Origin of the sequence: Pseudoxanthomonas daejeonensis (genome assembly GCF_022637495.1) — a bacterium.
Taxonomy (GTDB): domain Bacteria; phylum Pseudomonadota; class Gammaproteobacteria; order Xanthomonadales; family Xanthomonadaceae; genus Pseudoxanthomonas; species Pseudoxanthomonas daejeonensis.
Genome location: NZ_CP093331.1, coordinates 1,534,374 through 1,647,492 on the forward strand (window position 1 = coordinate 1,534,374; position 113,119 = coordinate 1,647,492).

The following is a 113,119-nucleotide window of genomic DNA, read 5'->3' on the forward strand; positions in this document are numbered from 1 at the left end:
CATCGCCGGCGGCGGCATGGTCTCCACGCCCGCCGACCTGGCGCGCCTGGGCGTGGCCTTGCAGGACGGCCGGCTGCTGTCGGCCGAAGGCATCCGGGCGATGTGGACCGCGCAGCCGCTGGCCGATGGCAGCGCCAACCCGCAGAACTACGCGCTGGGCTGGCGGGTGGACCAGTCGACGCGGCTGTTCGTAGACGGCCGGCCGTTGCAGGTGGTCCACCATGGCGGCACCCAGGCCGGCGCCGCCGCCTTCCTGCTGCTGGTGCCCGAACAGGGGCTGGCGGTGGCAGTGATGGCCAACTCCATCAGTGGCCGTGCGCAGGTGCAGGACACCGCCCTGGTGCTGGCGCAGGAGCTGCTGCAGGTGCCGGCGAAAGTGGAAGCAACTCCCGGCGCGGACTGAGTGCGGCGCGCGTCGTGGCGAGCGTCGTGAACGCGGGCCACGCCGCGCGCCCTAGAATGCGATGGCAGGCCATGGAGACGGCAGCCGTGCACGCCCCCACTCTTCCAATACGCGTTCCCGCCCCGGTGCTTGCGCTGCTGCTGGCGCTACCGTTCCCGGCGTGGGCGCAGGACGCCGCCTTCCAGCGTTGCCTGGCGGCCATGCAGCCGCAGGCCACCGCGCGCGGGATCGATGCGGCCAGCTTCGCCCGCTACACCGCCGACCTGCAGCCCGACCCGACCGTATTGCCGCTGCTCGACGCGCAGCCGGAATTCACCACGCCAATCTGGGACTACCTCGCCGGGCTGGTCGACGACCAGCGCGTGGCCGACGGCCGCGCCATGCTGGCGACCCACCGCGACCTGCTGGCGCGGCTGCAGGGCGAATACGGCGTCGATCCGGCCACCGTGGTCGCGGTGTGGGGCGTGGAAAGCGACTACGGCCGGATCACCGGCAAGCGTCCGCTGCGCGTATCGCTGGCCACGCTGGCCTGCGAGGGCCGGCGCCAGGCATTCTTCCGCGGCGAGTTCCTGGCCCTGCTGTCGCTGCTGCAGGCGGGCGACCTCGCCGATCCACAGCTCACCGGCTCGTGGGCCGGCGCGTTCGGGCAGACCCAGTTCATTCCGACCACCTATGCGCGCATCGCCGTCGATGGCGACGGCGATGGACGTCGCGACCTGGTCGCGAGCATTCCCGATGCGCTGGCGTCGACCGCGAACTACCTCGTGCGCGCCGGCTGGACCGCCGACCAGCCGTGGGGCTACGAAGTGAAGCTGCCCGCCGGCGTCGATGCGTCGCTGGCCGGCCGCACCCAGCGCCGACCGCTGGCAGACTGGATCGCGCGCGGCGTCACCCGGGTCGATGGCACCGCACTGGCCTCCTCGTCGACGCCTTCGGCCCTGCTGCTGCCGGCCGGTCGAGAAGGACCGGCGTTCCTGGTCTTCGGCAACTACGACGCGATCTACGCCTACAACGCGGCCGAGAGCTACGCGCTGGCGATCGCGACCCTTGCCGACCGCCTGCGCGGCGGCAGCGGGATTGTTACCGCGTGGCCGACGGCCGATCCGGGCCTGTCGCGCGCGCAGCGCAAGGATCTGCAGTCCCTGCTGCTCGCGCGCGGCCACCCCATCGGCCAGGCCGACGGCATGGTCGGCACCGCCACCCGCCAGGCGATCGCGGTCGAGCAGCAGCGGCTGGGCATGCAGCCGGTCGACGGCCGCGCCGGACAACGCATCCTCGACGCATTGCGCGCGGCTGCCGGGCCGGCGCCACTGCCGGCGAGCACGGCGTTCGCGTTGCCCGCCGCGTATCCTGCATTGCTGCATTCGCCCTCACCCACCACCCGCAAGGCGCTGAAGAAAATGCACGAGGTTCCCGGCCTGGCCCTGGGCAAGTTCCAGGGACTGGATGCTTTGCTGGTGGATACGCCGCTGGCGAAGGCGGCGGTGTCGCTGTTCGGCGGGCAGGTGGTGTCGTTCGTGCCGAGCGGCCAGGAGGACGTGTTCTGGCTGTCGCCGCTGCGCGCCGCGCTGCCTACGCCGATCCGTGGCGGCACCCCCGTGTGCTGGCCCTACTTCAGCCGCCAGGGCCAGGCCAACGACGTGCCGGCGCACGGCTTCGTCCGCACCCTGTCCTGGCAGCTTGTGGCCGCGCGTCGCGAAGCCGATGGCACCCTGGAACTGGAACTGGAACCCCCCCCGCTGCAGGACCTGTCGCTGCGCCTGCGCATGCAGCTGCGCATCGGTCGCACCCTGGAGCAGCGCCTGGTGACGCAGAACACCAGCGGCCAGGCGGTGCGCTTCACCGAGGCCCTGCACAATTACTTCCGCGTCGCCGACGTGGAGCAGGTGCGCATCGAAGGCCTCGAGGGCCAGCCCTTCCTGGACAAGAACGATGGTGGCAACCGCCACATCCAGCAGGGCGAATGGAACCTGCACGATCCGCGCGACCCGGGCCGTGCCGACCGCCTGTTCCCGGGAGCGGGTGGCAGCTACCGGCTGTTCGACCCGGGCCTGCGCCGGCGCATCGACCTGCAAGTGAGCGACGGCCGCACCGCGATCGTGTGGAACCCGGGCGAGGCCGGCGCCGCGCGCATGGCCGACGTCGGGCCGCACTGGCGCCAGTTCGTGTGCCTGGAGGCGGGCAACGCCGGCCCTGACGTGGTCGAGCTGGCGCCGGGCGCGACGCATACGCTGGTGCAGACGATTTCGGTCGCACCGCTGTTGTAGGAGCGGGCACGACCGCGACACCGACGCCCTCGGCCAAGTCCTCGTGATTGCGGCGCCCGCGCCGCCTTCGTGACCGCCCCGACAGGGCGCGCGCAGCCGCCATTCCCGATCCGCGCAGCCCGTCGCCGTCGCACCCGCTAAACTGCGCCCCTTCCGGTTGCATCGCCGGCACGCGCTGAAACAGCGTACGGCCGGCAGTCCCGGACTCCCATTCCCGAGGCGCGTGCGTGGATCATCCTTTGCAGCAAAGGCCCGGCGCGCGGCGCGCGGCGCTGGTCTTCATCTTCATCACGGTGCTGATCGACGTGCTGTCGTTCGGCGTGATCATCCCGGTGCTGCCGCACCTGGTGGAGGAATTCACCGGCGGCGACATCGTCAGCGCCGCGCGCTGGGTCGGCGTGTTCGGCATGGTCTTCGCCGCGGTGCAGTTCGTGTCCACGCCGGTGCAGGGCGCGCTTTCGGACCGTTTCGGTCGGCGCCCGGTGATCCTGTTCTCCTGCCTGGGACTGGGCCTGGATTTCGTGTTCATGGCGTTGGCCACTTCGCTGCCCATGCTGCTGGTCGGCCGGATCATCTCGGGGGTCGCCTCGGCCAGCTTCACCACCGCCAACGCCTACATCGCCGACGTCACCGCGCCGGAGAAGCGGGCGAAGAGCTTCGGCATGATCGGCGCGGCGTTCGGCCTGGGCTTCGTCATCGGTCCGCTGATCGGCGGCTGGCTGGGCGGAATCGACCTGCGCCTGCCGTTCTGGTTCGCCGCCGGACTGGCCCTGCTGAATTTCCTGTACGGCTGGTTCGTGCTGCCCGAGTCGCTGCCGCCCGAGCGCCGCGCGCCGCGCTTCGATGCCTCGCATGCCAATCCGTTCGGTGCGCTGGCGCTGCTGCGCAGCTACCCGCAGGTGTTCGGCCTGGCCGCGGTGGTGTTCCTGGCCAACCTGGCCCACTACGTGTACCCGAGCATCTTCGTGCTGTTCGCCGATTACCGCTTCCAGTGGGGTCCGCGCGAAGTGAGCTGGATGCTGGCGCTGGTGGGCGTGTTCAGCATCGTGGTCAACGTCGGCCTGGTGGGACGGACGGTGAAAGCGCTGGGCGAACGCCGCACGCTGCTGTTCGGGCTGGCCTGCGGTGTCGCCGGCTTCTTCATCTACGGGCTGGCCGACAGCGGCTGGCTGTTCATGGTCGGTCTGCCGGTGAGTGCGCTATGGGCGCTGGCCTCGCCGGCAACGCAGGCGTTGATCACCCGCCAGGTCGGACCCGAAGTGCAGGGCCGCATCCAGGGCGCGCTGATGAGCCTGACCAGCCTGGCCGGCATCATCGGGCCACTGTTGTTCGCCAACGTGTTCGCGCTGTTCGTCAGTGCCAGCGCACCGGCGCAGCTTCCGGGCGCGCCATGGTTCCTGGCGGCGCTGCTGCTGGCCGGCGCGTGGGTCGTGGGCTGGCGCTATGCGCGCCCGGCACCGGCGGCCACGCACGAAGGCGCAGCCACCGGTGGCCCGGGTCACTGACGGTCAGTCGTTCTCGACGGCCAGGATGCGGCCGTCCTTGGCATCCACGCGCACTTCGACGTTCTTGCCGTCTTCGCGCTCGGCATCGGCCTTCCAGACACCGTCGTCGTAGTCGACGTCGTGCACCTTGGAGTAGCCGGCCGCGGTGATCTTCGCCTTGATGTCTTCCTCGCTGAAGGTGGCGACCACGTCTTCGGCGAAGATCTTGCCGCTGGCCGGGTCCACGCGCACGTCGACACGGTTGCCGTCGGCGCTGGTGGCATCGGTCTCCCACATGCCGTCCTCGAACTCCAGGTCGTCGATGCGGGTGTAACCCTGTTTCGTGAGCAGTTCGCGGACCTGCGGCTCGGCCAGCGCGGTCGCCTTGTCGGCGGCGAACGCGGGAGCGGCAACGAACGTGGCAAGCAGCGCGAAGGAAAGGGAACGAAGCTTCATCGATGGCTCTCCTGATCGTGTCGGGACGCCACCTTGCCGCGTGCGACTTCACCTGGAAGTGAATGCGGCGACGCACGCGCGGCTGCGGTTCAGCGCGGTGAACGCCGCATCCACGCGCGAAATCGCTGGTGCCAGACCTGCGTGCATCGCAAGGGTGACTCAGCCGGCCGCGGGACCTACCGCCAGCCGCGTCTCGCCCAAGGCCACACCCATCGGCCCCCAGCGGCGTTCGATGATCGTTCCGTTGCCGTCGTGGCCGAGCGCGACCACCGTGCTCGCGCGGGTGCCGTAGTCCTCGCCGCGGATGAAGGCGGCCGACAGCCAGCGCTCGCGTTCCAGGCCGATGCCGGTATCGGGCAGCTGTGCGTCGGCATGGGTCGTGTCATCGGCGAGTGCATCGAACAGCGCCGCGAAGTCCGTGTCGCCGCCTTCGTCCAGCCAGGTGCGCAGGCGCTGGCCCAGCGCCGTCGCCTTGGGCCACGGCGTGTCCAGTTCGGCATTGGAAAGCACGTGCACGCCGCTGGAGGGCGCGGTCGTACGCACCCGCGGCCGGTTGCCCACCCACGCGCATCCGCGTGGATCGACCAGCAGCAGGTTGAATGGCCGGTAGCGGCCAGCATCGCCGAGCAATGCCTGCGCGTGGTCGCGCGCATCGCCGCGGCCGCGCAGGTAGTCGCTGGCCAGCAGGCCGCGCGAAAGCCCGGTCTGCGGCTGGCGGAAATCGCGCACGTTGGTCACCAGTGCACAGCGGCCGCGGGCATCCACGCCCAGCCAGGTGCCGCCGGCTTCCAGATCGCGGCCCGCGACGATCCCGGATCCGTCGTCCCAGCGCGCCAGTGCCGCCGTCGGCCGCGCATGGAATTCGTCGCGGTTGCCGGCCAGCACCAGGCGCCAGCGCGGATGGGCGTCGATGGCGAAGGCGACCACGCACATGGCCGCGGCTTCAGGCGGCGCGCGAAGCGCGCGTGCGCGCGGCGGCGACCCAGCGCGCGGCGACCGCGGGCGAGGTGATGCACACCGCCTCGTCGGTCACCGTGGTCACGGCGCGCTCGAGCAACTGGATGTCGGCCTCGTGCTGGCGCGCGACGTGTGGATCCTCGAAGAACACCGCGCGCTGGCACTGGTGCGCCAGGACCAGGTCGGCGATCTGTGCGTCGCCACCCATGGGACCGCTGAGGAAGCGGTGCACCCAGGGCGTGTCCTGCGGCCAGCCGCGGCTCCAGGCCATTTCATTGAGGCGCTGGCCGGTGGTGCCGGTGGCCACGCGCCGGGCGAAGCGCGACAGTACGTCGTAGTTTTCCGACGCAAACGCCAGCATCTGCGGCTTCATCGCATCGTGGGCGATCAGCGCCAGCGTCTGCGACTCGAAGGCATGGAAGCGGTCGGCGCCGGGATCCGGCACCAGGCCGGCATGGATACGTTCGTTCTCGATCCAGTCGCGCGCGCTGGCCACGGTGGAGATGAAGGGCTTGCCGTGGATCACGCACTGGCGCTTGAGCGCCACCGCTTCGGGGAAGATCGAGGATGGATCGACCGGATCGATCAGGTAGATCGCGCCATCCAGCGTGCGCGCATCGCCCTCCATGCCCACGACTTCGGCGACCAGCTTCATCAGCCCGCCTTCGCGTCCATAGGGATAGCGCTTCAGCCCGCCATGCCCGGCGAGCATGCCGGCGGCGGCAATTGCATCGTGGGTGCGGCCCACCGCATGCAGCTCGATGTCCAACTCGCGGATGCCGGCCGCGCTGGCGCGCAGCCAGCGGAACAGCGCGGCGTCCTCGGTGGCGTGGTGCAGGCGGTTGGCGGCGAGGCCCAGGCGCATGGACGGCGTTCCGAGTGAGGTGGGGAGAAGCCAGTCTAACCGGGTGCTGCGCGGGGCCAGCAGGCGCACCCGGCCGCGTCATCGTCCATCGCACTTCGCCATGCCCGCCACGCAGGACGATGCGATGACCTGCGCCGCCGCGCCGCGCGTGTCAGCTCCGGGACGGGCCGCGCTTCAGCCCCAGGCGCACGATCACGCCGGCCACCAGCCCCCAGAACGCGGCGCCGATGCCGAGCATGGCCAGGCCCGATGCGGTAACAAGGAAGGTGACCAGCGCCGCCTCGCGCTCGTCGTCCTCGCGCAACGCGGTGGCGAGGCTGCCACCGAGCGTGCCCAGCAGCGCGATGCCGGCGATCGCCACCACCAGCTCGTACGGGAACGCGGCAAGCAACGCGGCGACGGTCGCGCCGAACACGCCGATGAGCAGGTAGAACAGGCCGGCCCAGACCGCGGCCATGTACCGGCGCGCCGGGTCCGGGTGCGCTTCCGGGCCCATGCAGATCGCCGCGGTGATCGCCGCCAGGTTCAGCGAGAACGCGCCGAATGGTGCCAGCACCAGCGTCGCCACGCCGGTCCAGCCGATCGCCGACGAAACCGGCACCGCATAGCCAGAGGCACGGATCACGGCGATGCCGGGCACGTTCTGCGAGGCCATGGTCACCACGAACAGCGGCAGTGCCACGCTCAATACCGCGGCCGCGCTGAAATGCGGCGTAGTCCATACCGGTCGCGCCAGTTCCAGTGCGAGCCTGCCGTCCTGCATCAGGCCCGATCCCCAGGCGATGGCCACGCCGACCAGCAAGGTCAGGATCACCGCGTAACGCGGCCACCAGCGCCGCGCCGCGAGCCAGGTGCCCAGCATCGCCAGCACCAGCAGAGGTTGGCCCTGGATCGCGCCGAACGCATCCAGGCCGAAGCGCAGCAGTACGCCGGCGAGCATCCCGGAGGCCAGCGACAGCGGGATCCGGCCGAGCATGCGTTCGAAGATCCCGGAGAAGCCCGCTATCGCGACCAGCAGCGCGGCGAGCAGGAAGCCGGCGACGGCCTGTTCCATCGGCACGCCCGATGCGCTCGCCACCAGCATCGCCGCGCCGGGCGTCGACCAGGCGGTGACCACCGGCATCTTCCAGCGCAGCGAAAGGAGCACGCAGCTCAGGCCCATGCCGATCCCCAGCGCCCACATCCACGAGGCGGTCTGCGCGGGCGTGGCACCCAGCGATTGCGCCGCCTGGAACACGATCGCCACCGAGCTGGCGAAGCCCACCAGTACGGTCACGAAACCCGCGGCGATGGCGGACAGGGACTGGTCGCGCAGCAGGCGACGGAGGGTGGATTCGCTCATTGCCGCGATTGTGGCGTGCGCGCGCGACGCGCGGAACCAGCCGCGTGCGTGGCGGCATGCACGCGTGGGGGCTGCGATCGGCCCGGCATGCGACCGGGCCTGCCGTCAGCGGATGAACGCGCCGCTGCGACGCAGGTTACGGGTGCGCGCCTGGGCCAGGAAGCTGATCACCGCCAGCAGCGCGAACACCACCAGCGTGCGCGAGTTCACCGGCATCATCCCGTTGGCGGCCTGCGCGCCGAAGATCAGGGCCAGGCCGGTGACGCTGAAGTAGGCGCCCGCGACCGCCGACGACAGGATCGTGAGCCATTGGCCGAGGTAGCGGCCGCCGAATGCGCCTGCACCCACGCCGGCCAGCGCGAGCACGGTCAGCAGCCAGCTGCCCCCGATGCCGACCAGCGAAGCGAAGAACAACGCCACGACCAGGCCGAGGATCGCGCCGGCGGCATAGATGGCCAGGGAGGCGAACGAATACAGCACGCCACCCAGCGCCGCGCCCAGGATGATCGCGATGATGGTCTGGATCGCCGGAGTGGGTCCGCCGCCGATCGTGCCGAGCACGGCCGACACCACGCCAAAGCCGATGTAGAAGCCGGCGAAGGCAAGTACCACCCGGAACATGGTGGAGCCGTAGACGATCATTACCGTGCCGCAAGCCAGGGCGATGACGCCCCAGAGGAACGCATGGTCCATCGCAGAACTCCCGCTCGGGTGGATGCGCCTGGATCGTAGCAGAGTTGTCCTGCGGCACCGGGGCCGCGCCGGCAGCCGGCTTGAGCCTGATCAACGGAACGGTAACCCCGCAGGTATAGGGTGGAATCCCCCACAACCTCCCGCGAGGATCGCGCATGGACAGGACGATGAAGGCCGCCGTGGTGCGCGGCTTCGGCCAGCCGCTGGTGATCGAGGAAGTCGTCGTGCCGCGCCCGGGTCCGGGCGAAGTGCTGGTGGAGATCGCCGCCTGCGGCGTGTGCCATACCGACCTGCACGCCGCAGAGGGCGACTGGCCGGTCAAGCCGAATCCGCCGTTCATTCCCGGCCACGAAGGCGTGGGCCACGTGGTCGCGGTCGGCGCGGGCGTCAGCCACGTGCGCGAAGGCGACCGGGTCGGCATTCCCTGGCTTTACTCGGCCTGTGGCCACTGCGAGCACTGCCTCGGCGGCTGGGAAACGCTGTGCGAGACGCAGCAGAACACGGGTTACTCGGTCAACGGCGGCTTCGCCCAGTACGCACTGGCCAATGCCGGCTACGTGGGCCACCTGCCCGCCGAAGTCGGTTTCCTCGAGATCGCGCCGGTACTGTGCGCGGGCGTCACCGTCTACAAGGGCCTGAAGATGACCGACGCACGCCCCGGCGAGTGGGTGGTCATCTCCGGCATCGGCGGCCTGGGCCACATGGCCGTGCAGTACGCCAGGGCCATGGGCCTGAACGTGGCCGCCGTGGATGTGGACGACGACAAGCTCGCGCTGGCACGACGGCTGGGCGCGACCGCGGTGGTCAACGCGCGCACCACCGATCCGGCGGCGTTCCTGAAAAAGGAGATCGGCGGTGCGCATGGGGCGCTGGTCACCGCGGTGTCGCCCAGGGCCTTCGAGCAGGCCATGGGAATGATGCGCCGCGGCGGCACGGTGTCGCTGGTCGGGCTGCCACCGGGCAGCTTCCCGCTCGACATCTTCGGCATGGTGCTCAACGGGATCACGGTGCGTGGCTCGATCGTCGGCACCCGCCTGGACCTGCAGGAGTCGCTGGAGTTCGCCGCGCAGGGCAAGGTCGCCGCGACCGTGGCCGCCGACCGGCTGGAGAACATCAACGAAATTTTCGCTCGCATGCACCGGGGCGAGATCGAAGGCCGCATCGTCCTGGACATGGCGGCCTGACCGGAGTTTCTCCCCACCCAGGCATACCTGTCTCTCCACGGGCGACCGGAACGGTGGGACGTCGTCCCGGACGCCGGAAAGCGCAAAAAAAGGCCGCGGTTTCCGCGGCCTCGTCGGACTCCGCGCCCCGCAACCGCTCAGGCCGCGACCGGTCCGGCAGGCGTGGCCACCTGGGCCAGCAACTCGACGATGGCCTGCGCCGCATCGCGCCCCTCGGCCACCGCGGTGACCACCAGGTCGGCGCCGCGCACCGCATCGCCGCCGGCGAACACGCGGGGATGGCTGGTCTGGTACGGCAGGCGATCGCTGCCGCCTGCCACGATCCGCCCGTTCGGCGTGCCCTCGATGCCCAGCGTCGACATCCACTCGGGCACTTCCGGCGAGAAGCCGAACGCGATGACGACCACGTCGGCGGCGATCACCGACTCGCTGCCCTCGATCGCGACCGCGTTGCGGCGGCCGCGCGCATCCGGTTCGCCCAGCCGGGTCTCGACCATGCGCACGCCGGTGACGCGGTTGTCCGCGTCGGTCTCCACCGCCAGCGGCTGGCGGTTGAACAGGAAGCGCACGCCTTCCTCGCGCGCGTTGCCGACTTCGCGCGCCGAGCCGGGCATCGACGCCTCGTCGCGACGGTAGGCGCAGGTGACCTTGCCTGCACCCAGGCGGATCGCGCTGCGCACGCAGTCCATGCCGGTATCGCCGCCACCAAGCACGACCACGCGCTTGCCGGCCAGGTCGGGTAGCTGGATCTTGTCTTCCCAGCCGGCGATCGGCCGGCCCCACGGATCATTGCCGGCGACGATGCGCCCGTTCTGCACCAGGAACGGCAGCGCCGGCAGCACGCCTTCGCCGTCCTGTCCGGGCAGGCCGCCGTCGGTATAGCGGTATGCGCCGGTCCCGAGGAACACCGCGTCGTATTCCTCCAGCAGCTGCTCGATGCTCACGTCGCGCCCGATCTCAACGCCAAGGCGGAACTCGATGCCCATGCCCTCCAGCACCTCGCGGCGCTTGGCGATCACCGCCTTGTCCAGCTTGAAGGTGGGAATCCCGAACTGGAGCAGGCCGCCGATCTGTTCGTAGCGGTCGTAGACCACCGCCTGGATGCCGGCCCGCGCGAGCCGGTCGGCGCAGCCGATACCGGCCGGGCCGGCGCCGATCACCGCCACGCGCCTGCCGGTCGGCACGACCTCGGACAGGTCCGGGCGCCAGCCCTGGGCGAAGGCGGTGTCGACGATGTACTTCTCGACCGCGCCGATGGTGACCGCGCCGAAGCCGTCGTTGAGCGTGCAGCTGCCCTCGCACAGGCGGTCCTGCGGGCAGACGCGGCCACACACTTCCGGCAGCGGGTTGGTCGAGTGGCACAGCTCGGCCGCCTCGAGGATGCGGTTCTCCTGGACCAGCTGCAGCCACTGCGGGATGGCGTTGTGTACCGGGCACTTCCAGCTGCAGTACGGATTGCCGCAATCCAGGCAGCGTCCCGACTGGTGCTGCGCTTCGGCCAGGCCGAACTTGCCGTATAGCTCGCCCCAGTCGCCGGACGTGCGCAACTCGAGCGGGATCCTGCGCGGCATCTCGCGCGGCAGGTCGAGGAACTGGAAAACTTGCTTGCGGCTCATGGGAATCTCGCTCGTCGTCCCCGCGTAGGCGGGCACCCAGTGACTTGGCTTGTCGTTGGCTTCAGGAGGCCACGTGTTTTCGTGCGTGGCGGCTGAAGTCACTAGGCTCCCGCCTGCGCGGGAGCGACCTGATAATTCGTAGACCCGACTGGAGGAAAGCCGCCTTGGTAAGGGGGCGCCCCGAAGGGGCGGGGATCGGAAGAGCGAAGTGGGGCCCGCAGTTTGCGACGCAAACTGCGGGAGCTTCTATGCGGAGCATGGAAGCGGCGCCCGTCATGCCGCTCTCCGCAGCGTGTCGGCCAGCGATTCGATGCTGGCGGCCTTGGGCTTCACCAGCCAGAACTTGCCGACGTAATCGCGGAACTCGTCCAGGACCTGCTGCGCCCAGATGCTACCGGTCAGTTCGCGGTGGCGGCTGACCAGGCGGTGCAGGTGCTGGCGGTAGTTCTCGAAACCCTCCGGGCTGATCCGGTGGATGTCGATCAGCTCGTGGTTGTAGCGGTCGACGAAATCGCGGTCCTGGTCGAGCACGTAGGCCAGGCCACCGGTGAAACCGGCGCCGAAGTTCAGGCCCACGCGGCCCAGCACCAGCACCACGCCGCCGGTCATGTACTCGCAGCAGTGGTCGCCAGCGCCTTCGATCACCGCCAGCGCGCCGGAGTTGCGAACCGCGAAGCGCTCACCGGCGCGGCCGGCCGCGAACAGCTCGCCACCGGTGGCGCCGTACAGGCAGGTGTTGCCGAGGATCGGCGTGCTGCGCGCCTCGTAGCGCGCCGCGCGCGGCGGGCGCACCACCAGGCGGCCGCCGGCCATGCCCTTGCCGACGTAGTCGTTGGCTTCGCCCTCCAGCTCCAGGTGCAGGCCGCCGGCGTTGAACGCACCGAAGCTCTGCCCGGACGTGCCGCGGAAGTGCAGGGTGATCGGCGAAGCGTCCATGCCGTGGTTGCCGTGCGCCTTGGCGATCGCGCCCGACAGGCGCGAGCCGATGCTGCGATCGGTGTTGTGGATCAGGTAGCGGTGCTCGCCGCCGGACTTGTGGGCGATCGCGTCGGCCAGCTGGATGTCGAGCTGGGTCGCCAGGCTGTCCGGCGATTCGTACAGGCGCGCGGCGGTGCAGCGGTCCTCGTCGCGCGGCGCCGGGTGCAGCAGCCGCGACAGGTCCACGCGCACGCCTTCGCGCGGCGCGACATCGATCTGCCGCAGCAGGTCGGTGCGGCCGACGATCTCGTCCAGCGAGCGCACGCCCAGGTACGACAGCCACTGCCGCACTTCCTCCGACATCAGGCGGAAGAAATTCTCCACGCGCTCGGGCAGGCCGGTGAAGTGCTCGGCGCGCAGGCGCTCGTCCTGCGTGGCCACGCCGGTGGCGCAGTTGTTGAGGTGGCAGATGCGCAGGTACTTGCAGCCCAGCACGATCATCGGGCCGGTGCCGAAGCCGAAGCTGTCGGCACCAAGCAGGGCCGCCTTGACCACGTCCAGGCCTGTCTTGAGGCCGCCGTCGGTCTGCAGGATGGTGCGGTCGCGCAGGTCGTTGGCGACCAGTGCCTGGTGCGACTCGGCCACGCCCAGTTCCCACGGACCGCCCGCGTAGCGGATCGAGCTGATCGGGCTGGCGCCGGTGCCGCCGTCGTGGCCGGACACGGTGATCAGGTCCGCGCCGGCCTTGACCACGCCGGCAGCGATCGTGCCCACGCCCGCATGCGAGACCAGCTTCACCGAGACCAGCGCCTGCGGATTGACCTGCTTGAGGTCGTAGATCAGCTGGGCCAGGTCTTCGATCGAATAGATGTCGTGGTGCGGCGGCGGACTGATCAGGCCGATGCCCGGACGCGCATAACGCAGCCGCGCGATCAGCTCGTTGACCTTGTGGCCGGGCAGCTGACCGCCCTCGCCGGGCTTGGCGCCCTGCGCGACCTTGATCTGCAGCACTTCGGCGTTGACCAGGTACTCGGGCGTCACGCCGAACCGGCCGGAGGCGACCTGCTTGATCTTCGAGCGCTTCTCGGTGCCGTAGCGGATTGGATCTTCGCCACCTTCGCCGGAGTTGCTACGCCCGCCCAGCCGGTTCATGGCGATGGCCAGCGCCTCGTGGGCTTCCGGCGAGAGCGCGCCCAGCGAAATCGCGGCGGTGTCGAAGCGACGCAGCAGGTCCGATGCCGGGGCGACCTCCTCGAGCGGCGTCGGCGTGTCCGCCTTGCGCAGCTGCAGCAGGTCGCGCAGCGCCGACGGCGGACGCGCGTGCACCGCCTCGGCATAGGCGTTCCAGTCGGAGGTCTCGCCCGTGCGCGTGGCGCGCTGCAGGGTCATGACCACGTCCGGGTTGTACATGTGGTACTCGCCGCCATGGACGTACTTGATCAGTCCGCCCACTTCGGGCTTCTTCAGGTCGTTCCAGGCCGCTGCCTGCAGGTCGCGGGCGTCGCGGTCCAGGCGCTCGAAGCCGGCGCCGCCCACGCGCGAGGGCGTGCCGCCGAAGCACAGCTCGACGACGTCATCTTCCAGGCCGACGATCTCGAACAGCTGCGCGCCGCGATAACTGGCGATGGTGGCGATGCCCATCTTCGAGATGATCTTGGACAGGCCCTTGTAGACGCCCTTGCGGTAGCTGCGGCCGACCTGGGCGGTCTCGCCGCCCTTCTTCAGCTGCAGGATGCCGCGCCGGCCCATGTCGAACAGGGTCTGGTAGGACAGGTACGGATACACCGCGGTGGCGCCATTGCCGAGCAGGCAGGCCATGTGGTGCGCGTCGCGCGCGGTGCCGGTCTCGACGATCAGGTTGGCATCGCAGCGCAGCCCGACCTTGCACAGGTGGTGGTGCACCGCGCCGGTGGCCAGCAGCGCATGGACCATTGGCCGTTCGGGCACCGGGTACCGGTCGGACAGCAGCAGCATGACCATGCCGTCGCGCACCGCCTGTTCGGCCTCGCGGCAGATCCGCTCGATGCCGGCCTTAAGGCCCTCTTCCACGCCGTAGGACAGGTCGATCAGCCGGCTCTTGTCCGCGTACTGCGGCATCACCATCAGCTGGCGCAGCTTGCGCTGCGACAGCACCGGCGAATTGAGGATGATGTGGTTCACCGTCTCCGGGCCGGCATGGAAGATGTTGGTCTCCTTGCCCAGCTGGGTGGCCAGCGACATCACGCAGTCTTCCCGCAGCGGATCGATCGGCGGGTTGGTGACCTGGGCGAAGGCCTGGCGGAAATAGTCATACAGTGGCCGGTTGCGCTGGCTCAGCACCGCCATCGGCGTGTCGTCGCCCATCGAACCGGTCGCTTCCTGCTCGGTCTCGGCCATCGGCCGCAGCACCAGCTCCACTTCCTCGGTGCTGAGCTGGAACAGCTTGTGGTAGCTGCGCAGCGTCTTCTCGTCGAACGGCTCCTCGGCCAGCGACGGATCGATCAGCTCGGTCTGCAGGTAGGTCACGCCATGGTGCAGCCATTGCTTGTATGGCGCGCGTCCGCGGTTGATCCGGTCCACCGCCTCGGAGTCGAGCAGGTCGCCGCGCTTGAGGTCGATGGCGATCATCTCGCCCGGGCCGAGCTTGCCCTTGCGCACGATGCGCTCGGTCGGCACTTCCCACACGCCGGCTTCGCTGGCGACGATGAAGTGGCGATCGGAGGTCAGCAGCCAGCGCGAGGGGCGCAGGCCGTTGCGGTCCAGCGTGCACGCCGCATACCGCGAATCCAGGGAAACAATGCCGGCCGGGCCGTCCCACGGCTCGGTGTTGAGCCCGTAGAACTCGTAGAACGCGGCCAGGTCCGGATCCTTGAATTCCAGCGACTGGGTCGCCGGCGGCACCAGGATGCGCAGCGCCTGGATCAGCTCCATGCCGCCGGACACCAGCAGCTCGAGCATGTTGTCCAGGCTCTGCGAGTCCGAGCCATGCATCGAGATCACCGGCTCGAGTTCGGCGATGTCGAAACGGGGTGTCTTCCACACCTTGCCGCGGGCCTGCGCCCAGCGGCGGTTGCCTTCGATGGTGTTGATCTCGCCATTGTGGGCGAGCATCCGGAACGGATGCGCCAGCGGCCAGCGCGGCAGCGTGTTGGTCGAGAAACGCTGGTGGAAGACAATGGCGCTGGAGGCCAGGTCCGCACGCTGCAGGTCGACGAAGAAACGGGACAGCTTGTCGGGCAGGACCATGCCCTTGTAGCCGATCGAATGCGGCGACAGTGAGACGACGTAGAAATCGCCGATCGCGCGCAGGCGTTGCTCGCTGCGACGGCGGGCCAGGAACAGGGCCAGGGTGAACGCCTCCTCGGACTGGCCCTGTCCGGCCTCGACGAACAACTGCTGGATCGCCGGCAGGGTGTCGCGGGCCAGCTGGCCGCAGACGCTTTCGTCGGTAGGCACCAGGCGCCAGCCCTTCACCGCGACGCCAACCCGGTGCAGTTCCGACTCCAGGGTCTCGCGACATTGCGCGGCCTGGGCTTCGTCGTGGGGCAGGAATACCAGGCCGGCGGCGAACTGGGTATTCGCGCCCAGCGCGATGTTGGCCTCGTGCGCCAGCGCGCGCAGGAAAGGCGCCGGTTTGCGGATCAGCAGGCCGCAACCGTCACCGGTCAGCCCGTCGGCGGCGACACCACCGCGGTGGGTCATGCGCGAGAGCGCGGCGATCGCGGTGTCGACGAGCGCACGCGAAGGCTGGTCGTCGAGCTGGGCGATCATGCCGAAGCCGCAGGCATCACGCTCGGAATTGGGGTCGTAGAGCCCGTGCGTCCCCTGGAGCGCATGCTCTACCGGGAGCCCTTGGCGGTTGCGGGGGGCCATCTGTGCCTCGACGAACATGCGTGCGGGGTGCTGACGCCCGGACGCGAGCGAAGGCGGCACCGCACACGGTTTCTTTCGAAACTTGCGCCACCAGATTGCCGCCGGATTCCCGACTAAAGCACAAGTGTTGCGGTGCCGCAACAGCACCGCGCACAGGGAAAATACATGCAACTGCAACCGTCAGCCGGTGGCGACGACGGTTGCAGGACACGCCTGCCGGGAAGGGCTCAGCCGCAGCGGAGCGAGGTGATCTTGCCCGCTGCGTCGACTTCGATGCTCAGCCGTTCGCTGTCGAATTCCATCGTGACCATGTCGCCGGGCTTGAGCACCCGCACGCTCTTGGCGCCGGCGTCCGTGCGGGCCTGTTCGGTTGCACTCTCTTCCAGCACCTGGCCGACCAGTCCCTGCAACTGGGTGGCATCGCACTCCATCGGCGGCGGCGGGGCGGCGTCGACCGGGCCTGCGGGCGGCGTAGCGGCGGATTCGGCGGCCTGTTGCGCGGCGGTGAGCGCCTGCTCCTGCTCGGCACCGTCGTCTTCCGATGGGCTTCCGGCCGAACAGGCGCCGAGCGCGGCGAGCAGGGCGAGCGGCAGCAGCAGGCGGGTCGTACGTGCGGTCATGGGCGACTCCCTCGAGTGATGGCCCAAGCTTGCCGCAGCCGACATTCGCGATGCGTTAACCGTTAAGGGCGCAGGGATGGCCTTGACGCGCTCGCCGCATGACGGTGCCCAGACTGGATTGCCCGCCGCCAAGCGCCTGGATCGTGTCTCCAGCCTCCTCTCCGAACAGCCCCGATGCCACCGATGATGCCGGCCGCGCCGGCCTCGTCCACGTGGTCGATGGCTCGGCCGGCATCCGGCGCCGTCGGCACGGGCGTGGCTTCGGTTACCGCAATGCCCAGGGGACCGTGGTCCGCGATGCGCGCACGCTGGCGAGGATCAGGGCCCTGGCCATTCCGCCGGCATGGCAGGACGTGTGGATCTGCGCCGATCCTCGCGGCCACCTGCAGGCGACCGGCCGCGATGCGCGCGGGCGCAAGCAGTATCGCTACCACCCGGAGTGGGCCCGGCATCGGGGCGCGGGCAAGTTCGAGCGGATCGTCGCCTTCGGCCAGGCGCTGCCGGCGCTGCGTCGGCGGTTGCGCAGCGACCTGGCTCTGCAGGGCCATCCGCGCGGGAAGGTCCTGGCAATTGTAGTCGCGGTGATGGACGAGACCCTGCTGCGGATCGGCAACGACGCTTACCGTCGGCAGAACCGGTCCTACGGGTTGACCACGCTGCGCAACCGCCATGTCGAGTTCCTCGCCGGTGGCCGCGCGCGGATCGCCTTCCGCGGAAAGGGCGGCCAGCCGCAGGAGGCGGTGCTGGACGACCGCCGGCTGGTCCGGCTGATGCGGCGCTGCCGCGAACTGCCCGGGCAGAACCTGTTCCAGTATCGGGACGACGCGGGCGAGCTGGTCCCGGTGCAATCCAGCGAGGTCAACGAATACCTGCGCCAGGCCATGGGCGAGGCCTTCACCGCGAAGGACTTCCGTACCTGGGGCGGCACGCTGGCGGCGATGCGCGGTCTTGCGGCGCTGGACGAAGTGCCCGCGGCCGAGCGCGAGTGCGCGCGCCTGCTGACCGGAGTGGTGCGCGCGGTTGCCGACGAGCTGGGCAATACCCCGGCGGTCTGCCGCAGCGCCTATATCGACCCGGCGGTGATCGACGGCTGGCGCCAGGGCGCGCTGCAGGGCGTCGCCGAACGCTGCCGGGGCCAGCGCCAGTGGGAGCAGGCGGCGCTCGCATTCCTGCGGCGTGCGCACCGCCGCCCGCGACGTCCGACCGGACGTTGACGGCGGGTGCTGCGCCGGTCAGCCGCAGCGCAGCGCGGTGATCGCATTGTTGCGGCCGGTCTCCACGGTCAGGCGGCTGCCTCCGGCGGAGCTCTCCTGGGCTTCGGGCAGCGTTGCCGAACCCGCCCGGTCCGAAGCGCCGCGTACCACCTGCAGCTCAGTGCTGTCGCTGTCCACTCGCGCACGCTGGATGGTCGCATCCGAGGCAGCCAGGCCGACCGCGCCGCGGACCATGTCGGTGTGGCACTGGCCGGAGATCACCCCGTCGATGGGTTGGACGCCGGCGATCTGCGGGCCGGCGCACGCGGTGGCGAGCAGGCAGGTGGCCAGGGCGAGGCTGCACGGGATCAGGCGGCTCATGGCGGGTTCCATCGACGGGTGGAGGGTGGCCAGCGTGTCGCTACCGGCGTTGGCGCCGGATGAAGGCGGGTATTCCGCACGGCCATGCGCCGCCCCGCCGTGTGGCATATGCAGAAGAACGCGCGCGGATGCGCCATGATCGGCGCCTTCGACACGCCGGGGAGGCAGCATCGATGCACGTCAATCACTCACACGATTCCGGCGCCGCCGGCGCGCCCGCCAGCGGCTCCTCGCGGCTGCTGCCGCTGGTGATCGCGCTGTTCTTCGCCTGGGGCTTCTGCACGGTGCTGGTGGACGTGCTGATCCCCAAGCTCAAGGCGACGTTCTCGCTGAACTACACCGAGGCGATGCTGACCCAGTTCTGCTTCTTCCTCGCCTACTTCGTGGTCTCAATTCCCGCAGGCCTGCTGGTCAGCCGGATCGGGTACCTGCGCGGGATCGTCATTGGCCTGGTGATCATGGCCAGCGGCTGCCTGCTGTTCGCGCCGGCCGCGTCGATGGGCTGGTACCCGGGCTTCCTCGCGGCACTGTTCGTGCTCGCCGGCGGCATCACCCTGGTGCAGGTGGCGGCCAATCCGCTGGCCGCCGGGCTCGGCGATCCGGCCCGCGCGCACAGCCGGCTGACCCTGGCCCAGGCGTTCAACTCGTTCGGCACGATGATCGGCCCGCTGTTCGGCTCGGCGATGATCCTGGCCGCCGGCGTGTCCGAACCGGCCGCCGGCCTGAGCGGCCCGGCACTGGAAGCGTTCCGCGTGGAGCAGGCCAGCCATGTGCGCGTGCCGTACATGATCATCGCCGCGGTGCTGGCGGGCCTGGCCGCGCTGTGCTGGTGGCTGCGCCGCTCGCCGGTCCCGGCGGTGCGCCCGGTCGGAAGCAGCGACTACCTGCGCCTGCTCGGCATCCCGCGGGTCAGCCTGGGCGCCCTGTCGATCTTCCTGTACGTCGGCGCCGAAGTCGCGATCGGCAGCGCGCTGGTCAACTACCTGATCATGGTCGGGGCGACGAATTCCGAGCACGCCGCCGGCAACCTGATCGCGGTGTACTGGGGCCTGGCGATGGTCGGCCGTTTCATCGGCGCGTGGGTGCTGCGCTTCGTCTCGCCGGGCCTGGTGCTGGCGGCGTGCGCGATCGGCGCCGGGTTGCTTGCGCTGCTGGCGGCGACCACGCTCGAAGGCACCGCCGCGGCGGTGGCGATCCTTTCGATCGGCCTGTTCAACTCGGTGATGTTCCCGACCATCTTCACCCTGTCCATCGACGGCCTGGGAGAAGACACGCCCGGCGCTTCCGGCATCCTGTGCCTGGCGATCGTCGGCGGCGCGGTGATCCCCTTGCTGACCGGCGTGGTGGCCGACCGGATCGGCCTGGCGCTGGCCTTGCTGGTGCCGATGGTGTGCTACGGCTGGATCGCCTGCTACGGGTTGCTGGTGAAGTCAGGCCTGCTTGGGCGCCATGCGCCGGCGGCGGTCGCGGCACCGGCAGTCGCACCCGAAGCCTGATCCGCGCATGCGCGAAAGCGATGCCACCGCCCTGCCCCGCCTGGTCGTTTTCGGCGAGGCGCTGACCGACTTCATGCGCACGGGTGATTCGACCTGGCACAGCGTGCCGGGCGGCGCCTGCTGGAATGTCGCGCGGGTGGCGTCCACGCTCGGCGTGTCGACCGGGTGGGGGGGTTCGGTCGGCGAGGACCTGTTCGGCCAGCGCATCCTCGCCCTGTCGCGCGAGGCCGGACTGGATGCGCGCTTCTGGCAGGTGGTGCGGCGACCTCCATTGCTGGCCCTGGTCCACCAGCTCGATCCGCCGCAGTACTTCTTCGTCGGCGAGTCCGACCTGGGCTTCGACGCGGCGCTGCTGCCGGAGGGGTGGCAGCAGGCGTGCGCGTTCGCCCACTTCGGCTGCATCAGCCTGGTGCGGCAGCCGTTGGGGGCGCGACTGCTCGCGCTCGCCGAACTGCTGCATGCGGCCGGCGTGCCGGTCAGCTTCGATCCGAACTGTCGCAACCTGATGGATGCGGATTACCCACCGCTGTTCGAGCGCATGGCCACGCTGGCCGACACGATCAAGGTCTCGGACGAGGACCTGCGCCACATCTATCCGGCCTTGGCCACGGTCGATGCGTTGGATCGCCTGCATGCGCTCGCCCCGCGCGCAACCGTGCTGTACACGCGCGGCGCCGATGGCATGACGGCCTATGCGCCCGATGGGGGCGTTTTCGAGCAGCCGGCCTTCAAGGTCGCCGTGGCCGATACCGTCGGCGCGGGCGACGCCTGCATCGGCGGATTCCTGGCCAGTCGACTGCAGCGTCCGGATGCCGGCCTGCCAGCACATGTACGTTTCGCCGCTGCCGCTGCGGCGGCCGCCTGCACCCGGCCGGGCGCGCATGCGCCTGGCAGGAGCGAGGTCGACGCGCTGCTGGCTGCCAATCCCGTGCAAGGCTAGCCACGATAGCGAGAGGCTGCACCAACACCGCCGCGCTGTAGATGTAGGAGCGGGCATGACCGCGACACCGGCGGCGTTGCAGCCACGAGAACGTCGGATGCCCGATGGCGTGACAGTTACATGGCAGCCAGAGCATCCATCGCGTTGCAGCCGTCGGCACGTGCGATCTCGAGTGTGTCGGTGTCGCGGTCATGCCCGCTTACAGTCGCTGCCCAATCTGGCTGCGTCGACCTCACACGGCCTTCAGCGCTTCGTAGCACGCGCCCATCGTGTGGTAATCGGTCTTCCCGGCTGGACTCTTCTCGTCGGTGAGCTTGCGGTTGTCCGGGCCGAGGATGCGGTACCAGGCGCCATGCGCATGGTCGACGAAGTGGGTCCAGCTGTAGTCCCAGAGGCGGTCGTACCACTGCCAGTAGCCCGCATCCCCGGTGCGGTCGGCGAGCAGTGCGGCGGTGGCCAGCGCTTCGGCCTGGACCCAGAAGTACTTGTCCTCGTCGTAGAAGCCGCCTTCCACGTCGTTGCCGTAGACCAGCCCGCCGTGGCGTTCGTCCCAGGCCATCGCCACGGCGCGATCGAAAAGTTCGCGTGCACGCGACAGGTGGCTGGCGTCCGGTGCGTGGCGATCCAGGATCAGCAGCAGCTTGGCCCACTCGACCTGGTGCCCGGGCTGGAAACCCCATGGACGGAAGATGTTGCTGCGGTCGCCGCGGTTGTAGTCCCAGTCCACCGACCAGTCGGGCCGGTAGTGCTCCCAGACCAGTCCACCGGCGAGCGCGGCCTGGCGGCCGGTCATGTTCGCGGCCAGCAATTGCGCGCGCTGCAGGTAGCGCGGCTCGCCGCTGGCCTCGAAGGCCGCCAGCCAGGCTTCGCAGGCGTGCATGTTCGCGTTCTGGCCGCGGTACTCCGAGACCTGCCAGTGAGCCGTTGCTTCGTCGGCGTAGAGGCCGTGCTCCGGCTCCCAGAAGCGTCGCTCCATCAACTGCCAGGTTTCGGCCAGCCAGGTGCGTGCTTCCTCCATGCCCGCTTCCAGCGCCTTGGCGTAGGCCAGTACGACGAAGGCCAGGCCATAGCAATGGTTGGTCGCGTCGCGCACCCGTCCGTCGTGCAGCACCCACGCGTAGCCGCCGGTGTCGGGATTGCGGTGCGCGTCGCGCAGGAAAGCAATCCCATGGCGCACCGCGTCGCGATACGCCGGATCACCGAATGCCTGCCAGGCCATCGAATAGTTGAAGACGAAGCGGGTACTGCTGACCAGGTGCCGGGTATGCGGGTCGTAGACCGTGCCGTCGTCCTTGAAGAACTGGAAGAAGCCGCCGGCCGGATCGATGCAGCGCGGGTGGTAGAACGCCATCGTGTGGCGCACATGGTCCAGCAGGAATTCGCGCGAGCGGAAATCGGGCATGGAGGGAGGCGTGGCTGCCGGGGTCAGGCTCATCGTTCGCTCGCGAAAGGAGATCGCGCCCAGTCCGGCGCGCAGGCCAGCGTAGCCCGGTCGATACGCCGTAGCTTATGGTCGATGCGTATACCGGCTATGCCGGGCGGACATCGGGCCTGTTCATGGGAAGGGCAGGCCCGCACGCGACACGATGACTGGCTGCCGCGACGCAGGCGCGGCCAGGGAATCATTCGAGGGGAAGATGGCGCGCCCGGAGGGATTCGAACCCCCGACCAATGGCTTCGGAAGCCACTACTCTATCCGGCTGAGCTACGGGCGCGTGGCCGGGCATTGTAGCGGAATTCGCCCGTGCAGGGCTTCGGGCCGCGTGCGCGGACGCTGTCAGATCAGCGGATCTCCAGCGGCGCGAACTGCTTGACCAGGTCGTCGAGCGCCTTGATCTGCGCCAGGAACGGCTCGAGCTTGTCCAGGGGCAACGCGCTGGGGCCGTCGCAGCGCGCGTGGTCCGGGTCCGGGTGCGCTTCCAGGAACAGGCCGGCCAGGCCGACCGCCATGCCCGCGCGCGCCAGTTCCAGCACCTGCCGGCGGCGCCCGCCCGAAGCCTCGCTGCCTGACTCGCGCCGCTGCAGGCTGTGGGTCACGTCGAAGATCGCCGGCAGCCCGCCGGTCGCCTCGATCATCTCGCGGAAGCCCAGCATGTCGACCACCAGGTTGTCGTAGCCGAACTGCGCGCCGCGCTCGCACAGGATGATGCGTTCGTTGCCCGCTTCGCGGATCTTGCTGGCGATGTGCTTCATCTGCGGCGGACTGATGAACTGCGGCTTCTTGATGTTGACCGCGCGCCCGGTGCGCGCGATCGCGTCGACCAGGTCGGTCTGGCGGGCCAGGAAGGCCGGGATCTGCAGCACGTCGACCACCTCGCCCACCGCCGCGGCCTGCGCCGGTTCGTGCACGTCGGTGATCACCGGCAAGCCAAAGCGGCGCTTCACTTCCTCGAAGATGCGCAGCCCTTCATCAAGGCCGACTCCGCGATAGGAGGTGATCGAGGAGCGGTTGGCCTTGTCGAACGAGGCCTTGAACACGTACGGGATGCCGAGTCGGCGGGTGACCTCGACGTAGTGACCGGCCGCGAACAGCGTCGAATCCAGGTCCTCGAGCACGTTGAGGCCGCCGAACAGCACGAATGGCGCGTCGTTGGCGACGCGGACGCGGTCATCGATCTGGACGGACAGGGACATGGACGGTTCCGGAGTCGGGGCAGGCGTGGATTATGCGCCTGCGCGGCGGGCCAGCAGCGAAACGTCCCCGCGGTGCACGACGCGGGGCCGGTTGCGGCGCGGGACTGATAACCTTCCGCGATGACTTACGAACGCTACGAATCCCCGATCCCGGTGCGGGTGCCGCGCTGGCGCGAACGCCTGGGCCAGTACTGGAAACTGGTCCGTGGCGACCGGCCGATCGGCGTGCTGCTGCTGCTGTGGCCGACCTGGTGGGCGCTGTGGCTGGCCGCAGGTGGCGTGCCGCCGCTGTGGACGCTGTTCGTGTTCACCGCCGGGGTGTGGCTGACCCGTTCGGCCGGCTGCGTCATCAACGACTACGCCGATCGCTGGCTCGATCCGCAGGTCGACCGCACGAAGGACCGCCCGCTGGCGACCGGCACGGTGTCCGGGCGCGAGGCGCTGGCGGTGTTCGCAGTGCTGATGCTGGCTGCGTTCGCGCTGGTGCTGACATTGAACCGGCTGACGGTATGGCTGAGCTTCGCCGGCCTGTTCCTGGCGGCCACCTATCCCTACCTGAAGCGCCACACCTACCTGCCGCAGGTGTACCTGGGCATGGCCTTCGGCTGGGGCATCCCGATGGCCTTCGCCGCGGTACAGGGCGAAGTGCCTGCGCTGGCCTGGCTGCTGTACTGCGCCAACATCCTCTGGGCCACCGCCTACGACACCTGGTACGCGATGGTCGACCGGGACGACGACCTGCGGGCGGGCTCGAAGTCCACCGCGATCCTGTTCGGCGACCTGGACCTGGTGGCGCAAGGCGTGCTCTATGCGTTGGCGCTGCTGGCGCTGGCACTGGTCGGTCGCCAGGCGCAGCTGGGGACGCATTACTGGATCGCGCTCGGCGTCGCGACCGTGCTGGTCGCCTGGGAATTCTGGATCGCCCGCAGGCGCGAGCGCGAGCCCTGCTTTCGCGCGTTCCTGCACAACAACTGGATCGGTGCGGCGGTGTTCGCCGGCATCGCCGCGCACTACGCCCTTACGTAAGGGCGGGGGAACGGTCCGCGACGGGCATCGTGATCACGGGATGCTGCGCGGCGCGGGCGGTGCGGTCGTGCCCGCTCCCGAAAAGGAGATGGGGGTGCAGCGGCTCCTGCGGGGCGGGCTGGAACCCGCGATGAGATGACCGGGCTCATGGGATGGCGTGCGGATGCAGGCCTGGGGCGGTGTCGCAGCGCGCACCCGGAGGACCGTGGCGGCCCCCGGGGCGCCCTTACTCACCCGACAAGCCGCGTCGCACGCTTGCGCATGTAGAACGCCAGGGCCAGCTGCAGCACGCCGTAGAGCAGCGCACCGATGCCGATCCAGAGGGCCAGGCCGGCCACGCCCAGGTTCGGGCGCGCCAGGAACAGGATGCCCAGCAGGACGGCCAGTACGCCGCTCAGCGCCAGCAGCCAGTTGCCCTCGACCAGGCGCCGCATCTGTACCGCGAACACGATGCGCGCGATGCCGGCGAAGATCAGCCACAGCGCCAGCAGCCAGACCAGCACCGTGGCCACCATCTGCGGATTGAACAGCGCCAGCAGGCCGAAGCCGATGGAGACCACGGCATACAGCAGCAGCAACCCGTTTGGCAGCGCCACGTCCTTGCGGAATACGCTCAGCAGGCTGACCACGCCATCGCCCAGCGCCAACAGGCCGAACGCCATCAGCATCACCCACACGGTCGATTGCGGGCGGAACAGGGCGAACAGGCCGAACCCGATCGCGAACAGTCCATACAGCAGGAAAACCCACCAGGCACGGGACATGACGGACTCCTAGGTCTTGGATGGGGCCGGCGGATCACCGCCGGCGCTGGACACGTCGAATGGATCAGGCCGGCAGCGGTGCATGCTTGCGGAAACGCAAGCCCGCGAACACCTGCAGCAGTCCGTAGACCAGCGCACCGGCGCCGATCCAGATCGCGGTGGCGAACAGGCCGATCGCCGGATTGCGCAGGAACGCCACGCCCAGCACGATCGCCAGTACGCCGCTGAGCGCGATCAGCCATTCGCCGACGATCTCCTTGCGCACCCGGATCGCGAAGACGATGCGGAACACGCCGGCCACGATCAGCCAGAACGAAAGCATGAAGAACAGGATGCCTGCGGTGGCCTTCGGGTTGCCGATGGCGATGACGCCGAAGGCGATCGAGGCGACCGAGTACAGCAGCAGCCAGGGCTTGGGGATCGCCACGCGCTTGTCGAACAGCGCCAGGCCGCTGGCGATGCCGTCGGCCAGGGCGAAGATGCCGAAGGCCCAGGCCATCGCGACCAGGGCCTGGAAGGGCTTGGCCATGGTGAGCAGGCCGAAGGCGATGCCGATGAGACCGAACAGGACCGAAACCCACCAGCTGCGTCGTACTTCGTCGACAGTGCCCGCTTGCATGCTGCCTCCTGCGTCATGAGGGAGTTGCGGCCGGACGGTGTGCCGGTCCGGCCCACGGGATACTCCTGTGCGTCGGCGACTGTCAAATGACGGCCCGGTGGTGGATGCGCGTATCGCGGCGCCTAGGGCGTCCGCGCGCAGACCCAGGCATCGACCCGTGCGACCCCGGCGCGACGCAGGGCCGAGGCCGCGGCATGCAGGGTCGCACCCGTGGTCATGACGTCATCGACGAGCGCGACATGGCTTGGCACGCAGTGGTCGGCCACGCGGAAAGCGCCCTGCAGGTTGCGTCGCCGTGCCACCGCATCAAGCTCTGACTGCGCGGCGGTGGCCTGGACACGCTGGAGCAGGTCCGCGCGCAGGGGCAGGCGCAGCGTGGAGGCCATCGGCCTCGCCAGTTCCAAGGCCTGGTCGTATCCGCGCCGGCGCAGCCGTCCGCGATGCAGCGGGACCGGCACCAGCGCCTGCGGCCGTTCGAGGCCGGCGAAGGCATGCGCCATCAGTTGCGCGAGCAGCCGTCCCGCGGCCAGGTCGTGGTGGAACTTGAAACGGGGCAGCAACTGGTCCAGCGGCGGCAGGTACAGGAAGGCCGCATGCGTGGCCTGCAGCGGCGGTGGCCGGCGCAGGCAGTGGCCGCAGACCGCCGGCAGGGGCAATGGCAGGGCGCAGCGCAGGCAGGCGTTGCCGTTGCCCGGCAGGACCCGGCGGCATTCACCGCACAGGTCCAGGCTTTCTTCGCCCGGCTCGCGGCAGAGCAGGCAGTGCAGCGGCAATGCGCGCCCCGCGAGCCCGACCAGGCTGTCCAGCGCGGTTCTGAACGACAGCAGGGAGGGCTTGTAAACCATAATGGCGAGTCCCGGGTTGACAGGCTGTGGCCTGCTTTCCAGACTGCCCGGCTCCGGCCTTCGCCGCTGTCAGGAAACACCTGCCGTGCCTTCGGAAATCCGCCATGACTGGCATCGCGACGAGCTGCTCGCGCTGTTCGACCAGCCCTTCCCCGAGCTGCTGTTCCGGGCGGCCAGCGTCCACCGCGAGCACTTCGACGCGGCCGAGGTGCAGGTGTCGACCCTGCTGTCGGTGAAGACCGGCGGCTGCCCGGAAGATTGCGGCTATTGCCCGCAGGCGCAGCGCTACCACACCGGCGTGGATGCCACGAAGCTGATGGAAACCGAGCAGGTGCTCGAGAAGGCCCGCCAGGCCAAGGCCGCCGGCGCCTCGCGCTTCTGCATGGGCGCGGCATGGCGCAGCCCGAAGGACCGCGACATCCCGAAGGTGGCGCAGATGATCGCCGGGGTGAAGGCGCTGGGCCTGGAGACCTGCGCCACCCTGGGCATGCTCTCGCCGGACCAGGCCGGGGCGCTGAAGGATGCCGGCCTGGACTACTACAACCACAACCTGGACACGGCGCCGGAGTTCTATGGCGAGGTCATCCAGACCCGCGAGTACCAGGACCGGCTCGACACCCTCGGCCACGTCCGCGACGCGGGGCTGAAGACCTGCTGCGGCGGCATCGTCGGCATGGGCGAGACCCGTGCGCAGCGCGCCGGCCTGCTGCAGGCGCTGGCCAACCTGCCTGCGCACCCGGATTCGGTGCCGATCAACCGCCTGGTCCAGGTCACCGGCACCCCGCTGGCCGGCACCGCCGAGCTGGATCCGTTCGAGTTCGTGCGCATGATCGCGGTGGCCCGCATCACCATGCCGCGTTCGATGGTGCGGCTGTCGGCCGGACGCGAGGCCATGAGCGATGAACTGCAGGCGTTGTGCTTCGCCGCCGGCGCCAACTCGATCTTCTATGGCGAAAAGCTGCTGACCACCGGCAATCCGGACGTGGAGCGCGACCAGGCGCTGTTCGCGCGGCTCGGTCTGCGGCCCATGCCACTCGTTCATTGTGAGCCCGGTCACGGAACCGCGACGGGCACAGGCGCTACCGTTCACGCCGATATCACCGGACCGGCGCCCGCCTGTGGACGCGCGGCCTGACCCAGCCGCGCAACGCTCTCCGGGGGGAGGGGCACCGATGGCCCGTACCGACATCCACGAACGCATCCTCGCCCAGCGGCGCCAGCGCATCGCGCAGGGCCGGCTGCGCCAGCGCCGCACGATCACCCGCCGCGACGGCGTGCGGGTCGAGCTCGACGGCCACTGGCTGACCGGCTTCTGCAGCAACGACTACCTGGGCCTGGCTTCGCAGTTCGAGGTCGGCGCCGCATTGCAGGACGCGGTGTCGCGCGAAGGCACCGGCGCGACCGCCTCGCACCTGGTCTGTGGCCACCATGCGCTGCACGAGCAACTCGAGCGCGAGATGGCCGACTGGCTCGGCACGCCGCGCGCGCTGCTGTTCGGCAGTGGCTTCGCGGCCAACCTCGCCGTGCAGCAGGCCCTGCTGGAGGACGAGGACGTCTGCGTCCAGGACCGGCTCAACCATGCCAGCCTGATCGACGCCACCCGACTGGCCGGCGCGCGCCTGAGGCGCTATCCGCACCTGGATCCGGAAGGGGCGATGCGCCAGCTGCGCAATGCGAACGGCGGCGTGGCGATGCTGGCCAGCGACGGCGTTTTCAGCATGGATGGCGACATCGCACCCCTGCGCGCGCTGTCGCTGGTGGCGCGCACCCAGGAAGCCCTGCTGTACGTGGACGACGCGCACGGCGTCGGCGTGCTCGGCCCGCAGGGGCGCGGCACCGTGGCCGAGGCCGGGTTGGGCGTCGCCGACGTGCCGCTGCAGCTGGCCACCCTCGGCAAGGCGCTGGGTGGCTACGGCGCCGTGGTCGCTGGCGATGCCGACCTGATCGAGCACCTGGCCGGCGTGGCCCGGCCTTATCTCTACACGACCGCGCTGCCGCCGGCGTTGGCCGCCGCCTCGCTGGCCGCGTTGAAGCTGGCCCGGCGCGACGACTGGCGGCGCACGCGGCTGCAGGAACTGGTCGGCCAGTTCCGCACGGGTGCCGGCCGCTTCGGCCTGGAGCTGATGCCCTCGACCACGCCGATCCAGCCGGTGCTGTGCGGCGACGAGGCCACCGCTACGGCGATGTCGTCGGCGCTGGAGCAGGCCGGCTTCCTGGTCACCGCGATCCGTCCGCCCACCGTCCCGGAAGGCCGTTCGCGCCTGCGCGTGACCCTTTCTTCGCTGCACACGCCTCAGCAGGTGAATGCGCTGCTCGGCGCGATGGCCGAAGCCCGCGACCACGCGGTGCGTCACGCGGCGGCCTGAGGTCGGCGTCGCGTAACTTTCCGCGCACGTCGAATGCCAGGGCCGCTTCGCGATTCCTGTAGGAGCGGGCATGACCGCGACACCGACGCCACCGGAATTACTGCAACGTCGCCTGTGCTGACGGCGTCGTCTTCGCGGTCATGCCCGCTCCTACAGGAACCGCGCTCCGGTGTGCGACCCGATCACGCGGTTCCCGCGTGCGCGTGCGTCGGCGACAATGCGCCATGCATATCGAAACCCTGGGCAGCGGCCCGGACCTGGTCCTGATCCATGGCTGGGCCCTGCACGGCGGGGTGTTCGCACCCCTCGCCGAGCACCTCGCGCCACGCTTCCGCCTGCACCTGGTCGACCTGCCCGGCCACGGCTTGAGCCGTGATTCGGAACAGCCGCTGGACCTGGCAGGCGTCGCCAGCGAGATCGGCGCGCGCACGCCGCCGGCGATCTGGCTGGGCTGGTCGCTGGGCGGACTGTTCGCCCTGCGGGCGGCGGCCTCGCTGCCGACCGTGCGCGGTCTGGTCATGGTCGCGGCCACGCCCCGCTTCGTGCGCGCGCCGGACTGGCCGCATGCGGTCGAGCCGGTGGTGTTCACCCGCTTCGGCGAGGAACTGGCGCACGACTACGCGGGCACCCTGGATCGCTTTATCGCCCTGGACACGCTGGGTTCCGAACACGGGCGCAGCGAGCTGAAGACCCTGCGTGCACTGCTGCACGCACGCGGCGAGCCGGATCCGGCCGCGTTGCGCCAGGGCTTGCACCTGCTGGAGGACACCGACCTGCGCCGGGCCCTGCCGGGCCTGCGCGTACCCAGCCTGTGGCTGGCCGGGCGTCGCGACCGGCTGGTCGATCCGCGCGGCATGGCCGCGGCCGCGGCGTTGGCGCCTGGCGCGCGATGCGTCGAGCTCGCCGCGGCCGCGCATGCGCCCTTCCTCGGCCACGCCGATGCGGTAGCGGCGGAGATCGGTGCTTTCGCCGACAATATCGGTCCTTGAAGCACCGCCTCGCCCCCGTGATGGAATCCCTGTTCGATCCCCGCCAGGTGCGCCGCGCCTTCTCGCGCGCCGCCGCCGGCTACGACGCGGCCGCGGCGCTGCAGGCGGAAGTACGCACGCGCCTGCTCGGATCGCTGGATTACCTCGACGACCGCGTGCCGTCGGTGGTGCTCGACGTGGGCAGCGGCACCGGCCACGCGGCGGCGGCGATGCGCAAGCGCTGGCCCAAGGCGCAGGTGCTCGCGCTGGACCTGGCGCTGCCGATGCTGCGCCAGTCGCGCAGGCAGGTCGGATGGTGGAAGCCGTTTGCGCGCGTATGCGCCGACGCGCGCGCTTTGCCGCTGGCCGAAGGCAGCGTCGACGTGATCTTCAGCAACCTGTGCCTGCAATGGGTCGAGGACCTGCCCGCGGTGTTCGCCGGCTTCCGGCGAGTGCTCAAGCCCGATGGACTGCTGCTGTGCTCGAGCTTCGGCCCGGAGACGCTGGTCGAACTGCGCGAGGCATTCGCCCAGGTCGACGCAGTGCCGCATGTCAGCCCGTTCGCCTCGATCGCGCGCTTTGGCGATGCGCTGATGGCCGCCGGCTTCCGTGATCCGGTGCTGGACCGCGACCTGTTCACCCTGAACTACCCGGACCTGCCGGCGCTGATGCACGAACTGCGGGCGATCGGCGCCACCAATGCGATGGCGACCCGCCGACGCAGCCTGACCGGGCGCGCGCGTTTTGCAGCCGCGACGCAGGCATACGAGGCCTTGCGCGATGGAGAGGGCCGCCTGCCCAGCAGCTGGGAAGTGATCTATGCGCAGGCCTGGTCGCCGGCACCCGGTGCACCGATCCGGGAAGGCGGCAGCGAGGTCGCGGCGGTGCCGCTGTCGCAGATTCCGATCCGCCGGCGCGCGCCGTAGGCTGCAGGCAGCGCGCGGTCACGCCCGTTGCTGCGGGGAGGTCCGTCGCCGCCGTTGCCAGCGCGCATGCGCTCCTGTCAGCGCGATACCTGCGCGATCCAGTCCTGCAGGTTGTAGTAGTTGCTGACCCGGGTGATGCGGTCGTCGCGGATTTCGAAGAAGGCGCCGCCTGGCAGGACGTACTCCTGCCCGCGCGCAGGCGGCAGCCCTTCGTCGTCGCGCAGGTACTGGCCATGGACCACGTACTCGGCCGCGGCGCGGTCGCCATCCTGGGAGGCCAGCACGACGATGTCGCGCAGCTGCTCGCGGTAACTGGCATCCATCCGTTGCATGAAGGCGGCGAAGGCCTGCTTGCCGGTCTCGCGCGCGCCCTGGTTGAGGTCGTGCACGACGTCGTCGCCGAGCAGCGCCAGCATCGCCGGGCGGTCGCCGCGGTTGAACGCGGCGTAATAGGCCAGCACCAGCTCGATCGCGCGGTCCTGGCGGCGGGTGCCATCGATCTTCATGGAGTGCCTGCCTGCGGGGTGCGGACATCATACGCCGCCCGCTTTTCAGGCCGCGCGCATCACCAGGTCGCGATGGAAGAAGTAGACCTCCTGCAGCAGGAAGCGCCACTGGGTCTGGATCGTGCGGAAGCGCGTGCTGGGCGTGGGCGAACCGACCGCGTCCACGCCCAGTTCCCGCGACAGCCGCAACGCGCGCGACATGTGCAGCGGATCGCTGACCACGATCGCCGTGTGCAGGCCGCGCTCCTGCATCAGCGCGCGGGCCTGCACCAGGTTCTCGCGGGTGGTGCGCGAAACCGATTCGATCAGGATCGCCGATTCGGGGATGCCCTGCTGCAGGGCATAGCGGCGCGCCACCTGCGATTCGGAGAACCGCGCGCGGCTGCCGCCATAGCCGCCGGTGAACAGCAGCACCGGCGCGTAGCCGCGCTGGTACAGGTCCAGGCCGTGGCGGATCCGTTCCTGGAACACGGGCGAAGGCCGCGCATCGTAGGCGGCGGCGCCGAGCACGATGATCGCGTCGGCCTGTTCGGCCTGGTCGCGCTGGCCGACCCAGACGATCCAGGCGGCTACGCCCAGCAGCCACAGCAGCCCCAGCAGCAGCAGGCGCCAGAGCCAGGTGGCCAGGCCGCCGCGTCGTTTCCGCTTCAGCCGAGCCAAGGCAGCGCCTCCAGGTCGACGTTGCCGCCGGACAGCACCACGCCCACACGCTGGCCGGAAAACAGCGCAGGTCGCGCCAGCACTGCGGCCAGCGCGATGGCCGAGGAAGGTTCGATCACCTGCTTGAGCACCTGCCAGGCCAGCCGCATCGCCGCCACCGTGGCCTCGTCATCGACCACGACGACCTCGGCGCCCCATGCGCGCAGCAGGGCGAAATTGGGCGCCCCCAGCGCGCCCCGCAGGCCGTCGCAGACGGTGTCCGGAACGAAATCGACGCGTCGCTCGCCCGCGGCCAGCGAACGGGCGGTATCGGCGGCGCCGGCCGGTTCGGCCAGCACCAGCCGGCAAGCGGGCGCGACGGTGGCCAGCGCCAGCGCGGTTCCGCTGGCCAGGCCGCCGCCGCCCACCGGCACGACCATGACATCCGGGGTGCCAGCCTGGCCGACCAGTTCGAGCGTAGCCGTCCCCTGCCCGGCGATCACGCGCGCATCGGCATAGGGATGGACCAGGCTGGCGCCGGTGCTCTCCTGCACCTGCGCGCACATCGCCTCGCGCGCGGCCTGGGTCGCGTCGCAGCGCCACAGGGTCGCGCCGTGCCGCTGGATGTTGGCGAGCTTGGCCGCCACCGCGCCATCGGGGACCACCACGTGGCAGGGGATGCCGCGGCTGCGCGCCGCCAGCGCCAGCGCCGCGCCGTGGTTGCCGGAGGAATGGGTGACCACGCCCCGTGCGGCGACCGCCCCGGACAGCGACCACACTGCATTGCAGGCCCCGCGGAACTTGAACGCGCCGCCGCGCTGCAGGTGCTCGGCCTTGAACGAGATCGAGCAGCCCGCCATCGCATCCAGCGCGCGCGACTGCAGCACGGGCGTGACGCTGGCATGGCCGGCGATCCTGGCGGCGGCGGCGAGGATGTCGTCGGCTACGGGCAGTTCGGTCATGGGCGAAGGTTAACGTATCGCGCACATGCATCCGCCGGTGTGCTGCTGTCCGGGGGCTGAGCGGTTACCGTGCGAGGGGGCGGGATTAAGCACGGATTCAATGCGGCCCGCGGAAGCTGGCCACTCACGCTACGGGGGGGAATCCCATGAAACTGCGACTGTTCACCGGCCTGGCGCTCGCGCTGTCGCTGGGTGGCTGCGCGTCCTACGGTTACGTGGGCGACGGCGGCGGGTACTACACCGGGGGTTCCTCGACCCGATACATCTCCGACTACGACAGTTACGGCTACGGGGTGTACGGCTACGGGTCTCCGTATTACAGCTACCGGTACAACCCGGGCTGGTCGTTCGGGCTGCGCTATGGCTACCCGTACTCCTACTACCCGTACGCGGGCGGCGGATACGGGTCGTCGTACTACCCGCGCCCGCCGCACAACCACTATCCGCGCCCGCCGCGTCCCGACCATGACCATGGCGGGCGCCCGGACCACGATGGCCGGCCCGACCGGCCGCCACCGGTCGCCAACGGCAACCCGCCGCCGCTCAACCGCGGTCCCTGGCGTGACCTGGAGCGCCTGCGCCGTGGTGAAGGCGGCGAAGGCGTGCCGCGCCGGCAGCCTGGGCCGGGCACCCTGGGCATCGGCCAAGGGCCCTCGCCGGGCGTCGACGGCGGTCCGCGCCCGGGCGGCTACCAGCGTCCGTCGCCGCCGCAGGGATATCGCGCCCAGGCGCCGCGTTACAGCGGTGCCGGCAATGATGATCCCGGCGCGTCGCGTCCACCGCCGAGGAGCGAGCGGAGCACGCAGCGCAGTGCGCCCCGGGCGTCCGAATCGCGTCGTTCCGAGTCCTCGCGGACTGGGACGCCGGACACGATCGAGCCTTGAAATAGCGCTTGCACTGGTCGGTTTTCGGTCGCAAGCTAGCGCGGCAAGGTGACCGGGTGCGTCATGTTTTGACCCGTCCGGCCAGGTCTATGTCGATGTCCGGCAGGGAAATCTGGATCCCCCCTGTTCCGGCCCTGTCGGACGTCGACGCCTCTACGGCAGCCCGGCCCCTGGCCGGGCTGGCTGTTTTAGGGACCGGCGTCACGCTTTGCCCGCGCAGGCAAAAAAACGGGGCCGGCAGTCCCCCGACTACCGGCCCCTCGGCTTCCCCATCGCGCGCGTGGCTGGCCCCTGTTCCAATTCCAGCCCGCGCCCCCGAACGCATTGCCGCGATGGGTGCACGGAATGGTTGCCGCAGGAAGCGTGCCAAGTCCGCTGCAGTCGCCGCCGCTAGAATTGCTGCCGCTCCGGACCCGCCATCACCGGCAGGGTCGACGGCACGGATCCCATGATGTCCCAGTCCTTCCATCGCTATGACGTGATCGTGATCGGCGGCGGCCACGCCGGCACCGAGGCCGCGCTCGCGTCGGCGCGCAGCGGTGCGCGCACCCTGCTGCTGACCCACAACATCGAGACCGTGGGTGCGATGAGCTGCAATCCGGCCATCGGCGGCATCGGCAAGGGTCATCTGGTCAGGGAGATCGATGCGCTGGGCGGGGCGATGGCGCATGCCGCCGACCTGGCCGGCATCCAGTGGCGCACGCTCAACGCCAGCAAGGGTCCGGCGGTGCGCGCGACCCGCTGCCAGGCCGACCGCAACCTGTACCGGATGGCGATCCGGCGCATCGTCGAGAACCAGCCGAACCTGACCGTGTTCCAGGCCGCGGTCGACGACCTCGTGATCCAGAACGGCGCGGGCGATGGCGACATCGTGCGCGGCGCGATCACCCAGACCGGCCTGCGCTTCGAGGCACAGGCGGTGGTGCTGACCGCCGGTACCTTCCTGGCCGGCAAGATCCACATCGGCGAAACCCAGTACACCGCCGGGCGCATGGGCGACCCGCCGGCCACGACGCTGGCCGCGCGCCTGCGCGAGCGGCCGTTCGTGATCGACCGGCTCAAGACCGGCACGCCGCCACGGATCGACGGACGCACGCTCGACTATTCGGTGATGGACGAACAGCCCGGCGACGATCCGCTGCCGGTGATGTCGTTCCTCGGTGACGTGCGCGAGCATCCGCGCCAGGTCTCGTGCTGGATTACCCATACCAGCGAGCGCACCCACGAGATCATCCGCGGCGCGCTGGACCGTTCGCCGCTATATACCGGCCAGATCGAGGGCATCGGCCCGCGCTACTGCCCGTCGATCGAGGACAAGGTGGTGCGCTTCGCCGAGAAGGCCAGCCACCAGATCTTCGTCGAGCCCGAAGGCCTGGACGTGGCCGAGATCTATCCCAACGGCATCTCCACCTCGCTGCCGTTCGACGTGCAGCTGGCGCTGGTGCGGTCGATCCGCGGTTTCGAGCAGGCGCACATCACCCGGCCCGGCTACGCGATCGAGTACGACTTCTTCGATCCGCGCGGCCTGAAGGCGACGCTGGAGACCAAGCGGGTGTCGGGGTTGTTCTTCGCCGGGCAGATCAACGGCACCACCGGCTATGAAGAGGCGGCCGCGCAGGGATTGCTCGCCGGCCTGAACGCCGCGCGCCACGTGCGCGGCCACGACGGCTGGTCGCCGCGTCGCGACGAGGCCTACCTGGGCGTGCTGGTCGACGACCTGATCACCCATGGCACCACCGAGCCGTACCGGATGTTCACCAGCCGCGCCGAATACCGGCTGCAGCTGCGCGAGGACAACGCCGACCTGCGGCTGACGCCGGCCGGTCGCGAACTGGGCGTGGTCGACGACGTGCGCTGGACGCGCTTCGAGGCCAAGCGCGAGGCGATCGAACGGGAGACGCAGCGCCTGCGCGCGCTGTGGGCCACGCCGGCCAACGCGCTGGGCCGCGAGGTCGAAGCGGCACTGGGCGTGGCCGTGAGCCGCGAGACCAGCGTGCTGGACCTTATCAAGCGACCGGAACTGGGCTATGCCGCATTGATGCGCGTGCCCGCGCTGGGCCCGGGCGTCGGTGATGCGCAGGTGGCCGAGCAGGTCGAGATCGGGGTGAAGTACGCCGGCTACGTCGACCGCCAGCGCGAGGAGATCGCGCGCCAGCAGCGCCACGAAGAGACCGTGATCCCGGCGGACTTCGACTACGCCGGCGTGCGCGGGCTGTCGGCCGAAGTGCAGCAGAAGCTCGAGCGGGCGCGCCCGCAGACCATCGGCCAGGCCCAGCGCATCCCCGGCATGACCCCGGCGGCGATCTCGCTGCTGCTGGTGCACCTGGAGCGCCTGCGTCGCAGCCGCGTCGCCTGAGATCGCCGGCGCGGGGTGCGGCTGGCGCCGGCCCGGCCGCTCGGGCAGGCTAGGGCCATGAGCGTTCCGTCCGGCCTCCCGCAGGACACACCGGTCGCTGGCGGCGAGCAGCGCGTGTTGCGCTTCTCCATCGCCGCCACTGCGGTGGTCGCCGCGCTGGGCATCGTGTTCGGCCTGATGTCGGGCTCCTACGCCATCGTGTTCGACGGCATCTACTCGCTGGCCGACGGTGCCACCAGCCTGGTGGCCCTGCTGGTGGTCAACCTCATCGCCGGATACAACGCCAGCGGATCGCAGAACCGGCGCCTGGCCGAGAAGTTCACGATGGGCTTCTGGCACCTGGAGCCGATGGTGCTGGGCGCCACCGGCCTGCTGCTGTCCGGTGCCGCGGTGTACGCCTTCATCAACGCGATCGGAAGTTTCCTGACGGGGGGACGGCCGTTGCAGTTCGGCCAGGCCATCGTCTACGCCATCGCCACCGTGCTGATCAGCCTGGGCATGGCCTGGTACGGACGTCGCGCCAACCGCCACCTGCGCTCGGAGCTGGTAGCGATGGATATCCGCGGCTGGCTGATGTCGGCTGCGATCACCGCCGCTTTGCTGGTGGCCTTCATCGTCGGCCTGGCGATCCAGGGCACCTCGCTGGAATGGATGTCGCCGTATGTCGACCCGGCCGTGCTGGCGCTGGTGTGCCTGGTGATCTTCCCGATCCCGCTGGGCGTGGTGCGCCGCGCGCTGGAGGAGATCCTGCTGGTCACGCCCACCGCATTGAAGCAGCACGTGGACGCGGTCGCGCAGGCCGTGGTCGAGCGCCACGGCTTCCTGTCGCATCGCGCCTACGTGGCCAAGGTCGGCCGCGGGCGGCAGATCGAGCTGTACTTCATCGCGCCCGCGGGCTGGCCTGCGCGCACGCTGGAGGAGTGGGATGCGCTGCGCGACGAGATCGGCGAGGCGATCGGCGACGATTCACCGGACCGCTGGCTGACGATCGCCTTCACCACCGACCGCGAGTGGGCCGAATAGCGCCGGTTGGATGCAACGGCGTCGGTGCGGCGAGTGCGGCCTCAGCGGATCGCGCGGTTCCAGGGCATGCGTGCCAGCAGCAGCGCCATGCCGCAGAAGCCGGATATCCCGGCAAACACCAGTCCAGCGCCGACAAAGCCGCTCAGCAGCAGGAACCACGGCGAGACCATCGTCGCCAGCACGGTGCCGAGCAGCACCAGGCTGCCGGCGGCGATCTGGACCTGGCGCATGAGTTCCAACGGAGCCCGGGCATCGTGCGTCACCGGCAGGCCGGCCCGTTTCCACGCATCGATGCCGCCATCGACGACATACGCCGTGCAACCGGCGGTGGCCGCCTGCAGCGCGCCGGCATTGGCCCGCGTACGCATACCGGAGCGGCAATGGAACAGCACGATTCCGCTCGCGCCGTGCAGTGCGGGCGCGTCGGCCAGCCGCGCCAGCGGCACGCAGCACGCGCCGTCGATGTGCTCGCGCGCGTGCTCGTCCACTTCGCGGATGTCGACCAGCAGCGCGCCTTGGTCGAGGAGTGCACGGGCTTCGCGCGGGGATACTGTCTGCATGGGAAGTGGCTCGCGTCTCAGGGACAGAACACCGACTTGAGCGCGGCCACCAGGGTCTCCACGCGCGGATCGTCGATGCGGTAGTAGGCGGACTGCGCCTCGCGGCGGGCGACCACCAGGCCGTCCTCGCGCATGCGGGCCAGGTGCTGGGACAGGGCCGACTGGCTCAGGTCCACCTGCGCCTGCATCTGGCCCACGGTCATCTCGCCATGCTCCATCAGCAGGCACAGCAGCAGCAGGCGCTGTTCGTTGCCCAGCGTGCGCAGCATCGCCGCGGCCTGTTCGGCCCCGTGCTGCATGAATTTTCGATCCTGGCGGGTCGGGCTCATGCCGCTATCATATCAGTGCTTGCTAAATTAGCAAATGCTAATATGATTGCGGGATCGGCAACCGCCGCCAATCCGGAGAGCCCACATGAACGACCTGTCCTACCAGGACCTGACCCGCGGCATCTCGCGCAACCTGGGCCCGCTGCGCACGCACAACGCGGACGTGATGCAGGGATTCGGTGCGCTGAGCAAGGCGGCGATGGCGCCGGGCGCGCTGGACGAGAAGACCAAGGAGTTGATCGCCATGGCGATCGGCGTGGCCAACCGCTGCGACGGCTGCCTCGGCTTCCACGCCAAGGCGCTGGTGCGGCTGGGCGCCACGCCGGAGGAGTTCCGCGAGATGCTGGGCGTAGCCGTCTACATGGGCGGCGGGCCGTCGCTGATGTACGCCGCCAATGCGCAGGCGGCGTACGACGAATTCAGCAAGGCCGTGGCCTGACGGTAGAGCAGGGCCCTCCCCGCTGCTCTTCGGCCCATCACCCGGGCGTGGTCAGCCGGGCGAGCCCGGCACCACGCATCAGTCGCGACGCAGGCCCTTGAGCGCGTCGGCCATGGCGCTGTTGAACGGCGCAGCCTGCTGCGCCGGCTTCGCGCCGCCGCCGCGATTGCGATCATTGCCACGTGCATCGCGCGGCGCGCCGGGACGGCCCGCATCGCGTCGTGCGGCATCGCGTTCGCTGGGCCGTGGTGCCGCCTGGCCGGGTTCGTCGTCCATGCGCCGGGTCAGGGCGATGCGCTTGCGCGCCACGTCGACGTCCAGCACCTTGACCTTGACGATGTCGCCGGCCTTCACCACCTCGCGCGGATCCTTCACGAACTTGTCCGACAGCGCGGAGATGTGGACCAGTCCGTCCTGGTGCACGCCGATGTCAACGAACGCGCCGAACGCGGCGACATTGCTGACCACGCCTTCCAGCACCATGCCCGGGCGCAGGTCCTTGATGTCCTCCACCCCGTCGGCGAACTTGGCCGCCTTGAACTCCGGGCGCGGATCGCGGCCGGGCTTCTCCAGTTCCTTGAGGATGTCGCGCACGGTCGGCAGGCCGAACTTTTCGTCGGTGAACTGCTCGGCCTTGAGCGCGCGCAGGAAACTGCTGTCGCCGATGATCTGCTTCACCCCGCGGCCGCTGCCAGCCAGGATCCGCTCGACCACCGGATAGGCTTCCGGGTGCACCGAGGATGCGTCCAGCGGCTGCTCGCCATCGGCGATGCGCAGGAAGCCGGCGCATTGTTCGAAGGTCTTGTCGCCCAGTCGCGGCACCTTGAGCAGCGCCTTGCGCGAGGCGAAGGCGCCGTTCTGGTCGCGATGGCTGACGATGTTCTCGGCCACCGTCGACGACAGGCCCGACACCCGCGCCAGCAACGCCGCCGAAGCGGTGTTCACGTCCACGCCGACCGCGTTGACGCAGTCCTCGACGCGCGCATCGAGTGCGCGCGCCAGGCGGTACTGGTCCACGTCGTGCTGGTACTGGCCCACGCCAATGGCCTTGGGCTCGATCTTGACCAGTTCGGCCAGCGGATCCTGCAGGCGGCGCGCGATCGAGACCGCACCGCGGATGGAGACATCGAGGTTCGGGAACTCCTTCGCCGCCAGTTCGGAGGCCGAATACACCGACGCGCCCGCCTCGCTGACCACGACCTTCTGCGCCTTGAGTTCCGGGACCAGCTTGAGCAGGTCACCGGCCAGCTTGTCGGTCTCGCGCGACGCGGTGCCGTTGCCGATCGCAATCAGTTCCACGCCATGGGCGACGCACAGCTTGCGCAGCGAGGCCAGCGAAGCGTCCCACTGGCGACGTGGCTCGTGCGGGTAGATGGTGTCGGTGGCGACCAGCTTGCCGGTGGCATCGACCACCGCGACCTTCACGCCGGTGCGCAGGCCGGGATCGAGGCCGAGCACGGCCTTCGGTCCCGCCGGCGCGGCCAGCAGCAGATCCTTGAGATTGTCGCCGAACACCGCGATCGCCTCGGCTTCGGCCTTCTCGCGTGCCTGATTGAACAGGTCCAGCAGCAGGTGCAAGTGGATCTTCGCTCGCCAGGCCAGGCGGGTCGCGTTGCGCAGCCAGGCATCGGCGGCGCGACCGCGGTCGGCGATGCCGGCCTGCAGCGCGATGCGGCCCTCGGCATAGGCATTGCCGGCCTCGACATCGCTGCCCGGTTCAAGTTCCAACTGCAGGAATTCCTCGCGGCGCCCGCGGAACAGGGCCAGCAGCCGGTGCGAGGGAATCTTCGCCAGCGGCTCGGCGTGGTCGAAGTAGTCGCGGAATTTTTCGCCGGCCGCTTCCTTGCCTTCCACTACCTTGGCCCGGATCACGCCATTGCCTTCGAGCCAGCCGCGCAGTTCGCCGAGCAGCGCGGCATCTTCGCCCCAGCGCTCGATCAGGATCGCGCGCGCGCCTTCCAGCGCGGCCTTCGCATCGGCCACGCCCTTGTCGGCGTCGACGAACGAAGCGGCAAACTCCTCCGGTACGCGGGTGGGATCTGCGAGGAGGCCGTCGGCCAGCGGCTCCAGCCCGGCCTCGCGCGCGATCTGGGCGCGCGTGCGGCGCTTCTGCTTGTACGGCAGGTAGAGGTCTTCCAGGCGCGACTTGCTGTCGGCGGCCTCGATCTCGCCGCGCAGTTCGTCGGTCAGCTTGCCCTGCTCGTCGATGCTGGCCAGGATCGACGCGCGCCGGTCTTCCATCTCGCGCAGGTAACCCAGGCGCGCTTCGAGGTTTCGCAGCTGGGTGTCATCCAGGCCGCCGGTGACTTCCTTGCGGTAGCGGGCGATGAACGGCACGGTCGCGCCCTCGTCGAGCAGCTCGACGGCGGCGACGACCTGCGCGGCCTGCGCGCCGATCTCGTCGGCGATGGTCTGGGCGATCTTGCGCGCGAGCGCGGCGGAAACTTCGGTCATGGACGGCGGTGTCTGCGGTGCAATAGCGGAATCCGATTGTCGCGCCCTGCCTGCGCCGATGTAAGCCGTTGACAAGCCGGCGCGCGCGCGGTGCGCACGCCGGCAGGGCGACCTACAATCCCATCTCCCGCAGCACATGCGGCGCCGGGTAGACCTTCTCCATCAGCCAGCGCATGTAACGCATGTCGACATGCACGGCGCGCTTGTAGCGCGGGTCGAACCACCAGCTGGCGCTGACCGCCTCCCAGTTGCTGTCGAAGTTCAGGCCGACCAGCTCGCCGCGGGCGTTGAGCACCGGCGAGCCGGAGTTGCCGCCGGTCGTGTCCAGGTTGGTGAGGAAGTTGACCGTCTGCGTGCCCAGCGCCGGATCGGCGGTCGCGCCGAAGTCGCCACGGGCGATCGCGTCCAGCAGCGGGCGCGGGGCGTCGAACGGGACCTGGCCGGTATTCTTCTGCGTGATGCCCTGCACGGTCGTCACCGGTGCGTAGGTCACGGCGTCGCGCGGTTGCAGGCTTTCCAGGCGACCGTAGCTGACCCGCAGGGTGCCGTTGGCATCCGGATACAGCGGGCGGCCCTGGTGCGCGCGCCAGGCGGCCAGCACGTCCATGTACAGCGGGCGCTGGCGCAGCAACTCGCCTTCGCGCGCCTTGCGCTCGTCCTCCAGGCGGACCTGCGCCGGCACGAGCCTGGCGGCCAGCGCCAGCAGCGGATCGGCAGGCAGCGCGCGGCCCTCGCGAGCGGTGGCCAGGGCCGCCAGGCGCACCGCCTCGTCGCCGAGGGTGGTGCCGGCGTACAGCGTGTCCAGTGCTGCGGCCAGCGCGGCCGGGGTGCGGCCGAACGCGGCATCGAACTCGGGCAGGCGCTGCGCATCGGGCAGGCTCTGGTAGCGGCCGAGCAGCGCGGTGAGCAGGGCCGTCTCCACCGCGCGGTCGTAGCGTCGCTGGACCTGCTTCAAGGTGCCTTCGATCAGGGCCAGGTCGCGCGCCTGGTAACCGGCCTCGCGGGTTTCGTCGGGCTTGGCCGCCTCGATCCGCAGGCGTTCCAGGGTCAGCGCCGAGCGCAGCAGCTGGCTCTGCGACATCATCAGGCCCAGCAGGAGGTCGCGTTCGCGGACCGCCGAGGCCTGCGCCAGCACGCCGGCGAGGGCGTCCAGTTCGCGACGGTCGCCGCGCGCGGTGTGTTGCAGCATGTCGCGCTCGTCGGCGCCGCGCAGCTGCACCGCATCGCTGCGCCGCAAGCCCTCCAGTTCGCCCGCCGCGCGCTTGCGGTTGTTCTTCAGCGACTGCAGCTGCGAGGCATACAGGGTCCTGGCCTGCGCGTTGTCGCGACCGGCCTGTTCGATCACGCCGATCAGCGAGTCGAACACCTCCACCCGCGTCGGCAACGTCCATTCCACCTGTTCGGCGAACTCGGCCGCGGTGCGATGGCGATAGGTGATGCCCGGATAGCCGGCCAGCATGGCGAAGCTGCCCTCCTGCGGTCCGTCGCTGGCGACCTGCAGGTGCGACGGCGGCTGGTAGGGCACGTTGTCCGGCGAGAACGCGGCCGGCTTGCCGTCCGCGCCGACATAGGCGCGCAGCAGGGTGAAATCACCGGTGTGGCGCGGCCACATGAAGTTGTCGGTCTCGTCGCCGAAGTTGCCGATGCTGCGCGGCGGCGCATAGACCAGGCGCAGGTCGCGCAGCTCCAGCTGGCGGACCCGGTAGAAGTCGGTCCCGTAGTACATGTTGGCCACGCTGCAGCGCACGCCGGCTTCGCGTTCGCACTCGGACACGATCCGCTTGCTGGCCACGTCGACGGCGTCGTAATAGGCGCGGCCCGACTTGCCGCGCGCCGCGCCGAGCACCTGGTCGGTGACGCGGTCGAAGCCGACGGTGACCAGTACGCGGAAATCCGGATTGGCCGGCAGCTCACCGGCGCGGTCGCCGGCGATGAAGCCGTCGTCGATCAGGTTGCGCCCGGGCGTGCTGTTGTACTGGATGACGCCGAAGGCGACGTGGTGGTTGGTCAGCACGAGGCCGTCGGCGGAGACGAAAGCGCCGGTGCCGCCGCCGGCGCGGACCACCGCGTTGAGCGGGGCGCTGGTGAGGTCGGCCAGCGCCGCCGGATCCCCGGCATAGCCGGCTTCGCGCAGTTGCGCGGCGATCTGCGGCAGCTGCGAAGGCATCCACATGCCTTCGTCGGCCTGGGCGTGCGTGGCCAGGGCGGCCAGGCATGCAAGCGCGACCACGCTCACGCGGCCCCGGGGCCGGAAGATGGCGGGCGGGTTCTTCGTCATCGGTGGATCCATCGGCAGAAGCGGACCGGAGACGGTAACGGCGACCCGCGGCGCGGACAACCGCCGCAGGTCATGCGCGCCGGCGCGCTAGCGCTCGGTGCGCCAGTTGATCGAACCGCGCGTTTCGATCGTGCTCGATTCCAGTTCGACGTCGAAGCCCTTGCGCAGCAGGTACTTCAGGATCACCACCTGGCCGGCGCCGACCATCGACACACCGTAGCCGACGTACAGGCGTGGCGACAGGTACTTGCCCACGCCCACCACCGAACCGCCCAGCGCGCGCGAATGCATGACCCCGGCGTCGTCGAAGCCCAGCCGGGTGCCCAGCTGCGCGGCGAGCAGGCCGGTGCCGGCCGACATCGCCGCCGAAGTCGCGGTGACCTGCTGGGCCTGGTCGCGCGTGGCGCCCTCGAGGCTGCGCCCGAGCATCAGGTAGGCCAGTGCCTCGGACTGCGGCATCGACGGGTTGGACCAGACGTTGAGCTGCGGCGCCATGGCATGGCCGGACACGTCGATGCCGGCGACCACGTCGCCGACGCGGCGCTCGGCGCGCAGGTTGATCCGCGGATCGGCGATCTGGTTGTTGCTCCAGGTCAACTGTCCGTTGGTGATGGTGAGGTCCTGGCCATAGGCCTTGTAGCGCCCGCCCACCTGCAACGCGCCGGTGGCGACCATCTCGTGGCCCGGGCGCGAACGGACCTGCAGGCGCCCGTCCATGGTTCCCTGCAGGCCGTAGCCGCTGATGGCGACGTCGTCGCCCAGGATCAGCGCCAGGTCCATGTCCAGCGGGGCGGACCGTTGTTCCTCGGGATCGAACGGATCGACCACCACCACGTCCTCGGAAACCGTCGCGCCCTGTTCGAACCGTTCCAGGTTGACCGTGGCCTGGGTCACTTCGACCTGGCCGCGCAGGACCATGGTCGGGCCGTCCATGCTGAATTGCAGGTCCGGGTTGGCGGTGGCCCGCAGCATCGGCGTATCGGCGATCAGCACGTCGCGGCCGTGGATATCCAGCTGCAGCGGCGTGGCCTGGCCGAACCAGGACAGGCTGCCGTCGACATTGATCTTGCCGCCGCCGGAGCTGACCGATGCCGACAGCCGCGCCGAACCGTCCGGCTGCGCGTCCAGGCTGCCCTGGCCGTCGGTCAGGCTCAGGCCCAGCGCCGGCAGTTCGCCCTGGAAATCCTCGAGCAGCAACTGCCCGGCCATCAGTGGTGTCTCGCGGGTGCCGCGCACGCTCATGTGGCCGCGCACGACTCCGCGCGGGCGCACCAGGTCCGGCGAGAACAGTTCCAGCCAGAACAGCTGCGAGATGTATGTGTACAGCTCGCCGGTCAGCGGCGAGTACGGCTCCCAGCCGGTATTGAACGTGGCGTCGATGTATCCGTTGCCCTTGAAGCCGCTGCCGAGGCGGCCCTGGATCTTCTGCGGATCGAACGTCACGTCGAGGCTGAAGTTGTCGTAGCGGGCGATCTCGCGCCGCGCGTTGTTGCCCAGGCGCACGCCGCCATCGGGCGAGGCAAGGTGGATGCCGCCGACCCAGCGGTTGCCCTGCGGCTTGATCTGCGCGTCCAGGGTCAGTTCGCCTCGCAGCACCAGTGCGCGGCCACCCTGTTCGGGCAGCCAGGGCGCGAGCAGCGTCAGCGGCAGGCTTTCGCTGTTCACGACCAGCCCTTCGCGCGGCCAGTCGGCATGCGCGCACAGCGCCGCGTCACCGGTGTCGCCGGTGGTGGCCAGGCAGGCAGGCTGCAGCTGGAAGCGGTCGCCGACCACGCTGAAGGCGGCCGGTGCGCTCAAGGCCCAGGCATTGCCGCGATCGGGCTCGATCCGCAACTGGTCCAGCGAACCGTTCCAGCCCGCGCCGCGACGTTGCACCTGCCCGGACAGGGTCAGGCCCGCGGCCTGCGGACTGTCGGCCTGCACCTGCAGGCGCAGGTTCTCCACCGCGCCCTGTGCATGCACGGTCAACTTCTGCAGCGGTATGCCGACTTGCAGCTCGCTGCCGCGCACGATGAGGTCGCCATTGCCGCCGCGCCAGGGCAGCCGGCCCTGCAGGTCGACCGCGTTGGCGCTCCAGTCGTCCCAGCGCAGCCCGCGCCCTTGCAGGTCGGCCTGCAGGTCCGGCGCCTGCCGGGTACCGGTCAGGCGCAACGAACCTTCGACCGTTCCGGCGGCGTCGGGCAGCAGGTCGTCCAGCTGCAGCGGCTGCAGCTGCGCGGTGATGTCGATGCGGTCGCCGACCCGCCCGTTGGCACGCACGCGGCTGTTGCCCAGGCTCAGCGACAGGTTGCCTTCGCCCTGGTCGCCGCGCAGGACGAAGCGGCCGCTGCCGGCCAGTGCGCGGCCGCGCAGGCGTCCGCCCAGCGATTGCACGTCGGCTTGCGCATCGAACCCGCCGGCGTCGCGCGCGCGGCCGGTGGTGGCGATGCGGCCATGGATCTTCCCGTCCCAGCCCGGTGCGAAGTAGCCGGGATCGAAACCGTCCAGGACCAGCGCCAGGTCCCAGTCCAGCACCGGATCCCAGCCGATCCCGCCGGTGGCCTGCAGGGTTCCGGTCGGCATGCTCGCCTGCAGCGCGTGGATCCGCGCCTGCGACTGGTCGCCGCGCAGGTCCAGCACCAGGTCGGCCTGCTGGTCGCCACGGCGCAGGGTCGCGTCGCCATACGCGGCCCAGTTCTTCAACGAACCGGCCAGGCCCAGCGCCGCATCCACGCCGATGGGGGGTGCAGCCGGGTCTTCGCCGTGGAAGACCAGGTCCTTCGCACGCAGGGCGAAGCGGAAGCGGCCGTCTTCCGGATCGGTGAAGTCGGCGCGCCCGCGAAGTTCGACGCTACCCTCGAAGGCCTCCAGCACCAGGGGCGCCACGGTCAGCACCTGCTCTTCCAGCTTCACCCGCGAGGGCGCGATCACCAGTTCCTGCCCCGCCCGCCCGGCACGACCGGACAGCTGGGCATCGCCCCCATTGCCGTTGGCCTGCAGGTCGAAGGTGATCAGTTCCGGTGCGGGGGCGGCCCCGGTGAACAGGCCCGGGTCCAGGCCCTCGCTGCGCGTGGCCAGCCGCCAGCGCGGTGCATCCTCGTCGCCACCCAGGGTGAGCGTGGCGCGCAGCGGTTCGGGCGCGCGGCCGCCGATGCCCACTTCCATCTTCGACAGGTCGCCGCGCGCGAGCAGGCCCAGCCGCACCGCGCTCTGTCCGCGCGGCGCCGGCAGCACCGCCGTCACCAGCACGTCGCTGCGATAGTCGTGCACGGGCTCGTAGCTGCCGTGCACGGTGAACAAGCCGCGATCGCTGTCGATCTTCAGCTGTTCGGCATGCAGCGAGCCGTTGGCGATGTCGATGCCGCCGCGCAGCGTGCGGATGTCGATCACCTGCTCGCCGCCCGAACTGATGGCCAGGCCGTCGATGACGATGCGATCGGCCTGGATGGCCAGCGGCATCTCCACCGGCGGCAGCGACTCGGGCCAGCGTGGCAGCTGGAACGGTTCATCGCTGGGCGCCAGTGCGAGCGTGGCGCCTTCGATCTCGAAGGCATCCAGGCGCAGGCGCCGGCCCAGCAACGGACGGATGTCCGGATCCAGGTACGCGCGCCGGGCGGTGAAGCGATAGTCGTCGTAGCGGAAGTCCAGGCCATGGATCGTCAGCGGTCCGACGATCGGACCTTCGACTTTCTCCCACGTCAGCGTCGCGCCGACGGGAAGGCGCGCGATGATCTGCGCCAGCAGCACGTCGCGCCCGGCCACGGTCTGCAGCAGCCAGTACAGCAGGACCACGACGCCGACCACCATCGCCAGCACGCCCAGCCCCGACCACGCCCAGAAGCGCCGCCGCCGGTAGAAGCGCGGGCGCGGGGCCGGCGGTGGCGTCGGCGCCGGCGCGCTCACAGGTTGGCTCCCAGGCTCAGGTAGATCTGGAAGCTGGAATCGGGATCATTGAGGCCGTGCGCGATGTCCACGCGCACGCCGCCGATCGGCGAGCGCCAGCGCGCGCCCACGCCCACGCCCACGTGCGGATCGAACTTGTCGTCGAAGGCGTCGCCGGCGTCGACGAATCCGGCCATGCCCCACGGCCCGGCGTTGAAGTAGTGCTCGTACTCGACCGATCCGGTGAGCACGTAGCGTCCGCCGAGCGCGAAGTTGTCCGGCGGCGGCGTGCGCGGTCCGACCTCACGCCAGGCGTAGCCGCGGATGCTGCGGTCGCCACCGGCGAAGAAGCGCAGGCTCGGCGGCATCGCGACCAGGTCGCTGGTCCAGGTCGCGCCGGCTTCGCCCCGCACGATCAGCCGGTCCGCTTCGCCGATGCCCTGGAACCAGGTCGCGCTGCTCCAGCCCTGCACGAAGCTCGTGTCCGAACCCACCCCTTCGGCGCCCGTGCGCAGGGCGAGGCTCGCGCTGAGTCCGTGGCGCGGGAACAGGCGGTTGTCCACGCCGATGTAGTTGCCGGTCAGTTCGGGGTAGAACAGCGTGGAGTACGTGTACAGGCGCTGGCCGGTGGCCGCGTCCATGTCGTAGCTCCAGCGCTCGCGCAACGCGATGATCGAGGCCACCGCGGTCCAGCGCTCGGTGAGCTCGCCGCTGCGGCTGGCGAGCAGGCGGACGTTGCGGAAGTCGATGTAGTCGGTCTGTTCGTCGTAGGCGCTGAACGCACCGGTGTACCAGCCATCGAGCCAGGCGAAGGCGGGGATGCGGTACTGCACCAGCAGGTTCTTGCGGTTCTGCGCATAGTCCAGGTCGGTGACCAGCTTGTGCCCGCGGTCGTTGACGTAGCGGCGTTCCATGCCGAAGCGCACGCCCATGCCGCTTTCCGAGCCGTAGCTCACGCCAGCGGTGTAGACCGTGCGCTTGGCCAGGACCAGGTTGACGTCGATCGGCACGCGCAGGTCGTCGGTGGCCTGGTCGGTGAGCGGCTGGATGTCGATGGCGCTGAAGTAGTCCAGCTTGACCAGCGACTGGCGCAGCCGGTCCAGCTTGCCCTGGTGGAAGTAGCTGCCCTCCTCCCAGGTCAGCAGCTTGTCGAGCAGTCCGGGGCGGAAGAAGTCCTGGTGGAACGTGGTCGGGCCCATGTCGTAGCGGAAGCCGCTGTCCCAGACCAGGTCGATGTCGGCGGCGAAGTCGGCGCGGGTCACCCGCACTTCGCGCTCCATGAAATCCGCGTCGAAGTAGCCGCGTTCGGCCAGGCGCCGGCTCAGTCCGTCGCGACTGGCCTCGTAGAGGCCGTGGTCGAACTGGTCGCCCACCCGCGGCCGGAAGGCGGCGAGGTCGCGTTCCAGGTACTGGTCCTCGCCACCCGGGCCGAGGATGGCCACGTTCGAATCGCGCACCCGCACCGGCTCGCCCTTGTCGACGCGGACGATGACCACGATGCGGTCGTTGGCGTCGCGCGGGGAGTCGACGGTAATCGTCGGCGAGTAGTAGCCGAACGGTTCCAGCGCCTGCCGGGCTTCGCGCTCGGTGTTGAGCAGCAGGAATTCCAGCCGCGACTCGCCCTGCACCTTGCCGAGTTCGTTGTTGACGCCCAGCGCCAGGCGCACGTTGTTCTCCAGCGCGCGGTCCTCGCTGGCTTCCAGCCCGTGGATCTCGACCCTGTCGATCGTGCCGCGCGCCCAGGCGGGCGAGGCCGCCGAGGCCAGGAGCAGCGTCAGGATCAGGGGGAGTCGCATGGGGGCAGGATAACGGGGCCGGTGCCGACTCCGTTAGCCCGCCTTCATGCGAAACGCGATCAGGCCGACAGGTGCCCGATCACCGCAACCGCGCCGAAGCGGTCGGCCAGCCGCTTGAGCAGGGCCAGGCGGTTGCCGCGGATCGCCGGATCGTCGGCATTGACCATCACCTGGTCGAAGAAGGCGTCCACCTGCGGCCGCACCAGCGCCAGCCGGTTCAGCACGCGCACGTAATCGTGCTGGTGCAGGGCAGCGGTGGTGTCGTCCAGCGCGGCTTCGACGGCCTCGCCGAGCGCGCGCTCGGCCGGTTCGCTGAACAACGCCGGATCCTCCATCGCCGGGATCGCGATGTCGGCCTTCTTCAGGATGTTGCCGATGCGCTTGTTGGCCGCGGCCAGCGCCTCGGCCTCCGGCAGCGTGGCGAAGGTGCCGATCGCATCGATGCGGGTATCGAAGTCGTACAGCGACGCCGGCTTCAGTTCGGCCACCGCGTTGAAGTGCGCGCCCGGCACGCCCCTGTCGGCGTAGTAGCCGCGCAGGCGGTCGAGGATGAAGTCGTAGAGCTCGCTCGAATCGGCCGGGGCGGTGGCGCCATCCTTGCCCGCCGGCAGCGGGCCGATGCCGGCGATCGCGTGTTCGACCAGCGCCTTGATCGAGAGGTCGAACCCGCTCTCGATCACCGTCCGCGCCAGACCCAGCGCATTGCGCCGCAACGCGAACGGATCCTTGTTGCCCGTTGGCTTCAGGCCCGCGGTGAAGCCGCCCGCCAAGGTGTCCAGGCGCTCGGCAATGGCCAGCACCTTGCCCAGCGGCGACAGGGCGATGTCGTCGCCGGCGAAGCGCGGCTGGTAGGCCTCGTCGATGGCCAGGGCGACTTCCGATGGTTCACCCGCGGCCAGCGCGTAGTGGCGGCCGGCAATGCCCTGCAACTCCGGGAATTCGTTGACCATGCGCGACTGCAGGTCGTTCTTCGCCAGTTCCGCCGCACGGCGCGCCTGCGCCGGATCGGCGCCGACTTGCGCGGCGATGGCCTCGGCCAGCGCGGCCACGCGCGCGACCTTGTCGGCCACCGAGCCCAGCTTGGCCTGGTAGGTGACCGTCTTCAGCCCCTCGCCCATCGACACCAGGCCCTGCTTGAGGTCTTCGTCGAAGAAGAACTTGGCGTCGGCGAAGCGCGGACGGATCACCCGCTCGTAGCCCTTGCGCACCTCGGCCACGTCGCGCGACTCGATGTTGGCGATGCCGATGAAGTGCTCGGTCAGCTTGCCGCCGTCGCTCAGCACCGGGAAGAACTTCTGGTTGACCTCCATCGTCTCGATCAGCGCTTCCTGCGGCACGGCCAGGAACGCGGACTCGAAGCTGCACAATACGGCCGCCGGCCACTCGGTCAGGCAGACGACCTGCTCGAGGTTGTCGTCGGTGACGCGCGCTTGGCCACCGGCCTGGCGCGCGGCGCCCTCGACCTCGGCGACGATGCGGGCGCGGCGCTCGGCAGGATCGACCAGCACGCGCGCGGCGCGCAGCGCATCGATGTAGTCGCCGGGCTGGCCGATCCACACCGGCTTGTCGTGCTCGAAGCGATGGCCGCGGCTCATGCGGTCGGACGTGACCCCGAGCACCTGCGCATTGACCACCTCCGCGCCCAGCAGCAGCACCAGCCAGTGCACCGGCCGGGCGAAGGCGTAGTCATGGTCGCCCCAGCGCATCGGCTTGGGGATCGGCATCGCCGCAAGCGCTTCGGCGACGATTTCCGGCAGCAGCGCCGCGGTATTCGCGCCCGGCTTCACCGCGCGGTGCACGAAGCGCTCGCCCTTGGCGTCACTGGTGCGCTCCAGCGCGGTCCAGTCGATGCCGGCCTTGGCGGCGAAACCTTCCAGCGCCTTGGTCGGCTTGCCTTCGGCGTCGAGCGCGATGTTCAGGTACGGGCCCAGCACTTCGCTGCGCTGTTCGGGCTGCTCGTCCGCTACCGCCGGCAGCAGCACGGCGAGCCGGCGCGGGGTGTACAGCGGCCGTGCATCGTTGGCGTCGAAACCGATGCCGCGTTTCTCCAGCGCTGCGACCACGCCGTCGAAGAACGCCTGCGCGAGCCCGGGGAGCGCCTTGACCGGCAGCTCTTCGGTGCCCAGTTCGATCAGCAGCGGCTTCATGCGTTGGATTCCTTGGTGCCTTTCGGTTGCGGGGTGAAGAACGGTGCGTAATGGGCGCGGAAAACATCGAGCGCCTCGCAGCGGGCCACGTGCGTGGAAAGCGCGGGCCAACGCGCCAGGTCGACCGGCAGCGACTGCCCGGCGTAGGTGGCGTGGCAGGCCACGGTGATGTCGGCCAGGGTCATCGCCTCGCCGGCGAGCCAGCGACCGCCGCGTGCCGCGCAGGCGGCATCGAGCGCGGCCAGCGCGCCTTCGACCTGGGTCCGGCCACGCTCCAGCAGCGCGGCCGAGCGGTGTTCCTGCGGATGGAAGATGCGCTCGAGCACGCCGGCCACGCAGCGGTCGGCGGCGCCGCTGGCCAGGCCGATCAGGCGCATCGCCTCGCGCCGCCCGGCGCCGCCGGCCGGCAGCAGGCTGTCGCCACCGGGCTCGTGTTCCAGCCAGTCGAGGATCGCCGCCGATTCGGTCAGTACCTCGCCGTCTTCGAGCACCAGCACCGGCACCCGCCCGAGCGGGCTGTACTCGCGGATCCGGTCGAAGTCGGCGCCGACCGACCAGTCGCGATGCTCGAATGCCCGGCCGAGCAGGGCCAGTGCGATCGCCACGCGCCGGGTGAACGGCGAGTCGTACATGCCGATCAGGATCATCGTCCCGCCGGACATCAGGCCGCGCCCTCGCGCTTCAGGCCGGGGAAGCCCAGCTTCTCGCGCTGCGCGTGGTAGGCCTCGGCCACCGCCTGGGCCAGCCTGCGCACGCGCAGGATGTAGCGCTGGCGTTCGGTGACGGAGATCGCGCGGCGCGCGTCGAGCAGGTTGAAGCTGTGGCTGGCCTTGGTCACCTGCTCGTAGGCCGGCAGCGGCAAGCCCGCCTCGACCAGCTTCAGCGCCTCGGCCTCGCAGGCGTCGAAGCGGTGGAACATCTCGGCCACGTCGGCATGCTCGAAGTTGTAGGTGCTCTGCTCGACTTCGTTCTGGTGGTAGACGTCGCCGTAGGTGACCACGCCCTGCGGCCCGACCGTCCAGACCAGGTCGTAGACGTTGTCCACGTTCTGCAGGTACATGCACAGCCGCTCGAGGCCGTAGGTGATCTCGCCCAGCACCGGCCGGCATTCCATGCCGCCGGCCTGCTGGAAGTAGGTGAACTGGGTCACCTCCATGCCGTTGAGCCACACTTCCCAGCCCAGGCCCCAGGCGCCGAGGGTCGGCGATTCCCAGTTGTCCTCGACGAAGCGCAGGTCATGCACGCGCGGATCGATGCCCAGCGCCTTCAACGACCCCAGGTATAGCTCCTGGATGTTGTCCGGGTTGGGCTTCATCACCACCTGGTACTGGTAGTAACGCTGCAGCCGGTTGGGATTCTCGCCATAACGGCCGTCGGTGGGTCGCCGCGAAGGCTGCACGTAGGCCGCGTTCCACGGCTCCGGCCCGAGCGCGCGCAGGAAGGTGGCCGGATGGAAGGTGCCGGCGCCGACTTCCAGGTCGAGGGGCTGGATCAGCACGCAGCCCTGCTCGGCCCAGTAAGCGTTCAACGCCTGGATCAATCCCTGGAAGGTCGGACCTGTCATCGGCATTTATTGCGCTGCGGAAAAGCGGGCTAGTATAGGGCGCAGCCCCGCCCCATGCGGGTTTGCGCCGTTTCAACCGCTACTTTTCCGCTGGTCCGCCTGCCCGTGAACGCCGTCCGCCGCGCGCCCTTCCTGATCGTCGAAACCGGCCAGCCGGTGGACAGCCTCAAGCGCTATGGCCGCTTTCCGCACTGGATCCGGGTCGCGGCCGGGCTGCCGGCGCACGAGGTGATCGAGGTCAACGCCGAACGGGGCGACGCGTTGCCGGTTGCCACCGGCCTTGCGGGAGTGATCGTCAGCGGCTCGGCCGCCTTCGTCACCGACCGCGCCGAGTGGAGCGAGCGCACGGCCGGCTGGATGCGCGAGGCGGTCCAGCAGGGCACGCCTTTGCTGGGCATCTGCTACGGCCACCAGTTGCTGGCGCACGCGCTGGGCGGGGAGGTCGACTACAACCCGGCCGGGCGCGAGTCGGGCACGGTGTTCATCGACCTGCATCCGCCGGCGTTCGAGGATCCGCTGTTCGCGGCGATGCCGGCCCGGTTCGCCGCCCATGCGACCCACCTGCAGACGGTGCTGCGGCCGCCTGAGGGCGCCACCGTGCTGGCCCGTTCCGAACAGGACGGCTGCCATGCGTTCCGCTGGGGCGAGCAGGCGTGGGGGGTGCAGTTCCACCCCGAGTTCGCCACCCACCACATGCGCGGCTACGTCAACGCGCGCGCCGACTGCCTGCGCAACCATGGCCGCTGCCCGCGCACGGTCGCCCGCGAGGTCAGCGCGGCGCCGCAGGCGCGCCAGTTGCTGCGCCGCTTCGTCCAGCACGCGCGCGGAACCCCCGGACGCGCGGGCCGAGTCTGAACCTGGCCGCGGCGGCACTGCTGCGGCGCACGCGCTTCGCCCATAATCGGCACGAAACCGCTACGAAATCACCGCGTACCCGATCCGGGGCGCCCAACAGGAACGGGATGGACACGATACGCAGGCTGCCGGCTTCGGACGGCGCGGAATGGTTGCTGGGCGGCTTCACCCTGCTGCGCCGCGCGCCGGTGGCGCTGGGCGCGCTGGGTGCGCTGTGGGGATTGCTGGCCTCGGTCGTGGTCACCGTCGGTCTCGCGGTGCCGGCATTGGCCACGATCCTGCAGCTGCTGGTCGCATTGGCCGGCCCGGTGCTGTTCGCAGGCCTGCTGTGGGCGGTGCGCGAGGTCGCGCACGACCGCCCTCCGCATCCGGCGCACCTGTTGCAGGGCGTGCACGAAGGTCGGGTACCGCAGTTGCTGGCGACCCTGCTGCCGCAGGTCGCCGCCGGCCTGTTGCTGGGCGTACTTTTGCTGGTGCTGGTCGGCCCGCAGGAACTGCAGCACCTGGCCCAGGTCAGCCAGGAGCTCAACACGCTCGCCCAGTCCGGCCAGCAGGCGACGCCCGAGCAGGTCGAGGCGCTGGTTGCCGGCCTGCCCGCGGGCCGCATCCTGCTGTGGCTGCTGCTGGGCCTGGCCGCCGCGGTGGCCGTGGCCCTGACCGTATTCGTATCGGTGCCGCGGATCCTGTTCGACCGTCGCGACGGCCTGCAGGCGATGGGCGACAGCCTGCGCGCCTGCGTGCACAACCTGCCGGCACTGGCGGTGTTCCTGCTGTTGACCCTGGTGGCGATGTTCGCCATCTACTTCGGCGTGCTGCTGGTGACCCTGGTGGTGCAGCTGGTCGCCGGGCCGTTCGTCGCGATGTGGGTCGCGCAGCTGCTGCTGATGGCGGTGCTGATGCCGTTGCTGGCTGGTGCGGTCTACACCGCCTGGATCAGGCTGTTCGGCGAAGAAGCGCCCGCCGGCACGGCCACCAGCGGCCAGCTGGCGGCCTGAGGCGCACTCAGGACGAAGGCGCGTCCGATGGCTTGGGCGCGACCAGCCGCGAGGCGAGGATGCCCGCCTCGTACAGCAGGCACATCGGGATCGCCAGCAGCAGTTGCGAGACCACGTCGGGCGGGGTGATCAGCGCGGCCAGGATGAAGATGCCCACCACCGCGTAGCCGCGCCCCTCGCGCAGCTGTTCGGGCGTGACCCAGCCGAGCAGGACCAGGATCACCAGCGCCACCGGCAGCTGGAAGCTGGCGCCGAAGGCCAGGAAGATCACCAGGACGAAATCCAGGTAGGCGTTGATGTCGGTCATCATCGCCACGCCCTCGGGCTTGATCGCGGTGAGGAAGCCGAATACCGACGGCAGCACCACGAAGTACGCGAACGCGCAGCCGGCGTAGAACAGCACCACCGCCGAGCCCAGCAACGGCATCGCCAGTCGCTTCTCACGCTGGTACAGGCCCGGGGCCACGAATGCCCAGGCCTGGTACAGCAGCCAAGGCGCAGTCACCACCAGGGCGACGAAGAACGCCAGCTTGAGCGGAGTGAAGAACGGCGAGGCCACCTGCACGGCGATCAGCTGGCCGCCCTCGGGCAGCTTGTCCAGCAAAGGTGCGGCCAGCCACGCGTAAAGCTTGTTGGCGAAAGGCAGCAGCGCCAGCAGCACGACCACCAGCCCGGCCAGCGCGCGCAGCAGTCGCGTACGCAGCTCGAGCAGGTGGTCGAGCAGGCTGCTCTCGCTGTCCGCTTCAGGGCCGGCGGGATTCATCGCTTCCCTCCTGCGGTGGTGTCGCAGGCGCGTCCGGGGTTTGCGGCCGATCCTCGACCTCGCGCCGGACGGCGTCCAGTTGCTTGCCCGCCGCGTCGAGTTCGCCCTGCAGCTGGGACTGGGCCTGTCCGAATTCGTCCTGCAGGCGCGTCTGTGCCTGCTTCAGCGCGGCCTGGGTGTCCTGCATGCGGCGCTTCAGCTCTTCAGCTTCCAGTTCGCGCTCGAGTTCGGACTTGACCGAATACCACTGCGCGCGTGCGCGACGCACCCACAGCCCGGCGAAGCGGGCCGCCTTGGGCAGCCGCTCCGGACCGAGGACCACGAGCGCGACCACCGCGATCAGCAGCAGTTCGCCGAAACCGATATCGAACATCCGCGCGCGACCGACGCGGAATCAGTGTTCGGCGCGATCGCGCTCGGACTGTTCCTTCGACTCGGCGCTGCGCTCGTTGCCGAGCTGGCCGGCCGGCTTTTCGTCCGGGTCGCGCATGCCTTCCTTGAAGCCCTTGACCGCTTCGCCAAGGTCCTTGCCGGCATTGCGCAGGCGCTTGGTGCCAAACACCAGCAGCACCACTACCAGCACGATGATCCAATGCCAGATGCTCAGGCCGCCCATGGCACGCTCACAGATTCAGAGGAACAGGGCCACAGGATAGCGCAGCACTCAGGGCAGTGGTTCGGTCCGTGTGCCGGAGTCTTCGATCGGCTCGAAACCCTGCGTCGGCGCGGGACCACTGGCCGGAGCCGCAGTGCCGGGCGCGGCGGGAGCCGGCGCGGTTCCGACGGTCTGCACCTGGGCCGGGGCGTGCGAAACGACCGGCGCTGCGCCGGCGACCGGAGCCGAGCCGCCGGAACGGGCCACGCGCGCGCTGTGGGTCGCCTCCTCGAGCTGGTCGCGGAACGCCACCACCGCACTGGGTGGAGTGACCTGCGAGCGCCCCTCGAACACCATGCGCGGGGTCGTGGTGGCGCCATATACCTGCGCCTGCGCGTCGCGGTCGATCTGCAGCACCGCGCCGTCCAGGGAGACACCGGCAAACAGGCCGCGCGCGCGCGACCAGGACCAGATCTCGGACTTCAGCTGGCCGTCGGTGGCGGCGGCGGCATTGCGGCCTACCGGGCCGGCGGCCACGCCGGCATCGGCGCCCAAGGTGAACTTGCCGTTGACGATGTCGTCCAGGCTGCGGTCGTTGCGGAATACCAGCACGACATCGGAGGACTGCACGCCGGCCTGGAAGCCGATGCTGCCGCCGGTCAGGGTCACGAACACCGGGTTGGACCAGGTGCCGTCGGCGCTTTTCACCGACATCAGCCCGTGGCCGCGGCGCCCGCCGAGCACCAGGCCGGCCTTGATCGTGTCCGGGACGACCACGATCCCGCGCGCCTCGTCGAGCAGCTTGTCCGGGATCGACTGCTCGGGGATCTGCTGGATCTCGGCGAGGACCCGCACGGCATTGCGCGCGCGTTCCTCTTCGGTGGGCGCGGCGAGCGCATGCCCGGCAGCGAACAGGACGGCCAGCGAGAACAGGAATTTCGGCAGGCGCGACATGCGGAGGGCTCCGGAACGTAAGTGCGGGCGGGCCGCGGATGGGTCGAAATTAATGAAGATTCAATGAATCGTGCATGAGGCCCCCCGTCGCGTACGCGCGGGCACATGCGCGTCGCGGCGCGACGACGCATCCGCTCTGTCAGAATGCCGGCATGTCCGACGCCATCGATACCGCGCTGGTCGCGGTCAACCTCGGCACCCCCGAAGCGCCCACCGCGCCGGCGGTGCGCCGTTACCTGGCCGAATTCCTCGGCGACCCCCGCGTGGTCTCGATTCCGCCGCTGCTGTGGAAACCCCTCCTGCACGGGCTGATCCTGCCGCTGCGCGGGCCGCGTTCGGCAGCCAACTACGCCAAGGTTTGGATGGACGAGGGCTCGCCCCTGCTCGTCCACACCCTGCGGCTGGCGGCTGCCCTGCAGCAGCGCCTGCCGGACTGGCATGTGCGCCCGGCCATGCGCTACGGCACCCCTGCCCTGCGCGCGACGCTTCGCGAACTGCGTGCTGCGGGTGCGCGCCGCCTCGTGATCCTGCCGCTCTACCCGCAGTACTCCACCACCACTACCGCTTCGGTCGCCGACGTCGTCGCCGAAGAGACCCAGGGCATGGACGTGACCCTGATCGAGGATTACTCGGTCGATGCGGGCTGGGTGGCCGCGGTCGCCGATTCGATTCGCCGCTACCGGCATCAGCATGGCAGCGGCTCTCACCTGCTGTTTTCTTTCCATGGCCTGCCGCAACGGGTGGCCGACGTGGGCGATCCGTATCCGCAGCGCTGCCGGGACAGCGCGCATGCGATCGCCGCCGCGCTTGGGCTGGACACCACCCAGTGGTCGCTTGCGTACCAGTCCCGGTTCGGTCGCGAGCGCTGGCTGGAACCGTCCACTATCCAGGCGCTGGACCGCCTGGCCAGCAGCGGCGAACGCCAGGTGGATGTGGTCTGCCCGGGATTTGCCGTGGATTGCCTCGAGACCCTGGAGGAAGTGGCCCTGGGCCTGGCCGAGCACTTCCAGGCCAAGGGTGGTCGCCTTGCCTATATCCCCTGTCTCAATGACGCACCGACCCACGCCGACGCACTGGCCCACCTGGCGAGTTGCGCGGTCGGGCGAGAGGCATGACGCCGGATGACATCGCCCTCCCGGTAGCCTGGGGCGAACTGGCGGGTTTGCGGGTTGCGCGTCCGGGCCGGCCCCGGGTGATCGCCCTGCACGGCTGGCTGGACAACGCCGCCAGCTTCCTGCCGCTGCTCCCGCACCTGCCCGACCTCGACCTGCTGCTGCTCGACCTGCCGGGCCATGGCCACAGCGCGCACCTGCCGGTGGGTGCCGAGTACGGCTTGACCACCCATCTATATGCAGTGCTGGATGCGGCCGATGCGCTGGGGTGGGAGAGTTTCACCCTGCTGGGCCACTCCATGGGTGCTGCGATCGCCACGCTGGTCGCCGCGGCGGTCCCGTCGCGGGTCGAGCGGCTTGCACTCATCGAGACCCTCGGACCGCTGGCCGAGCCGGTCGAAACCACCGCCGCGCGCCTGCAGCAGGCCGTCGCGGTGGCCCGCGCCCGGCCTGCAGGTGCTGCACTGCGTGTATTTGCGGATCTTGCCGTGGCGGTGCGCGCGCGCATGCAAGCCAGCCAGCTCGACGAGGCCAATGCGCGCCTGCTGGTCGAGCGGGGCACTCGTCCAGTGGAGGGCGGCCGTGTCTGGCGCAGTGATCCTCGCCTGACCCGCCCGGCGGCCAGCCGATTGACCGAATCGCAGGTCGCGGCGCTCCTTTCGGCGATCACCTGCCCTGTCCGGCTTCTGTATGCCGACCCGGCCCAACCCTACTTTCCCGAACCGGTCCGCCAGGCGCGCCTGGCCGCCGTGCGCCACGCGGAGCTGAGCGTGGTGCCGGGCGGACATCATCTACATATGGACCAGCCCGCAGTCGTGGCGGCTTGCTACCGGGACTTCCTGGCGCCCTGACCCCGGGCCGCCGCGCCATCGACAATCCTCACCCCAGCGGGGACGATGCGGAATCGCATGAGGGGGCTGTGGCATGGCGCTGTACCCGTTGTTTGCCGACCTGGGTGGTCGCGAGGTACTGGTGGTCGGCGGGGGCGAAGTGGCCGCGCGCAAGGTCGCTGCCCTGCTCAAGGCAGGCGCGCTCGTGCGCCTGCATGCCCATGCGGTCCTGCACCCGGACATCGCCGAGGCGCTGTCCATGGGCCGCATCATCCGCTTGGGCGGCGATTTCGACCCGGCCTGGCTCGATGCCGTCTGGCTTGCGGTGGCGGCCACCGATGACCCGGCGTTCAATGCGGGCCTGGCCGCCGAAGCGGGCCGCCGCAGGCGCTTTGTAAACGTGGTCGACGATGCCGTGCTGTCCACCTTCCAGGTCCCGGCGGTGGTCGATCGTGCGCCCCTGGTGGTGGCGATCTCCTCCGGCGGGGCGGCTCCGATGCTTGCACGCCGTATCCGCGAGCAGCTGGAAATCGCACTCGGTCCTGCGTTGGGCGTGCTCGCGGCGCAGTTCGCGGCGCATCGGGAACGCATCCGCGCGCAGATGCCGGACCTGGCCGCGCGCCGTCGCTGGTTCGAGCGCATGCTGGACGGACGCATGGAGCACGAATACGAGCGCGGAGGCCCTGTCGCGCTCGAAGCGGCTTTCGTCGCGGAAGTGGAGCGGGCGCCTGACCTGGAGCGGATGAAAGGCGTTGTCGCGCTGGTCGAAGCCAGCGAGGCGCCCGACCTCTATACATTGCGCGCGCTGCGCGCCCTGAACGAAGCGGACGTGATCGTCCTGGCCGAAGATATCGAAGAAGCCGCGCTGGAGCCGGCACGCCGGGATGCGCAGCGCATCCGCTCCCGCGGAAATGCACTGGAGTGTGTCCTGGAGGCGGCGGCCTCGGGCGCCCGGATCGTCTTCATGCACCGGCTTCCAGTCGATAAAGCAGCGCGCGCAAGCATCTCGGCCAGCTGCCATCAGGCCGGAATCGCCTGTCGAGTTATCCCGGCTGCCGTCTAAGCGAAAAAAATTGCGCAATGGGCTTCCCATTCCTGGGGCGGCCGTGCACAATGCGCGCCCCGCTACTCGCTGACCTCCTTCGGGAATCAACGACGGCGGGGCCGGAAACAAAAACCCTCGAAAAAGGTGTTGCAGTTCTCCGGAAGCCCCCTATAATGGGCGGCTCCCTCGGCGGAAACGAATCGAAAGATTCGCAGCCAACGAGGACGGAAACGAAAAGACCCCTTCACGGGGTGTTGACGGATCCAAAACGAGTCGGCACAATGTGCGGCTCACCTCAACGGAAGCGGTTCGCCGCCAAGCTGAGGAGAAGATGAAAAACCCGCGACGCGGTGTTGACATCTTCAAAACGAGCCGGCACAATGTGCGGCTCACCTCGACGGAAACGTCGGGACACGGATGAAGGCGCTGAGGCCGATTCCGACGCTCTTTGAAAGTGTGCGCAGGTAACTTGTGCGGACGCCTGCAGGAAGGATGACTGTCCATCTTGCAGACGTTTTAACAGCAACAAGTCAAATGCTTTATAGCAAGCGATACGTAGCTGGGTAGAACTTCTGCATCTGAAAGTATTGACCTTCGGGTCTGTAATTTTAAGTGAAGAGTTTGATCCTGGCTCAGAGTGAACGCTGGCGGTAGGCCTAACACATGCAAGTCGAACGGCAGCACAGGAGAGCTTGCTCTCTGGGTGGCGAGTGGCGGACGGGTGAGGAATACATCGGAATCTACTCTGTCGTGGGGGATAACGTAGGGAAACTTACGCTAATACCGCATACGACCTACGGGTGAAAGTGGGGGACCGCAAGGCCTCACGCGATTGAATGAGCCGATGTCGGATTAGCTAGTTGGCGGGGTAAAGGCCCACCAAGGCGACGATCCGTAGCTGGTCTGAGAGGATGATCAGCCACACTGGAACTGAGACACGGTCCAGACTCCTACGGGAGGCAGCAGTGGGGAATATTGGACAATGGGCGCAAGCCTGATCCAGCCATACCGCGTGGGTGAAGAAGGCCTTCGGGTTGTAAAGCCCTTTTGTTGGGAAAGAAATCCTATTGATTAATACTCGGTAGGGATGACGGTACCCAAAGAATAAGCACCGGCTAACTTCGTGCCAGCAGCCGCGGTAATACGAAGGGTGCAAGCGTTACTCGGAATTACTGGGCGTAAAGCGTGCGTAGGTGGTTGTTTAAGTCTGTCGTGAAAGCCCTGGGCTCAACCTGGGAATTGCGATGGATACTGGGCGACTAGAGTGTGGTAGAGGGTGGCGGAATTCCCGGTGTAGCAGTGAAATGCGTAGAGATCGGGAGGAACATCCGTGGCGAAGGCGGCCACCTGGGCCAACACTGACACTGAGGCACGAAAGCGTGGGGAGCAAACAGGATTAGATACCCTGGTAGTCCACGCCCTAAACGATGCGAACTGGATGTTGGGTTCAACTTGGAACCCAGTATCGAAGCTAACGCGTTAAGTTCGCCGCCTGGGGAGTACGGTCGCAAGACTGAAACTCAAAGGAATTGACGGGGGCCCGCACAAGCGGTGGAGTATGTGGTTTAATTCGATGCAACGCGAAGAACCTTACCTGGTCTTGACATCCACGGAACTTTCCAGAGATGGATTGGTGCCTTCGGGAACCGTGAGACAGGTGCTGCATGGCTGTCGTCAGCTCGTGTCGTGAGATGTTGGGTTAAGTCCCGCAACGAGCGCAACCCTTGTCCTTAGTTGCCAGCACGTAATGGTGGGAACTCTAAGGAGACCGCCGGTGACAAACCGGAGGAAGGTGGGGATGACGTCAAGTCATCATGGCCCTTACGACCAGGGCTACACACGTACTACAATGGTGGGGACAGAGGGCTGCAATCCCGCGAGGGTGAGCCAATCCCAGAAACCCCATCTCAGTCCGGATCGGAGTCTGCAACTCGACTCCGTGAAGTCGGAATCGCTAGTAATCGCAGATCAGCATTGCTGCGGTGAATACGTTCCCGGGCCTTGTACACACCGCCCGTCACACCATGGGAGTTTGTTGCACCAGAAGCAGGTAGCTTAACCTTCGGGAGGGCGCTTGCCACGGTGTGGCCGATGACTGGGGTGAAGTCGTAACAAGGTAGCCGTATCGGAAGGTGCGGCTGGATCACCTCCTTTTGAGCACGACAGCATCGTCCTGTCGGGCGTCCTCACAAGTCACCTGCATTCAGAGTTCCTGGTCCTGACGGACTGGGGAAGTCCCTTTTAGGGGCCTTAGCTCAGCTGGGAGAGCACCTGCTTTGCAAGCAGGGGGTCGTCGGTTCGATCCCGACAGGCTCCACCATATTGAGTATCGACTTTTGGGTCTGTAGCTCAGGTGGTTAGAGCGCACCCCTGATAAGGGTGAGGTCGGTGGTTCGAGTCCTCCCAGACCCACCACTCTGAATGACAAGCGCACACACTTTCGAATTTACGCGCCAGGCGTTGAGGCCGGCACGTGTTCTTTTATAACTTGGGATGTAGCGAGCGTTTGAGATGTCTATCTCGACGTGTCGTTGAGGCTAAGGCGGGGGCTTCGAGCCCCTAAAAATTGAGTCGAATGTTCGCGTTGGTGGCTTTGTACCCCACCAGCACGTCAGTAACTCCGAGGCGACTTGGGGTTATATGGTCAAGCGAATAAGCGCACACGGTGGATGCCTTGGCGGTCAGAGGCGATGAAGGACGTGACAGCCTGCGAAAAGCGCGGGGGAGCTGGCAATAAGCTTTGATCCCGCGATGTCCGAATGGGGAAACCCACTGCTTCGGCAGTATCCTGCAGTGAATTCATAGCTGCTGGAAGCGAACCCGGTGAACTGAAATATCTAAGTAACCGGAGGAAAAGAAATCAACCGAGATTCCCTAAGTAGTGACGAGCGAACGGGGACTAGCCCTTAAGCTGGAATGGCTTTAGAAAAACAACCTGGAAAGGTTGGCCATAGAAGGTGATAGCCCTGTATTTAAAAGGGCCACTCCAGTGAAGACGAGTAGGGCGGGGCACGTGAAACCCTGTCTGAACATGGGGGGACCATCCTCCAAGGCTAAATACTCCTGACCGACCGATAGTGAACCAGTACCGTGAGGGAAAGGCGAAAAGAACCCCGGAGAGGGGAGTGAAATAGACCCTGAAACCGTGTGCGTACAAGCAGTAGGAGCCCGCAAGGGTGACTGCGTACCTTTTGTATAATGGGTCAGCGACTTACAGTTCGTGGCAAGCTTAACCGTATAGGGGAGGCGAAGGGAAACCGAGTCTGAATAGGGCGCATAGTCGCGGGCTGTAGACCCGAAACCGGGTGATCTAGTCATGCCCAGGGTGAAGGTGCCGTAACAGGTACTGGAGGCCCGAACCCACGTCTGTTGCAAAAGACGGGGATGAGGTGTGATTAGGAGTGAAAAGCTAATCGAACCCGGAGATAGCTGGTTCTCCTCGAAAGCTATTTAGGTAGCGCCTCATATGTATCCTCTCGGGGGTAGAGCACTGTTATGGCTAGGGGGTCATCGCGACTTACCAAACCATTGCAAACTCCGAATACCGAGACGGACTGTATGGGAGACACACGGCGGGTGCTAACGTCCGTCGTGAAAAGGGAAACAACCCAGACCCACAGCTAAGGTCCCAAATTATCGCTAAGTGGGAAACGATGTGGAAAGGCACAGACAGCCAGGAGGTTGGCTTAGAAGCAGCCACCCTTTAAAGAAAGCGTAATAGCTCACTGGTCGAGTCGGTCTGCGCGGAAGATTTAACGGGGCTAAGCGATAAACCGAAGCTTGGGGTGCATAACTTTGTTATGCGCGGTAGAGGAGCGTTCCGTAAGCCTGCGAAGGTGGATTGAGAAGTCCGCTGGAGGTATCGGAAGTGCGAATGCTGACATGAGTAACGATAATGCGGGTGAAAAGCCCGCACGCCGAAAGCCCAAGGTTTCCTTGCGCAACGTTAATCGACGCAGGGTTAGTCGGTCCCTAAGGCGAGGGCGAAAGCCGTAGTCGATGGGAAGCAGGTTAATATTCCTGCACCTCGCGTGAGTGCGATGGAGGGACGGAGAAGGTTAGGTGTACCGGGCGTTGGTTGTCCCGGGGAAAGGCGGTAGGTTTGGATCTTTGGCAAATCCGGGATCCTTTAAGACCGAGCACCGAGACGAGTCCTTTAGGACGAAGTCACTGATACCACGCTTCCAGGAAAAGCTCCTAAGCTTCAGCTCACGCAGACCGTACCGTAAACCGACACAGGTGGGTAGGATGAGAATTCTCAGGCGCTTGAGAGAACTCGGGTGAAGGAACTAGGCAACATGGCACCGTAACTTCGGGAGAAGGTGCACCCTCTTTGGTGGCCCATGCGGGCTATAGCTGAGGAGGGTCGCAGAAACCAGGCCGCTGCGACTGTTTATCAAAAACACAGCACTCTGCAAACACGAAAGTGGACGTATAGGGTGTGACGCCTGCCCGGTGCTGGAAGGTTAATTGATGGGGTCAGCCGCAAGGCGAAGCTCTTGATCGAAGCCCCAGTAAACGGCGGCCGTAACTATAACGGTCCTAAGGTAGCGAAATTCCTTGTCGGGTAAGTTCCGACCTGCACGAATGGCGTAACGACAGCGGCGCTGTCTCCACCCGAGACTCAGTGAAATTGAAATCGCTGTGAAGATGCAGCGTTCCCGTGGCAAGACGGAAAGACCCCGTGAACCTTTACTATAGCTTTACACTGAACGTTGAGTTCGTCTGTGTAGGATAGGTGGGAGGCTATGAAACCGAGGCGCTAGCTTCGGTGGAGCCATCCTTGAAATACCACCCTGATGTGCTTGACGTTCTAACCTAGACCCGTAATCCGGGTCGGGGACCGTGTATGGTGGGTAGTTTGACTGGGGCGGTCTCCTCCTAAAGAGTAACGGAGGAGCTCGAAGGTACGCTCAGCGCGGTCGGACATCGCGCACTGTGTGCAAAGGCATAAGCGTGCTTGACTGCAAGATCGACGGATCAAGCAGGTAGGAAACTAGGACTTAGTGATCCGGTGGTTCTGTATGGAAGGGCCATCGCTCAACGGATAAAAGGTACTCCGGGGATAACAGGCTGATACCGCCCAAGAGTTCATATCGACGGCGGTGTTTGGCACCTCGATGTCGGCTCATCACATCCTGGGGCTGTAGTCGGTCCCAAGGGTATGGCTGTTCGCCATTTAAAGTGGTACGCGAGCTGGGTTCAGAACGTCGTGAGACAGTTCGGTCCCTATCTGCCATGGGCGTTGGAGATTTGAGAGGGGCTGCTCCTAGTACGAGAGGACCGGAGTGGACGAACCCCTGGTGTTCCGGTTGTCACGCCAGTGGCATTGCCGGGTAGCTACGTTCGGAAGCGATAACCGCTGAAAGCATCTAAGCGGGAAGCGCGCCTCAAGATGAGATCTCCCGGGACACAAGTCCCCTAAAGGAACCATCAAGACTAGGTGGTTGATAGGTCAGGTGTGTAAGCGCAGCAATGCGTTGAGCTAACTGATACTAATGATCCGTGTGGCTTGACCATATAACCTCAAGTGGCCTTGGACTCGACGAACACGTCGATAGTCATCGAGCCGCTCACTACATCCCAAGTACTTATGCGAGACGGTGCGGTATGCACGGTCGGTCCTTTACGGGCGATCATGTTCACCAGCACGCTCCAACCGTCTCCCTGATGAAATTAGCGTTGTGGAACCACCCGATCCCATCCCGAACTCGGAAGTGAAACGCAACAGCGCCGATGGTAGTGTGGGCTTCCCATGCGAGAGTAGGTCATCGTCAGGGTTTTATCCCGAAACCCCCAGCCGCAAGGCTGGGGGTTTCTTCTTTTTCCGATTCAACGATCGTGCGGAGTCGTGAACGGCCGTTGCCTCCCGATAGGGAGTCTTGAAAGGGGCGACGTGGGCGCGCCTGCAAACGACCCCGGCACCGGACGCAGCTGGTGTCGCGCAAGGCGGGAATCGTTGAACGGGACAGTCAACGGGTGCCCCGGATCGGCGCCGCGGATCTGGCCGGTAAGCCCGAGTCCATCGGATAGGTTGACGGCGAGCTGCCGGTTGGTCGTGAAGATGGCTGCCCCTCGGATCTCCGACCGGCATTCTTGGTGAGCGGAGCCTGTCCCTCTTGCCCGACCGGAGAGCTTTCAGGCGGGCAGGGCTGCGCTGCCCTGTGCCCTGATTGCCTAGCGTGTTTGCACAATTGCACGCGCACCCCAGTTGGGCTGCCTGGACGGCAGGCCATATCGCAATGCGAACTTCAGGGTCATGCCTCGGCGAGAGAGCTCTGGTCGTGGCCAGCGCGAGATCGATTCCGTCGATCCGAGTTCGCTCAGCGCGCATATCAACTGCCGATGGCTGTGGCACCTTGGATTACCCGTTCCCGCAACGGCACGAAACATGGTTCTTTCGTGGCAAGGGCTAGCTATTGCACGTAACGGGACATACTCGGTCAGCCCGGTCGACGCACAAAAAAGGGCCGGCGCGACAGCGACCGGCCCTTCGTTCGTTTCTGGGCGCCCAATGCGCCTGAGCTATTACTCGGTGCTGCCGGCCTGCTTGCCAGTCATCATCGTGTCGCGTGCCGCCTTGAACGGATTGCCTGCATACCAGTTCGGCCAGCGGTCGCCGGCGGCAAGGTCGCGACCAACGCCATAAAGCGCGTCCAGGTCCTCGACGACTCCGTCGTAGCGCCAGCCTTCATGAACCTCGTCGCTGGGCTGGTGGTAACGCTTGGCGTAGTCGGCGCTGGCGGCCTTGCCGGCCTCGGTACCACCCTCGACCAGATCGCTGCCGCCCTTGGCATACAACGCGGGAACGCCGGCCTTGGCGAAATTGAAGTGGTCGCTGCGGAAGTAGTAGCCCGCGGCGGTATTGCCCTCCTGGACTAGGACCCGTTCTTGTTGGTCGGCGTAGGTCTTCAGCATGTCCTCCAGCTCCGAATTGCCCTTGCCGGTGACGACGAAGTCGCGCGATCGGCCAGCCACCGACATCGCATCGAGGTTGACCACGCCAGCGATCTTGTCCAGCGGGAATGTCGGGTGTGCGACGTAGTACTTCGACCCGAGCAGGCCCGACTCCTCCAGCGTGACCGCCACGAACACCACGGAGCGCTCCGGCGGCTGTTCCTGCTGGGCGAAGGCTTCCGCGATCTCGAGGATGCCCGCCACGCCGGTCGCGTTGTCGATCGCGCCGTTGTAAATGGCGTCGCCTTCCTCGCCCTCGTGGTTGCCCAGATGGTCCCAATGGGCCATGTAGAGTACGGCCTCATCAGCGCGGGACTTGCCCGGCAGAACGCCGATCACGTTGCGTGAGGTCTTGTTGGCGGTGCTGCTGGCCAGGTCGACCGACAGGGTGGCGTCAAGCGGCACGGGCGTGAAACCGGCCTTGCCCGCCTTCTTGTAGGCGTCTTCCAGGTCCAGGCCGGCACCAGCGAACAGCTTGCGTGCCGCGTCTGCAGTCAGCCACCCCTGCACCGGCAGGCGCGGCTCGGGATCGTCGCTCGCCGGCAGGTCGTACTGCGCGCCGGACCACGAATTCTTGACCACATCCCAGCCGTAGCTCGCGCCGGCGTCGTCGTGCACGATCAGCGCCGCAACGGCGCCCTTGCGCGCAGCTTCCTCGAACTTGTAGGTCCAGCGGCCGTAATACGTCATCTTCTTGCCGTCGAACAGCTTCTCGTCCTGGGCGTGGAAGCCCGGATCGTTGACGAACATCACCACGGTCTTGCCGGTCCAGTCCTGGTCGGCATAGTCGTTCCATCCGCGCTCGGGCGCGTCCACGCCGTAGCCGACGAATACCATCGGACTGTCCTTGACGCTGACCTGGGCCTGGCCGGTACGCGTGCCGACCACCATGTCCGCACCGAATGCCAGCTCCACCGGCTTGCCATCGATGGTGAGCGTCAGCTTCGTTGACGGGTCGGCCGTGGTTTCCACCATCGGCACGTCCTGGAAGTAGCTGTCGCCATTGCCCGGCTGCAGGCCGATGCGCTGCATCTGCGCCCGGATGTATTCGATGGTGCGCTCTTCACCGACCGAGCCCGGGCCACGGCCCTCGAACTCGTCCGAGGCCAGGGTCTTCACCATTTCGGCGAAGTCGTCCGCCTCGATCGTGGACTTGAATGCATGGGTGCTGGCGGGCGCAGTAGCCGCGGCGGCGTCCGGCGTGGGCGCCGGGGCGGGGGTGTCGGCCTGTTTGCAGCCGGCCAGCGCCAGGGCGCCGGCGGCGAGGCCGATCAGGACTTTACGGGACATCGGGACTCCGAAGGGACAGCGGAACCCCGATTCTAGCCAAGCCGCGCCGGCTCAGTCCTGCGGCGCGGTCTCGGTTTCGAAGCTCACCGGTTCGGCTCCGGTCACCGGACCGGTCCGGGCAGTCTTGTGCACGTACAGGCTGACCTCGCGGCGGAACTCGAGCGGTCCGTCGACAACGGCGTTCGGGCCGATCACCACCCGCGGCTTGCGCTTGGGCGTGCCCTGGAACCAGCTGCGGTTGCGCTCGATGGTGATGCCGCCGCGCACGTGGGAACCGATGCCCACGGTGATGTCGCCATTGACCGTTTCCAGGTTCTGGACCACTTCGGTCTGGACCAGGCCGATTGCGCCGTTCACGGTCTCGATGCCGCCATCCACCTTGCCGCCCTGGTCGACGAATACGCTGCCATTGACCGTCTCGATGTCGCCGGCGACCTGGACGTTGCGGCCGAGGCGGATGGCGCCGTTGACCGTTTCCAGGCTGCCGACGCGGGCGCCATTGCCGACGTGGACGCTGCCGTTTACGGTGCTGGCGTCGCCGGACTGCACGTTCTCGGCGATGTGCACGGCGCCGTTGACGGTCTCCAGGTCGCCGTAATTGCCGCCGGCGCTCGTTTCGATGCTGCCGTTGACCTTGCTGATGTCGTCCTGCGCCATGGCGGGCAACGAACAGGCCACGGCAAGGGCGAAGGCGACGCGGGTGATGAGGCGGGTCATATGGGATGCCTGTGATACGGGACCTGACCAGCATACGACCACCCTTGGCTACAATCCGCCACTGTCTGAAGTCACTGGGATGTCCGGGCGTGCGCCATCGCCGCAAGCAGATGCTGTCCTGGCTCTTCGCCGGCGGGTCGCCCCGTGTCGCGGTCCGGCTGGCCATGCTCCTCGGGTTGGCGTGGATGTCCGGGCCGGTCGTCGTTCCGTTCGCCGTCCAGGCCCAGTCGCAGAAGGCGACCGAGCAGGAGCTGCGCAAGACGCGCACCGAGTTGCAGCAGATCGCCCGCGAACGCCGCCGGCTGGAAGGACAGCGCGGCGAGGCCGCCCAGCGATTGCGCCGGGCGGACGAACAACTGGGTCGCTCCGGCCGCGCACTGGCCGAGACCGAGGCGGCACTGGCGCGCGAACGCGATGCGCTGACCGCCCTGCAGCAGCGCCGCAAAGCGATGCAGCTCGACCTCGGGCAGCGTCGCGCGCACCTGGCCACGCTGCTGCGCAGCGCCTACATGAGCGGTGCCCAGGCGCCCTTGAAGATCCTGCTGGCACAGGACCGCATCGCCGACGCCCAGCGTGCGCTGGGCTACTACCGGTACGCCCAGCGCGAGCAGGTACGCCAGGTGGCCGAGCTGTCCGGGGCGCTGGAAGCGCTGGTGGCGACGGAGACGGAAATCGAAGCGCGCACCGCGGAACTGCAGGCGCTGCAGGCTGAGCAGAAGCAGCAGTTGGCCACCCTCAAACGCGACCGCGGCTCACGAGCCGAAGTCGTGGCCGACCTCGATCACCGCTATGAGGATCGCCAGCAGCGCGAGCAGGCGCTGGGACGCGACGTGAAATCGCTGGAGCGCCTGCTCGCCAACCTGCGGGCAACCGCTGCGAAGGCCGAGGCCGAGCGCCGTGCCGCCGCCAGGCGCGAAGCGCAGAGCGCGCAACAGGGCGCAAACGGTCGCACGGCTGCGCCGGGCAAGGTGCCGCCCCGGGTGGCATCGACGACGCCACCTCCGAAAGTAGGCGGGCTGGGCTGGCCGGCGACTGGCGAGTTGCTGGCGCGCTATGGCGGTCGCCTGCCCGACGGAAGGACCAGCAGCGGCGTACTGATCGGCGCGTCGGCCGGCAGTCCGGTCACCGCGGTGGCCGATGGCACCGTGGTGTTTTCCGAGTGGATGACCGGTTACGGGCTGATCCTGATCGTCGACCACGGCAACGGCTACATGAGCCTGTACGCGCACAACGAGTCGCTGCTGCGCGATGCCGGGGACAGGGTGCGCCGGGGCGACGCGGTGGCCAAGGTCGGCAGCTCCGGGGGCCACGGCCGTGCGGCGCTTTACTTCGAATTGCGCCGTAACGGCCAGCCGGTGGATCCGGCGTCGTGGCTGCAACGTCGCTGAATGCCGGCAGCGAAAGTCCGATGGAAGTTCAAGCGGCATTGGGCCGGGCTTGACGCATAATCGGTTCAACGCGCGCCTGGCGCGTCCCGGAGCCCCGCATGCGTCGTCCCTCCCTGCTCCTGCTGCTGGCCCTGTGGCCGGCTGCGCACGTCGCCGCCCAGCAACCTGCACCGGGCGGACCGGAAGCGAAGGAAGCAGCCGGGCAAGCGGCACCCGTGGAAGAAGCGGCGCCGGAAGACATCCCGAATCAGGATGCGCCGGTGGCGGCCAGCGACGATCCCGATGCCGCCGATGACCGCGCCACCGCGGCTTCCAGGGTGCCGCTGGCCGAAATCCGCCGCTACGTGGCGGTCTACAACGCCGTCAAGGACGCTTACGTCGATCCGGTCGACGACCGCGCGTTGATGCAGTCGGCGATCGCCGGCCTGTTGCTGGACCTGGATCCGCACAGCGCGTACCTGGACAAGAGCGAGAGCGAATCCTTCGACGAGCAGACCAGTGGCGCCTACGACGGCATCGGCGTGGAGCTGCAGCAGGAGCCGGACAACACGCTGAAGGTGGTCGCGCCGATCGACGACACCCCGGCCGCGCGCGCTGGCCTGCTGTCGGGCGACATCATCATCGCGATCGATGGAAAGCCCATCGCCCAGGTCGAAGCGATGGAACCGCTGCGCGGCGTGCCGGGCAGCAAGGTCACCATCACGGTGGTGCGCGAGGGGCGCGACAAGCCGTTCGACGTGACCCTCGTGCGCGAGACCATCAAGATCACCAGCGTGCGCAGCCGCATGCTCGAGCCCGGTTATGGCTACGTACGCATCAGCACCTTCCAGGCCGATACGGGCGCCGATTTCCAGACCCATCTCGACAAGCTGCAGGCGCAGGCCGGCGGCCGCCTGCGCGGACTGGTGCTGGACCTGCGCAGCAATCCGGGCGGCCTGCTGACCGCCGCGGTGCAGGTGGCCGACGACCTGCTCGACAAAGGCGGGATCGTCAGCACGCGCGGCCGGATTCCGATCAGCGACACGCGGTTCGACGCTACGCCGGGCGACCGCATGAAGGGCGCGCCGGTGGTGGTGCTGGTGGATGCCGGTTCGGCCAGCGCGGCCGAAGTGCTCGCCGGCGCTTTGCGCGACAACAATCGCGCCCGCGTGATCGGCAGTCGCACCTTCGGCAAGGGCTCGGTGCAGACCGTGCTGCCGCTGGACAATGGGGACTCGGTCAAGCTGACCACCGCGCGCTATTACACGCCCAGTGGGCGCTCCATCCAGGCCAGCGGCATCGTCCCGGACAAGGAGCTCACGCCGGACCCGGCCCTGATCGGCGCCGACGTGGTGCCGCCCAGCCTGGCGGAGATCAGCGAGGCGACGTTGCCGGGCCACCTGCGCGGCGATGACGAGGGTGCCGAGGGTTACAAGGCCGGCCAGCCGTTGCCCGGCGACAAGCCGATCGCCGCCGCCCTGGTCGAGCTGAAGACGCTCGTCAGCCAGGCATCCGGCACCAAGGCCGTGCAGGCGCGCTGAGTTGGAACGTCCGCGCCTGCCGGCGCGGGCCCGACGTACTCGATATCCGGCGGGCAGGCTTCAGCGCGGCGGCTTGGACGGCATCGGGAACGGCGTGACCACTTTTTCGCCGGTGGCCGCATCGCGGATCGCCGACTGGCCTTTGCGCTCCACTTCCTCGACGCGGACGATGCTCTGCATCGGCAGGTGCAGGACGCGGGTGGTGCCGAATTCGTCGCGCAGGCGCTCTTCGGTCGGATCGACCACCAGGCCCTCGTGCACGTCGAACACCAGTTCGCCCACCTCGGTGAATCCCCACAGCGAGCTTCCGGCCACGTGCCGCGCATAGAGCTCGTACACCTTGCCGTGGTTGAGGAAAGTCACCTTGTAGAGCAGCTTGGCCATCGGTCTGCGGATCGTCGTGCGGGAGGAGAAGATGGGGCGGACCCGGCCCCGATCCAAGGGCGAAGGGATCAGTAGCCGCGTTGCCGTCGCAGCCGCCGCGCGATGCCGGCCCGTACCACCAGCGCGAACACCACGCCGAAGAGGAACCCGGCCACGTGCGCGGCCCAGGCCACCGCGCCGAACGCCGGGCCGATGTAGGCGAACAGCACCTGCAGCGCCGCCCAGATGCCGATCAGCAGGAATGCCGGCGCGCGCACGAACTCCAGGAACAGGCCCAGGGGCAGGACCACGCCCAGGCGCGCCCCGGGGAACAGGGCCAGATAGGCGCCGATCACGGCCGAGACCGCGCCGCTGGCGCCGATCACCACCCGGTCCGGGTTGTCGATCGCCAGCACGGCGGCCAGGTTGGCCACCGCTCCGCCACACAGGAACAGCAGCAGGAACCGCCACGGCCCCATCGTCCGCTCCGCCGGCAGGCCGAAGATCAGCAGGAACACGAGGTTGCCCAGCAGGTGCGCCCAGTCCGCATGCAGGAACAGGGCGGTGAACAGGCGCAGCACGCTGCCGTCGCGCAGGGCGGCCAGCCAGGCGTCACCGCCTCCCAGGCCCCTTCCCAGCGCCCCCCAGGCCAGCCACAGGCTGTGCCGGGCCTCATCCGGGCGGCCCAGCGACCACAGGAAAGCCAACCACAGCGCGGCAAACAGCAGCGGCGTGGCCCAGCGCACTGAAGCCTTCTGGCGCGAGGGCAAGGACACGAACATGGCCGCCACTATCGCCCAGGCCAGGGCCGGGCGTCTGCACCCACCCGGCCAGGCGGGCCGGCCACCGGCGCGGGGCGTGACTTTCGTCGTTATTGTCTGGTTAAACGCAAGGCGTATACTCCAATACGGCGTCGTATGTCGGGAGGGGACTCCGACGGATGCGGGCAACCCCGGGAGGGGGTCGTCTGCGGGCGCGCAGGTGCCACTCAACCCCCGTCATCCGGAGAGATCAGAAACATGCAAGTCCATTCCCTCACCCGCATTTCCGCGCTTGCCCTCGGCATCGCCGGCGCCCTGGCCTGTGGCCAGGTCCATGCCGCCGCGTTCCAGCTGAAGGAAAACAGCGTCAAGGCCCAGGGCCGCGCCATGGCCGGCGCCGCGTCGGCCAAGGGCGACGCCTCGGTCGTCGTCAACAACCCGGCGATGATGTCGACCTTCGATCGCACCACCATCCAGGGCGACGTCACCGCGATCGACCTGTCCTTCGAGTTCGAAGGCAGCGGTTATGCCGCGGCCGGCACCCCCCTGCAGCAGCCGCTGAACGGTGGCGACGGCGGCGACGCCGGTGGCGTCTCGCCGGTCCCGGCGATGTCGTTCATCCTGCCGCTGGAAGGCAGCTTCGAGTACCTGACCCTGGGCGCCATGGTCAGCGCGCCGTTCGGCCTGAAGACCGAATACGACGACGGCTGGAAGGGCCGTTACCACGCGCTGAACTCGGACGTGAAGATCATCGACCTGACCCTGGCCATGTCGCTGGATCTGGGCGACCACTTCTCGGCCGGCCTCGGTGCGGTCATCGAGCGCTCCGACGTCACCCTGTCCAACGCGATCGACTTCGGCACCGCGCTGTGCGGCAACGCCGCCACGCAGGCGCTGTGCTTCATGCCGAACCCGATCACCGGTCCGTTCGGCCCGCAGAAGAACGACGGTTCGGTCGAGGTGCACGGCACCGACACCAGCCTGGGCTTCATCGCCGGCCTGAGCTGGCGTCCGACCGACAACGTGTCCATCGGCTACTCGTATCGCTCGGAAGTCGACCACTCCCTGACCGGCGACGCCGACTTCACCGTGCCGACCAACGTCGCCACCATCCTGGCCTCCACCGGCCAGTACGTGGACACCGGCGCGCTGGCCGAGCTGACCACCCCGGCCGTGCACACCCTCAGCGGCACCTGGTACGCCACCGAGAAGTTCGCCCTGATGGGTGAGGTGTCGCGCACCGGCTGGAGCTCGCTGCGCGAGATCCGCATCCAGTTCGACAACCCGCGCCAGGCCGACTCGGCCGAGGACTACAGCTGGGGCGACAGCTGGTTCTACAGCGTCGGCGGCGAGTACCTGCTCAGCGACGCGTTCACCCTGCGTGCCGGCATCGCCCGCGACGACTCCCCGGTCAGCTATCCGCACCGCACCCCGCGCATGCCCGACCAGGATCGCATGTGGTACTCGGTCGGCCTGACCTGGGCGGCCAGCGAGAACTTCTCGCTCGACGCCAGCTACGCGCGCATCGACCTGGTCGATACGCCCGAGGTCAACATCCTGTCCTCGAGCCGTTCGCGCCTGACCGGTTCCTACGACGGCGGTGCCAACCTGTTCGGCGTCTCGGCGCAGTACCGGTTCTGATCGCCTGACGGCGAAGCGCTACGAGAGGCCCCGCTCCGGCGGGGCCTTTTTTTTGGGCGCCCGGGATCCCGGATCAGTACGGCAGGCCAGCCACGCCCAGGTCGATCGACCACACCGCGCCGGCCCCGGTGAGGTACAGCGTGCGTCCCTGCGGGCCGCCAAATGCGGCGTTGGTGAGGTTGGCATCGACCGCGATGGTCGCCAGCTCCTGGCCCTGCGGAGAAATGACCCGCACGCGTCGCAAGGTGTGCTCGGTCAGGTAGATGTTGCCCAGGCAGTCCACCGCCAGCCCGTCCGGAACCGTGGTGGCCACCAGATCGCGGCCGGCCTGCGCCTGGCCGTCGACCAGCGCATAGGCGCGCAGCACGCCTTGTTCGCCGCCGCCGGCCACGTACAGCGTGCCGCCGTCGGGCGACAGGGCGATGCCGTTCGGATTGGCGATGCTGTCATCGACCACGCCGACGTTGCCGTCGGTCCCCACGCGGTAGACGCGGGTCTTGTCCTGGCCTCCAGGCGCGGCCGCGCGCTGGAAATCCGGGTCGGTGAACCACAGCGTGCCATCGCGGCCGATCACCAGGTCATTGGGTGAATTGAACGGCTGCCCCTGGTACTCGCCGACGATGCGCATGCGCGAGCCGTCGATCAGGTCGAAGCGCGAGATCTCCTTGCGGTCGTGGGTCGCGGCGACGAGCGCACCGTCTTCGCCCAGCGCCAGTCCGTTGCTGCCGCTGGGATCGATCACCGTCTCCAGGCCGCCCTGCGCGGTCAGCTTGCGGATGCGCGAAGGAAAGCCATCGGAGAAACGGAAATCGGAGAAGTACAGGGCCCCGTCGCGCCAGACCGGGCCTTCGTAGAGGCCGGCCGCGCCATCCCCGTCGGCGGCCGTGATGCGGGTCGCAGTGAGGGCACCAGTGGGTGGTGCGCCCGCATCGGCCGGACACGAGGGGTGTCCGCTGCCCGCGGCATCAGCAGTGGCAGGGGCTGCCGGCACGGGGGCACTGTCGGGAGTGCCTGCCTGCGTCGGCTCCGCGTCGCGTTGGCAGCCGGCCATCAAGGCGGCAACCACGGCCAAGGACAGGGCAGTACGGATCGATGCGCGCATTCGGGGCTTCCGGTCGGGACTGGGCCCATCCTAGCGCGGGCATCACGTAATGCCCGCAGCCGGCGCCTGCCGTCAGGTGGAGAGCAGCGAGCGCAGGCTGGCCTTGAGCTGGCGCCCTTCGGCGTGGAAGTAGGTCTTCTCCTCTCGCCAGCGGGGGAAGCGGGCTTCCACTTCACGCCAGAACGCAGGCGAATGGTTCGCCTGCAGCAGATGGCACAACTCGTGGACCAGCACGTATTCGAAGGCCGAGGGCCGCGCCAGCACCAGGGCCAGGTCCAGCGCCAGGGTGCCATCCGGAGCCAGCGAACCCCACTGCGAAGACATCACCTTCAACCGCAGCTGGCGCGGTGTACGCGGCAGGCCCGGCAGGTAGGCGGGCAGCCAGCGGCCGATGTCGGCGCGGGCTTCGGCTTCGTAGAACGCGCGAAGCGCGCGTCGCAGGGCGGCATCCGATGCCCGCGCCGGGCGCTGCACATGGATGCCCGCGTCGTCGCGGGCGATGCGGATGTAGCGGCCGGCGTGCCATGACAGCGGTACCTGCTCGCCGCGCAACGGCAGTTGCGAGGTGTGTCCCGGCGCCAGCGCGGTCGCTGCCGCATCCGGTGGCTGGTGGCGCTCCAGCTGGGTGGCCAGCCAGTCGCGGTGTTCATGCAGGAATCGGTCCCCCGAGACCATGCTGGCGCGCACCGGAAGGGTCAGGCGCGCGCCGCGCTCGTCCACGCTGAGCTTGAGCCGGCGCGCGCGCGGATCGCGCACGCGTAGAACCTCGATGCGGCGGCCATCGTCCAGCTCGAGTTCCAGGGTGTCGCGTTGCAGGCGCTGCGGCGCGCGGGCGATCAGGCGATGGAGCAGGGAAGGCATGCGGCGATTCTAGGCCCAACGCGTCGGCCATGCCCGCGCCACGACCACTGTTCTCCCGGCGTATTCCGGAAGATCAGCCCGCGACTCCGGACGCAGCCCGCATGGGTGACGGAGGAGGAAGGAAGCGGGGGGCGCCGAACTGCTCGATGCCCGGACCGGGCGCAGTCCTGCTGTCGATGTGACCGCTGGCTTCCCCGTGCCAGCGCCGAAGCAGGCGTTCGCATCGCTCCGCCAGCATCCGGAGGGAGCGTGCCTTCGCGAACGCTTCATCGTCGCAGTGCTCGATGAATTCGCGCCCCGACGGAGTGACGTCCGAGGGGGTATACAGCGCGGGGATGACGGGGGCCAACGCATCGGCTGCGGAGGGTTTCGCTTCCGAGCCATGCATGACAGGCGGGGCGAAAGCGACGGCGAGCACGACTGACAGCGACAAGGGCATCATCAAGGCGACCTCCTGGCGGTAGGTAGTGCCAGCCTATGTCGTAGCAGTTGACAACTCAACCGGGCCGTCGCGGGGAGGCCCGGCCGGCCTGTCAGCCCTCGGCCTTGCTGATCTTCAGCGCCGACTCCAGGACCAGGAACAGGCGCCGTACTTCGCCCGACAGCAGGGCGAAGCGTGCGTCCAGCTCCTGGCGCAGGTCGTCGCGCTCGGTGCTTTCCAGCTGGTCGACCGCGCCTTCGAGGAACTTCAGCTTGCGCACCACCAGGTCCTCGCCGAGGACGAACGAAACATGGTCGTCCAGGTTCAGGGCCAGCTTGGTGACCTGCTTGCCCGCTTCGAGGTGTTTGCCGATCTCGTCGCTGAGCAGCTCCTGGTTCTGCGCCTTGACCACCGCGCCGCCGTCCATCGCGTCCTTGAGCTCGCACTCCTCGCCCAGCGACAGGCCATCAGGCAGCGGTTCGCCGGCGATCCAGCCGGTGAGGATGCTGCGCGGCGCCACTTCGGCATTCGGCGGAATCGCCGGAAAGCTGCCGAGCGCGCGACGGATCTCCGAGGCCACCATCTCGCCGGTCTTGCGCGAAGAAGCATCGACGGCCAGGAAGCCGTGCTCCAGGTCGAGCAGTGCATCGGTGCGCGAGCTCTTCACGAAGGCGCGCGGCAGCAGTTCGTGCAGCAGGTCGTCCTTCAAGCGCTTGCGCGCCTTGCCGCCGAGCTTGCGCCCTTCCTTGTCCTCGATCTCGGCGACCTTCTGCGCCAGCAGGTCGTTGACCACCGAGCCGGGCAGGATCTTGTTCTCGCTGCCGACCGACAGCCAGATGGCGTCGCCGATGCGGTGCGACAGCACGTCTTCGCCACGGCCGAACGGGGAAATGAAGCCGCTGGAGGAAAGCTCAAGCGGGCCGACCGGCTTGAGGGCGGCCTCCGGCAGCAGGGCGTCGAGCTGGGAGAAGTCGTGGGTGCTGGGAAAGCGGAAGAACGTCAGGTTGCGGAAGAACATGCGTGGGTCGGTGTCCGGTATTCGTGCTTGGGAAGCGTGGCCATCGCGCCGCGGCGACTCGATGGATCGTGTGGGGCGGCGGCCTGGAACGGCTGCCTCGGGTTGTCAGTCGCCGCCGCCGCTGTCGTGCGGATCGCCGGCCAGCCAGGCATGCGCATCGGCGCGCGCGGCGCCCTGGCGATGGCCCAGGCCCGGGAAGTCGAACAGTTTCAGGTCCGCCAGGTGCGAAGGACGGATGTCGCCGAGCGCGTTCGCGATGGTCTCGATGCGTCCCGGCGATTCCCGTTCCCATTGCTGCATCATCAGCCCGACCTGCTTGCGCTGCAGGTTCTCCTGGCTGCCGCACAGGTTGCAGGGAATGATCGGGAACCGGCGGGCGGCGGCGTAGTCGACGATGTCGCTCTCGCGCACGTACGCCAGCGGGCGGATCACCACGTGCTTGCCGTCGTCAGACAGCAGCTTGGGCGGCATGCCCGAGAGCTTGGCGTGGTGGAACAGGTTCAGGAAGAAGGTGGCGACCAGGTCGTCGCGATGGTGCCCCAGCGCGATCTTGGTGAATCCGTTCGCCTCGGCATATGCGTAGAGCGCCCCGCGCCGCATGCGCGAACACAGCGAACACATGGTCTTGCCTTCCGGCACGACGCGGCTGACCACCGAGTAGGTGTCCTGCTCGATGATGTTGAACGGCACGCCCAGCGCGCGCAGGTAGTCGGGCAGCACGTGCTCGGGGAACCCGGGCTGCTTCTGGTCCAGGTTCACCGCCACCAGCTCGAACGGCACCGGTGCCTTGCGCTGGAGCTGCAGCAGCACGTCCAGCATCGTGTAGCTGTCCTTGCCGCCGGACAGGCAGACCATCACCTTGTCGCCGGCCTCGATCATGCCGAAGTCGGCGATCGCCTCGCCGACCTGGCGACGCAGGCGCTTGGCCAGCTTGGCCTGCTCGCGCTGGACGATGCGCGGATCGGCACGGCGGGAGGCGGGCTCGGGAAGGGGCAGGACGGCATTCATCGGGCTTCATTCTACCGGCGCGCACCGGTACATGCCGGCGCCGGCGGATGGCATCGGGCGCGGTGTAAGCTTGGACCTCGTGGAAGCCATCGACCTCGCCACTGTCGCCGAACGCATCGCCGAACTGCGGCGCGAGCATCGCGCGCTCGACGAACGCATCCTGCAGCTGGCCGCCAACCCCGAAGACGACCTGGAAGCCAAGCGCCTGAAGCGGCGCAAGCTGAAGGTCAAGGACTGCATCGCCAAGCTGGAGAGCCTGCTGATCCCCGACCAGCCGGCCTGAAGGCCGGCGCGCCCGGGAACGAGGCCGGGTCTAGGCCTAGGTACAGGTTGCTGCGATCGCCGACAGCAACCGCACCAGCGCCGCCTGGCCGCGCTCGCCGGTCTTGCCGAAGATGGTCTTGAGCCGCGTCTGCGCTGTCGTCGGCGCGACGCCGCACTCAAGAGCGGCGCTCGCCAGATCCACGTGCCGGTATAGCGCGGTGGCGAGGCGGGCCTCCGCGCCTGTCAGTCCGAACAGCTGCTGCAATGCGCGCTCCAGCGATCCGGCGGCGTAACCCACCTCGCGGACGAACACCAGCAACGCCGCATCGCCGGGTCTCTCCATGGCGGCCAGCGGGTGGGCGGTGAGCACCTGCTCCGGCCGGTCCGCTTCCCCAGGCAGCACTAGACGCTCCACGTCACCCTGGACCATCCGCCCCAAGCCGCGCGCGGCGCGGTGTAGCAGGCCCTGCAGCGGCTGGGCGGACGCGCCTGGTGCCGCGAGGCGGGCATCGATACGCTGCAGTGCGCCGCGGGAAAGCAAACGTTCGGCGCCCGAGTTCGTACGCAGGATGCGCAGGTCGCGCGACAACACGAACATTGCCACCGGACTGGCATCCAGAGCCTGCTCAAGGGACTCTGCGCGCTGCTCCAGGCTGCGCATGCGTCGCATCATCGCGTAAGCGTTCACCCAATGCGGCGTGAGACGGCGCAGCAGTTCCATCTCGACGTCGCCATAGGCGCGTGCCGGATCGTCGTGGCAGATCGACAGGGTGACCGAGCTGAATCCGTCGAAAAGACCGACGCAGGCCACCTGCTGGACGATGTCCAGGCGCCGGTAGTAGGCATGATAGAAGCCGCTGCGTTGCGCCACCTGGCGCGGGACCATGTCGTCGCTGTCGAGCACGCGGCAGGTCGCCAGCAGGGGCGTGGCGACCTGAATCCACGGGTCGTCGCGCAGGTCATGGTCGCCGAGCATCGCGCCCATGCGCGCGGGGTCCACGCCGTGGATCCGGTTCACCTGCGCCTGGCCGCACATCACGTCGTGGATCATCACCCCAGTGATGTGGCTGTGGGTGACCTTGGCCAGCCTCTGGTTGAAGACGTCCAGCTGGGTGTGGTCCAGCACCGAGCCGTACAGCGGTTCCAGCAGTGCGTCGAAGAGGGCAGCGTCAAGCATGGGGGGGGCTCGCGGCACGGTTGGCCGCGCTCATGCGTGCGGCCAGGTACGGCCATGGCGCTACGACGGCAATGACGGCGCGCGCGCCGCCGTATCCGGGCGCTACGACGGGTGACGATGGGCAACGCTGCGCGCCCCAGGCCTGCGACGGGCCTTCTTGTGTCATGTCGATTTCCCCTGTCAAGCCCCGCTTGGGAGCTGCGCGCGCCGCGGATGGTCGGGTCAACTATGCCAAAGCCCGAGACTGCGTGCAGAGCGTGCAGGCCGTGTGATGGGGGGCGCAGGAAAAAGCCGGGGGTTGGGGACCGGCCCGAAAGCGCCGCTGTCTTTTGCCGGGACGGTCCAGAAGTGGGCGGAGCAGCCGATTAGCGCTATTCGGGACAGAATGAAGGGATCAGATGAAGCGCGTGGAACGGGGTTGTCGGCCGCTCGGAAGATTGGTCCGATGGTTGCGATAGGTGTTGGTGCGCACTTGCAGCCGACGGCCTCGAACGTGTCGAGGTCGAACACAAGCGCCAGGAGCAGCAGGGTCGGCAGCCGGCCCACACCAGCTGCGCGAGGCTGGGCTGTCGCTGCTCAGCGGGTTCTTCGGCAAGGCGGCCTCCTGCATTGGTGGCGCCAAGGAAACCTACCTGCCACCGCCGTCGAAGGCCGGCTGACGCGTCATGTTCGAGGCACGCTGTCCGGGGACTCGTCGGGAGTCGGCGTGAACCTCAGCCAAGCCAGCTGCATCGGCGCCGGCTAGCAGGGCCTGGGTGGCAACACCCGAATCGGTGCAACGAGCTGGGCCGCCGAACAGGTGCAGATCAGCATGACCGGCCGCGTGCGGCTGATTCCCGGAAGGAGGGAACCCCATGAAATCGATATCCGCCGCTCTCATCCTGTTGCTATCACTGCTTCAACCGCTGGCCTCGCGCGCCGAGGCAGGGGATGCGGCGGGGTTGCGTGCCGCGCACGATGCCTATTTTGCCGGGTTCCCACAGGACAGGGCCGCGGTACGGGCGCTGGGCGAGCAGGGCAATGGCTTCGCCGCCATGATGCTCGAACGCACTTACCAGCGCCCAAGCTATGGGCCCGTCTCCAGCGGTGAGGCCCTGCGCTGGAGCCATGCCGCCCGCGCCGGGGACGTCGCAGGACGACTCCAGGAGCTGGCGGCACGGAACGACGCCATTGCCATGACTTGGCTGGGAAGCATGCATCGCTACGGCCTGTTGGGCACGCCCGAGGATCCGGCGCAATCGGCGCAGTGGTACCGGAAGGCGGCGGACAAGGGGGGCGTGGTCGCGCAGCGCCTTCTTGGCGAGATGTACGCGAAGGGCGATGGAGTGACAAAGGACGTGGTGGAGTCGGTGCGCTGGTATCGCATGGCGGCCGACCAGGGCGATGCCGAAGCGCAAACCAAGCTGGCGGGTGCCTATCGGGATGGGCGTGGAGCGCCCCAGGACGACGCGCAGTCGGTCGCCTGGTACAGGAAGGCGGCTAACCAGGGTTATGCCGACGCACAGGTCAACGTGGGATATGCCTACGCGACCGGACGTGGCGTGCCGAAAGACGTATCACAAACCATGGCCTGGAACCGAAAGGCTGCGGAGCAAGGCAATGCCATTGCCCAGGCAAACATGGGCAACGGTTATCGGCATGGACTCGGGGTTCCACGGGACGATGCGCAAGCCCTTCTCTGGTTTCGCAAGGCCGCTGATCAGGGGGATGCAGGTGCGCTGGATCGGGTGGGCCATTACGCATACGAAGCGGGGAACCTCTGCGCCATGATCGACGCCTGGGAAGCGGCCGCCCCCATGGTGAAGACGGGCCGGACGCATACCAATCTCGCGAAGCAGTATCGCCATCTCGGCAACATGGTGCTGGCCCGGCTGCACGCGCGAAGCGCGATCGAAAAGGGGGAGCTTGGAGCCGAAGAGCGTGAAACGCTGAACCAGATCCTGGAATCCACGGCCAGCATCGGCGGGTTGGATGTCTCGGGTCTTGCATGGAACGGTTCCGAAAGCGCTTCGGCCGCAAAGTACCAGCCCGCCTTTTCGGCACTCGACGGCAAAGCCTATGTGACCAGCAACGACCAGCACCAGGTCGTCAGTTACAGCAAGCACACCTGGTGCGGTCCCGGGAAGGATTTCCTGGTCGAAGTCGGGTCGATATGGCGCTCCACTCCTACCACCTTCCGTATCCTCTATCGGTTCGATATGGCGACCAATACCTACCGGACCTTCCCCATGAATTCGATTCTTGGAGCCATCGTTGAGAGCGAACTTTCGGTTGGCCGCAGCGGACAACTCGTGTCAGCGGTGGTGGAGACCGGCAAGACAGGTAAACGCACGACCCAGCACCTGGGGACGCGGGAAATTGCCGTTTCGGCAAGTGGCGACAGCGTGATCGAATCCACGCAGATGGGCGTGGTCTTCTCGAAATTGGAGGAGAAGTACGCACGCCTGGTGCCGAATGCTGAAGCCGCGGCCGCGGCAAGGAACAAGTATGACAACGTGCAGAAGCAGGTGGCCCAGCAGAAGCAGCAGGAGGAAGCGAGGGAGGCGCAGGGCGGCGGCCTTCTGCGCTCGGTCATCGGCGCGGCGGTGGCGGGTGGCATGGCCAGCGCCGGCGGTCTGGACGGCGACCAGGTGATGGGCGCGGCGCTGAAGGGCGCGCAGATATTCAACCCCGACAGCGCGGGCGCGGCCACGCTGGGCGCCGCGGGTGACCAGATGCTGGGTACGGGCGGTGCGGGCTCGGTCGCCGGTCTGGCGAGCGCGGCCTCCAGCAGTGGCGGTGCCTTGGGGCCCAAGGAGAACCTGGCACTCGGGGCCTGTGCCGGCTTCACCGAATCCAACTACCGGCAGAGGGCCGTGTCCGGCGGCGGCGACCAGCAGCTGTATGCGATGTGCGGCCAGGCGTTCGAGTACTACACCATGTACAAGCGCGCCATCGCCCAGGGCCACAGCGACGCCGACGCCGAGCGCACCTACGCGGCGCACCGGCAGGCGGCGCAGGTCGCGAAGGGGTTCCTGCAAAGTCACAGGGCGGATTGAGCATGCTCGGGAAAACATGGTGGTCACTCGGGGTCATCGGCGTGTTGCTGTGCCTGTCGACCCGCGCGCCTGCGCAAGACCTGAAATTCTTCTACTGCTATGCGCCGGATCCGGCGAGGAACACGGTCTTCGTGTCGCCGGTCATGCCGATCGGACCGGTGGAGGAACGCAGGCGCTATGGCGACGAGTTCGTTGCCCATCTCATGAAACAGGGGCGGCTGCGGGCGCCGGTGCAGGGCTATTGCAGCATGAAGCCGTCGGCGGAGCAGGTGGCGACCGCACAGGCCAAGCTGCCGGTGGAGACCTGTCTGGAATGCGGTGGTGCGGCGAACTTCGCGCCGGTCGCCTGGCCGCGCGCCGGGAGGCCCTCGCCGCCGGTCGCAACCGGCCTGGGCGCCGCGCGCCCTGCAACGGCGAAGGGTTCGTCGATCGAGATCCTGGATTTCGACGAGCCGGCAAAGCCGCAGTCGTTTCTGGTCATCTTGGGCAACACCGGCACCGGCAAGGTGGTGGTGCTGAAGCAGCCGAGCAGCGCCGCCGCGGATGCGGTCGAGCGCCGCTACGCGGGCAAAGATGGCTGGAAGCGGCTGCTAATCACCGGTGGACCCGGCCATGGCGCCGCCGCCTGTGCGGGGGTCGACGGCCGGATCGAGTTCTTCGTCGTCCACGAACAGGCTTCGGAAGCCGAAGCCCAGCTGCGCGCCCGGCAGTTCGCCTTGCAGTCGGTGGACGATCCGCTGGCGATCAACCTGTGCCATCTGGGATGGGACGCGGGATCGCCGGGCGATGATCCGTCCCTGCTCGACGCCGGCTTCGACGCGGTCAAGCAGCGCGTGCGAGAAGCGGTCACCTGCGCCGCGGGCGATGCGGCATGCGAAGACCGCAACCACAAGACCCCCACCAGCATGGGCGTGCGTGGCTGACGTGCTCGGGCGCCGGGAACAGGGCGCCCGCCCGGCTCATTCGGACGGCGTTTCCACCGGCTCGCTGCGCGCCGCCTCCGGGCTCACCCGCTCGATCGTGTGCCGCAGTTCGCGGCCCAGGATCATCTTGGCGTCCTTGGCCCATGTGTCCAGGCGGTCGTCGAACAGCAGCTTGCTGTTCTGGTCGGGCCAGACCAGGCGCAGCTCGCGCAGTTTCTGGATGAAGCCGCGGAACAGGCTCTTGTCGAAGAACTCCGGCGCGGCGGGCGCGTACAGCAGGCTGAGCCGTTGCGCCGCCAGATGACACAGGCTTTCCAGTTCGGCCGCGCCGAGCGTGCCGGGGCCGTTTTTCACCAGTACCGAAATGGCGATGTAGTAGCGCTCGAACGCCTGCTGCAGGGTGTGGCCGATCGCGCGCAGGCGGAACACCTCGTCGCTCTGGCCCTGGTTGCGCTGCAGGATGCCGCCCTCGTCGTCGTTGATCTGCTGCAGCAGGCCCTCGCGCACGAACACGTCGGCGATGCGGTCCACGCGCTCGGCGAACTCGTCCTCGCTCCATGGCAGGAACAGCTCGGCCTGCAGGAACGGGTAGACGGTGCGGCCCAGGCGGACGAGCGTGCGCCGGCTCATGCGCCGGTTGTGCTGGAAGCAGCAGGCGATCCACGACGAGGCGGTGAACAGGTGCACCACGTTGTTGCGGAAGTACGACAGCAGCACCGCGGTGTCGTCGTCCACGCCCAGCACGTCGCCCAGTGGATGCGGGATGCGGTTGAGCACGCCGATCTCCTCGCCGTGGGCGATGATCTCCTCCGGCGTGTGCGGCGTGACGGTGAAGCGGTCCGAGTACGGCATCTCGGCCAGCAGGGTCTTGGACAGGGCGATCTGCGCCAGCAGGTCGCGTTCGCCCATGGCGTGCTTGGGCGTGGACAGGATCGCCAGCGCCAGCAGGTTGATGGGGTTCACGTCGGCGGCGCCGTTGATGTTGACGTGGATCTTCTGCGCCAGCGCATCGACCGTGTCGGCCAGCCAGGCCGGCTTTTCGTCCTCGTTCACCGGCTTGCCATCCCAGTCCGGCGCGCGTTCTGCCAGGACCTCGCCCAGCCGGATCGGCTCGCCGAAGTTCACCACCACCTGGCCGTAGTTGGAGCGCAGCACCTTGGGGATGCCCCACAACAGCGACCAGATCGACTCCTTCTGCTTGGCCTTGCCGGAGAGCTCGTCGAGGTAGCTGTTGCCCTCCATCAGCTTCTCGTAGCCGATGTACACCGGCTGGAACAGCACCGGGCGGGTGGGCTGGCGCAGGAACGCGCGCAGCGTCATCGCGATCATGCCGCCCTTGGGCTGCAGCAGCCGGCCGGTGCGCGAGCGTCCACCCTCGATGAAGTACTCCAGCGAATAACCGCCGGACACCAGTTGCGCGACGTACTCGGTGAACACCGCCGAATACAGCGGGTTGCCGCGGAAGCTGCGGCGCATGAAGAACGCGCCGCCCTTGCGCAGGATCGTGCCCACCACCGGCAGGTTGAGGTTGATGCCCGCCGCGATGTGCGGGGGCACGATGCCGCGCTCGTACAGCAGGTACGAAAGCAGCAGGTAGTCCATGTGACTGCGGTGGCAGGGCACGTAGACCACTTCGTGGCCCGGTGCGGCTTCCTTGAGCTTGTCCAGGTGGTGGACCAGCACGCCGCGGTAGATCTTGTTCCAGATGCCGGTCAGCAGGAAGCTGGCCGAGCGCACCACCGGATGTGAATAGTCGGCGGCGATTTCCCACGCATAGGCGTGGGCCTTCTTCCAGGCCTCGGCCGGCTTGGAGTTGTCGCGCCGGGCCTGGTCGCTGATCGCCTCGCGCACGGTGTCGGCGGCCAGCACCTTGTCCACCAGCAGGCGCCGGGTCGACAGGTCGGGGCCGATGATCGCGGCGCGGATCCGGCGGAAATGCGCACGCAGCACGCGCTGCAGCTTGCGCACCGTGCGCTCGGGCGGAAGGCCTTCGTCCACCGATTCGCGCAGCGACACCGGCTCGGCGAAGCGGACCAGGGTGTCGCGGCCGTTGAGCAGGAGCGCAAGCAGGCGGCGGAAGCGGCCGACCAGCGCCCAGTTCTCGGAGAACAGCACCGAGAACCAGCCGCTCTGCCGGTCCGGCGCGCGGCCGACGAAGATCGACACCGGCACCAGCCGCACGTCCAGCGCCGGATCGGCGCGATGCGCCTGCAGCAGGCGGGCCAGCGAATCGGAGTGGGTGCGCTTGGCGGGTCGCTGGTCCGGGATCAGCGGCGCGGCGTTGCGGCGCGACAGGGCCACGTAGGCGCGCTTGCGCCCGGTCGGGTCGCGCGGCAATGGCACCAGCGGCGAGGGCAGCCCGGCCTGGCGGCAGGCCTTGTCCAGGATCAGGGCGTTGGAAAGGCCATAGTCCTCAAGCACGTAGCAGACCGGGCGCGGATCGGCCTGGATGTCCAGGTCGGCCGGTTCGAGCTTGAGCTCCAGCCATGGATCGACCAGCCAGCCCATGAAGCGGGCCCAGAGCGGGCGGCGCGGCGACGGTGGCGGTGCGCGGCCGGCGACCGGCACGGGCACCACCGCGCTGGCGGACGTTGCGGTCCCGTCCGCCGGGAGGGCCGCATCGGCGGCGGGGGGCGGGGTCCCGGTGGCGACAGGCGCGCTCGTGCCCGTTGCAGGCTGCGTGCCGGGCGACGGTTCCGGGAACGGGAAGGAATTCTGTTCAGGCATGGACGGATTATCGCGCAGCGGCCGGGTCTGACGGCGGCGGCGGTGCTGGCAGGCCCGGCAGGGCCGGTGCGGGTGCCGTGGACGGCTCGGCCAGCAAGGCGGCGGCGTGCAGGAGGTAGTCGGTGAGGTACCAGTGCCCGTCGCGCCGGGTCAGGCTGACGGTGGTGTCGATCTCGGTGCCGGCCAGCGGATAGTGGATGCGCACGGTGGCCTGGTCGCCGCTCTCCTCGACCAGGCCGGTGCGCAGGTCCGAGAGGCTGCGGTCCAGGTCCAGGCCGTAGTCGGCCAGTACCGCCTTGGTCGCGGCGGCGAACGGCCCCAGCCGGCGCAGGCTTTCCTCCATGCCGGCGGCGTCCAGTGCCGCATCGCCGTCCAGTCCGGTGGCGCGCGCGGCGGCGGCCAGCTGGTCGATCGCGGCGTTGGCGCGCGCGCGGTCGCCCAGCGGCGCGGTGGCCGTCCATGCGCCCAGTGCGGCGATGACCTGCGCGTAATGGGCTTGTTCCTCTTCGCTGTAGCCCCCCTGGGTACGCACGTACTGGGTGCCGAACAGGGCCAGCGACCGCGTCGCGTCGCGCAGCGCGGCGTCCTGTCCGGCCATCTGCCGCTCGAACGAGCGGCGCAGCTCCTTCTCCGACTCCGGCGCGGACAGCACCGCCAGGAGCGGGCCGAGCTGTTCGTCCAGCGGCAGTTCGGTCAACGGCCAGCGGCTGTGGCCCTGTGACCAGGCCTCGGCCAGGTGCGCCCGTTCCGCCGCGGGCAGCGCGTCGCGGGCGAACGCTTCCAGGTCGTTGCGCTGCAGGTGCGTGGCCAGCTGGCGGACGGCGCCGGCCGGTTCGCTGGCTGCGCCGGGCAGTTCCTCGGGAACCGGTTCGCGCCGGCAGCCGGCGATGGACACCAGCAGGGCAACGGTCAGCCACGCGGCGGCGATCGGGGCCAGCCGTATGCAGCGGCGCGAGGAAAGCATGGGCGGCATCCGGAGGGTCCGCGCCGAGTGTGGCCGCAGCCCGGTGGGGTCGGCAAGGCGTCCGGCCAGAAAAAAGGGAGGCACTGGGCCTCCCTGAATCCGGCCAAGGCCGGAGGACATCGTGTTGTGGCACGGTTCCGGCCACTGACCGGACGCCGGCATCCTATCGCCATGGCTAAGCTTAGGCAATACTTGAAATTGTATTGCGTAACTATCTGATTTTATTTGGCTAGCGCCAGTCCGATCTCGTGCTGGATCGCCGATGCGGCCGCGCGCGGGTCCGCCGCCTGGCGGATCGGTCGGCCGACCACGATCGCGTCGGCACCCGCGCGGAAGGCTTCGGCCACGCCCACGCTGCGCTTCTGGTCATCGCCTGCCGGGCCGCCGGGGCGAATGCCGGGGCAGACAATCGAGAATCCGCCGCCGGCGGCATGGCGGATCGGGCCTGCTTCCAGCCCCGAGCAGATGACGCCATCGATACCGGCCGCCTGCGCGGCGAGGGCGCGTTCGATGACGATCGCTTCGGGTTCGCCGGAAATGCCCATCGATTTGAGGTCGTTGCCGTCCATCGAGGTCAGCACGGTGACCGCCAGCAGGCGCATGTCGGCCCCGGCATTGGCCTCGGCGGCGGCCTGCATCATCGCCGGGTGCCAGCCGTGGATCGTGCAGTAGCTGACCGGCCAGCGTCCCAGTCCGCGGATCACGCCGGCCACAGTGGCCGGTATGTCGAAGAACTTCAGGTCGACGAAGATCCGCTTGTCGCGCGCGGCCAGGTCGTCGAGCACCTGGAAGTATTCGCCCGAGGCCAGCAGTTCCATGCCGATCTTGTAGAAGCGCACGCTGTCGCCAAGCCGGTCGATCCATTCCAGCGCCTGCGCGCGGCCGGGCACGTCCAGGGCGAAGATCAGTCGTTCGTCAGGGGCGAGCGCCAGGGGCGCGCGGCCGCTCACGGCGCCACGTCCAGCGCGGCGCGCTTGGCGGCGCGTCGCACGTCGCGCGGCTGGCGCCAGTCGTTGTCGAACAGGGCCGGCTCCCAGCTGCCGTAGGTGGGGTTGGGCAGCATCCACCAGCGCTCGCCGAACCAGCCGTCGTAGCGGTCCAGCAAGGCCTGGCGGCCGGCCGGGCTGTTGTCCTGGATGCGGGCGAAGTCGCCCAGCTGGTCGCCGAACTGCATCAGCACGCGGTACGTGCGACCGGCCAGCTGGCGGCGGCAGTCCTTCTCCGAGCCGTCCTGTTCGCAGCCCTCGACCACGGTACCCAGGCCCAGGAACACGCCCTCGTCGGCCACCGGCAGGCCTTCGGCGCGCAGGTTGTCCAGGGTCGCCTGCTTCAGGTGCACGGCGCGGTTGGAGATGTAGACCAGGGTGATGCCCCTGGCGTTGGCGGCGCGGGCGAACTCGACCACGCCAGGAAGGGCCTTGGCCTTGCGCTCCTCCACCCAGGCGTCCCAGGTCGGATCGCTGTACTCGGCGCCGTCGCGGACCAGTCGCGCCTGGTAGGGCGAGTTGTCGAGCACGGTCTCGTCGATGTCCAGCACCACCGCCGGCTTCAGGCCCCTGGCCGCGTTGCCGCGCTCCTCGGGCACCAGCGCATCCCAGTCGGCCTGCTTCAGCGCCACGTCGAGGTGGTCGGTGGCGGCGCGGTAGGCCTGCGCGGCGGCGGCACGGTACTCGGCCGAACGCTGCACCCAGAGCACGGCGTTCAGATTGTCGTCGGCGGGCACGGCGGGAGCCTGCGCGGCGGCGGGCGCTGTCGCGGGAGCCTCGGGGCGTACCGGCTGGCATGCGGAGGCCATGAGGCCGACGGCCAGCGCGACGCAGAGCAGGGAAAGACGCATCGAGCGCGATCTCGGAAACAGCAGGGGCGCCAGTTTACCGGCTTGCCGGCGGCGGCCGTGCTTCAAAGCGATGCCTCCAGGGGCGGACGGTGGCGCCGGGGTTGCAGCCGGTCCGGAAGCGCTCATTCCGGAACGGGCAGCCGCAGGAGCAGGTCGGTCGCGCCCACATCCACGCGGCACTGGCTGAACAGCGTGGTCGCCTGGCCGCGATGGTGGGTCTGGTGATTGAAGAGATGCAGCAGCAGGTGGGAGAGCTGCCGGCGATGCGGATCGCCGCGCATGTTGCGGTATTCCACGATGCGTCCGGGGTCGTTCGCGTCGAGCTGGCCGATCCACGCGACGATCACCGCATCGAGCCGCTGCCGGCGCGACCACCACGCGGCCAGGTCGGCGCAGGGCTGCGCGTCGAGGCGACCGGGCATTTCGATGTCGTCGAGGGCGTGCAGTGCGGTCCAGCGTCCACCGGCCGGGTCGCTGGCGAAGCGCTTCAGCCATACCGTATCGGCCACGACCAGATGATTGAGCGTGCCCAGGATCGAGCCGAAGAACGCACCACGCGGGGCCTCCAGTGCGCCCGCGGGCAGCCTGCCGGCGGCCTGGTGGAGGTTGTCGTTCATCCAGTGGTTGTAGTCGGCCAGCAGCACGAAATGGTCGAGCATCATCCGGGCCCCGTGGTTTCGAACAGCAGGATCACCTCGTCCTTGCCCGGCAGCTGGATCGTGCCGGCATCGCGCAGGCCGAGCCGGCGCAGCAGCGCGATGGAGCGGTCGTTGCCGGGCGAGACGATCGCCAGCACGCGCGGCAACGACAGCGCGGTGCGCGCATGCGCGAGCGTCGCGCTGGCCGCCTCGAACGCATAGCCCTGGCCGTAGTACGCCGGCAGGAAGGCGAAGCCGATGTCGGGTCCCGGCAGGCCGTCGCGCACCACCAGGCCGCACAGCCCGATCGGTGCGCCGCCGCCGCGCGGCTCGACCAGGTACATGCCCATGCCATGGCGGGCATAGCTGGCGATCGGTCCATCGCGAAGATAGCTGCGCGCCTGCTCGAGGTCGCGCACGCCGCGGTCGCCGATGAAGCGCAGGAAGTCGGGCTGGTTCAGCAGTTCGAGCATGAAGCCGGCGTCGTCCTCGACCAGTTCGCGCAGCCGCAGCCGCGCGGTGGTGGCGATGGACGTGCCGGCGCTCATTCGCCCAGCAGCGCCTGGATCGCGGCGAAGCTCGCGTTCGCGCGTTCCTTCTTGGCCGCGGCATCGGCGATCGGGTCGGCCCCGTCGCGCTGCAACTCGGCCGCGGGCAGTTCGTCGATGAAGCGGCTGGGCTTGAGCCGCACCTTTTCGCGGAAGCGCCGGGTCTCGCGGTTGTAGCTGAGCCACAGCTGGGTCTTGGCGCGGGTGATGCCGACATACATCAGCCGGCGCTCCTCCTCCAGCGAGCCTTCCTCCAGCGCGGCTTCGTGCGGCAGGGTGCCGTCCTCGCAGCCGATGATGAACACGTAGCCGAACTCCAGGCCCTTGGCCGCGTGCAGGCTCATCAGCCGCACCTGGTTGCCGCCGTCGTCCTTGTCGTTGCGCGACAGCAGCGCCAGCTGCGCGGCCAGGTCGCCGGCGCTGGCGCCACGCGGGCCGCCCTCGAACCATTCCGCCAGTTCGTCCAGGTTGCCCTTGCGCCGCTGGAACGAGGCTTCGTCCTTGCACTGGCTGCGCAGGTCGGCGAGCAGTCCGGATTTCTCCGCCAGGCGCCGTACCAGGTCGGCAGCGCTGAGCTTGCTGGCGTGGTCGCGCAGGTCGGCGATGGCATTGTTGAATGCACCCAGGCCGTTCGCTGCGCGGGGCGCCAACTGCTGCAGCGCGCCCATCGACTGCGCGGCGCGCGACAGCGGCATGTGCTTGCTGGCCGCCAGTTCGGCCAGTTTGGCCAGCGAGGTCGCGCCCACCTCGCGCTTGGGCGACTGCACCGCGCGCAGGAAGGCCGCATCGTCCTCCGGATTGGCGATCACGCGCAGCCACGAGAGCGCATCCTTCACTTCCTGGCGCTCCAGGAACGCGGTGCCGCCAGTGAGGTGGTAGGGCACGCGCAGCAGCTGCAGTGCCTTCTCCAGTACGCGCGACTGGTGGTTGCCGCGGAACAGGATGCAGAACTCGCTCCAGGGGATCTTCTTCGACGTGCCCAGGAACGAGATCTCGGCGGCGACCTTCTCGGCCTCGTGTTCGTTGTCGCGGCATTCCCATACGCGGATGCGCTCGCCGTCGGCCTGGTCGCTCCACAGGGTCTTCAGGTGCTGGTGCGGGTTGCGCGCGATCAGCGCGTTGGCCGCGCGCAGCACGCGATTGGAGCAGCGGTAGTTCTGTTCCAGCTTGACTACCTGCAACGCCGGGTAGTCGCGCGCCATCTGGTCCAGGTTCTCAGGGTTGGCGCCACGCCAGGCGTAGATGCTCTGGTCGTCGTCGCCCACGCAGGTGAAGTTGCCGCGCGGGCCGGCGATCGCCTTGAGCAGGCGGTACTGGGCGTCGTTGGTGTCCTGGCACTCGTCCACCAGCAGGTAGCCGATGCGCTCGCGCCAGCCGGCGACGATCTCGGCGTTCTCCTCCAGGATCTGCACCGGCAGCCGGATCAGGTCGTCGAAGTCCACCGCGTTGAACGAAGTCAGCCGCGCCTGGTAGCGCGCGTACAGCTTCGCCGCCTCCATCTCGCGGGTGGAACGCGCCGCGGCCAGCGCCTGCTCCGGCGACAGGCCGGCGTTCTTGGCCCGCGAGATCAGGTTCTTCGTATCGTCGATCGCATCGGGTTTGGCGCCGGGCATCAGGTCCTTGACCTGGGCGGCGCTGTCGTCGGCGTCGAAGATCGAGAAGCCGCGCCGCAGTCCGGCGGACGCGTGTTCGATCTGCAGGAACTTCAGGCCCAGCGCATGGAAGGTGCAGATCGTCAGCCCTTCGGCCGCGTCGCCCTTGATCCGCTTGGCCACGCGCTCGCGCATCTCCTTCGCCGACTTGTTGGTGAAGGTGATCGCGGCGATGCGCTTGGCCGGGTAGCGGCCGCTGCCGATCAGGTGGGCGATCTTCTCGACGATGACCCGGGTCTTGCCGCTGCCGGCGCCGGCCAGCACCAGCAGCGGGCCTTCGTCATGCAGCACGGCGGTGCGTTGGGGGGAATTGAGCAAGGTGGCGGAACGGATCGAGCGGGCCCGGCATTCTACCCGGTGCCGGCGGCCTGCCCGCCGCCCCGGCCGCCGTGCGCGGCGTGTGACTTGTGTCCCAGTGACGAAGGATATGCGACGGTCCGCGCGGCCGGGGCGTACCTTCAGCGACACCCCGCCATGGAATGGAGCGCGCGTCGTGAATCCGAATCCGTTCGAACGGTCCGGTCCGGGACTGGGCCTGCGACGCAACCGGCGCGCGCGCTGGATCCTGGCCGCGCTGCTGCCGCTGGCCTTTCCACTGGCCGCCAGCACCGAGCCGTCCGGCCCGGTGCGCGTGCTGCAATGGGAGGGCGAGGTCGAACGGCCGACCTTCGGCAGCTACGTCGGCGAGCCGGATATCGCCCCGGAGCTGCTGACCGAGGGCTTCCTCGCCGCCCATCCCGACATCCGCTGGCGTCGCGAAGGCCTGCACGCGTTCCACCACAAGCGCTACGACGAGGCGCACACGATGTTCCGCCGCGCCGCCAGCTATGCCGACAAGGCATCGATGGCGATGCTGGCGGAGATGTACTGGAAGGGCCTGGGCGTGGCCCAGGACAAGCCGATGGGCTATGTCTGGATGGACCTGGCCGCCGAGCGCCTGTATCCGAACTTCACCATCCTGCGCGAGAGCTACTGGGGCCAGCTGAGCAAGGCCGAGCAGGACGCGGCGATCGACCGCGGCCAGGCGCTGCTGGCCGAGTTCGGCGACGACGCAGCCAAGCCGCGGCTGGAGCGGATCCTGCGCACCGAGGGCCGCAAGGTCACCGGCAGTCGCACCGGTTCGGTCGGCTTCGTGCGGATCATCCCGATGACCGGGCCGATGGCCGGCAAGGGGACCACCCTGCGTGCCGACGACTACTACCGGAAGGACTACTGGGAGCCGGCGCGCTACTGGGCCTGGCAGGACGAGGTCTGGAAGGCGCCGCAGAAGGAGAACGTGGACGTGGGCGATGTCGAGCCGGTGAAGGCGGGCGACTGACGGAGCAAGGGGCGCTCCTGGGCGTGCGGACATGCAGGACGCCGAACCGGGCCGCCATCGCAGGAGTGGCGGCGGCGCTGTCATGGCGGCCTGTCATGGCTGCAGCCCAGGTCATCACGCCGGGGCAGGTGTCCGGTCCGGTCGACATCCGTGCCGAGCAGCCCCGCCAGGACCTGCCGATCATCCCGCCCTCAGGCGCCGGCCGCGATTCGATCACGCTGAGCGGCAGCGAGTAATTCGACGACACGTCCTGGGAGCCGGATGCCTACTTCGCCTGGCAGGACACGACCTGGAAAACCCTGCTGAACACCGGCCGCGTCGAGGTGGGCGAACCGCGTGCGGTGGAGCAGCCGGTCGCGGAACAGGGCAGCGCAGTGGCGCCAGCGGCTTTAGAATCTGCGCCCATGGCCAAGCTCTACTTCTACTACTCGGCGATGAACGCCGGGAAGACCACGACGCTGTTGCAGTCGGCGTACAACTACCGCGAACGCGGCATGCGCACGCTGATCCTCACCCCGCGGCTGGACGACCGGGGTGGGCAGGGGGGCGTGGTCGCTTCCCGGATCGGGTTGCGTGCCGAGGGCACGGCGTTCGATCGCGACACCGACCTGGAGCGGAAGGTGGAGGCGGACCTGGCCGAGCACGGACCACTGGACTGCGTGCTGGTGGACGAGGCGCAGTTCCTCAGTCGGGCCCAGGTCTGGCAGTTGAGCGAGGTGGTCGACCGGCTGCGGATCCCGGTGCTGTGCTACGGCCTGCGCACGGATTTCCGCGGCGAGCTGTTCGAGGGCAGCCAGTACCTGCTGGCCTGGGCCGACGAACTGGACGAGATCAAGACGATCTGCCACAGCGGCAAGAAGGCGACGATGAACCTGCGCGTGGATGCGCAGGGGCGCGCGGTGCATGACGGTCCCCAGGTGGAGATCGGCGGCAACGAGCGCTACGTCTCGGTCAGCCGCCAGGAATTCAAGAAGGTCATGCGTGGCGAGGGCGCGATCGAGCCTTTGCAGGCGCCGTTGCTCTAATCCCGCGCGGCAGCGGCGCCAGTCCCCGGACCGACCGGATCGGGCGAGGGCTGCCGGCATTGCCCGCCGACGACATTCCGCGGCCTCCGGTGGGAAGTCCGTCCGGGTGCGTCCCGGTGGCCACCACCTTGTCCGCTTCGGGTATCCCGCCTGCGTTACTGTCCCGTATACCAGACCGGGGAAGTCGCGATGATCCGACAGTCCTTGCTCCTGCCGCTGCTGGCGGTCCTGCTGCTGGGATGCGATCGGGGGCAGAAGGCGCCCGCCGACGCCACCTCCGCCAGCGGGGTTCCGGCTACCGACCTGCCGCTGTTCGAGACGTTCGGCGACCTGCACCGCGACGTCGCCACGCGCGCGCCGCAGGCGCAGCGCTACTTCGACCAGGGCCTGCGCATGGCGTACGGCTTCAACCACGAGGCCGCCGGCCGTGCCTTCGCCGAAGCAGCCAGGCTGGATCCGCAGTGCGCCATGTGCGTATGGGGCCAGGCGCTGGTGCTGGGCCCCAACATCAACCTGCCCATGGATCCGGCGCTGGCCAAGGATGCCGCGACCCTCGCCGCGCGCGCGCTGGAACTGGCCGGATCGGCGCGCCCGGCCGACCGGGCGTTGATCCAGGCGCTGCAGGCGCGGTACGCCGATCCGGCACCCGAAGATCGCGCTCCGCTGGATCGGGCCTACGCCGATGCGATGGCGAAGGTGGTCGCGCAGTTCCCCGACGACGACGACGCGGCCACGCTGTATGCGGAGGCGCTGATGGACCTGTCGCCGTGGGCGTACTGGCAGCAGGACGGCACCCCGGCCCAGTTCACCCCGGCGCTGCTCGGTGAACTGGAACGCGTGCTGGCGCGCAACCCGCGCCATATCGGCGCGATGCACTACTACATCCATGCAACCGAAGCTTCGCCCGAGCCGCAGCGCGCCATTCCCTATGCCGACGCGTTGGCCGCACTGGCCCCCGGCTCGGGCCACCTGGTCCATATGCCTGCGCACACCTACATCCGCGTCGGCCGGTACAACGACGCGACCCTGGCCAACTTCGCCGCCACCGCCGCGGACAAGGATTTCCTGGCGGTGTGCCGCGGCAGCAACGGCGTGTACCCGCTGGGCTACGTGCCGCACAACTGGCACTTCGCCACGATGACGACCGGGCTGACCGGTTCGCGCACGCTGGCCCTGCAGTCGGCGGCGCAGACCGCCCAGCGCGCCGACCAGGCCGCGATGGGCGAGGCGCCGATGCAGTTCATGCAGCAGTTCGTGGTCGCACCGCTGCTGACCCAGGTCCGCTTCGGCGACTGGGACGCGATCCTGGCCGACACCGCCGCGCCGCCGGCGCTGCCGTATCCGGCCGCGATCCGGCACTTCGCCCGCGGCATGGCCCACCTGCGCAAGGGCGCCCTGGACGAGGCCGCGCGCGAGGCCGACGCCCTGCATGCCCTCGCCGGCGATCCGGCGATGGCGCAGGTGAGCTTCTTCGACATCAACCACGCCGATGGCGTGCTGCGCGTCGCCGACGGGTTGCTGCGTGGGGAGCTGCTGCGTGCGCAGGGAAAACATGCCGAAGCCATCGCCACGCTGCGTGAAGCGGCGGTCGCCGAGGGCGCGCTGGCCTACAACGAGCCGGCCGACTGGCCGCTTCCGGTCCATCCCTACCTGGGCGCCGCGCTGCTCGAATCGGGCGACGCGCAGGGCGCCGCGGACGCGTTCGCCCAGGACCTGAAGGCCTATCCGGCCAACGGATGGTCGCTGTTCGGTCTGGCCCAGGCGCAGCAGGCGCTCGGACAGGCCGAAGCCGCGGGCGAAACCTCGCGCCAGCAGGCCGCCGCCTGGCAATGGGCGGACGCGCCGCTGACCGCCGCGCGCTACTGACCGGCCTCCAGGCACGTCAGGTAGAGCCGCAGGTCGAATTCGAGCTGGTGGTAGTCGGGCGCCATGTGGGTGCACAGCTGGTAGAAGGCCTTGTTGTGCTCGGCTTCCTTCAGGTGCGCCAGTTCATGCACCACGATCATCTCCAGGAACGGGGCGGGTGCATCGCGGAACACGCTGGCGATGCGGATCTCTCGACTGGCCCTGAGCCTGCCGCCGTGCGCGCGCGAGATCGCCGTGTGGGTGCCGAGTGCGTGCTTCATCACCTGCAGCTTGCCGTCGTACACCACCTTGCCCAGCGGCACCGACCGGCGCAGGTGCAGGTCCTTGAGCGCCTGCACGTAGTCGTACAGCTGGCCGTCGCTGCGCACGTCGTGGGCCTGGTCGTACTTCGCGGCCAGCATCGCGCCCAGCCGACCCTGCCTGATCAGCTCGCGCGCACGGGCCTGCAGGGGAGCGGGGTAGCCGGCGAGGTACTTCAGGGGTTCCATGGACAGGAAGCGGGGCAGGGGGGTCGGCGGGTATGATGACCCGGAAATCCCGGCAAGAAGCAGCGACATGGCGAAAGGGAATCCGCTCCAGGAACAGTTGCTCAAGGCGGGCCTGGTCAAGAAATCCAAGCTGGCCGAGGTCGCGCGCGAGCAGAACAAGGCCCGGCACGCCAAGGTCCCGTCCGGCCCCAGCGAAATCCAGCGGGAAGCAGAACGTGCGCGTGCCGAAAAGGCCGAACGCGACCGCGTCCTGGAAGCGGAGCGCAAGGCGCTGGCGCGGACCGCCGAACTGCGTGCGCAGGCACGGCAGATCATCCAGGACCGCAAGGTGCCGCGTTCGGGCGAAGGCGAGTACCGCTTCACCGCCGATGGCGCGATCCGTACCGTCCTGGTCAGCGAGGACCTGCGCAAGAAGCTGTCGTCGGGCGCACTGGTGATCGCTCGCCTCGACGATCGGTATGAACTGTTGCCGCGCGTCGCCGCGGACAAGGTGCGTGAACGCGACCCCGGCATGATCGTGCTCGACCATGGCCAGGGTGCGGGCAACGAGGCCGCGTCCGCGACCTCCGAGGACGATGCGTACTACGCGCAGTTCAAGGTGCCGGATGATCTTGTGTGGTAGCCGCGGTATCGCCGGCGCGGGTTGCCGCCCGGCGGGTACGGGCATCGTGGTTTGTGTTTGATTCGCCGTACGTCCGGGAGCGGCCATCCCGTCCGCGGACGCAACCAGAACCCATCGAGGGGAGAGATGCAATGAGGCTGGGAATCCGTTTGGCGAGCGTCACGATCACACTGTCGGCGCTTTGCATGCCTTTCGCGTCCAGCGCGGCGGAAGCCGATGACTGGGAGTGGATGGTGGAGCCCTACATCTGGGCGGCCAGCATCGGCACCGACATGCGCACGTTCACTCCGCCGACCGATGCCGAAAGCGATTCGTCGTTCTCCGACATCATCGACAAGCTCGATGGCGTGTTCATGGGCAGGGTCGAAGGCCGCAACGAACGATTCGGGGTTTTCGCCGATTTCATCTACCTCGGACTGGCGGACGACAGCCAGCGCCGGTTCCTCGACACGAGTTCGGACCTGGATACGCGCCTGCTCGACGTGGCCTTCTCGATGCGTTTCGGCGGCCAGCGCGACAGTGGCCTGGACCTGTACGGCGGCGCCCGCTACATCGACGTGGACCTGACGACCGGATTCGTTCCCCACAACCCGGCCTTCGCGCCGCGCACGCTGGACGTGGGTAGCAGCTACCTCGATTTCCTGTTCGGCGCGCGCTACGCGTGGCCGCTGTCGGAGCGCTGGAACCTCACCCTGCGCGCGGACGGCTCGGTGGGCGAGAGCGACGGCACCTGGGGCGCCTCGGCGATGGCGGGCTATCGCACCGGCAATGGCGCATGGCTGGTCGGCTATCGCCACATGCAGGCCGATCTCGGCAACCGCAACGGTGACATTTCGCTGAGCCTGACCGGGCCGGTATTCGGTTACGGCTTCAGGTTCTGAGCCCGCGCCGGCGGTCAGGCCACGCCGGCGGATAAACAACATGTTGCCGATGCGATGGCGAGGGTTCGCCGGACCGGCAGGATTGCGCCCGCTCCACCCTCCAGCCGGCTGCGACGTCGACGGGCGACGCAGCCGGCGTGCGGGACCTGCGCGCACGGCCGCTCAGTACAGTCGGCGCTCGCTTGGCGGCGGCGGGTTCCACTGGTACAGCCAGGTCTCGCTGAGCGCGCGGCCTTCATGGCGCAGGTACAGGCGCAGGTCGATCTGGCGGGTAGAGTCGTCGTCGGGATAGACGTCGAACATTGCCCGGTAACCTTCGATGGCATGCAGCGGACGCGCCGAGACGGTGTCGATGCGGCCGCGACTGGTCTCGACCACGGCCTCGACCGTCGCGTTGCGCTTGGCCAGCGCCGCCAGTTCACCGCCAGCGAAGTCCACCGCGAAGCGCTGCGAGAAATGGTCGCGCTTGAAGCCGATCACGCCGCCCAGGCCGGTGCGCGTGGCCACGGTCTGCGCCAGCGTCGGCTGCACGGGCGGTTGCTCGCCCCAGTAGAGGCGATAGCCGTACAGCAGCTCCTGGCCGGCCTGCGGCTTGGACTCCGGGTTCCAGAACGCGACGATGTTGTCGAAGGTCTCGTCGATGGTGGGGATCTCCACCAGCTGCACCGAGCCGCGGCCCCAGCCGTGCTTGGGCTCGACCCACAGGCTCGGGCGCTTCTCGTAGAACACGCCGTCGTCCTGGTAATGGTCGAAGTTGCGGTCGCGCTGCAGCAGGCCGAAGCCGCGCGGATTCTCGTCGGCGAACGCGTTGTAGCGCAGGTGCGCCGGATTGCCGAGCGGGCGCCAGATCCATTCGCCGCTGCCGCTGTGCATGGCCAGGCCGTCGGTGTCGTGGATCTCGGCGCGCCAGTCCCAGTCCATGCGCCGGTCGTTCTCGCCGACCTGGTACATGCTGGTGGCAGGAGCGATACCGATGCGTTCGATTTCCTTGCGTGGATACAGCGCCGCGTCGATGTCCATGACCAGCGGCTCGCCCTTGGTGATCGCGAAGCGGTAGGCGCCGGCGACGCTGGGCGAATCCAGCAGCGCGTAGATCACCACCGTCTCCGAACCCGGCGCCGGGCGCTCGAGCCAGAACGCGGTGAAGTCGGGAAATTCTTCCGGCCGCGGCATGCCGGTGTCGATCGCCAGGCCGCGCGCGGACAGGCCGTACTGCATGCTCGAACCGACCGCGCGGAAATAGCTGGCGCCCAGGAACGCGGCCCAGTCGCGACGGATGTCGTCGGGCGAGTTGAGGCGGAAGCCGGCGAAGCCCAGGTCGCTGGGCAGCTTCTTGCCCTTCAGTCCGCTCTTGCCGAAGTCGAACATCGCCGGGTCGTAGGCCAGTTCCTGCGCCTGGCCTGACGCCACTTCGAACATGCGCACCGGGCGCTTGAAGTAGATGCCCAGGTGGAAGAACTTGGCCTGGAACTTCGAGCCGGCCATGTCGCCCCACAACGCGTGGTCCTGGCGGAAGCCGATCGACTGGTACTGGTCCCAGTTGAGGGCGGCGATCGGCGGAGGCAGCACGTCGCTGCGCGGCGTGAACGGGCGGGTGGCCAGCGCGCGGGCATGGCCCTTGAGCCATGCATAGTCGAACGGATGGCGTTCGCCCAGCGGCAGCGGGCTGGCGACGGCTTCCAGCAGGGGCAGGGGCAGGCCGAGCGCCGCCAAGGCGGCGGAAGCACGGATCAGGAACTGGCGTCGTTGCATGGCGCGGCGGGCGAGGGTGGGCGCGTCATCTTACGCACAGCGGTCAGCGCGCTGCGGTGGCGGCCGTGGGTCCGTTCAGGCGCACGCTGCAAGTGGCGGCAAGGCCGGCGACTTCGCGGGAAAGGCGGCCGCCTTCCGGCCTCGCGGCGAGCAGCTCAGCATCCAGCGCGCCCAGCATGCGCCTGCCGCCGGCCACGTCCTGGTCGTGGCAGAGCGCCTGGGCCGCGTAGGCCTGCGCCTCCCAGCGCAGCGGCGCCAGCGCGGCGTCGGCCGGCAAGGCGGCCGCGAAACGCGCGAGCCGATCAGCGCCACTTTCCCCCTCGCCGGAGCCAGCCTGCGCGCGCGCCAGCGCCAGCTGCGCCCGCAGCGACCGGGGGTCTTCCGGCCCGTAGCCGAGCCGTGTGAGCTGGTCCGCGCGCTCCAGCCACGGCAGGGCGGCCGCGACGTCGCCCGATTCGAGCAGCAGCTCGCCCATCATCCGGTCCAGGTCGCCCACGGCCGGATGGCTGGCGCCGAACCGGGCGACACGCACGCGCCGCGCCTCCTCGAACCGGGCTCGCGCCGCCTCGCGGTCGCCCTTGGCTTGCAGGGCCTGGGCCAGGTCGGCCAGGGCGTAGTCGAGCCCGTAGCGGCCATCGGGCTGGCGCCCCACCGCCACGGCCTGTTCGAACGTGGTGATGGCCGCGGCGGTGTCGCCGCGCTCCAGCGCCAGCCGTCCCAGTGCATCCAGGCTCAGGCCGGTTTCGCGGTGCCAGGGACCGAGCGCGGCCTCGGTCGGCCCATGCTGCGCACGCAACGCCTGCTCGGCTTCGGCCAGGCGACCGAGCTGCAGGTAGGCCAGGCCAAGCTGGCGGCGCACCGCCAGGGTCGAGGGGTGGGCCGGTCCGTTGAGCTCCAGCGCGAGCGCCAGGCCGGAGCGCAGCACGGCTTCGGCTTCGACGGCCTGCCCGCGGTCGAGGTAGAGCGCACCCAGGCTGCGCTGGATCTCGACCATCAGCGGATGGCGGTCGCCCAGGCGCGCGTGCAGCTGCCGCTGCGCAGCGAGGAACTGCTCGATCGCCGCGCCGGTGTGCGCCACGTCGCTCTCCAGCGCCGCCAGGTCGATCAGGGCCTCGGCCACGCCGGCATCGTCGCGCAGCACGCCGCGGCGGATCTCGATTGCGCGCTCGTACCACTGCCGCGCTACCCGCGTCTCGCCAAGCATGCGCCGGCAACGTCCGTACTGGATGTAGAAATCGGCGACCTGCTGCGGCAGCGCGTGTTCGAGTTCCTGCGCGGCATCGGCCAGGGGCTGCATCCGCGCCACGCACTCCTGCGAACGGCTCAGCAGCCGCAACGCGCGGCCATGCTGGCTGGCCGCGTCCAGCCGCACGCCGTCGGCGGCGCCCGGGTCGCTGTCGAGCAGGAGCAACTGCCGCTCCGACAGCGCCAGCGCTTCCTGGTAGGCGCCAATGCCGATGTACAGGCGCGCGATCACGCCGAGCAGTTCGGCGAGCGCGCGCGGCTGCTCCTTCAGTTCGCTTTCGCCGCGCCGCGCTCCGGTCGAGAGCAGTTCGCGCATGGCCATGCCCTGGCTGCGCTGCGCACCGCCGGCGTGGTCGAACAGGCCCAGCACGAAACGCTGCAGCGCCTGGGCGCGGGCGGCCTCGTGCCGGGCTTCGTGCGCATGCCACAGCGCCAGGCCCAGCGCAGCCAGCAGGACGACCATGGCCACCGAGCCCAGCGCCACGCCCCAGGCATGGCGCTGCAGGTACTTCTGCAGCTGGTAGCCGATCCGCGGCGGCCGCGCCTCCACCGGCCGGCCCTCGAGGTGGCGTTCGACGTCGCGGGCGAGCGCCTCCACCGAGCCATAGCGCCGCGCGGGAACTTTGTTGAGCGCCTTGAGCGCGATGTTGTCCAGGTCGCCGCGCAGGCGCCGGGCCAGGCGCCGCGCCGGAGCCGCCTCCAGCTGCCCGGCTTCGGCCAGGCGTTGCACCGCCACCGAGGGCCGCGGCGGGGAGACTTCCAGGATCGCCCGCTCCCATTCGGCGTCGCTCTGCCGGCGCAGCCGGTACGGCTTGTCGCCGGCCAGCAGCTCGTACAGGACCACGCCCAGCGAATAGACGTCGGTGAGCGTGCTCACCGGTTCGCCGCGCACCTGTTCGGGCGCCGCGTAGTGGAGGGTGAAGGCGCGTACTTCGGTGCGCACGTGGGCACTGTCCACGCCATCGCGGTCGAGCAGCTTGGCGATGCCGAAGTCGAGCAGCCGCACTTCGTGGTCGGCGGTGACCAGCATGTTCGACGGCTTCAGGTCGCGGTGCACGATCAGGTTCGCGTGCGCATGGCTGACCGCCGAGCACACCTGCAGGAACAGGCGCAAGCGCGCCTCCACCGGCAGCGCGTGGTCGCGGCAGTACTCGGTCAGCGGCACGCCTTCGACGTACTCCAGCACCAGGTAGGGCTGGTCGCCTTCGCCGATGCCCGCGTCGAGCAGGCGCGCGATGTTGGGATGCTGCAGGCGCGCCAGGATTTCGCGTTCGCGCGAAAAGCGCAGGCGCAGGTTGGGGTCGGCGTAGCCGGGGCGCAGCAATTTCAGCGCGAGCTGGCGCCGGTACAGGCCGTCGGCGCGTTCGGCCAGCCAGACCTGGCCCATGCCGCCTTCGCCGAGCAGATGCTCGAGCTGGTAGGGACCCAGCCGCGTGCCTTCGCGCGAGGTCGGGCGCGTGCCCGGCAGCGGGTCGTGCAGGAAGTCCGCGTCGGTGTCCTCGGTCGCCAGCAGCGCCTGCAGTTCGGCCGCCAGCACGGGATCGTCGGCCCGCAGCCGCTCCAGTTCGTCGATGCGCCCGTCGGGCGGCAGGTCGAGCAGGGCGTCGAGCAGCGGCGAAAGGCGCTGCCAGCGCTCGGCGTCCATGCGGGCGGACGGCTTGCGCCGTCAGTCCTCGCGCATGGCCGCGTGCAGGAACAGGCGCGCCTTCTGCCAGTCGCGGCGAACGCTGCGTTCCGAGCGCTCCAGCAGCTCGGCGATCTCCTGCTCCGACAGCCCGGCGAAGTAGCGCAGCTCCACCACCTTGGCCAGACGCGCGTCGACCGCGGTCAGCCGTTCCAGCGCGGTGTCCAAGGCGAGCAGGTTCTCGTCCAGGCGCAGGCTGCTTTCGGCCTCCTCGGGGATCTCGGCCACGCGCTTGAGGTCGCCGCCACGCTTGCGCGCCATCCGGTTGCGCGCGTAGTCGACCACCACGCTGCGCATGGCCGAGGCGGCATAGGCGAAGAAGTGGGCGCGGTCCTCGAAGCGGGCGCCGTTGCTGGCGCCGATCAGCTTGAGGTAGGACTCGTGGACCAGCGAGGTCGGGTCCAGGGTGTTGTTCTGCTGGCCCGACAGCTGTCGCCGCGCCAGCGTGTGCAGCTCCTGGTACAGCGTGCCCAGAACGCGATCGAGCGCCTCGCGGTCTCCGCCGCGCGCGGCATCCAGCCACACGGTGATCTCGGGGGAACTCTCGGGAGCATCAGCCATCGTCATCTCCGTGACCGCGGCAAGGGGCCGAATATAGCGACTTTTGGCGTTGCGGACTGCTGCTGGCGCCGGGGCTGTGGTTGGCATGATGCATGCCGGGACTGGGACGGGTCGGCAGGGGTGGCTGCGGGGAGCCCTGCGGTCGGTCGTGCCCCGGCTTGGCGCCGGCGGGGCGGGCTTTCTGCTGTGGCCGGTGGCCGGTCTCCTCCGCGATGAGGGGCGGGTCAGCCTGTACCTCTCTCCGCCCCTGCCGTATCGGTGCCGCCCGGTTGCCTGCGGCTGCATCGTGGCGGGCGGGCGGGCGAGCGTTGCGTTCAGCGCTGGCAGCGCGGGCACCACACGCTGGCGCGCTGGCCGATGCTGGCTTCGCGCAGGGGGCCACCGCAGGTGGGACATGCCAGTCCACCGCGCCCGTAGACCGCCAGTTCCTGTTCGAAGTAACCCGGCGCGCCGTCGGGATTGAGGAAGTCGCGCAGGGTCGTGCCGCCGCGGGTGATGGCGTAGGCCAGGATCTCGCGGGCGGCCAGGGCCAGGGCGGCGTAGCGTTCCCGCGAGACCTTGCCGGCCGCGCGCGTGGGCGAGATGCCGGCGCGGAACAGGCTCTCGGCCGCGTAGATGTTGCCCACCCCGACCACGATCCGCTGGTCCATCAGGAAGGTCTTCACGGGCGCGGAGCGACCGCGGCTGCGGGCGAACAGGTAGTCGCCGTCGAAGGCGTCCGACAGCGGCTCGGGGCCGAGGCCGCGCAGCAGTTCGTGCTCGGTCCCGGCCGGTTGCCACAGCAGGCTGCCGAAGCGGCGCGGATCGGTGAAGCGCAGCACCCGGCCCGAATCCAGGGCCAGGTCGACATGGTCGTGGGCGGCGACCGGCGTGTCCGCCGGCAGCACCCGCAGCATGCCGGACATGCCTAGGTGCAGCAGCGCGCTGTCGCCGGCCTCGGTGTCCAGCAAAAGGTACTTGGCCCTGCGCCGGACCGCGGCGATGCGCTGGCCGGGCAAGTCGCGGCTGATCTCCACGGGGATCGGCCAGCGCAGGTCGGGCCGGCGCAGGGTCACCCCGGTGATGCGCCGGCCTTCCACGTGCGGGGCCAGGCCGCGGCGGGTGGTTTCGACCTCGGGCAGCTCGGGCATGGCTTAGCCCGCCGCGGCCAGGTAGCTGTCACGCTCCTGCCAGACCCGGAGCGGCCCGGCGAACGCCTGCGACAGCCGCTCGCCGGTCAGCACCGCCGCGCGTGGCCCGTCGGCCAGCACCCGGCCGGCCTGCAGCAGGAGCACCCGTTCGATCTCCGGCACGATTTCCTCGATGTGGTGGGTCACCAGCACCAGGGTGACGCCCTGCCGGGCCAGCGCGCGCAGCATCGCCAGCAGGTGGCCACGGGCGACCAGGTCCAGGCCGGTGCCCGGTTCGTCCAGCAGCAGTGCCTGCGGGCGGTTGACCAGGGCGCGCGCGATCAGGACCCGGCGCGCCTCGCCGGTGGACAGCTCGGCGTACAGGCGCCGGCGCAGCGGCAGGGCATGGGCGCGCTCGAGCGCCTCGGCGGCGCGGGTGCGCATGTCCTCGGTGATCTCGCGGAATGGCGGGAGCACGAAACTGGCGAACAGTCCGCTCAGCACGGCGTCCTCGACGGTCAGGGCATGCATGTCGGCCAGGGTGGCGCCGAAGTCGCCGGTCACGATCCCCAGCTGCGCGCGCAGCCGGTCCACCTGCCAGCGCGACTGGCCGAGCACCTGCACCGGTGGCCTGCCCTCGCTGCGGGCGAGCGGGTACAGCTCGCGTGTGATCAGCTTGATCAGGGTCGACTTGCCGCAGCCGTTGGCGCCCAGGATCGCGGTGTGCTGGCCCTGGTCGATCCGCAGCGACAGGTCGTGCAGCACCCGCACCTGGCCCCGGGTGACGCTGGCGCGGTCCAGTTCGATCAATGGCGGGCGGTTGCGACCGGGCGCGGCCAGGGGTTCGGGTGGGGACATCGCGCGGACATTCCTGGGCGGGGCCGCGGATGAACACAGTACGCGGCCGATGGGTGAAGTTTGCCGGATCAGGCCCCATCATGTCCCCACGCCGGCACGCCCCCTGCATGCCGGTGGTCTCCGTCCCCGCTACGAGTTCCCGACATGCCCGACGCGCTGCTTGATTTCCTCACCTCCGGACTGGCCGGCCTGGGCTGGCTCGGGATGGGGGTTGTGCTGCTGGTCTTCACCCAGCTGACCATCTTCTCGGTGACCCTCTACCTGCATCGCAGCCAGGCCCATCGGGGCGTCGATTTCCACCCGGTCCTGAACCACTTCTTCCGCTTCTGGACCTGGCTGACCACCTCGATGATCACGCGGGAGTGGGTCGCCATCCACCGCAAGCACCACGCCAAGGTGGAAACCGAAGAAGACCCGCACAGCCCGCAGACCCGTGGCATCGGCAAGGTGTTCTGGGAAGGCGTGGAGCTGTACCGCGAGGCGCGCGCCGATCGTCCCTCGATCGAGCAGTACGGCAAGGGTGCGCCGGATGACTGGATCGAGCGCCACCTGTACACGCCGCATGCCAACCTCGGCCCGGTCGCCCTGCTGTTCGTGAACTTCGCCGTGTTCGGCCTGCCGGGCATCGCGCTGTGGGCGATCCAGATGGCGTGGATCCCGTTCTGGGCCGCCGGCGTGGTCAACGGCCTGGGCCACTGGTGGGGCTACCGCAACTTCGAATCGGCCGACACCTCGACCAATCTGACCCCGTGGGCCGTGTGGATCGGCGGCGAGGAGCTCCACAACAACCACCACGCGTTCCCGAGCTCGGCGCGCTTCTCGATGCGGCGCTGGGAGTTCGACATCGGCTGGGCCGCGATCAAGGGCCTGGAGAAGGTCGGCCTGGCCAAGGTCCTGCGCGTGGCGCCGAGCCTGGATGTCCGCCCCAATATCGCCGTGCCCGATACCGAAACGCTGCGCGCGCTGCTCTCGCACCGCTTCCAGGCCATGACCGACTACCAGCGCAACGTGTTCACGCCGGCGCTGCGCGAGGAAGCCGCCGCCGCCGGCGCCCGGCTGCGCGAGCTGCTGCCGCGGCGTATGCGTCGTGGCCTGGTCGACGACGGTCGCTGGCTCAAGCCCGATGCGCGCGAGCAGTTGCACGCCTGGGTGTCGCAGCGTCCGCGGATCCAGGCGCTGGTCGAGCACCGCGCGCGCCTGTCGGCGCTGCTGGAAGCCCGCACCCATGACGCGTCCGAGCGCCTGCGCCAGCTGCAGGCCTGGTGCCAGGAAGCCGAAGCCAGCGGCATCCGCGCGCTGCAGGAGTATTCGATGCGGCTCAAGGGCTACGCGTTGGCGCACTGATGCACGGCACCCGCCGCCAGGCACCGCATCCGCACAGGCCCGGGCGTCCGCGTCCGGGCCTGCTGCTTTGCGCGGGCCTGCTGCTGGCGGGTGCTGCCGCCGCGCAGGTCGAGCGCACCGGCGATTACCTGCAGCGGATGGACACCGACGGCGACGGACGCATTTCCCAGGACGAGTACGTCGCCTGGATGAGCTACGCGTTCGAGCGCATGGATGCCGACGGCGACGGCGTGCTGTCGACCACCGAGCTGCCGGGCGGCAGGGGCAAGCCGATCACGATCGAAGAGCATCGCCGGCGCCTGGCCGAACGCTTCGTGCGCCAGGATGCCGACAAGAGCGGCCATCTCGACGCGCGCGAACTGGCGGCGCCGCCGCTGTAGCGCCGGCGGCCGATCCGCCAACCGGCGCCCGCTCTACGCGGGCGATCGGAAGCCGCTCCCCTTGCGCACCCTCACGGAATCGCCGGGCCGCCCAGTAGCCAGGCAACGGCGCCGCGGCGTCAAGGCGCCGCGTTGTGGTCGCGTCGCGACCGCGGCGGATCGACCAGCGGCTGCCCGTTCTGCAGCAGCCACAGCATGATCGTCTTCTGTCGCACGTAATTGGCGCTGACGAAAGACTCGATCAGCCCGGGCCAACCGTCGAGGAACCCGGCCTTGAGCACGAAGCCACGGAAGAAGCGCCAGGCCGGCGCCAGCACCAGCTTGCCCAGGGTTGCGCGCTTGCCGCGCGCGAAATCGTGTTCGGCCATCATCCGTGCGTAGCGCTGCTTCTTGTCGAGCAGTTGCATGAAGGAGCGGAACGGATGGTGCAGCAGGTCGCCGGGCAACAGGGCGACCAGACCTTCGACCGAGACCGCTTCGTGGATCTCGCGATCACCGTGCCAGCCGCCGCGGCGCCGGTCGAACAGGCGCAGCACCCGGTCCGGATAGGCGGTGCCATGGCGCAGGAAGCGACCGTAGTATTCCGACATGCGCGCAAAACGATACCCGGCCGCGCGCTGGAAGCCGCCGTCGCGCTCGGCCTCGATCGCCGCGCGCAGTCGGGCATCGACGCGCTCGTCCGCATCCAGGCTCAGGATCCAGTCGTGCGCGCACTGCTGGATGGCGAACTGCTTCTGGCTGCGGAAGCCGTCGAAGGCGCGTTCTAACACGCGCGCACCCGCGGCACGCGCCACCTCGCGGGTGCCGTCGGTGGAGCCGGAGTCGACCACCACGATCTCGTCGCAGAACGCCAGCGAGGCCAGGCATTCGCCGATCCGGTCGGCTTCGTTGAACGCGATGACGCACGCAGACAGCGGCACCCGGCCCGGCGTGGCGGCGGGCATTGCGGAGGGAGCGTGGCGGTCGGCGGTCATGCGGCGATGCACGGCATGGGAGGTGCGGGAAGCCTAGCAGGGGCTGGCCGACCCGGCGTGCGCCGGTGCGATAATCGCCGCCATCCCTGCGCACCCCGGAGTGCGACGTGCCCAAGCACTACCTGCTCTACGGTTCCGAGCGTTATGCGCTGGCGATCCTGCGCCCGATCCAGGCCGCGATCCGCGCGCGTGGCGACGAGACGGCCTGGTTCTTCGACGGCCCCGGTGCCGCCGACCTCGCGCCGGACGAACGCCTGCTGACCGTGCAGGAAGTGCGGCAATGGAACCCGTACGCGGTGATCACCTCCAGCAACGCGGTGCCGCACTTCTTCCCCGGGGTGAAGGTCGAGACCTTCCACGGCTTCGACGCCGGCAAGCCGCGGCACATCTATATCCGCGGTTTCTTCGACCTGTACTGCACCACCGGCCCGCGCGACACCGCCGCCTTCGGCGAACTGTCGAGGGAGCTTGGCCACTTCGCGGTCGCCGAAACCGGGTTCCCCAAGATCGATCCGTTCATGGCCGGGCTGGGCGACGCGCCCGAGCCGGTGCGGCAGCCGCCGGTGATCCTCTACCACTCCACCTTCTCGCCCTCGTGGAGCGCGGCACCCGTGCTGTACGACGAGATCGCGCGACTGTCGCGCAGTGGCGAGTGGCGCTGGATCGTCACCTTCCATCCGAAAATGGACCCGGAGGTGGTGGCCAAGTACAAGGCGCTGCAGAACGAGTACCTGACGTTCGCCGAGAACGACAACATCCTCGACCTGTTCGGCCAGGTGGACATGATGTGCTCGGACACGTCCTCGGCGCTCAACGAGTTCCTGCTCACCTACAAGCCGGTGGTGACCTTCAAGAACCGTCGCCCCGGGCCGCAGTTGATCGACATCGACGACCCGGCGCAGTTCGAGCCGGCGATCCGCCGCGCGCTGTCGCGGCCGCCGGAACTGATGGCCGCGGTGCGCGAATTCGCCGACCAGCTGCATCCCTATCGCGATGGGCGCTCCAGCGAGCGCGTGCTCGATGCGATCGACGCGTTCGTCGCCGCCGGAGGGCGCAGCCGCAAGCCCAAGCCGATGAACCTGTGGCGCAAGCTGAAGCTGCGCAAGCGGATCGGTTACTGGGGTCCGGCCAGGGTCTGAGGCGGCCGATCGCCGGCTTCCACCGGCGGCGCCGTCACCAGCGCAGCCGCCGCGACGCGAGGGTGCTGCCCAGTCGTGCGTACAAGGCGCGTGCCTCGGCCTCGGGCAGGAAACGGATCCGCAAGGGCGGCGACATCGCGCCGGCGCCGGCGGTATCCATCCACAGCGATGCGGTGCCCAGCCAGCGGTCCAGCGGCGAGCGCTGCAGACGCAGTGCCTGCAGCTTGTCGACCTCGGCGAAACGCCACCAGCGTGACCACCAGCCGCCGCGCACCGCGACCAGGCGCGCATCGATCGAGTAACCCAGCCGGCCGGCCTGGCGCCACGCGGCATATGCCGACCACGGCAACCACAGCAGCGCCAGCAGGCCCCAGGCGCCCAGCTGCCAGGCCAGCACGCCGGCCAGCAGCAGGGTCCATGGCGCACCGGAGGCGAACACGCGCCACCACGCATTGCGCGGCAACGGGTGCCAGTGCGCCGGCGGCCAGGCCACGCCCGGCAGCAGGTGCGCGGCCAGGGCGTCGCAGGCCTCCGGCGTGGCGATCGGCGCCAGTTCGCGCAGCTTGCGCGGATCGTTCTCCTGGCCGCCGGTGGCCGTGTCGATGCGCAGGCTCCTGCGACCGAGCCAGCGATGCAGCAGCGTTTCCTGCAGGAACCAGGCCTGGATCCTGCGCGGCGCCACGCTGGTGCGCATCCGCGCGAACAGCCCGCGCTCGACGGTGAGCCGGCGTTGCATCTCGCTCAGGCGGAAGCCGTGGTACTGGCTCAGCGCCAGGGCGACCGACAGCACGCGCAACAGGAAGACGAACACGCCGATGGCCACCAGCGCCGCGCTGGCCGTGCCCATCCAGCCCAGGTGCAGGTCGCCGGCGTAGCCAGCTGCTTCGCGGAACGAATCCTCGGCGTAGCGCGCGATCAGGCGCTCGTCAGGGAACAGCTGCCAGAACAGGCCGAAGCCGGCGGCGAACACGATCATGCCGCGGTTGGACACCAGGCCCAGGCGCACCACCTCGGCGGTGGACAGGGCCAGCAACGCGTGGCTGTCGTCGGCTGGCGCGATCGAAGCATCAGTGCTATCGGGGTTGGCCGGTTCCGCGCCGCGATGCCTTACCAGTCGCTCCAGCGCCAGTGCCTCGTCCATGCCGAGCACGCGCATCTGCGCCTCGGGCTTCTGCCCACCGGCCGATTCCAGGCGCACCTCGGCGACCTTGAAAACCCGGTGCAGCAACGACTGGTGCAGGCCGACGTTGTGGATCCTGGCGAACGGGATTTCGCGCTGCGAGCGCTGCAGCAGTCCGCTGCGGATGGTGATGCCATCGCGGCCGATGCGGTAGCGATAGGTGAAGTACTGCAGCAACGACACCGCGACCAGCGCGCCGACGCCGATCAGCGGCGCCAGTTCCCACCAGCCCTCGGTGTTGCCGCGGCGACCGGCGAACAGCAAAACGACCAGCGGCACGATGAACTGCCGGAGCTGCTGCAGCAGCACGAACAGCCATGACCACGGATGCAGGCGGTGTTCGCCTGGAGCAACGGCGACGGAGGCGGGGGCGTCGCTCACAGCGCGTCGTCGGCTTCGACCTGGCGGGCCAGGTGCGCGCGCAGCGCTTCGGCATCGTCCAGTGCCAGCAGCGGCAGCTTCACCGCGGCCATGCGCGTGCCGGCGGTATGCACCACCAGCGTGGCCAGGCCGAGTTTTCGTTCCAGCGGGCCGCGTTCCAGGTCCAGGTGCTGCACGCGCGAAACCGGTACCAGCGTTTCGGTGCGCCACAGGCCGCCGCGGCGGGTGGCGAAGCCGTCGGCATCGAGCTTCCAGCCGATGCGACGATGCCGCAGCAGGCCCACGTACACGCCCAGCAACAGGCCCGCGACGCCGGCGGCGATGGCGGTCGGGATGCGGGGTGTGTCGGCCAGCCCCGAGACAAGCATGCCGATACCGAAACCGGACGGGATGGCAAACGCGAAGCCCGCGCCGATGGCATACAGCAGGGCGCCGCGCCGGGGCAGTGGCTGCCAGTCGGCGGTGGCGATGGCGTCGTGGAGGTTCGTATCCAGCGCAGGAGGCGCAACAGCCGGCGATTCGGTCACGGAGTCTTCAAGGTCGATGGACTGACCGGATCGTAAGCGTTCGCGCGCCGGGATGCGCACCCGGACGCGACCTGGCGACGCGGTGATGCTTCGCGGACGGCTAGGCCGGGCGCTTGGCCCACTCGCGGCGTTCGTACGGATTGATCTCGCCACTGCCCGGCGGGCGCAGCGTGTAGCGCTTGTACGTCCACTGGTACTGGGACGGATCGCGCCGGGTGATGCGCTCGACCTCGCCATTGAGGCAGGTCACGGCGGCGACCGGGTTGGCATCGGCGATCGCCGCCGGTGCGGCCTCGACATGCAGGGCGAACCCCGGGCCGTCGCCGATCCGTTCGCACCACGCCATCAGCACCGGCGCGCCGGTGCGTTCGGCCAGTCGCGACAGCAGGGTCATGGTCAGCGCCTGCACGCCGAAGAACGGGGCGAACTCGCCATCCCCGGCCTTGGGCTGCTGGTCGGGCAGGATGCCGACCGCACCGCCTTCCTTGAGCATTTTCCAGAGCTGGCGCACCGCGGCGCCCTCGGCACGGACCTGGCGCACGTTGTCGACGCCGCGGACCTGCTGCAGGAATTCGTCGCCCACGGCCGAGTCGGGCGGCCGGTACACGATCGCGATCTGCCCGCGCGAGGCCAGCCACTGGTTCAGCAGCTCCCAGTTGCCGAAATGCGGCGCGGCCACGATCACGCCGCGGCCGGCGGCCAGGGCCTGGTCGTAGAGGTCTGCCCCGTGGATCTCGCGGAGCAGGGCCAGGTTCTCGGCCGGGGGGCGGGTCCAGAGCTTCAGGGTTTCCAGCGCCTGCCGGGCCGTGGTCCGCAGGATGCGCCGGTGCAGGGCGTCGCGTTCGGCGCCGGTCACCTGCGGGAATGCCAGCTCGAGGTTGCGCCGGGCGACCCGGCTTTCGCGGGCGCCGCCCAGTCGCCACAGCGCGGCGATGCCGTCGCCAAGCCGGTAGACGACCGACCAGGGAAGAGCGCCGAGCAAGCGGGTGGCGGTGACGAGGAGGCGGGCCTGGCGTTGGGCGGACATGGAGCAAGTCTAGCGGCCGGGCGTGCAAAGCTGCCGGGGTCGCCCGGTCCGCGCCTCCGCATGGGATGACAAACCCGGAGATGCCGCCGATGCTGGCGCATCTTCACCGCGCGGTGTCCCGTCCATGCTTGCCCTGATCCAGCGTGTCGCCCGGGCCTCTGTCGAGGTCGATGGCCAGGTG

The 113,119-nt window shown here is 69.0% G+C and carries 93 protein-coding genes, 3 tRNA genes, 3 rRNA genes and 1 pseudogene (2 of these 100 only partly in view); 42 read left to right on the plus strand and 58 right to left on the minus strand.

The genetic code is table 11. The features are described from left to right. The 3 genes from MNQ95_RS06935 to MNQ95_RS06945 form a co-directional block, all read left to right on the plus strand. Positions 1 to 403, plus strand: partial view of a serine hydrolase domain-containing protein gene (locus tag MNQ95_RS06935; protein ID WP_241954210.1) — the 3' portion only. Its footprint begins 902 nt before the window's first position; only the last 403 of its 1,305 coding nucleotides appear in the window; its start codon lies beyond the left edge, outside the window; the stop codon is at positions 401 to 403. Between the two features lie 71 nt (positions 404 to 474). Continuing rightward, entirely contained in the window at positions 475 to 2,670 is a 2,196-nt protein-coding gene (locus MNQ95_RS06940; protein ID WP_425605721.1) for a lytic murein transglycosylase, read from the plus strand. A 227-nt stretch (positions 2,671 to 2,897) separates the two neighbouring features. Beyond that, positions 2,898 to 4,175, plus strand: a complete 1,278-nt coding sequence (locus MNQ95_RS06945) for a TCR/Tet family MFS transporter (protein WP_241954211.1) — start codon at positions 2,898 to 2,900, stop codon at positions 4,173 to 4,175. A gap of 3 nt (positions 4,176 to 4,178) precedes the next feature. Here MNQ95_RS06945 and MNQ95_RS06950 read toward each other — a convergent pair whose 3' ends face one another. The 5 genes from MNQ95_RS06950 to MNQ95_RS06970 all read right to left on the minus strand — a co-directional run bounded on the left by MNQ95_RS06950 (position 4,179) and on the right by MNQ95_RS06970 (position 8,467). Next, positions 4,179 to 4,610, minus strand: coding sequence for a PepSY domain-containing protein (locus MNQ95_RS06950; protein WP_241954212.1), 432 nt, complete (start codon positions 4,608 to 4,610; stop codon positions 4,179 to 4,181). A gap of 159 nt (positions 4,611 to 4,769) precedes the next feature. Continuing rightward, a complete protein-coding gene (locus MNQ95_RS06955) occupies positions 4,770 to 5,543 on the minus strand; it encodes an NRDE family protein (protein WP_241954213.1) in 774 nt (257 codons plus the stop codon). Between the two features lie 10 nt (positions 5,544 to 5,553). After that, positions 5,554 to 6,432 carry a methylglyoxal synthase gene (locus MNQ95_RS06960; protein ID WP_241954214.1) on the minus strand — a complete coding sequence of 293 codons (879 nt, stop codon included), beginning with the start codon at positions 6,430 to 6,432 and terminating at the stop codon, positions 5,554 to 5,556. Positions 6,433 to 6,583: 151 nt separating this feature from the next. After that, positions 6,584 to 7,774: a benzoate/H(+) symporter BenE family transporter gene (locus MNQ95_RS06965; RefSeq protein ID WP_241954215.1), complete on the minus strand. Its 1,191-nt coding sequence runs from the start codon at positions 7,772 to 7,774 to the stop codon at positions 6,584 to 6,586. Between the two features lie 105 nt (positions 7,775 to 7,879). Next, the gene (locus MNQ95_RS06970) at positions 7,880 to 8,467 is read right to left on the minus strand and encodes a TMEM198/TM7SF3 family protein (protein WP_241954216.1); all 588 of its coding nucleotides are present in this window, start codon (positions 8,465 to 8,467) and stop codon (positions 7,880 to 7,882) included. A gap of 155 nt (positions 8,468 to 8,622) precedes the next feature. Between MNQ95_RS06970 and adhP the strand changes: the two genes are divergently transcribed. Continuing rightward, positions 8,623 to 9,651: an alcohol dehydrogenase AdhP gene (gene adhP, locus MNQ95_RS06975; RefSeq protein ID WP_162410299.1), complete on the plus strand. Its 1,029-nt coding sequence runs from the start codon at positions 8,623 to 8,625 to the stop codon at positions 9,649 to 9,651. A gap of 137 nt (positions 9,652 to 9,788) precedes the next feature. Here adhP and MNQ95_RS06980 read toward each other — a convergent pair whose 3' ends face one another. The 3 genes from MNQ95_RS06980 to MNQ95_RS06990 form a co-directional block, all read right to left on the minus strand. Further along, the gene (locus MNQ95_RS06980) at positions 9,789 to 11,267 is read right to left on the minus strand and encodes an FAD-dependent oxidoreductase (RefSeq protein ID WP_162410300.1); all 1,479 of its coding nucleotides are present in this window, start codon (positions 11,265 to 11,267) and stop codon (positions 9,789 to 9,791) included. Positions 11,268 to 11,540: 273 nt separating this feature from the next. Further along, the gene (gltB, locus tag MNQ95_RS06985) at positions 11,541 to 16,037 is read right to left on the minus strand and encodes a glutamate synthase large subunit (protein WP_241954380.1); all 4,497 of its coding nucleotides are present in this window, start codon (positions 16,035 to 16,037) and stop codon (positions 11,541 to 11,543) included. Positions 16,038 to 16,264: 227 nt separating this feature from the next. After that, complete coding sequence (locus tag MNQ95_RS06990; protein ID WP_241954217.1) at positions 16,265 to 16,657, minus strand: I78 family peptidase inhibitor; 393 nt, start codon at positions 16,655 to 16,657, stop codon at positions 16,265 to 16,267. A 98-nt stretch (positions 16,658 to 16,755) separates the two neighbouring features. On the opposite strand from MNQ95_RS06990, the gene MNQ95_RS06995 reads away from it, so the two are divergent. Beyond that, the gene (locus MNQ95_RS06995) at positions 16,756 to 17,871 is read left to right on the plus strand and encodes a DNA topoisomerase IB (protein WP_425605722.1); all 1,116 of its coding nucleotides are present in this window, start codon (positions 16,756 to 16,758) and stop codon (positions 17,869 to 17,871) included. An 18-nt stretch (positions 17,872 to 17,889) separates the two neighbouring features. On the opposite strand, the gene MNQ95_RS07000 is transcribed toward MNQ95_RS06995, so the two are convergent. Next, a complete protein-coding gene (locus MNQ95_RS07000; protein WP_425501343.1) occupies positions 17,890 to 18,222 on the minus strand; it encodes a hypothetical protein in 333 nt (110 codons plus the stop codon). A 182-nt stretch (positions 18,223 to 18,404) separates the two neighbouring features. On the opposite strand from MNQ95_RS07000, the gene MNQ95_RS07005 reads away from it, so the two are divergent. Further along, a complete protein-coding gene (locus MNQ95_RS07005; protein WP_241954219.1) occupies positions 18,405 to 19,727 on the plus strand; it encodes a sugar MFS transporter in 1,323 nt (440 codons plus the stop codon). A gap of 7 nt (positions 19,728 to 19,734) precedes the next feature. Then, positions 19,735 to 20,667 carry a carbohydrate kinase family protein gene (locus tag MNQ95_RS07010; protein ID WP_241954220.1) on the plus strand — a complete coding sequence of 311 codons (933 nt, stop codon included), beginning with the start codon at positions 19,735 to 19,737 and terminating at the stop codon, positions 20,665 to 20,667. Positions 20,668 to 20,899: 232 nt separating this feature from the next. Here the strand turns inward: MNQ95_RS07010 and MNQ95_RS07015 are convergent, their stop codons facing one another. The 3 genes from MNQ95_RS07015 to kdsA form a co-directional block, all read right to left on the minus strand. Next, on the minus strand, positions 20,900 to 22,102 hold the full coding sequence (locus MNQ95_RS07015; protein WP_241954221.1) for an AGE family epimerase/isomerase: 1,203 nt from the start codon (positions 22,100 to 22,102) through the stop codon (positions 20,900 to 20,902). Positions 22,103 to 22,305: 203 nt separating this feature from the next. Further along, positions 22,306 to 22,382: transfer RNA gene (locus MNQ95_RS07020), tRNA-Arg, on the minus strand. 67 nt (positions 22,383 to 22,449) lie between these two features. Continuing rightward, positions 22,450 to 23,301 carry a 3-deoxy-8-phosphooctulonate synthase gene (gene kdsA / locus MNQ95_RS07025; protein ID WP_241954222.1) on the minus strand — a complete coding sequence of 284 codons (852 nt, stop codon included), beginning with the start codon at positions 23,299 to 23,301 and terminating at the stop codon, positions 22,450 to 22,452. 120 nt (positions 23,302 to 23,421) lie between these two features. Between kdsA and ubiA the strand changes: the two genes are divergently transcribed. Next, positions 23,422 to 24,327, plus strand: coding sequence for a 4-hydroxybenzoate octaprenyltransferase (gene ubiA, locus MNQ95_RS07030; protein WP_241954223.1), 906 nt, complete (start codon positions 23,422 to 23,424; stop codon positions 24,325 to 24,327). A gap of 230 nt (positions 24,328 to 24,557) precedes the next feature. On the opposite strand, the gene MNQ95_RS07035 is transcribed toward ubiA, so the two are convergent. The 3 genes from MNQ95_RS07035 to MNQ95_RS07045 all read right to left on the minus strand — a co-directional run bounded on the left by MNQ95_RS07035 (position 24,558) and on the right by MNQ95_RS07045 (position 26,555). Continuing rightward, positions 24,558 to 25,091: an HdeD family acid-resistance protein gene (locus tag MNQ95_RS07035; RefSeq protein ID WP_162410310.1), complete on the minus strand. Its 534-nt coding sequence runs from the start codon at positions 25,089 to 25,091 to the stop codon at positions 24,558 to 24,560. Between the two features lie 64 nt (positions 25,092 to 25,155). Continuing rightward, on the minus strand, positions 25,156 to 25,710 hold the full coding sequence (locus MNQ95_RS07040; protein WP_241954224.1) for an HdeD family acid-resistance protein: 555 nt from the start codon (positions 25,708 to 25,710) through the stop codon (positions 25,156 to 25,158). A 122-nt stretch (positions 25,711 to 25,832) separates the two neighbouring features. Further along, positions 25,833 to 26,555 carry a ComF family protein gene (locus MNQ95_RS07045; RefSeq protein ID WP_241954225.1) on the minus strand — a complete coding sequence of 241 codons (723 nt, stop codon included), beginning with the start codon at positions 26,553 to 26,555 and terminating at the stop codon, positions 25,833 to 25,835. Between the two features lie 85 nt (positions 26,556 to 26,640). Between MNQ95_RS07045 and bioB the strand changes: the two genes are divergently transcribed. The 4 genes from bioB to bioC all read left to right on the plus strand — a co-directional run bounded on the left by bioB (position 26,641) and on the right by bioC (position 30,815). Then, positions 26,641 to 27,690 (plus strand): biotin synthase BioB, encoded by a 1,050-nt coding sequence (bioB, locus tag MNQ95_RS07050; RefSeq protein WP_241954226.1) that lies wholly within the window; start codon positions 26,641 to 26,643, stop codon positions 27,688 to 27,690. Between the two features lie 37 nt (positions 27,691 to 27,727). Further along, complete coding sequence (gene bioF, locus MNQ95_RS07055) at positions 27,728 to 28,921, plus strand: 8-amino-7-oxononanoate synthase (RefSeq protein WP_241954227.1); 1,194 nt, start codon at positions 27,728 to 27,730, stop codon at positions 28,919 to 28,921. A 224-nt stretch (positions 28,922 to 29,145) separates the two neighbouring features. Next, positions 29,146 to 29,910, plus strand: coding sequence for a pimeloyl-ACP methyl ester esterase BioH (gene bioH, locus MNQ95_RS07060; RefSeq protein WP_241954228.1), 765 nt, complete (start codon positions 29,146 to 29,148; stop codon positions 29,908 to 29,910). A 20-nt stretch (positions 29,911 to 29,930) separates the two neighbouring features. Further along, positions 29,931 to 30,815, plus strand: a complete 885-nt coding sequence (bioC, locus tag MNQ95_RS07065; RefSeq protein ID WP_241954229.1) for a malonyl-ACP O-methyltransferase BioC — start codon at positions 29,931 to 29,933, stop codon at positions 30,813 to 30,815. 77 nt (positions 30,816 to 30,892) lie between these two features. On the opposite strand, the gene MNQ95_RS07070 is transcribed toward bioC, so the two are convergent. From MNQ95_RS07070 to MNQ95_RS07080, 3 genes are read right to left on the minus strand one after another with little or no spacing between them, the layout of a single operon-like run. Further along, the gene (locus tag MNQ95_RS07070; protein WP_241954230.1) at positions 30,893 to 31,321 is read right to left on the minus strand and encodes a ketosteroid isomerase-related protein; all 429 of its coding nucleotides are present in this window, start codon (positions 31,319 to 31,321) and stop codon (positions 30,893 to 30,895) included. Positions 31,322 to 31,366: 45 nt separating this feature from the next. Beyond that, positions 31,367 to 31,981, minus strand: a complete 615-nt coding sequence (locus MNQ95_RS07075) for a YdcF family protein (protein ID WP_162410317.1) — start codon at positions 31,979 to 31,981, stop codon at positions 31,367 to 31,369. Then, a complete protein-coding gene (locus tag MNQ95_RS07080; protein WP_241954231.1) occupies positions 31,969 to 32,922 on the minus strand; it encodes a pyridoxal-phosphate dependent enzyme in 954 nt (317 codons plus the stop codon). The genes MNQ95_RS07075 and MNQ95_RS07080 overlap by 13 nt, the downstream gene beginning before the upstream one ends. 146 nt (positions 32,923 to 33,068) lie before the next feature. Here MNQ95_RS07080 and MNQ95_RS07085 point away from each other — a divergent pair, with 146 nt between their 5' ends. From MNQ95_RS07085 to MNQ95_RS07095, 3 genes are all read left to right on the plus strand, one after another. Next, complete coding sequence (locus MNQ95_RS07085; protein ID WP_162410319.1) at positions 33,069 to 33,806, plus strand: hypothetical protein; 738 nt, start codon at positions 33,069 to 33,071, stop codon at positions 33,804 to 33,806. Between the two features lie 451 nt (positions 33,807 to 34,257). After that, the gene (gene mnmG, locus MNQ95_RS07090) at positions 34,258 to 36,162 is read left to right on the plus strand and encodes a tRNA uridine-5-carboxymethylaminomethyl(34) synthesis enzyme MnmG (protein ID WP_241954232.1); all 1,905 of its coding nucleotides are present in this window, start codon (positions 34,258 to 34,260) and stop codon (positions 36,160 to 36,162) included. Positions 36,163 to 36,219: 57 nt separating this feature from the next. After that, on the plus strand, positions 36,220 to 37,185 hold the full coding sequence (locus MNQ95_RS07095; protein WP_162410321.1) for a cation diffusion facilitator family transporter: 966 nt from the start codon (positions 36,220 to 36,222) through the stop codon (positions 37,183 to 37,185). A gap of 41 nt (positions 37,186 to 37,226) precedes the next feature. Here MNQ95_RS07095 and MNQ95_RS07100 read toward each other — a convergent pair whose 3' ends face one another. Further along, entirely contained in the window at positions 37,227 to 37,745 is a 519-nt protein-coding gene (locus MNQ95_RS07100) for a rhodanese family protein (RefSeq protein ID WP_241954233.1), read from the minus strand. 17 nt (positions 37,746 to 37,762) lie between these two features. Further along, positions 37,763 to 38,074 carry an ArsR/SmtB family transcription factor gene (locus tag MNQ95_RS07105; protein ID WP_162410323.1) on the minus strand — a complete coding sequence of 104 codons (312 nt, stop codon included), beginning with the start codon at positions 38,072 to 38,074 and terminating at the stop codon, positions 37,763 to 37,765. 85 nt (positions 38,075 to 38,159) lie between these two features. Here MNQ95_RS07105 and MNQ95_RS07110 point away from each other — a divergent pair, with 85 nt between their 5' ends. After that, entirely contained in the window at positions 38,160 to 38,513 is a 354-nt protein-coding gene (locus tag MNQ95_RS07110; protein ID WP_162410324.1) for a carboxymuconolactone decarboxylase family protein, read from the plus strand. 78 nt (positions 38,514 to 38,591) lie between these two features. On the opposite strand, the gene MNQ95_RS07115 is transcribed toward MNQ95_RS07110, so the two are convergent. The 7 genes from MNQ95_RS07115 to glyQ form a co-directional block, all read right to left on the minus strand. After that, on the minus strand, positions 38,592 to 40,967 hold the full coding sequence (locus MNQ95_RS07115) for a Tex family protein (RefSeq protein ID WP_241954234.1): 2,376 nt from the start codon (positions 40,965 to 40,967) through the stop codon (positions 38,592 to 38,594). 112 nt (positions 40,968 to 41,079) lie between these two features. Then, positions 41,080 to 43,245, minus strand: coding sequence for a S46 family peptidase (locus tag MNQ95_RS07120; RefSeq protein WP_425605723.1), 2,166 nt, complete (start codon positions 43,243 to 43,245; stop codon positions 41,080 to 41,082). Positions 43,246 to 43,332: 87 nt separating this feature from the next. Then, entirely contained in the window at positions 43,333 to 47,127 is a 3,795-nt protein-coding gene (locus MNQ95_RS07125; RefSeq protein ID WP_241954235.1) for a translocation/assembly module TamB domain-containing protein, read from the minus strand. Next, positions 47,124 to 48,902, minus strand: a complete 1,779-nt coding sequence (locus tag MNQ95_RS07130; RefSeq protein WP_162410328.1) for an autotransporter assembly complex protein TamA — start codon at positions 48,900 to 48,902, stop codon at positions 47,124 to 47,126. Before MNQ95_RS07130 ends, MNQ95_RS07125 begins: the two co-directional genes overlap by 4 nt. A gap of 59 nt (positions 48,903 to 48,961) precedes the next feature. Beyond that, positions 48,962 to 51,049 (minus strand): glycine--tRNA ligase subunit beta, encoded by a 2,088-nt coding sequence (gene glyS / locus MNQ95_RS07135; protein WP_162410329.1) that lies wholly within the window; start codon positions 51,047 to 51,049, stop codon positions 48,962 to 48,964. Next, positions 51,046 to 51,711 (minus strand): glutathione S-transferase family protein, encoded by a 666-nt coding sequence (locus tag MNQ95_RS07140; RefSeq protein WP_238390340.1) that lies wholly within the window; start codon positions 51,709 to 51,711, stop codon positions 51,046 to 51,048. Before MNQ95_RS07140 ends, glyS begins: the two co-directional genes overlap by 4 nt. Further along, positions 51,711 to 52,613 carry a glycine--tRNA ligase subunit alpha gene (glyQ, locus tag MNQ95_RS07145; protein WP_425501335.1) on the minus strand — a complete coding sequence of 301 codons (903 nt, stop codon included), beginning with the start codon at positions 52,611 to 52,613 and terminating at the stop codon, positions 51,711 to 51,713. The genes MNQ95_RS07140 and glyQ overlap by 1 nt, the downstream gene beginning before the upstream one ends. A gap of 105 nt (positions 52,614 to 52,718) precedes the next feature. Here glyQ and MNQ95_RS07150 point away from each other — a divergent pair, with 105 nt between their 5' ends. Both MNQ95_RS07150 and MNQ95_RS07155 read left to right on the plus strand, forming a co-directional pair. After that, positions 52,719 to 53,468 carry a glutamine amidotransferase gene (locus tag MNQ95_RS07150; RefSeq protein ID WP_238390341.1) on the plus strand — a complete coding sequence of 250 codons (750 nt, stop codon included), beginning with the start codon at positions 52,719 to 52,721 and terminating at the stop codon, positions 53,466 to 53,468. Positions 53,469 to 53,575: 107 nt separating this feature from the next. Further along, positions 53,576 to 54,463: a BPSS1780 family membrane protein gene (locus MNQ95_RS07155; RefSeq protein WP_162410332.1), complete on the plus strand. Its 888-nt coding sequence runs from the start codon at positions 53,576 to 53,578 to the stop codon at positions 54,461 to 54,463. A 7-nt stretch (positions 54,464 to 54,470) separates the two neighbouring features. Here MNQ95_RS07155 and tatC read toward each other — a convergent pair whose 3' ends face one another. The 4 genes and pseudogenes from tatC to MNQ95_RS07175 form a co-directional block, all read right to left on the minus strand. Further along, positions 54,471 to 55,226 (minus strand): twin-arginine translocase subunit TatC, encoded by a 756-nt coding sequence (gene tatC / locus MNQ95_RS07160; RefSeq protein ID WP_162410333.1) that lies wholly within the window; start codon positions 55,224 to 55,226, stop codon positions 54,471 to 54,473. 159 nt (positions 55,227 to 55,385) lie between these two features. Beyond that, positions 55,386 to 55,599: pseudogene (tatB, locus tag MNQ95_RS07165) on the minus strand (Sec-independent protein translocase protein TatB); the annotation flags it as partial. 21 nt (positions 55,600 to 55,620) lie between these two features. Beyond that, on the minus strand, positions 55,621 to 55,842 hold the full coding sequence (tatA, locus tag MNQ95_RS07170) for a Sec-independent protein translocase subunit TatA (RefSeq protein ID WP_162410335.1): 222 nt from the start codon (positions 55,840 to 55,842) through the stop codon (positions 55,621 to 55,623). Between the two features lie 48 nt (positions 55,843 to 55,890). After that, positions 55,891 to 56,775 (minus strand): lipid-binding SYLF domain-containing protein, encoded by an 885-nt coding sequence (locus MNQ95_RS07175; protein ID WP_162410336.1) that lies wholly within the window; start codon positions 56,773 to 56,775, stop codon positions 55,891 to 55,893. Between the two features lie 152 nt (positions 56,776 to 56,927). Between MNQ95_RS07175 and hemH the strand changes: the two genes are divergently transcribed. From hemH to rrf, 8 genes are all read left to right on the plus strand, one after another. Beyond that, positions 56,928 to 57,890 carry a ferrochelatase gene (gene hemH, locus MNQ95_RS07180; protein WP_241954236.1) on the plus strand — a complete coding sequence of 321 codons (963 nt, stop codon included), beginning with the start codon at positions 56,928 to 56,930 and terminating at the stop codon, positions 57,888 to 57,890. Continuing rightward, complete coding sequence (locus MNQ95_RS07185) at positions 57,887 to 58,738, plus strand: alpha/beta fold hydrolase (RefSeq protein WP_241954237.1); 852 nt, start codon at positions 57,887 to 57,889, stop codon at positions 58,736 to 58,738. The genes hemH and MNQ95_RS07185 overlap by 4 nt, the downstream gene beginning before the upstream one ends. Positions 58,739 to 58,811: 73 nt before the next feature. After that, positions 58,812 to 59,780, plus strand: coding sequence for a siroheme synthase (locus MNQ95_RS07190; protein ID WP_241954238.1), 969 nt, complete (start codon positions 58,812 to 58,814; stop codon positions 59,778 to 59,780). Between the two features lie 591 nt (positions 59,781 to 60,371). Then, positions 60,372 to 61,916: ribosomal RNA gene (locus MNQ95_RS07195) — 16S ribosomal RNA — on the plus strand. Between the two features lie 90 nt (positions 61,917 to 62,006). Next, positions 62,007 to 62,082: transfer RNA gene (locus tag MNQ95_RS07200), tRNA-Ala, on the plus strand. Between the two features lie 18 nt (positions 62,083 to 62,100). Then, positions 62,101 to 62,177 (plus strand) — tRNA-Ile (locus MNQ95_RS07205). Positions 62,178 to 62,404: 227 nt separating this feature from the next. After that, positions 62,405 to 65,282, plus strand: a 23S ribosomal RNA gene (locus tag MNQ95_RS07210). 146 nt (positions 65,283 to 65,428) lie between these two features. Beyond that, positions 65,429 to 65,542 (plus strand): 5S ribosomal RNA (gene rrf / locus MNQ95_RS07215). The 16S, 23S and 5S rRNA genes sit together here with 2 tRNA genes alongside, the layout of an rRNA operon. Positions 65,543 to 66,290: 748 nt before the next feature. On the opposite strand, the gene MNQ95_RS07220 is transcribed toward rrf, so the two are convergent. Continuing rightward, the gene (locus MNQ95_RS07220; RefSeq protein ID WP_241954239.1) at positions 66,291 to 68,009 is read right to left on the minus strand and encodes a M28 family metallopeptidase; all 1,719 of its coding nucleotides are present in this window, start codon (positions 68,007 to 68,009) and stop codon (positions 66,291 to 66,293) included. A 51-nt stretch (positions 68,010 to 68,060) separates the two neighbouring features. Continuing rightward, positions 68,061 to 68,726 (minus strand): DUF4097 family beta strand repeat-containing protein, encoded by a 666-nt coding sequence (locus tag MNQ95_RS07225; protein ID WP_425501336.1) that lies wholly within the window; start codon positions 68,724 to 68,726, stop codon positions 68,061 to 68,063. 110 nt (positions 68,727 to 68,836) lie between these two features. Here MNQ95_RS07225 and MNQ95_RS07230 point away from each other — a divergent pair, with 110 nt between their 5' ends. Both MNQ95_RS07230 and MNQ95_RS07235 read left to right on the plus strand, forming a co-directional pair. Further along, positions 68,837 to 70,114, plus strand: coding sequence for a murein hydrolase activator EnvC family protein (locus MNQ95_RS07230; protein WP_425605724.1), 1,278 nt, complete (start codon positions 68,837 to 68,839; stop codon positions 70,112 to 70,114). Between the two features lie 98 nt (positions 70,115 to 70,212). Further along, on the plus strand, positions 70,213 to 71,634 hold the full coding sequence (locus MNQ95_RS07235) for a S41 family peptidase (protein ID WP_241954240.1): 1,422 nt from the start codon (positions 70,213 to 70,215) through the stop codon (positions 71,632 to 71,634). A gap of 60 nt (positions 71,635 to 71,694) precedes the next feature. Here the strand turns inward: MNQ95_RS07235 and MNQ95_RS07240 are convergent, their stop codons facing one another. Both MNQ95_RS07240 and MNQ95_RS07245 read right to left on the minus strand, forming a co-directional pair. Further along, positions 71,695 to 72,018: a DUF1820 family protein gene (locus MNQ95_RS07240; protein WP_162410342.1), complete on the minus strand. Its 324-nt coding sequence runs from the start codon at positions 72,016 to 72,018 to the stop codon at positions 71,695 to 71,697. Positions 72,019 to 72,086: 68 nt separating this feature from the next. Next, positions 72,087 to 72,779, minus strand: a complete 693-nt coding sequence (locus tag MNQ95_RS07245; protein ID WP_162410343.1) for a rhomboid family intramembrane serine protease — start codon at positions 72,777 to 72,779, stop codon at positions 72,087 to 72,089. A gap of 237 nt (positions 72,780 to 73,016) precedes the next feature. Between MNQ95_RS07245 and MNQ95_RS07250 the strand changes: the two genes are divergently transcribed. Then, positions 73,017 to 74,399, plus strand: coding sequence for an OmpP1/FadL family transporter (locus tag MNQ95_RS07250; protein ID WP_241954241.1), 1,383 nt, complete (start codon positions 73,017 to 73,019; stop codon positions 74,397 to 74,399). A gap of 73 nt (positions 74,400 to 74,472) precedes the next feature. Here the strand turns inward: MNQ95_RS07250 and MNQ95_RS07255 are convergent, their stop codons facing one another. The 5 genes from MNQ95_RS07255 to ttcA form a co-directional block, all read right to left on the minus strand. After that, positions 74,473 to 75,390, minus strand: coding sequence for an SMP-30/gluconolactonase/LRE family protein (locus MNQ95_RS07255; protein WP_241954242.1), 918 nt, complete (start codon positions 75,388 to 75,390; stop codon positions 74,473 to 74,475). Between the two features lie 183 nt (positions 75,391 to 75,573). Continuing rightward, on the minus strand, positions 75,574 to 76,362 hold the full coding sequence (locus MNQ95_RS07260; RefSeq protein ID WP_241954243.1) for a YgjP family zinc-dependent metalloprotease: 789 nt from the start codon (positions 76,360 to 76,362) through the stop codon (positions 75,574 to 75,576). A gap of 73 nt (positions 76,363 to 76,435) precedes the next feature. Then, positions 76,436 to 76,804 carry a hypothetical protein gene (locus MNQ95_RS07265; RefSeq protein WP_162410347.1) on the minus strand — a complete coding sequence of 123 codons (369 nt, stop codon included), beginning with the start codon at positions 76,802 to 76,804 and terminating at the stop codon, positions 76,436 to 76,438. Positions 76,805 to 76,895: 91 nt separating this feature from the next. Next, positions 76,896 to 77,801 carry a recombination-associated protein RdgC gene (locus MNQ95_RS07270; RefSeq protein WP_241954244.1) on the minus strand — a complete coding sequence of 302 codons (906 nt, stop codon included), beginning with the start codon at positions 77,799 to 77,801 and terminating at the stop codon, positions 76,896 to 76,898. Positions 77,802 to 77,906: 105 nt separating this feature from the next. Continuing rightward, positions 77,907 to 78,809: a tRNA 2-thiocytidine(32) synthetase TtcA gene (gene ttcA, locus MNQ95_RS07275; protein ID WP_241954245.1), complete on the minus strand. Its 903-nt coding sequence runs from the start codon at positions 78,807 to 78,809 to the stop codon at positions 77,907 to 77,909. Positions 78,810 to 78,888: 79 nt separating this feature from the next. On the opposite strand from ttcA, the gene MNQ95_RS07280 reads away from it, so the two are divergent. Further along, positions 78,889 to 79,092 (plus strand): YdcH family protein, encoded by a 204-nt coding sequence (locus MNQ95_RS07280; protein WP_241954383.1) that lies wholly within the window; start codon positions 78,889 to 78,891, stop codon positions 79,090 to 79,092. A 36-nt stretch (positions 79,093 to 79,128) separates the two neighbouring features. Here MNQ95_RS07280 and MNQ95_RS07285 read toward each other — a convergent pair whose 3' ends face one another. Further along, a complete protein-coding gene (locus MNQ95_RS07285; RefSeq protein ID WP_241954246.1) occupies positions 79,129 to 80,199 on the minus strand; it encodes a PAS domain-containing protein in 1,071 nt (356 codons plus the stop codon). Positions 80,200 to 81,104: 905 nt separating this feature from the next. On the opposite strand from MNQ95_RS07285, the gene MNQ95_RS07290 reads away from it, so the two are divergent. Both MNQ95_RS07290 and MNQ95_RS07295 read left to right on the plus strand, forming a co-directional pair. Next, a complete protein-coding gene (locus MNQ95_RS07290; RefSeq protein ID WP_241954247.1) occupies positions 81,105 to 83,288 on the plus strand; it encodes a tetratricopeptide repeat protein in 2,184 nt (727 codons plus the stop codon). A gap of 2 nt (positions 83,289 to 83,290) precedes the next feature. After that, positions 83,291 to 84,211, plus strand: a complete 921-nt coding sequence (locus MNQ95_RS07295; RefSeq protein ID WP_241954248.1) for a hypothetical protein — start codon at positions 83,291 to 83,293, stop codon at positions 84,209 to 84,211. A 36-nt stretch (positions 84,212 to 84,247) separates the two neighbouring features. On the opposite strand, the gene plsB is transcribed toward MNQ95_RS07295, so the two are convergent. The 7 genes from plsB to MNQ95_RS07330 all read right to left on the minus strand — a co-directional run bounded on the left by plsB (position 84,248) and on the right by MNQ95_RS07330 (position 92,895). Then, positions 84,248 to 86,938 carry a glycerol-3-phosphate 1-O-acyltransferase PlsB gene (plsB, locus tag MNQ95_RS07300; RefSeq protein WP_241954249.1) on the minus strand — a complete coding sequence of 897 codons (2,691 nt, stop codon included), beginning with the start codon at positions 86,936 to 86,938 and terminating at the stop codon, positions 84,248 to 84,250. 7 nt (positions 86,939 to 86,945) lie between these two features. Then, complete coding sequence (locus MNQ95_RS07305; RefSeq protein ID WP_241954250.1) at positions 86,946 to 87,902, minus strand: hypothetical protein; 957 nt, start codon at positions 87,900 to 87,902, stop codon at positions 86,946 to 86,948. 221 nt (positions 87,903 to 88,123) lie between these two features. Beyond that, a complete protein-coding gene (pyrF, locus tag MNQ95_RS07310) occupies positions 88,124 to 88,852 on the minus strand; it encodes an orotidine-5'-phosphate decarboxylase (protein ID WP_241954251.1) in 729 nt (242 codons plus the stop codon). Further along, positions 88,849 to 89,739, minus strand: a complete 891-nt coding sequence (locus MNQ95_RS07315; RefSeq protein WP_162410359.1) for a 5'-nucleotidase, lipoprotein e(P4) family — start codon at positions 89,737 to 89,739, stop codon at positions 88,849 to 88,851. Before MNQ95_RS07315 ends, pyrF begins: the two co-directional genes overlap by 4 nt. 122 nt (positions 89,740 to 89,861) lie before the next feature. Then, the gene (locus MNQ95_RS07320) at positions 89,862 to 90,398 is read right to left on the minus strand and encodes a DinB family protein (protein ID WP_241954252.1); all 537 of its coding nucleotides are present in this window, start codon (positions 90,396 to 90,398) and stop codon (positions 89,862 to 89,864) included. Next, a complete protein-coding gene (locus MNQ95_RS07325) occupies positions 90,398 to 90,925 on the minus strand; it encodes a GNAT family N-acetyltransferase (RefSeq protein ID WP_241954253.1) in 528 nt (175 codons plus the stop codon). Before MNQ95_RS07325 ends, MNQ95_RS07320 begins: the two co-directional genes overlap by 1 nt. Then, positions 90,922 to 92,895 (minus strand): UvrD-helicase domain-containing protein, encoded by a 1,974-nt coding sequence (locus MNQ95_RS07330; protein WP_241954254.1) that lies wholly within the window; start codon positions 92,893 to 92,895, stop codon positions 90,922 to 90,924. The genes MNQ95_RS07325 and MNQ95_RS07330 overlap by 4 nt, the downstream gene beginning before the upstream one ends. 175 nt (positions 92,896 to 93,070) lie before the next feature. On the opposite strand from MNQ95_RS07330, the gene MNQ95_RS07335 reads away from it, so the two are divergent. The 4 genes from MNQ95_RS07335 to MNQ95_RS07350 all read left to right on the plus strand — a co-directional run bounded on the left by MNQ95_RS07335 (position 93,071) and on the right by MNQ95_RS07350 (position 96,786). Continuing rightward, complete coding sequence (locus MNQ95_RS07335; protein ID WP_241954255.1) at positions 93,071 to 93,895, plus strand: SEL1-like repeat protein; 825 nt, start codon at positions 93,071 to 93,073, stop codon at positions 93,893 to 93,895. A 95-nt stretch (positions 93,896 to 93,990) separates the two neighbouring features. Continuing rightward, positions 93,991 to 94,131, plus strand: a complete 141-nt coding sequence (locus MNQ95_RS07340) for a hypothetical protein (protein WP_162410364.1) — start codon at positions 93,991 to 93,993, stop codon at positions 94,129 to 94,131. A 168-nt stretch (positions 94,132 to 94,299) separates the two neighbouring features. Further along, positions 94,300 to 94,920 (plus strand): thymidine kinase, encoded by a 621-nt coding sequence (locus MNQ95_RS07345; RefSeq protein WP_162410365.1) that lies wholly within the window; start codon positions 94,300 to 94,302, stop codon positions 94,918 to 94,920. Between the two features lie 189 nt (positions 94,921 to 95,109). Continuing rightward, entirely contained in the window at positions 95,110 to 96,786 is a 1,677-nt protein-coding gene (locus tag MNQ95_RS07350) for a tetratricopeptide repeat protein (RefSeq protein ID WP_241954256.1), read from the plus strand. Here the strand turns inward: MNQ95_RS07350 and MNQ95_RS07355 are convergent. Beyond that, on the minus strand, positions 96,780 to 97,274 hold the full coding sequence (locus MNQ95_RS07355; protein ID WP_241954257.1) for a M48 metallopeptidase family protein: 495 nt from the start codon (positions 97,272 to 97,274) through the stop codon (positions 96,780 to 96,782). The two genes, MNQ95_RS07350 and MNQ95_RS07355, sit on opposite strands and share 7 nt — an antisense overlap. Before the next feature lie 67 nt (positions 97,275 to 97,341). Here MNQ95_RS07355 and MNQ95_RS07360 point away from each other — a divergent pair, with 67 nt between their 5' ends. Continuing rightward, a complete protein-coding gene (locus MNQ95_RS07360; protein WP_162410368.1) occupies positions 97,342 to 97,896 on the plus strand; it encodes a DUF2058 domain-containing protein in 555 nt (184 codons plus the stop codon). Between the two features lie 185 nt (positions 97,897 to 98,081). After that, positions 98,082 to 98,777, plus strand: a complete 696-nt coding sequence (locus tag MNQ95_RS07365) for a hypothetical protein (protein WP_162410369.1) — start codon at positions 98,082 to 98,084, stop codon at positions 98,775 to 98,777. A gap of 162 nt (positions 98,778 to 98,939) precedes the next feature. Here the strand turns inward: MNQ95_RS07365 and MNQ95_RS07370 are convergent, their stop codons facing one another. From MNQ95_RS07370 to MNQ95_RS07395, 5 genes are all read right to left on the minus strand, one after another. Further along, positions 98,940 to 100,529 (minus strand): OpgD/OpgG family glucan biosynthesis protein, encoded by a 1,590-nt coding sequence (locus MNQ95_RS07370; protein ID WP_162410370.1) that lies wholly within the window; start codon positions 100,527 to 100,529, stop codon positions 98,940 to 98,942. Between the two features lie 43 nt (positions 100,530 to 100,572). Continuing rightward, positions 100,573 to 103,419 carry a serine/threonine-protein kinase gene (locus MNQ95_RS15830; protein ID WP_277884377.1) on the minus strand — a complete coding sequence of 949 codons (2,847 nt, stop codon included), beginning with the start codon at positions 103,417 to 103,419 and terminating at the stop codon, positions 100,573 to 100,575. A gap of 21 nt (positions 103,420 to 103,440) precedes the next feature. Further along, positions 103,441 to 104,019, minus strand: a complete 579-nt coding sequence (locus tag MNQ95_RS07385; protein WP_162410372.1) for an ECF-type sigma factor — start codon at positions 104,017 to 104,019, stop codon at positions 103,441 to 103,443. A gap of 314 nt (positions 104,020 to 104,333) precedes the next feature. Further along, positions 104,334 to 105,149 (minus strand): bifunctional DNA-formamidopyrimidine glycosylase/DNA-(apurinic or apyrimidinic site) lyase, encoded by an 816-nt coding sequence (gene mutM, locus MNQ95_RS07390; RefSeq protein WP_241954258.1) that lies wholly within the window; start codon positions 105,147 to 105,149, stop codon positions 104,334 to 104,336. Positions 105,150 to 105,152: 3 nt separating this feature from the next. Continuing rightward, a complete protein-coding gene (locus MNQ95_RS07395; protein ID WP_241954259.1) occupies positions 105,153 to 105,986 on the minus strand; it encodes an ABC transporter ATP-binding protein in 834 nt (277 codons plus the stop codon). 144 nt (positions 105,987 to 106,130) lie between these two features. Between MNQ95_RS07395 and MNQ95_RS07400 the strand changes: the two genes are divergently transcribed. Together MNQ95_RS07400 and MNQ95_RS07405 are read left to right on the plus strand one after the other, a co-directional pair. Beyond that, the gene (locus tag MNQ95_RS07400; RefSeq protein ID WP_241954260.1) at positions 106,131 to 107,330 is read left to right on the plus strand and encodes a DesA family fatty acid desaturase; all 1,200 of its coding nucleotides are present in this window, start codon (positions 106,131 to 106,133) and stop codon (positions 107,328 to 107,330) included. Beyond that, positions 107,330 to 107,710 (plus strand): EF-hand domain-containing protein, encoded by a 381-nt coding sequence (locus tag MNQ95_RS07405; RefSeq protein WP_241954261.1) that lies wholly within the window; start codon positions 107,330 to 107,332, stop codon positions 107,708 to 107,710. The genes MNQ95_RS07400 and MNQ95_RS07405 overlap by 1 nt, the downstream gene beginning before the upstream one ends. Before the next feature lie 119 nt (positions 107,711 to 107,829). Here the strand turns inward: MNQ95_RS07405 and MNQ95_RS07410 are convergent, their stop codons facing one another. Then, a complete protein-coding gene (locus tag MNQ95_RS07410; protein ID WP_425605725.1) occupies positions 107,830 to 108,684 on the minus strand; it encodes a glycosyltransferase family 2 protein in 855 nt (284 codons plus the stop codon). A gap of 107 nt (positions 108,685 to 108,791) precedes the next feature. Between MNQ95_RS07410 and MNQ95_RS07415 the strand changes: the two genes are divergently transcribed. Beyond that, on the plus strand, positions 108,792 to 109,823 hold the full coding sequence (locus tag MNQ95_RS07415; protein WP_241954262.1) for a CDP-glycerol glycerophosphotransferase family protein: 1,032 nt from the start codon (positions 108,792 to 108,794) through the stop codon (positions 109,821 to 109,823). Between the two features lie 34 nt (positions 109,824 to 109,857). Here MNQ95_RS07415 and MNQ95_RS07420 read toward each other — a convergent pair whose 3' ends face one another. From MNQ95_RS07420 to MNQ95_RS07430, 3 genes are all read right to left on the minus strand, one after another. After that, complete coding sequence (locus MNQ95_RS07420) at positions 109,858 to 111,384, minus strand: PH domain-containing protein (protein WP_241954263.1); 1,527 nt, start codon at positions 111,382 to 111,384, stop codon at positions 109,858 to 109,860. Further along, a complete protein-coding gene (locus MNQ95_RS07425; protein ID WP_202922865.1) occupies positions 111,381 to 111,911 on the minus strand; it encodes a PH domain-containing protein in 531 nt (176 codons plus the stop codon). The genes MNQ95_RS07420 and MNQ95_RS07425 overlap by 4 nt, the downstream gene beginning before the upstream one ends. A gap of 100 nt (positions 111,912 to 112,011) precedes the next feature. Beyond that, positions 112,012 to 112,938, minus strand: a complete 927-nt coding sequence (locus MNQ95_RS07430; protein ID WP_241954264.1) for a lauroyl acyltransferase — start codon at positions 112,936 to 112,938, stop codon at positions 112,012 to 112,014. Between the two features lie 124 nt (positions 112,939 to 113,062). On the opposite strand from MNQ95_RS07430, the gene dtd reads away from it, so the two are divergent. Then, positions 113,063 to 113,119 carry the start of a D-aminoacyl-tRNA deacylase gene (dtd, locus tag MNQ95_RS07435; RefSeq protein WP_162410381.1) on the plus strand. It continues 384 nt past the right edge of the window, so 57 of the gene's 441 nt are visible here — the first part of the coding sequence; its start codon is at positions 113,063 to 113,065; the stop codon falls past the right edge of the window.

Excerpts from the sequence above, each read along its gene's own strand:
- MNQ95_RS07410 (WP_425605725.1), bottom strand. The coding sequence starts at position 108,684 with ATGACCGCCGACCGCCACGCTCCCTCCGCAATGCCCGCCGCCACGCCG.
- MNQ95_RS07115 (WP_241954234.1), bottom strand. The coding sequence starts at position 40,967 with ATGACCGAAGTTTCCGCCGCGCTCGCGCGCAAGATCGCCCAGACCATC.
- MNQ95_RS07120 (WP_425605723.1), bottom strand. The coding sequence starts at position 43,245 with ATGACGAAGAACCCGCCCGCCATCTTCCGGCCCCGGGGCCGCGTGAGC.
- MNQ95_RS07325 (WP_241954253.1), bottom strand. The coding sequence starts at position 90,925 with ATGAGCGCCGGCACGTCCATCGCCACCACCGCGCGGCTGCGGCTGCGC.
- MNQ95_RS07110 (WP_162410324.1), top strand. The coding sequence starts at position 38,160 with ATGAACGACCTGTCCTACCAGGACCTGACCCGCGGCATCTCGCGCAAC.
- MNQ95_RS07430 (WP_241954264.1), bottom strand. The coding sequence starts at position 112,938 with ATGTCCGCCCAACGCCAGGCCCGCCTCCTCGTCACCGCCACCCGCTTG.
- MNQ95_RS07265 (WP_162410347.1), bottom strand. The coding sequence starts at position 76,804 with ATGATGCCCTTGTCGCTGTCAGTCGTGCTCGCCGTCGCTTTCGCCCCG.
- MNQ95_RS07245 (WP_162410343.1), bottom strand. The coding sequence starts at position 72,779 with ATGTTCGTGTCCTTGCCCTCGCGCCAGAAGGCTTCAGTGCGCTGGGCC.
- MNQ95_RS07080 (WP_241954231.1), bottom strand. The coding sequence starts at position 32,922 with ATGACCGAACTGCCCGTAGCCGACGACATCCTCGCCGCCGCCGCCAGG.
- MNQ95_RS07040 (WP_241954224.1), bottom strand. The coding sequence starts at position 25,710 with ATGCAAGCGGGCACTGTCGACGAAGTACGACGCAGCTGGTGGGTTTCG.
- MNQ95_RS07220 (WP_241954239.1), bottom strand. The coding sequence starts at position 68,009 with ATGTCCCGTAAAGTCCTGATCGGCCTCGCCGCCGGCGCCCTGGCGCTG.
- MNQ95_RS07070 (WP_241954230.1), bottom strand. The coding sequence starts at position 31,321 with ATGAAGATCGATGGCACCCGCCGCCAGGACCGCGCGATCGAGCTGGTG.
- MNQ95_RS07035 (WP_162410310.1), bottom strand. The coding sequence starts at position 25,091 with ATGTCCCGTGCCTGGTGGGTTTTCCTGCTGTATGGACTGTTCGCGATC.
- mutM (WP_241954258.1), bottom strand. The coding sequence starts at position 105,149 with ATGCCCGAGCTGCCCGAGGTCGAAACCACCCGCCGCGGCCTGGCCCCG.
- MNQ95_RS07010 (WP_241954220.1), top strand. The coding sequence starts at position 19,735 with ATGCGCGAAAGCGATGCCACCGCCCTGCCCCGCCTGGTCGTTTTCGGC.
- MNQ95_RS07350 (WP_241954256.1), top strand. The coding sequence starts at position 95,110 with ATGATCCGACAGTCCTTGCTCCTGCCGCTGCTGGCGGTCCTGCTGCTG.
- MNQ95_RS06965 (WP_241954215.1), bottom strand. The coding sequence starts at position 7,774 with ATGAGCGAATCCACCCTCCGTCGCCTGCTGCGCGACCAGTCCCTGTCC.
- MNQ95_RS07250 (WP_241954241.1), top strand. The coding sequence starts at position 73,017 with ATGCAAGTCCATTCCCTCACCCGCATTTCCGCGCTTGCCCTCGGCATC.
- gltB (WP_241954380.1), bottom strand. The coding sequence starts at position 16,037 with ATGGCCCCCCGCAACCGCCAAGGGCTCCCGGTAGAGCATGCGCTCCAG.
- MNQ95_RS07340 (WP_162410364.1), top strand. The coding sequence starts at position 93,991 with ATGGCTGCAGCCCAGGTCATCACGCCGGGGCAGGTGTCCGGTCCGGTC.
- MNQ95_RS06950 (WP_241954212.1), bottom strand. The coding sequence starts at position 4,610 with ATGAAGCTTCGTTCCCTTTCCTTCGCGCTGCTTGCCACGTTCGTTGCC.
- MNQ95_RS07360 (WP_162410368.1), top strand. The coding sequence starts at position 97,342 with ATGGCGAAAGGGAATCCGCTCCAGGAACAGTTGCTCAAGGCGGGCCTG.
- MNQ95_RS07270 (WP_241954244.1), bottom strand. The coding sequence starts at position 77,801 with ATGTTCTTCCGCAACCTGACGTTCTTCCGCTTTCCCAGCACCCACGAC.
- MNQ95_RS07365 (WP_162410369.1), top strand. The coding sequence starts at position 98,082 with ATGCCTTTCGCGTCCAGCGCGGCGGAAGCCGATGACTGGGAGTGGATG.
- glyQ (WP_425501335.1), bottom strand. The coding sequence starts at position 52,613 with ATGACAGGTCCGACCTTCCAGGGATTGATCCAGGCGTTGAACGCTTAC.
- MNQ95_RS06960 (WP_241954214.1), bottom strand. The coding sequence starts at position 6,432 with ATGCGCCTGGGCCTCGCCGCCAACCGCCTGCACCACGCCACCGAGGAC.
- MNQ95_RS06990 (WP_241954217.1), bottom strand. The coding sequence starts at position 16,657 with ATGACCGCACGTACGACCCGCCTGCTGCTGCCGCTCGCCCTGCTCGCC.
- MNQ95_RS07230 (WP_425605724.1), top strand. The coding sequence starts at position 68,837 with ATGCTGTCCTGGCTCTTCGCCGGCGGGTCGCCCCGTGTCGCGGTCCGG.
- MNQ95_RS06940 (WP_425605721.1), top strand. The coding sequence starts at position 475 with ATGGAGACGGCAGCCGTGCACGCCCCCACTCTTCCAATACGCGTTCCC.
- MNQ95_RS07100 (WP_241954233.1), bottom strand. The coding sequence starts at position 37,745 with ATGCAGACAGTATCCCCGCGCGAAGCCCGTGCACTCCTCGACCAAGGC.
- MNQ95_RS07260 (WP_241954243.1), bottom strand. The coding sequence starts at position 76,362 with ATGCCTTCCCTGCTCCATCGCCTGATCGCCCGCGCGCCGCAGCGCCTG.
- MNQ95_RS07005 (WP_241954219.1), top strand. The coding sequence starts at position 18,405 with ATGCACGTCAATCACTCACACGATTCCGGCGCCGCCGGCGCGCCCGCC.
- MNQ95_RS07175 (WP_162410336.1), bottom strand. The coding sequence starts at position 56,775 with ATGTCGCGCCTGCCGAAATTCCTGTTCTCGCTGGCCGTCCTGTTCGCT.
- MNQ95_RS07370 (WP_162410370.1), bottom strand. The coding sequence starts at position 100,529 with ATGCAACGACGCCAGTTCCTGATCCGTGCTTCCGCCGCCTTGGCGGCG.
- MNQ95_RS07095 (WP_162410321.1), top strand. The coding sequence starts at position 36,220 with ATGAGCGTTCCGTCCGGCCTCCCGCAGGACACACCGGTCGCTGGCGGC.
- kdsA (WP_241954222.1), bottom strand. The coding sequence starts at position 23,301 with ATGTCCCTGTCCGTCCAGATCGATGACCGCGTCCGCGTCGCCAACGAC.
- MNQ95_RS07045 (WP_241954225.1), bottom strand. The coding sequence starts at position 26,555 with ATGGTTTACAAGCCCTCCCTGCTGTCGTTCAGAACCGCGCTGGACAGC.
- bioF (WP_241954227.1), top strand. The coding sequence starts at position 27,728 with ATGGCCCGTACCGACATCCACGAACGCATCCTCGCCCAGCGGCGCCAG.
- MNQ95_RS07290 (WP_241954247.1), top strand. The coding sequence starts at position 81,105 with ATGAAATCGATATCCGCCGCTCTCATCCTGTTGCTATCACTGCTTCAA.
- MNQ95_RS07320 (WP_241954252.1), bottom strand. The coding sequence starts at position 90,398 with ATGCTCGACCATTTCGTGCTGCTGGCCGACTACAACCACTGGATGAAC.
- mnmG (WP_241954232.1), top strand. The coding sequence starts at position 34,258 with ATGTCCCAGTCCTTCCATCGCTATGACGTGATCGTGATCGGCGGCGGC.
- MNQ95_RS07140 (WP_238390340.1), bottom strand. The coding sequence starts at position 51,711 with ATGTCCGGCGGGACGATGATCCTGATCGGCATGTACGACTCGCCGTTC.
- bioH (WP_241954228.1), top strand. The coding sequence starts at position 29,146 with ATGCATATCGAAACCCTGGGCAGCGGCCCGGACCTGGTCCTGATCCAT.
- MNQ95_RS07185 (WP_241954237.1), top strand. The coding sequence starts at position 57,887 with ATGACGCCGGATGACATCGCCCTCCCGGTAGCCTGGGGCGAACTGGCG.
- MNQ95_RS07105 (WP_162410323.1), bottom strand. The coding sequence starts at position 38,074 with ATGAGCCCGACCCGCCAGGATCGAAAATTCATGCAGCACGGGGCCGAA.
- MNQ95_RS07385 (WP_162410372.1), bottom strand. The coding sequence starts at position 104,019 with ATGGCTGATGCTCCCGAGAGTTCCCCCGAGATCACCGTGTGGCTGGAT.
- MNQ95_RS06955 (WP_241954213.1), bottom strand. The coding sequence starts at position 5,543 with ATGTGCGTGGTCGCCTTCGCCATCGACGCCCATCCGCGCTGGCGCCTG.
- MNQ95_RS07155 (WP_162410332.1), top strand. The coding sequence starts at position 53,576 with ATGGACACGATACGCAGGCTGCCGGCTTCGGACGGCGCGGAATGGTTG.
- MNQ95_RS07190 (WP_241954238.1), top strand. The coding sequence starts at position 58,812 with ATGGCGCTGTACCCGTTGTTTGCCGACCTGGGTGGTCGCGAGGTACTG.
- tatA (WP_162410335.1), bottom strand. The coding sequence starts at position 55,842 with ATGGGCGGCCTGAGCATCTGGCATTGGATCATCGTGCTGGTAGTGGTG.
- adhP (WP_162410299.1), top strand. The coding sequence starts at position 8,623 with ATGGACAGGACGATGAAGGCCGCCGTGGTGCGCGGCTTCGGCCAGCCG.
- MNQ95_RS07235 (WP_241954240.1), top strand. The coding sequence starts at position 70,213 with ATGCGTCGTCCCTCCCTGCTCCTGCTGCTGGCCCTGTGGCCGGCTGCG.
- MNQ95_RS07015 (WP_241954221.1), bottom strand. The coding sequence starts at position 22,102 with ATGAGCCTGACCCCGGCAGCCACGCCTCCCTCCATGCCCGATTTCCGC.
- MNQ95_RS06970 (WP_241954216.1), bottom strand. The coding sequence starts at position 8,467 with ATGGACCATGCGTTCCTCTGGGGCGTCATCGCCCTGGCTTGCGGCACG.
- MNQ95_RS07315 (WP_162410359.1), bottom strand. The coding sequence starts at position 89,739 with ATGCGTCTTTCCCTGCTCTGCGTCGCGCTGGCCGTCGGCCTCATGGCC.
- MNQ95_RS07295 (WP_241954248.1), top strand. The coding sequence starts at position 83,291 with ATGCTCGGGAAAACATGGTGGTCACTCGGGGTCATCGGCGTGTTGCTG.
- MNQ95_RS07305 (WP_241954250.1), bottom strand. The coding sequence starts at position 87,902 with ATGCTTTCCTCGCGCCGCTGCATACGGCTGGCCCCGATCGCCGCCGCG.
- hemH (WP_241954236.1), top strand. The coding sequence starts at position 56,928 with ATGTCCGACGCCATCGATACCGCGCTGGTCGCGGTCAACCTCGGCACC.
- glyS (WP_162410329.1), bottom strand. The coding sequence starts at position 51,049 with ATGAAGCCGCTGCTGATCGAACTGGGCACCGAAGAGCTGCCGGTCAAG.
- MNQ95_RS15830 (WP_277884377.1), bottom strand. The coding sequence starts at position 103,419 with ATGGACGCCGAGCGCTGGCAGCGCCTTTCGCCGCTGCTCGACGCCCTG.
- MNQ95_RS07355 (WP_241954257.1), bottom strand. The coding sequence starts at position 97,274 with ATGGAACCCCTGAAGTACCTCGCCGGCTACCCCGCTCCCCTGCAGGCC.
- ttcA (WP_241954245.1), bottom strand. The coding sequence starts at position 78,809 with ATGAATGCCGTCCTGCCCCTTCCCGAGCCCGCCTCCCGCCGTGCCGAT.
- MNQ95_RS07405 (WP_241954261.1), top strand. The coding sequence starts at position 107,330 with ATGCACGGCACCCGCCGCCAGGCACCGCATCCGCACAGGCCCGGGCGT.
- MNQ95_RS06980 (WP_162410300.1), bottom strand. The coding sequence starts at position 11,267 with ATGAGCCGCAAGCAAGTTTTCCAGTTCCTCGACCTGCCGCGCGAGATG.
- MNQ95_RS07395 (WP_241954259.1), bottom strand. The coding sequence starts at position 105,986 with ATGTCCCCACCCGAACCCCTGGCCGCGCCCGGTCGCAACCGCCCGCCA.
- MNQ95_RS07345 (WP_162410365.1), top strand. The coding sequence starts at position 94,300 with ATGGCCAAGCTCTACTTCTACTACTCGGCGATGAACGCCGGGAAGACC.
- tatC (WP_162410333.1), bottom strand. The coding sequence starts at position 55,226 with ATGAATCCCGCCGGCCCTGAAGCGGACAGCGAGAGCAGCCTGCTCGAC.
- ubiA (WP_241954223.1), top strand. The coding sequence starts at position 23,422 with ATGACTTACGAACGCTACGAATCCCCGATCCCGGTGCGGGTGCCGCGC.
- plsB (WP_241954249.1), bottom strand. The coding sequence starts at position 86,938 with ATGCCTGAACAGAATTCCTTCCCGTTCCCGGAACCGTCGCCCGGCACG.
- bioC (WP_241954229.1), top strand. The coding sequence starts at position 29,931 with ATGGAATCCCTGTTCGATCCCCGCCAGGTGCGCCGCGCCTTCTCGCGC.
- MNQ95_RS07240 (WP_162410342.1), bottom strand. The coding sequence starts at position 72,018 with ATGGCCAAGCTGCTCTACAAGGTGACTTTCCTCAACCACGGCAAGGTG.
- MNQ95_RS06995 (WP_425605722.1), top strand. The coding sequence starts at position 16,756 with ATGACGGTGCCCAGACTGGATTGCCCGCCGCCAAGCGCCTGGATCGTG.
- MNQ95_RS07085 (WP_162410319.1), top strand. The coding sequence starts at position 33,069 with ATGAAACTGCGACTGTTCACCGGCCTGGCGCTCGCGCTGTCGCTGGGT.
- MNQ95_RS07225 (WP_425501336.1), bottom strand. The coding sequence starts at position 68,726 with ATGACCCGCCTCATCACCCGCGTCGCCTTCGCCCTTGCCGTGGCCTGT.
- MNQ95_RS07130 (WP_162410328.1), bottom strand. The coding sequence starts at position 48,902 with ATGCGACTCCCCCTGATCCTGACGCTGCTCCTGGCCTCGGCGGCCTCG.
- MNQ95_RS07400 (WP_241954260.1), top strand. The coding sequence starts at position 106,131 with ATGCCCGACGCGCTGCTTGATTTCCTCACCTCCGGACTGGCCGGCCTG.